This is a genomic window from Microbispora cellulosiformans, assembly GCF_008728085.1.
In the GTDB taxonomy this organism is placed as follows: domain Bacteria; phylum Actinomycetota; class Actinomycetes; order Streptosporangiales; family Streptosporangiaceae; genus Microbispora; species Microbispora amethystogenes.
This window is the reverse complement of the sequence record NZ_VYTZ01000014.1, coordinates 57,672-173,014: the sequence shown is the minus strand read 5'-3', so window position 1 is coordinate 173,014 and position 115,343 is coordinate 57,672. Positions and strand designations below refer to the sequence as shown.

Annotated in this window: 78 protein-coding genes, 4 pseudogenes and 1 other annotated feature (1 of these 83 only partly in view); of the genes and pseudogenes, 47 read left to right on the top strand and 35 right to left on the bottom strand. The window is 68.2% G+C overall.

Annotation, left to right across the window (positions count from 1 at the left end; translation table 11 throughout):
• The 4 genes in view from F5972_RS30190 to F5972_RS30175 are tightly spaced (at most 51 nt apart) and all read left to right on the top strand, a layout consistent with a single transcriptional unit that may run on beyond the window.
• Positions 1-1,819, top strand: the 3' portion of a protein-coding gene (locus tag F5972_RS30190) for a lantibiotic dehydratase family protein (protein WP_225312029.1). 215 nt of this gene lie to the left of the window's left edge; the window shows 1,819 of its 2,034 coding nt (coding positions 216-2,034); its start codon lies beyond the left edge, outside the window; its stop codon occupies positions 1,817-1,819.
• Positions 1,816-2,883 carry a lanthionine synthetase C family protein gene (locus tag F5972_RS30185; RefSeq protein WP_150938348.1) on the top strand — a complete coding sequence of 356 codons (1,068 nt, stop codon included), beginning with the start codon at positions 1,816-1,818 and terminating at the stop codon, positions 2,881-2,883. The genes F5972_RS30190 and F5972_RS30185 overlap by 4 nt, the downstream gene beginning before the upstream one ends.
• Before the next feature lie 51 nt (positions 2,884-2,934).
• Positions 2,935-4,986 carry a methyltransferase, FxLD system gene (fxlM, locus tag F5972_RS30180; RefSeq protein WP_150938346.1) on the top strand — a complete coding sequence of 684 codons (2,052 nt, stop codon included), beginning with the start codon at positions 2,935-2,937 and terminating at the stop codon, positions 4,984-4,986.
• Positions 4,987-4,990: 4 nt separating this feature from the next.
• Entirely contained in the window at positions 4,991-6,088 is a 1,098-nt protein-coding gene (locus F5972_RS30175) for a hypothetical protein (RefSeq protein ID WP_150938344.1), read from the top strand.
• Between the two features lie 67 nt (positions 6,089-6,155).
• Here F5972_RS30175 and F5972_RS30170 read toward each other — a convergent pair whose 3' ends face one another.
• Positions 6,156-6,692: an NUDIX hydrolase gene (locus tag F5972_RS30170; protein ID WP_318527645.1), complete on the bottom strand. Its 537-nt coding sequence runs from the start codon at positions 6,690-6,692 to the stop codon at positions 6,156-6,158.
• Positions 6,693-6,837: 145 nt separating this feature from the next.
• The gene (locus tag F5972_RS30165; RefSeq protein ID WP_225312028.1) at positions 6,838-7,404 is read right to left on the bottom strand and encodes a P-loop NTPase family protein; all 567 of its coding nucleotides are present in this window, start codon (positions 7,402-7,404) and stop codon (positions 6,838-6,840) included.
• A 177-nt stretch (positions 7,405-7,581) separates the two neighbouring features.
• Here F5972_RS30165 and F5972_RS30160 point away from each other — a divergent pair, with 177 nt between their 5' ends.
• From F5972_RS30160 to F5972_RS30095, 14 genes are all read left to right on the top strand, one after another.
• Complete coding sequence (locus F5972_RS30160) at positions 7,582-8,076, top strand: NUDIX domain-containing protein (RefSeq protein ID WP_150938339.1); 495 nt, start codon at positions 7,582-7,584, stop codon at positions 8,074-8,076.
• Between the two features lie 124 nt (positions 8,077-8,200).
• Positions 8,201-9,253, top strand: coding sequence for an EcsC family protein (locus tag F5972_RS30155; RefSeq protein ID WP_150938337.1), 1,053 nt, complete (start codon positions 8,201-8,203; stop codon positions 9,251-9,253).
• Positions 9,254-9,830: 577 nt separating this feature from the next.
• Positions 9,831-10,349, top strand: coding sequence for a hypothetical protein (locus F5972_RS30145; RefSeq protein ID WP_150938334.1), 519 nt, complete (start codon positions 9,831-9,833; stop codon positions 10,347-10,349).
• Entirely contained in the window at positions 10,331-11,149 is an 819-nt protein-coding gene (locus F5972_RS30140; RefSeq protein WP_150938332.1) for a hypothetical protein, read from the top strand. Before F5972_RS30145 ends, F5972_RS30140 begins: the two co-directional genes overlap by 19 nt.
• Positions 11,150-11,153: 4 nt before the next feature.
• Positions 11,154-11,804: an SAF domain-containing protein gene (locus F5972_RS30135; RefSeq protein ID WP_079313187.1), complete on the top strand. Its 651-nt coding sequence runs from the start codon at positions 11,154-11,156 to the stop codon at positions 11,802-11,804.
• Positions 11,805-11,810: 6 nt separating this feature from the next.
• The gene (locus tag F5972_RS30130; protein ID WP_150938330.1) at positions 11,811-12,554 is read left to right on the top strand and encodes a hypothetical protein; all 744 of its coding nucleotides are present in this window, start codon (positions 11,811-11,813) and stop codon (positions 12,552-12,554) included.
• Positions 12,551-13,864 carry a CpaF family protein gene (locus F5972_RS30125; protein ID WP_150938328.1) on the top strand — a complete coding sequence of 438 codons (1,314 nt, stop codon included), beginning with the start codon at positions 12,551-12,553 and terminating at the stop codon, positions 13,862-13,864. Before F5972_RS30130 ends, F5972_RS30125 begins: the two co-directional genes overlap by 4 nt.
• Positions 13,865-14,019: 155 nt before the next feature.
• Entirely contained in the window at positions 14,020-14,694 is a 675-nt protein-coding gene (locus tag F5972_RS30120; protein ID WP_191910382.1) for a type II secretion system F family protein, read from the top strand.
• Entirely contained in the window at positions 14,691-15,560 is an 870-nt protein-coding gene (locus F5972_RS30115) for a type II secretion system F family protein (RefSeq protein WP_150938324.1), read from the top strand. The genes F5972_RS30120 and F5972_RS30115 overlap by 4 nt, the downstream gene beginning before the upstream one ends.
• A gap of 21 nt (positions 15,561-15,581) precedes the next feature.
• Positions 15,582-15,794 carry a hypothetical protein gene (locus tag F5972_RS37550; protein WP_191910381.1) on the top strand — a complete coding sequence of 71 codons (213 nt, stop codon included), beginning with the start codon at positions 15,582-15,584 and terminating at the stop codon, positions 15,792-15,794.
• The gene (locus F5972_RS30110; protein WP_191910380.1) at positions 15,791-16,165 is read left to right on the top strand and encodes a TadE/TadG family type IV pilus assembly protein; all 375 of its coding nucleotides are present in this window, start codon (positions 15,791-15,793) and stop codon (positions 16,163-16,165) included. Before F5972_RS37550 ends, F5972_RS30110 begins: the two co-directional genes overlap by 4 nt.
• On the top strand, positions 16,162-16,587 hold the full coding sequence (locus tag F5972_RS30105; protein ID WP_150938320.1) for a TadE/TadG family type IV pilus assembly protein: 426 nt from the start codon (positions 16,162-16,164) through the stop codon (positions 16,585-16,587). The genes F5972_RS30110 and F5972_RS30105 overlap by 4 nt, the downstream gene beginning before the upstream one ends.
• Positions 16,588-16,589: 2 nt before the next feature.
• Positions 16,590-17,009, top strand: a complete 420-nt coding sequence (locus F5972_RS30100; RefSeq protein WP_191910379.1) for a pilus assembly protein TadG-related protein — start codon at positions 16,590-16,592, stop codon at positions 17,007-17,009.
• Positions 17,006-19,732, top strand: a complete 2,727-nt coding sequence (locus F5972_RS30095) for a LysM peptidoglycan-binding domain-containing protein (protein ID WP_150938316.1) — start codon at positions 17,006-17,008, stop codon at positions 19,730-19,732. Before F5972_RS30100 ends, F5972_RS30095 begins: the two co-directional genes overlap by 4 nt.
• Positions 19,733-19,755: 23 nt before the next feature.
• On the opposite strand, the gene F5972_RS30090 is transcribed toward F5972_RS30095, so the two are convergent.
• Entirely contained in the window at positions 19,756-20,643 is an 888-nt protein-coding gene (locus F5972_RS30090) for a phosphotransferase enzyme family protein (protein ID WP_150938315.1), read from the bottom strand.
• 69 nt (positions 20,644-20,712) lie between these two features.
• Positions 20,713-22,098, bottom strand: a complete 1,386-nt coding sequence (locus F5972_RS30085) for a tetratricopeptide repeat protein (RefSeq protein WP_150938313.1) — start codon at positions 22,096-22,098, stop codon at positions 20,713-20,715.
• 214 nt (positions 22,099-22,312) lie between these two features.
• On the opposite strand from F5972_RS30085, the gene F5972_RS30080 reads away from it, so the two are divergent.
• Positions 22,313-22,915, top strand: a complete 603-nt coding sequence (locus tag F5972_RS30080) for an ATP-binding protein (protein ID WP_150938311.1) — start codon at positions 22,313-22,315, stop codon at positions 22,913-22,915.
• A 155-nt stretch (positions 22,916-23,070) separates the two neighbouring features.
• Here F5972_RS30080 and F5972_RS30075 read toward each other — a convergent pair whose 3' ends face one another.
• The 9 genes from F5972_RS30075 to F5972_RS30035 all read right to left on the bottom strand — a co-directional run bounded on the left by F5972_RS30075 (position 23,071) and on the right by F5972_RS30035 (position 43,105).
• A complete protein-coding gene (locus tag F5972_RS30075; protein ID WP_318527644.1) occupies positions 23,071-23,790 on the bottom strand; it encodes an NUDIX domain-containing protein in 720 nt (239 codons plus the stop codon).
• Positions 23,791-23,802: 12 nt separating this feature from the next.
• Entirely contained in the window at positions 23,803-24,219 is a 417-nt protein-coding gene (locus F5972_RS30070) for a hypothetical protein (RefSeq protein ID WP_150938309.1), read from the bottom strand.
• A 1,259-nt stretch (positions 24,220-25,478) separates the two neighbouring features.
• Positions 25,479-26,666, bottom strand: coding sequence for a hypothetical protein (locus F5972_RS30065; RefSeq protein WP_150938307.1), 1,188 nt, complete (start codon positions 26,664-26,666; stop codon positions 25,479-25,481).
• Positions 26,663-27,223: a DUF4365 domain-containing protein gene (locus F5972_RS30060; RefSeq protein WP_150938305.1), complete on the bottom strand. Its 561-nt coding sequence runs from the start codon at positions 27,221-27,223 to the stop codon at positions 26,663-26,665. Before F5972_RS30060 ends, F5972_RS30065 begins: the two co-directional genes overlap by 4 nt.
• 1,372 nt (positions 27,224-28,595) lie before the next feature.
• Positions 28,596-33,524, bottom strand: coding sequence for a DEAD/DEAH box helicase (locus F5972_RS30055; protein WP_150938303.1), 4,929 nt, complete (start codon positions 33,522-33,524; stop codon positions 28,596-28,598).
• A 122-nt stretch (positions 33,525-33,646) separates the two neighbouring features.
• Positions 33,647-37,483, bottom strand: coding sequence for an Eco57I restriction-modification methylase domain-containing protein (locus F5972_RS30050; RefSeq protein WP_150938301.1), 3,837 nt, complete (start codon positions 37,481-37,483; stop codon positions 33,647-33,649).
• A 2-nt stretch (positions 37,484-37,485) separates the two neighbouring features.
• A complete protein-coding gene (locus F5972_RS30045) occupies positions 37,486-40,524 on the bottom strand; it encodes a helicase-related protein (RefSeq protein WP_225312027.1) in 3,039 nt (1,012 codons plus the stop codon).
• A gap of 29 nt (positions 40,525-40,553) precedes the next feature.
• Positions 40,554-42,626 carry an N-6 DNA methylase gene (locus tag F5972_RS30040; RefSeq protein ID WP_150938299.1) on the bottom strand — a complete coding sequence of 691 codons (2,073 nt, stop codon included), beginning with the start codon at positions 42,624-42,626 and terminating at the stop codon, positions 40,554-40,556.
• The gene (locus tag F5972_RS30035; RefSeq protein WP_150938298.1) at positions 42,623-43,105 is read right to left on the bottom strand and encodes a hypothetical protein; all 483 of its coding nucleotides are present in this window, start codon (positions 43,103-43,105) and stop codon (positions 42,623-42,625) included. The genes F5972_RS30040 and F5972_RS30035 overlap by 4 nt, the downstream gene beginning before the upstream one ends.
• 220 nt (positions 43,106-43,325) lie before the next feature.
• On the opposite strand from F5972_RS30035, the pseudogene F5972_RS39510 reads away from it, so the two are divergent.
• Both F5972_RS39510 and F5972_RS38490 read left to right on the top strand, forming a co-directional pair.
• Positions 43,326-43,916, top strand: a pseudogene (locus tag F5972_RS39510) (transposase); the annotation flags it as partial.
• Positions 43,917-43,954: 38 nt separating this feature from the next.
• Positions 43,955-44,359 (top strand): DDE-type integrase/transposase/recombinase, encoded by a 405-nt coding sequence (locus tag F5972_RS38490; protein ID WP_225312026.1) that lies wholly within the window; start codon positions 43,955-43,957, stop codon positions 44,357-44,359.
• A gap of 110 nt (positions 44,360-44,469) precedes the next feature.
• Here the strand turns inward: F5972_RS38490 and F5972_RS30020 are convergent.
• The 15 genes and pseudogenes from F5972_RS30020 to F5972_RS29955 form a co-directional block, all read right to left on the bottom strand.
• A protein-coding gene (locus F5972_RS30020) for an IS3 family transposase (protein WP_225312025.1) occupies positions 44,470-45,686 on the bottom strand; the annotation gives its coding sequence in 2 pieces (ribosomal slippage) (positions 44,470-45,407 and positions 45,407-45,686; 1,218 coding nt in all).
• Positions 45,295-45,408, bottom strand: a sequence feature (AL1L pseudoknot). It overlaps the preceding gene by 114 nt.
• 186 nt (positions 45,687-45,872) lie before the next feature.
• Positions 45,873-50,723, bottom strand: a complete 4,851-nt coding sequence (locus tag F5972_RS30015) for a helicase HerA domain-containing protein (protein WP_150938292.1) — start codon at positions 50,721-50,723, stop codon at positions 45,873-45,875.
• Complete coding sequence (mads7, locus tag F5972_RS30010) at positions 50,720-52,360, bottom strand: methylation-associated defense system protein MAD7 (protein WP_150938290.1); 1,641 nt, start codon at positions 52,358-52,360, stop codon at positions 50,720-50,722. Before mads7 ends, F5972_RS30015 begins: the two co-directional genes overlap by 4 nt.
• A complete protein-coding gene (locus F5972_RS30005; RefSeq protein ID WP_150938288.1) occupies positions 52,357-56,160 on the bottom strand; it encodes a protein kinase domain-containing protein in 3,804 nt (1,267 codons plus the stop codon). Before F5972_RS30005 ends, mads7 begins: the two co-directional genes overlap by 4 nt.
• Before the next feature lie 2 nt (positions 56,161-56,162).
• Positions 56,163-57,779, bottom strand: coding sequence for a 3'-5' exonuclease (locus tag F5972_RS30000; protein WP_150938286.1), 1,617 nt, complete (start codon positions 57,777-57,779; stop codon positions 56,163-56,165).
• Positions 57,780-58,053: 274 nt separating this feature from the next.
• Positions 58,054-58,414: pseudogene (locus F5972_RS39505) on the bottom strand (transposase).
• 241 nt (positions 58,415-58,655) lie between these two features.
• Positions 58,656-59,126, bottom strand: a pseudogene (locus F5972_RS39500) (IS110 family transposase); the annotation flags it as partial.
• A 654-nt stretch (positions 59,127-59,780) separates the two neighbouring features.
• Positions 59,781-62,510 carry an RNaseH domain-containing protein gene (locus F5972_RS29990; protein WP_150938284.1) on the bottom strand — a complete coding sequence of 910 codons (2,730 nt, stop codon included), beginning with the start codon at positions 62,508-62,510 and terminating at the stop codon, positions 59,781-59,783.
• 3 nt (positions 62,511-62,513) lie between these two features.
• Positions 62,514-65,876, bottom strand: a complete 3,363-nt coding sequence (locus F5972_RS29985; RefSeq protein ID WP_150938282.1) for a pPIWI_RE_Z domain-containing protein — start codon at positions 65,874-65,876, stop codon at positions 62,514-62,516.
• Positions 65,873-67,009, bottom strand: coding sequence for a pPIWI_RE_Y domain-containing protein (locus F5972_RS29980; RefSeq protein ID WP_150938280.1), 1,137 nt, complete (start codon positions 67,007-67,009; stop codon positions 65,873-65,875). Before F5972_RS29980 ends, F5972_RS29985 begins: the two co-directional genes overlap by 4 nt.
• A gap of 340 nt (positions 67,010-67,349) precedes the next feature.
• A complete protein-coding gene (locus F5972_RS29975) occupies positions 67,350-67,646 on the bottom strand; it encodes a DUF2637 domain-containing protein (protein ID WP_404803087.1) in 297 nt (98 codons plus the stop codon).
• Between the two features lie 541 nt (positions 67,647-68,187).
• Complete coding sequence (locus F5972_RS37545; RefSeq protein WP_225312023.1) at positions 68,188-68,376, bottom strand: DUF2637 domain-containing protein; 189 nt, start codon at positions 68,374-68,376, stop codon at positions 68,188-68,190.
• Positions 68,377-68,777: 401 nt separating this feature from the next.
• On the bottom strand, positions 68,778-69,518 hold the full coding sequence (locus tag F5972_RS29965; protein WP_191910376.1) for a DeoR/GlpR family DNA-binding transcription regulator: 741 nt from the start codon (positions 69,516-69,518) through the stop codon (positions 68,778-68,780).
• Positions 69,519-69,698: 180 nt separating this feature from the next.
• Positions 69,699-70,298 (bottom strand): sugar O-acetyltransferase, encoded by a 600-nt coding sequence (locus tag F5972_RS39025; RefSeq protein WP_150938271.1) that lies wholly within the window; start codon positions 70,296-70,298, stop codon positions 69,699-69,701.
• A 120-nt stretch (positions 70,299-70,418) separates the two neighbouring features.
• A complete protein-coding gene (locus F5972_RS29955; protein ID WP_150938269.1) occupies positions 70,419-71,981 on the bottom strand; it encodes an APC family permease in 1,563 nt (520 codons plus the stop codon).
• 320 nt (positions 71,982-72,301) lie between these two features.
• Between F5972_RS29955 and F5972_RS29950 the strand changes: the two genes are divergently transcribed.
• The 11 genes from F5972_RS29950 to F5972_RS29900 all read left to right on the top strand — a co-directional run bounded on the left by F5972_RS29950 (position 72,302) and on the right by F5972_RS29900 (position 83,058).
• Positions 72,302-73,714: an NAD(P)/FAD-dependent oxidoreductase gene (locus tag F5972_RS29950; RefSeq protein ID WP_191910375.1), complete on the top strand. Its 1,413-nt coding sequence runs from the start codon at positions 72,302-72,304 to the stop codon at positions 73,712-73,714.
• Positions 73,663-74,502 (top strand): FAD-dependent oxidoreductase, encoded by an 840-nt coding sequence (locus F5972_RS29945; RefSeq protein ID WP_150938265.1) that lies wholly within the window; start codon positions 73,663-73,665, stop codon positions 74,500-74,502. Before F5972_RS29950 ends, F5972_RS29945 begins: the two co-directional genes overlap by 52 nt.
• Complete coding sequence (locus F5972_RS29940; protein WP_150938263.1) at positions 74,499-74,729, top strand: hypothetical protein; 231 nt, start codon at positions 74,499-74,501, stop codon at positions 74,727-74,729. The genes F5972_RS29945 and F5972_RS29940 overlap by 4 nt, the downstream gene beginning before the upstream one ends.
• Positions 74,730-74,837: 108 nt before the next feature.
• Positions 74,838-75,548 (top strand): class II aldolase/adducin family protein, encoded by a 711-nt coding sequence (locus F5972_RS29935; protein WP_150938261.1) that lies wholly within the window; start codon positions 74,838-74,840, stop codon positions 75,546-75,548.
• Positions 75,545-77,035, top strand: a complete 1,491-nt coding sequence (locus tag F5972_RS29930) for a xylulokinase (RefSeq protein ID WP_150938259.1) — start codon at positions 75,545-75,547, stop codon at positions 77,033-77,035. Before F5972_RS29935 ends, F5972_RS29930 begins: the two co-directional genes overlap by 4 nt.
• Positions 77,036-77,140: 105 nt before the next feature.
• The gene (locus F5972_RS29925; protein WP_150938258.1) at positions 77,141-78,616 is read left to right on the top strand and encodes an aldehyde dehydrogenase; all 1,476 of its coding nucleotides are present in this window, start codon (positions 77,141-77,143) and stop codon (positions 78,614-78,616) included.
• Positions 78,617-78,915: 299 nt separating this feature from the next.
• Positions 78,916-79,842, top strand: coding sequence for an ABC transporter ATP-binding protein (locus F5972_RS29920; RefSeq protein ID WP_150938256.1), 927 nt, complete (start codon positions 78,916-78,918; stop codon positions 79,840-79,842).
• A complete protein-coding gene (locus tag F5972_RS29915; protein WP_150938254.1) occupies positions 79,835-80,587 on the top strand; it encodes an ABC transporter permease in 753 nt (250 codons plus the stop codon). The genes F5972_RS29920 and F5972_RS29915 overlap by 8 nt, the downstream gene beginning before the upstream one ends.
• Entirely contained in the window at positions 80,584-81,342 is a 759-nt protein-coding gene (locus tag F5972_RS29910; protein ID WP_191910374.1) for an ABC transporter permease, read from the top strand. The genes F5972_RS29915 and F5972_RS29910 overlap by 4 nt, the downstream gene beginning before the upstream one ends.
• A 10-nt stretch (positions 81,343-81,352) precedes the next feature.
• Positions 81,353-82,456: a sensor histidine kinase gene (locus F5972_RS29905; RefSeq protein ID WP_150938249.1), complete on the top strand. Its 1,104-nt coding sequence runs from the start codon at positions 81,353-81,355 to the stop codon at positions 82,454-82,456.
• Complete coding sequence (locus F5972_RS29900) at positions 82,453-83,058, top strand: response regulator transcription factor (protein ID WP_150938247.1); 606 nt, start codon at positions 82,453-82,455, stop codon at positions 83,056-83,058. The genes F5972_RS29905 and F5972_RS29900 overlap by 4 nt, the downstream gene beginning before the upstream one ends.
• A gap of 76 nt (positions 83,059-83,134) precedes the next feature.
• Here the strand turns inward: F5972_RS29900 and F5972_RS29895 are convergent, their stop codons facing one another.
• Positions 83,135-83,956 (bottom strand): hypothetical protein, encoded by an 822-nt coding sequence (locus F5972_RS29895; RefSeq protein ID WP_150938245.1) that lies wholly within the window; start codon positions 83,954-83,956, stop codon positions 83,135-83,137.
• 263 nt (positions 83,957-84,219) lie between these two features.
• On the opposite strand from F5972_RS29895, the gene F5972_RS29890 reads away from it, so the two are divergent.
• Positions 84,220-87,063, top strand: coding sequence for a helix-turn-helix transcriptional regulator (locus F5972_RS29890; protein ID WP_150938243.1), 2,844 nt, complete (start codon positions 84,220-84,222; stop codon positions 87,061-87,063).
• A gap of 1,326 nt (positions 87,064-88,389) precedes the next feature.
• On the opposite strand, the pseudogene F5972_RS38465 reads toward F5972_RS29890, so the two are convergent.
• Positions 88,390-88,554 (bottom strand): annotated as a pseudogene (locus F5972_RS38465) (GntR family transcriptional regulator); the annotation flags it as partial.
• 334 nt (positions 88,555-88,888) lie between these two features.
• On the opposite strand from F5972_RS38465, the gene F5972_RS29880 reads away from it, so the two are divergent.
• Positions 88,889-91,690, top strand: coding sequence for a helix-turn-helix transcriptional regulator (locus F5972_RS29880; RefSeq protein ID WP_150938240.1), 2,802 nt, complete (start codon positions 88,889-88,891; stop codon positions 91,688-91,690).
• Positions 91,691-91,715: 25 nt separating this feature from the next.
• Here F5972_RS29880 and F5972_RS29875 read toward each other — a convergent pair whose 3' ends face one another.
• The gene (locus tag F5972_RS29875; protein WP_150938238.1) at positions 91,716-92,729 is read right to left on the bottom strand and encodes an aldo/keto reductase; all 1,014 of its coding nucleotides are present in this window, start codon (positions 92,727-92,729) and stop codon (positions 91,716-91,718) included.
• A 36-nt stretch (positions 92,730-92,765) separates the two neighbouring features.
• A complete protein-coding gene (locus tag F5972_RS29870) occupies positions 92,766-93,416 on the bottom strand; it encodes a ScbR family autoregulator-binding transcription factor (RefSeq protein WP_191910373.1) in 651 nt (216 codons plus the stop codon).
• 203 nt (positions 93,417-93,619) lie between these two features.
• Here F5972_RS29870 and F5972_RS29865 point away from each other — a divergent pair, with 203 nt between their 5' ends.
• Together F5972_RS29865 and F5972_RS29860 are read left to right on the top strand one after the other, a co-directional pair.
• Positions 93,620-94,669, top strand: coding sequence for a ScbA/BarX family gamma-butyrolactone biosynthesis protein (locus tag F5972_RS29865; protein WP_150938234.1), 1,050 nt, complete (start codon positions 93,620-93,622; stop codon positions 94,667-94,669).
• Positions 94,670-94,704: 35 nt separating this feature from the next.
• A complete protein-coding gene (locus tag F5972_RS29860) occupies positions 94,705-95,778 on the top strand; it encodes an acyl-CoA dehydrogenase family protein (protein WP_225312022.1) in 1,074 nt (357 codons plus the stop codon).
• A gap of 16 nt (positions 95,779-95,794) precedes the next feature.
• Here F5972_RS29860 and F5972_RS29855 read toward each other — a convergent pair whose 3' ends face one another.
• Positions 95,795-96,382 carry a TetR/AcrR family transcriptional regulator gene (locus F5972_RS29855; protein ID WP_191910372.1) on the bottom strand — a complete coding sequence of 196 codons (588 nt, stop codon included), beginning with the start codon at positions 96,380-96,382 and terminating at the stop codon, positions 95,795-95,797.
• A 65-nt stretch (positions 96,383-96,447) separates the two neighbouring features.
• Between F5972_RS29855 and F5972_RS29850 the strand changes: the two genes are divergently transcribed.
• Entirely contained in the window at positions 96,448-97,110 is a 663-nt protein-coding gene (locus tag F5972_RS29850) for an HAD family hydrolase (RefSeq protein WP_225312021.1), read from the top strand.
• A gap of 46 nt (positions 97,111-97,156) precedes the next feature.
• On the opposite strand, the gene car is transcribed toward F5972_RS29850, so the two are convergent.
• Positions 97,157-100,654: a carboxylic acid reductase gene (gene car / locus F5972_RS29845; protein ID WP_150938228.1), complete on the bottom strand. Its 3,498-nt coding sequence runs from the start codon at positions 100,652-100,654 to the stop codon at positions 97,157-97,159.
• Between the two features lie 259 nt (positions 100,655-100,913).
• Between car and F5972_RS29840 the strand changes: the two genes are divergently transcribed.
• The 10 genes from F5972_RS29840 to F5972_RS29795 all read left to right on the top strand — a co-directional run bounded on the left by F5972_RS29840 (position 100,914) and on the right by F5972_RS29795 (position 113,375).
• Positions 100,914-101,972 carry a ParB/RepB/Spo0J family partition protein gene (locus F5972_RS29840; RefSeq protein ID WP_225312020.1) on the top strand — a complete coding sequence of 353 codons (1,059 nt, stop codon included), beginning with the start codon at positions 100,914-100,916 and terminating at the stop codon, positions 101,970-101,972.
• A 29-nt stretch (positions 101,973-102,001) separates the two neighbouring features.
• On the top strand, positions 102,002-102,838 hold the full coding sequence (locus F5972_RS29835) for a 2-amino-3,7-dideoxy-D-threo-hept-6-ulosonate synthase (RefSeq protein ID WP_150938226.1): 837 nt from the start codon (positions 102,002-102,004) through the stop codon (positions 102,836-102,838).
• A gap of 33 nt (positions 102,839-102,871) precedes the next feature.
• Entirely contained in the window at positions 102,872-103,984 is a 1,113-nt protein-coding gene (locus tag F5972_RS29830; protein ID WP_150938224.1) for a 3-dehydroquinate synthase II family protein, read from the top strand.
• 41 nt (positions 103,985-104,025) lie between these two features.
• Positions 104,026-105,375, top strand: a complete 1,350-nt coding sequence (locus tag F5972_RS29825; RefSeq protein WP_150938222.1) for an aspartate kinase — start codon at positions 104,026-104,028, stop codon at positions 105,373-105,375.
• A 160-nt stretch (positions 105,376-105,535) separates the two neighbouring features.
• Positions 105,536-106,774 carry a cytochrome P450 gene (locus F5972_RS29820; protein WP_150938220.1) on the top strand — a complete coding sequence of 413 codons (1,239 nt, stop codon included), beginning with the start codon at positions 105,536-105,538 and terminating at the stop codon, positions 106,772-106,774.
• A gap of 26 nt (positions 106,775-106,800) precedes the next feature.
• Positions 106,801-107,979, top strand: a complete 1,179-nt coding sequence (locus F5972_RS29815; RefSeq protein WP_150938218.1) for an MFS transporter — start codon at positions 106,801-106,803, stop codon at positions 107,977-107,979.
• A gap of 24 nt (positions 107,980-108,003) precedes the next feature.
• The gene (locus tag F5972_RS29810; RefSeq protein ID WP_150938216.1) at positions 108,004-109,536 is read left to right on the top strand and encodes a GMC family oxidoreductase; all 1,533 of its coding nucleotides are present in this window, start codon (positions 108,004-108,006) and stop codon (positions 109,534-109,536) included.
• Positions 109,533-111,023, top strand: coding sequence for an aldehyde dehydrogenase family protein (locus tag F5972_RS29805; RefSeq protein ID WP_204288775.1), 1,491 nt, complete (start codon positions 109,533-109,535; stop codon positions 111,021-111,023). Before F5972_RS29810 ends, F5972_RS29805 begins: the two co-directional genes overlap by 4 nt.
• A gap of 6 nt (positions 111,024-111,029) precedes the next feature.
• Positions 111,030-112,031 carry a zinc-binding dehydrogenase gene (locus F5972_RS29800; RefSeq protein WP_150938214.1) on the top strand — a complete coding sequence of 334 codons (1,002 nt, stop codon included), beginning with the start codon at positions 111,030-111,032 and terminating at the stop codon, positions 112,029-112,031.
• Between the two features lie 39 nt (positions 112,032-112,070).
• On the top strand, positions 112,071-113,375 hold the full coding sequence (locus F5972_RS29795; RefSeq protein WP_150938212.1) for a flavin-containing monooxygenase: 1,305 nt from the start codon (positions 112,071-112,073) through the stop codon (positions 113,373-113,375).
• Between the two features lie 709 nt (positions 113,376-114,084).
• On the opposite strand, the gene F5972_RS29790 is transcribed toward F5972_RS29795, so the two are convergent.
• Complete coding sequence (locus F5972_RS29790; RefSeq protein WP_150938210.1) at positions 114,085-115,317, bottom strand: cytochrome P450 family protein; 1,233 nt, start codon at positions 115,315-115,317, stop codon at positions 114,085-114,087.
• Positions 115,318-115,343: the final 26 nt, after the last annotated feature.

Below are 115,343 nucleotides of genomic sequence, written 5' to 3'. Positions count from 1 at the left end.
CCTCGGCAGGCTCTCGGTGAAGGTACGCCGGGCGCGCCGGGCGGCACTGGCCACCGCCCGGTACGCGATCAGGTACGCGCGCCGCTCGACACCGTTCGGCCTGTTCGCGGGCGTCGCCCTGGTCGAGTTCGGCCACGTGGCTGAGGTCCGCTTCGGGGAGTTGCACCAGGCTGTTGCCCGGCCGGAGCCGGTGGCGCTGGACGCGGCGGTCAGCGGCTGGGAGGCGGACGGCGAGCAGGTGGCCGACGTCGACGTATGCGTCAACAACCTGGCACGTCAGCGGGCCGGGCGCGTCTACGTTCCGTCCGAGGGCGCTTCGGAGTTCTCGCTCGCGCTGACGCCCGCGGTCGCGCTGGCGCTGGATGCGGCCCGGGTGCCGATCCGGTACTCGACTCTGACGGACAAGCTCGCCGCCCAGTTTCCGGGTACGGACGAACGCCATCGGACGGGGCTGCTCGCGGAGCTCCTGCGGGTGCGGCTGCTGCGGTCGTCGCTGCGTGCACCCGCCACAGTCGTTGACCCGGCCGATGCCCTGCCGGCCGCCCTGCGGGATACCCGGAACCGGACGGCGGCGCTGGATCTGCGGCTGGACGCGACGGTGTGGCTGCCGACGACGGTCGTGACGGAGGCGGAGACCGCCGCGACGGTCCTGACCCGGCTCGCCATGTACCCGACGGGGACTCCGGCATGGCGCCGTTACATCGAGCAGTTCGCCGACCGGTACGGCGAGGGCGTCGAGGTGCCGCTGGAGCTGGTGACGGATCCCGAGAGGGGCTTGGGCTTCCCCGAGGGATTCGGCCAGGTGTCCGAGCCACCCCGCCCGATGACCCGCCGGGACCGGCTGCTTCTGGAGTTGGCCGCCACCGCAGCCGTCTCAGGCAGTCGATCGGTGGTCCTGTCCGGCGCGGTGATCGAGCGGTTGGAGGGCGCCGCGGGCAAGCGTACGGTCACCCCGCCCCACCTCGAACTGTGTGTGCAGCTGCAGGCGGCCTCGACGCGGGCTCTCGACGCCGGAGACTTTCGTCTTCGGGTGTTCACCGTCTCTCGGGCGGCCGGTTCGATGACGGGGCGGTTCTGGCATCTGTTCCCGCAGACCGGCGCGACGTACGCCGGCCTGCCCACGGTCGAGCCTGGCGCTGAGCTGGTCCAGCTGTCCTTCCACGCCGGCCGCGTGTCGGCCGATCTGCTCACCCGTGCCCCGCAGGTGCTGCCCCGGCTGGTCAGCGTCGGGGAGTTCCGGCACCGTGGGAAGGGTGTGCTGTTCCCTTCCGATCTGGCTGTCGGTCTCCGCGACGGCCGCCTCTATCTGACCGAGGCCGCCACCGGGACGCACGTGGAGGTGCTCGCACCGACCGCGATCAACTTCCTGTGGAACAACTACACCCCTCCCCTGGCTCGGTTCCTGGCCGAGATCAGTCGGGCCACCACTCCCCAGGTGACGTGGTTCGACTGGGGCGCGGCCTGGACCCTTCCGTTCACCCCGGCGTTGCACTACCGGCGTTCGATCCTGGTGCCCGCACGATGGAAGCTGCCGACTCACGAGTTGCCCGGTCGCACCGCGACGCTGGATGAGTGGACCGGGCGACTGCACGCATGGATGGGCCGGTTCGGCCTGCCGGACCGCGTGCTCCTGGCCGAGGACGACCAGCACCTTCCGCTTGATCTGCGCCAGGACATGCACCTGGACCTGCTGCGCACACACCTCGCCTCCAGTCCGACCGGTGTCGCGATCCTGTACGAGGCGCCACCATCGGATGCCGACGGCTGGATCAGCGGACGGGCCCACAGCCTCGTTGTCCCGCTGAGGGCACGCTCATGACGGCGACTCTTCCCCGCACGCAGGACCTGTCCGAGGGCACGCTCGGAGTGGCGCTGCTGCACATCGAGCGCGGTGACCTCGCATTCGCTCGAAAGACCTTGGCGCAGGCGGTTGCAGGCGGTGTCAGTGCCGGAGGCAACGCGTCGTTGTTCCACGGCGCCCCGGCACTGGAGTTCGTGCTCAGCCGTGCCGGGCGCGCCGACCGCGACGTCCGGGACGCCGTCGACCGCGTCGTGGCCGCCCGACTGGCCGCAGCACGGCGGCGGCAGGCCCGCGAGGCGCTGCCGCATCTCGCGGAGTTCGACCTCATCCGGGGCTTGGCCGGGCTGGGCGCGCTGCTGCTGACCCGCGCCGACGCCTCGCCACTGTTGGAAGAGGTGCTGGACTACCTGGTTTCCCTGTTCCGGCCGGTCCGCATCCAGGGCCGGGAGCTGCCGGGCTGGTGGTCGGATGCCGGGCCCGCCGATGAACAGATGCCCGGCGGACACGGCAACAACGGTGTCGCACACGGCATCGCCGGCCCCCTGGCGGTGCTGTCCCTCGCCGCCCGGCGCAGCATCCAAGTGCCAGGACAGCATGATGCCATCGAGGTGTTCGCGCGCTGGCTGGACAGGTACGGCTGCTGCTACTGGATCACCTGCGACCAGCTGTCCGATCCCGAGCCGCCTAAGCCGCAGGTCGCGCGCCCGTCGTGGTGCTACGGAGAACTCGGCATCGCCCGCACCCGGCAGCTGGCTGCCATCGCCCTGAACGACCCGGCCCGCCGGCTCGCGGCAGAGGACACCGTCGTGCGCGCCCTCGCCGACCAGGCCCGCCTCAGCCGGATCACCGATGCCTCGCTGTGCCACGGCTGGGCCGGCCTGCTGACCGTGGCCCGTGCCGTCGCCGATGACAGCTCCGACCCGGACCGGTACACGCCGCTGATCGAGGACCTGACAAATCGCCTGGCCGCTGACCTGGACCGGCTGTCCAAGCCCGGATTCATGGAAGGCCGTGCCGGCGCGCAACTGGCCCTGGACGGCACGAACACGACCGGCTGGGCCAGGGCCCTGCTGATCACCTGACCCCGCCGGTCATTCGATCCCAGCCCCCACTGAGAAGGAGCGCCCACGACCATGGACGTGAACGATAAGGACCTGCCGATCACGCCCGAGCAGGGCTGGTGGCATGCCAGTGTGTCGTTCCCAGGCGGTTCCGTGAGCCTGGGGGCTGCCCAGGCGCTGGCGTCCGCGCTGCACGACCAGCGGTTTCACTTCCTGCGCAAGGACGGCGGGCTGCGGTTGCGCACCGAGCGCCCGGCTGCGGACCTGCTGGACCGGCTCGTCGCCGACCAAGTGGCCGGCGGTTGGGTCGGCGGTGTCTACGAGCCGGAGAGCGAGGCGTTCGGCGGCCCCGAAGGCATGGATGTCGCCCATGAGGTTTTCTGCGCGGACAGCCGCGCAGCCCTGGCCGAGACGGGCAGGGCAGGTGCCCGGGAACGCTGCATCCTGCTGATCTCGGCCATGAACCGGGCGGCCGGCTTGGACCCTTTCGAGATCGGCGACGTCTGGGCGAAGCTCGGCTCCCTGCGGCCATCCGTCACCCCGCCTGCCATCGCCTCACGTGACCAGGCGGTAGCGGCCATGCGGCGCCTCATGAACGCCGACGCTGCTCGGCGGCCGGACGCCGAGCCCGGCTGGGCCGAGCGCGTCGCCGCGTTCGAGGAGGCCGGATACCGGCTGAGGCGGCTGGCCGCGGATGGGCGGCTGACGCGGGGTCTGCGCGCGGTACTCGCCCATCACGCGATCTTCGCCTTCAACCGCGCCGGAGTGTCCGCTGACGAGCAGGCCGCAACCGCATGGCTGGGCCGACACGTCGCCTTCGCCGACGAGGAGGCAGCTGACGTGTCTTCCCGCACGTCCACCTCACCGGACTCTAACCTCACCCGAATGGAGACCACCGTGACGCCTGCAACCGACCCCGCCGAGCTGCGCGAAGCGCTCGTGACCCGCCTCATCGACAGCGGCCACCTGCGCACCCCTGACGTCATCGCCGCTTTCCGGAACACCGAACGGCACCTGTTCCTCCCCATCGCCGACCTTCAGGCCGCGTACGTCGACGACGCCGTGCCCATCAAGCACGACGAGACCGGCGAAATGGTCTCTTGCATCTCCGCACCCTCGATCGTCGCCACACAGCTGGAGCAGCTGGGCGCCAAGCCTGGCCACAGGATCTTGGAAGCGGGGGCCGCCACCGGCTACAACGCACACCTGCTCGGCCAGCTCGTCACCCCCGGAGGTCACGTGTGGACCGTGGACGTCGACCAGGACCTCGTGAACGGCGCCCAGAAGAACCTCGCGCAGGCCGGGGCTCAGGACGTGACCGTCGTGCTGGCCGACGGCGCCGCTGGCCTTCCCGAACACGCCCCCTTCGACCGCATCCAGTTCACCGTCGGCGCCGGCGACATCCCCCTGAGGATCCTCGACCAGCTCGCCCCGAACGGACGCCTGGTCATCCCGATGCGGATCCGCGGCAGCATCTCGCGATCCTTCGCTTTCGAACGCGACGGCAAGACCTGGAAGGCCGTCTCGTGCGAGATGGCGACGTTCGTGCCCCTGCGCAAAGGCGTCTGCGACGACACCTACACCCTCGTGCATATGGCCGGTGACGGAAACGTACGCCTGGAGACCTTCAGCGAGCAGGACGTGGACCACGAGGCGATACGCACCGTCCTGGACCAGCCGCCGGCCAAGGTCTACTCCGGCGTGCAGTTCCGCCAGGGCGACCCCTGGCAGTGGCTGTATCTGTACCTGGCGTGCGTGCTGCCCAACGGCCTGTCGCGCATGCCCGGGTCCCGCCCCGGCTTCACCCCGCACTTCGGCTGGGGCTCCATGGCCGCGCTCGACGGCGACACCCTGGCCTACCTGACCGTGCGCGAAGGCGAGGACGACCAGGGCAGGTTCTGGGAGATCGGCGTCATCGGCCACGGCCCGCGCGCCGCCGAGCTCGCCGACCAGGTCGCCACCGAGATCGGCGAATGGGACCGCGGCTGGGGCAACAACGCCCCGGAACCCGACTTCCGCATGGCCGTAGGTGATGCCCGCGACAAACTGACGACCGCCGAACCGCGCTTCGTCATCGACAAGACCTACAGCCGTCTCGTCGTCGACTGGCCGCGCAGGAGCTGAGCCGATGATCCCCGCGATAGCCAGCCATATCCCGCTGGTCCGCCGACCCAAGGCGGCCGGGTTACCCCTGGCCGAACGCATCAGCCACCTCACCGAGCTGACCGTCGAGCCCACCAATGCGAGCCACCGCGCTCTGGTGGCCCGCGCCAGTGGGATCCTCAACTACGCCGCGCTGATCGCCTCCGACGTCGGGATGCCCGACCTGGCCGCGCAACTGTGCTGGAGGCAGCACCAGGTCTTCGCCAAAGCGGGCAACCTCACGGGGGACATCGCCGTGATGGCACTCATGCCACTGGTGAACATCGCCCGGCTGCTGATCCGCGAAGGTGACGGCGAAGGCGCCTACGACCTGCTCACGCGGCTGTACCGCGCTGCTCAGCGGCGCGGCACAGCCGAGATCCGCAACCACAACGTGGATCTGTCGGTGCTGATCGACACAGAGGCGGACCACCGAAAGGTCTGCGAGGAGCTGTGGGTCACCGTGCTCATCGACGGCGCCAGGGCCCTGGCCCGGATCGGCCGCTGGACCGAGGCCGCCGAAGCCATGGCCGCGCATCGCGGCGTCGGCAATCGCCTCCTCGACGGCCGTCAAATCATGATCATGTCACTGATGGAACGTGGCCTCGACGAGCAGGCTCGCGCCACGATCGAATCCACCGTCCCCGCGGAACCGTGGGAGAACGCCATCGCGGCCCTCCTGCGCATCTGCTGCCGCCCAGCGACGTCACCAGCGCCGCAGCCGGAGTTTGAGCATGCCCTGCAGGAGGCACTCGCTCTGATCACCCCGCCCGACCCCGCGACCGCGACGTTCCAGGCCCGAGTCGGACTGACCGCACTCGACCTGGCCCACGACCGGACCAGCCCCTGCCCCGCCCTTCTGCGGGACGCCGTCGTGGAGGTGTCCATCCTCGACGCCTACGCCGCCCGCGACGTCCTGAACCACCGCCCGGTCTACTCCCGCCTGGCTAATGAGCAAAGACAGAAACTCCACGCCGTACTGACCGCGTCAGGGCTCGGTGCCGGGAAGCTCTCACCTGCCCACATGCACGCTCTCACCACAGCCGTGGACACGGCCGAAGTGACACTCCGCGGGCTTCTGTGACTCGCTCACGGTCTTCGTAGTAATTGCAAAGGCGTGACGTGAGCGGCTCCAGCCAGAGCCGCTCTGGTCAGCGGCCCGTACCTTCTCGGGTACGGGCCAGATGCCTGGCGTACTCGCGGATCCGTGGTCTGTCCTCGGGAAAGGCGCCCTCCCAGTCGTGGTGCAACGGGACCCAGGCGGCCTGCTGGTGACTCTCACCGCTCAGCGGGAGCGACCCGTTGAGCACTGCGGCATACGCAAGGCCGAGCGTGGGCGCCCAATCAGAACGATAGGACCGCACGAAAACCGCCGCGGGGACGTCCGACAGGTCGCCGACGATGCCGGTTTCCTCATGCAGCTCACGGCGGGCGGCGTCCCGTGGGATTTCTCCCTGCTCGACCTTCCCGCCGGGCGCCACCCAGCCTCTCCAGCGGTGCTTGACGAGCAGAACACGCTCAAGGGCCTCGTCGAACGCCCAGACCTCAGCCGCGATCGGCTCGATAGCGCTGCGGCTGCCCAGCAGCTCTTCCAGCCAGGCCCGCGCGTCATCGAACTCCGCCTCGGCGCGGTACGTGTCAGTCACAGCCGCGCGCAGTGTGTGCTGGTCAGGGTCAGCCAGAATCACCGGCATAGGCTACTGGCCGAAGAGCACCTCACGGGAGGAACACAAGGAACGCGGGGACCGGACCGATGACGAAGAAAGCGCCTACAGGCGTCCGATGACGACGTACTCGTCCGCGCCGTCCTCGATACGCTCAACCACGACCACCTCACTGACCGCGATCGCGGGGATCACCGCGGACCGAGGCGGCCGTCATGGGTGCGGCGTTGTCACTGGTTGGTCTGGCTGGAGCCAGGCGCGCCTGGCGCAGCACCTGCCGCACCGACGCTTCCAGCGGACTGTCCTCGCCGATAACAGTCTCGCACCCGTCCGGCAGCAGGTCGCGCTCCTGATACCACTCCCGCATCTGGTCTGGGGTGAACTCCGACCGCTGGGGGCGGCTGTCATGCCGCCGGAGCGTCTCCGGAAGGGACACGTCCAGGTAGAAGAAGGCGCTGGTTCCGGCGTGGTCACGGCGTAGGGACTGCAGCATCGCCCCGTACCGGCTGGCGGTGAGGATGCCTTCGAGCAGGACGTGATACCCGTGATCGAGGGAGTACCGGACGATCGTGTCGATGAGGCCGATGTTCACACCCCCATGTACGTCCCGCTCCCGCAGCAGCTCCCGCCGTACGACGTCCTGGCCGACCAGAGCCAGACCACGGCCATAGGCGACCCGCACGGCCCGGGCGACGCTGGTCTTCCCAGAGCCGGAGTTCCCGCGGAGAACGATCAAACGGGTATCAAGAGAGCCGGTACGCACCGGCTCAGGGTACGAACAGTCCGTGGGCGACACGCCGTCTTTCCCTGCCGACCGGTGACGTCCCACCCAGTGGTGTACGAGCTGCCTCCGCGTGAGGTTTGGAAATACACCGGCGCCAAGCCGTGCGCGGCTCATAGTGTCGGAGCCGTCATGAGCGACTCCGCGTCATACCTGGCCTTCGTCGCCTCCGTACCCCGCCTTCGTGCTGCGGCAGGCGCATTGCTCCGAGACAACGAGGGGCGGGTGCTTGTCGTGCACCCGGTTTACAAGGACGAATGGGACATCCCCGGCGGGATGGTCGAGGCAGGGGAGTCCCCCGCCAGTGCTCTGCTCCGTGAACTACAGGAGGAGTTGGGCATCACACCGCCGGTAGGTCAGCTCGCATGTGTCGACTGGGTGCCACCGACACCGCCCTGGGACGCCGGGCTGATGTTCGTCTTCAATGCAGGCGTGCTCACTGATTCCCAAATCGCGGCGCTCCGTCTGCAGCCCGAGGAACTCGACGAATACGTATTCGCTCCTCCCGCTGACCTGGACAAGCTCTTGCCGCCAGGCCTGGCGCGGAGGATGAACGCGGCCATCTTGGCGGCAGACGCCGGCCAGACTGCTTACCTGGAGGACGGCCTCATCTGCCTACTCCCATAGCCCAGATTCATGCGCGAGCTCGTAACTTGACGTTGCGGTCGCGGCCGCAGAGCGTCACAGTCAGCAGGCGGTTCCACGACCCGCTGTATTTGAGCGACTTTCAATGGTTCGGTGAGGAGCATCGATGCGGAAAGACATGTCCAACTACGAGACCCGGGCCTGGTTCACCTTGCTCGAAAACGAGCGGAAGCGCCGGAACAGTTTGAGAGCACGCGGAGCCAGCAAGGTGGCACTCGTCACCAAGCGTACCGGCGAGCAGATCAGGAAGGACCCCGGCGCGGTGAAGGTCACGGAACTCGGTGACGAGACCATCATCAAGGCGCTGGAAGGCTGTTTCAAGGCCATCTTCTTGCCCGCAGTGTTTTCGACATCGCTGGAGAAGCGCGTCGAGAAGCTGCGTCGCAAGCACCAGGATCTGGGTGCGGAGTCGCCATTCGAGTCGCTCGACCTCAAGGACCTCGACAAAGGTCGGCCGATGTTGACCATCCCGTTCATCGCGGTACTCGAATCCGGCGCCGCCTCCGTCAGGATCACCGGAGCAAGGGTCAGCACGACTGTCAGGGGTGGCACGACAGCAGGAGTCGCGGTCGCGGTGGTGGCGTCAGACGCGTTGATCTCGTTGGCTCTCCTCGGCCGCGCTGTGGCCGAGGTCGCCGTCCACTATGGCTACGACCCTCGGGAGCCTGAAGAGGAGGAATTCCTGATGCGGGTCCTGAACTACGGCATGGCGTCATCGCTCATGACCAAGACGGCTACTCTCGCGAGCCTGTCGTGCCTCACCCAGATGATGATGCGCCGCGCAACATGGAACCAGTTGGGAAAGGAGCCTCTCGTTCAGGTCATCCTGCAGATCTTCAAGCTACTCAGACTGCCGCTCACCAAGGCGCGGCTCGCCAACGTCATGCCGATCGTCGGCGGCATCCTCGTTGCCGGGCTCAGCTTCAACATGCTCTATTCGGCTATCGAGGATGCGACACGGCTCTACCGCGCCCGCTACCTGGCTGAGAAGTACGGGCTGTCATGGGAGGACTGGATCAACCAGCCGACGCTGGTGGCCGACGCTGCGAAGGCCGACCCAGTCGTCGATGTGACGGCGGTTGAGATTGACGGCCTACTAAATGAGGTCACCGCCGGCGAGGAGGGGGCCAACTACGCCCCACCTGCCGAGGACGACTGACTCCACGTCGTTTCTCCCGTCTCTGCCAGCGCAGCAGGTCGTGGAGCAGGTAGTTCTACTGGCAGCCGGAGCGGCTCTGGTAGAGGATCGCGTTGACGACCTTCCGCATCTCGTAGCCGCCCTAATGGCCGCTGACCCGGGATGCGCAGCCTTCCACGCGTGATCACGGGCTCGATCAAAGCCAGCAGCCGGGCCGCTAACGGTGGACGCCGGAATGTCGTGAGCCCGTAGCCGCCCTCATTGGCGGTGTATACCTTGCCGCCCTCAGGTTGCGGTTCGAGACGTTCACGGAACTCCTGAGTACATTTAGTGCGCTATACAGAACAAGCGCCCATCAGGCGGAGAATCTCCCATTTATGGGCAATTTGGGCTCCACTTCTCGCACGGCAAGAGGCAACCACCATAAGGACTTAGCCGTTTCATAAAGCACGGGTAATGATTGGATGACCAGACCCTTAGGCGCCGCGCTTGGGCCACTACTCTAATCTGGCGACTGCTTGTAGTGGACCAATTTCTACGGTGAAGGTGCTGGCCGGTGAGGGTTGTTTCGCGATGCCCAAAACGAGCCTTGCCCTTGGTGGCGATGTTCGTCGTCACGGCAAGCGCTGTGACTGCCTGCCAGTCCAGTGGCACGGCTCCAGAACCAACCCGTACCACCACGCCGCTCTCGCCCACACCGACGGCCACCACTAGCGAGGATGCCGTTCTTGCCGTATACCGCGACCTCTACCCTGCCGGCCAACGCGCCGAGCGTGCTTACCCAGCAGAGCGCAAGGCGATCCTTGAACAGGTGGCAGCCCAGCCTCTTCTGAGCCGGATGTTGCGAGGAATCGCCGCGCTCCGCGCCACTCACCGGGTGACCTGGGGACAGCCCGAACATCACCCGTTCGACGTACGGATCAAGGGCGACCACGCCACCCTCCACGACTGCCAAGACGCCCGGAAAGGCGGTCAGGCAGACGATCGGACAGGAAAGCGCCTCACGCACGGAACGAGTCGCATTCATCTTGTTGCCACCATCACGAAGGGGGCGGATGACACCTGGCGAGTGTCGAAGGTAGAGCAGGTGAAAGAGCCTTGTTCGCCTACGGCATGACTTATGTCCTTGTCGCCGGACTTGCCATTGCCCCGCTCGGGGACGGAGACGGGGACGGCGTCGGCGTGTCGAGCGACTACACGGGCTACATCATTTCGGCCAAGCGCCTGCCCCGTCCCGGGTCACAGACTCCGACGGGCAAGGGATCGAAGGTCAGATGTTCTTACCAGCGGTGGTTCGCTGACGGGCGGGAGAACGGTGGTCTGGAGTTCGTCGATCCTGGCAGCAACCTGAGCAGCGAGCCGACCGGCAAGGGCGCCTACTACCTGGTCGAGTGCTCCGACGGCTACCGAGATGTCGTCTGGATCAAGAAACGGCGTGATGCGGTAACCCCTGAGCAGCTCGCTCGTCGCGCGTACAAATTGATCCCGATCGCGCCGCCGACAGTGCTCACCGCTCCGCCACGCGGACAGAACGGGCTGGTCGGGCTCCCGCAGTGGTTCTTCCTACCCGACGGGCAGTGGGCGCCCAAGTCCAAGCGGCTGCACATCGGCGCTGTCTGGGCCGCGGCCACTGCCACTCCCGAGCGGATGACCATCAGTACCGGCGACGGCCAGACGCTCACCTGCGACGGGCCCGGAACCGCGTACGACATCACCCGGCCCGCCGATCAGCAAAGCTCCACCTGTTCGCACACGTACCAGCATCCGGCCAGCGCCTACCGGGTGACCGTGTCAGTGACCTGGAGCGGCACCTGGCGCGGTTCAGGTGGCACAGGCGGCACGCTGCCGCCCATCACGAAGTCGGTCACCTTCCCGATCCGCGTCATCGAAGCCCAGGCGCTCGTCACGAAGGGATAGCCCTATGCTCCAGCGCTCCACGCCGAGCAGGGAAGCGGGCCGGGCCACACACGTGCGCCCGCTACCGAGCAGGCGCAGCCCGGTGATGCTCGTGGTGAGCATCGCGCTGACCGCTCTCGGCGCGCTGATCGCTTGGCAGGTGTACGGCATCGCCGGGCACCGGACGCCGGTTCTCGTCATGGCGCGCGACGTTCCCATCGGCCAGCAGTTGCAAGCCCAGGACCTTCGGACGGTCGCGCTCGGCTTGGACTCGGGAGTACGGGCCGTGGAGGCTACCGACAAGAGCGCGGTCATCGGCAGACGCGCCGCTGTGGACCTGAAGGCCGGCAGCCTGCTGGCACCCGCGCACCTGACCGGGACACTCGTTCCGGCACCGGGACAGGTCGTCGTGCCGGTGGCGCTCAAGCCCAGCCAACTGCCTGCCAGGGGAATCCAGCCCGGTGATCGCGTCGTGGCCGCCGCCGTGGCGCCCGCCATCTCGAACGGGCAGGGCACCCCGGCCGATCACCAGGCTCGGGTCGACCGCGTCGGCGAGCCCGACGCTGACGGGCTCATCGTGGTCGACCTCGTCGTCCCGGCCGGCGAGGGCAGTGCGCTGGCCCGTCAGGCCGCGGACGGGAAGATCGCGCTCATCCTCCAGTCGCGGGCGAGGTGAACATAGATGCTGACCGTCTTGTGTTCGGGCGGCCACAGTCCGGGCGTCACGACGACCGGACTCGCTCTCACGCTGGCCTGGCCGCGTGAGGTTCTGTTCGCCGAGTGCGATCCTGCTGGTGGCAGCGTCCTGTCCGGATATCTGGTCGGCCAACCGCAGGAACGCGGCCTGGGCGAGTGGGCGGTCCAACTCCGCCGCGGCGCCGACCCCGGCGCCACGCTTCGCGAGCAGCTCTTGCATCTGGCCGGGACCGTATCCCGCCGTATCCTGCCAGGCCTCGCCGACCCTGCTCAGGTGGCCTCGGTCCGGCAACTCTGGGTGGACATCACCAAGACCTTCACCGCGACGCCCGGGGATGTGATCGCCGACGTCGGACGCGTCGGCGGCTCGGACACGCCTACCTCGCTGCTCGTCGACGCGGACCAGGTGCTCGTGGTCGCACGTCCCACGCTCGTGGATCTGTCCGCGCTGGCTCCCCGCCTAACTGAGATTCGAGCCCTGCGCGGTCGTCGGTCCGGTCCGCGGGCTCTGCTCGTCGGGGCCGGGCCGTACGGCCGCAAGGAGGTGGCGAAGACGCTCGGCGTGGATGTGGTCGACCACCTTCCCCACGATCCGCGGGCCGCCACGGTGCTGTCGCACGGCAGCGGCAACGAGCGATACGTCCCCCGTTCTCCACTGATTCGGGCCGCTCGTTCGCTGGCCGATCACCTCTGTGAGGAACCGGCACGTACCGAGGTGACAGTCTCGTGAGCTTCGAGGTCCAGCAGGCGGTACGCGAGGTCCTGCCCACGGTCACGCAGGCGCTTGATGCTGCAGCGGTCAACGGGGACGAGGCCGTACGCGAGTACGCGAGAGCAGTAATCACCGACCTGGTCCGTGAGCACGTGGACAGCAGGGCGCTGGCAGGCAGGGATGCGCCGACGCTGCAGGAGGAGCGCCGGCTCGCGGAAGCGGTCTACAACGAGATCTTCGCGCTGGGGCGTCTGCAGCCGTTCGTCGACGACCCCGAGGTGGAGAACATCGACGTCAACGGCTGTGACCAGGTGTGGATCACCTACCGGGACGGTCGCAAGGCGCTCGGACCACCGATCGCCGACAGTGATGAGGAGCTGGTGGGCAACGTCCGCCGGTGGGCCGCCTACCAGGGACAGACTGCCCGGGATTTCTCGATCGCCCGGCCGCGTCTTCACCTGTCCGTCGGCCACCGGACCCGCATTGCCGCGCTGATGGGAGTCACGCCGCGGCCGTGCCTGTCCATCCGCAGACACGGCCTGCTCGAGGCCGACCTGGACGACCTGATGGTGAACGGCACCGTGGACAAGGGGCTTCGCGCGTTCCTCGCCGCCGCCGTACGCGCCCACAAGGACATCGTGATCACGGGTGGGATGGGCGACGGCAAGACCACCTTCGCCCGGGCACTGGCCGCCGAGATCGACCCGGACGAGCGGATCGCCACCGTGGAGAAGGAGTACGAGCTCTTCCTTCACCTGCAGACCGACCGGCACCGAGACGTGCTCGCGATGGAGGCCCGGGAGGGCAACACCGAAGGACTGGGCGCGATCACGATGCGCCAGCTCATCGAGGACGCCCTTCGGTTCAACGCACGCCGGATCATCGTCGGCGAGGTCCGCGGCGACGAGCTGGTGCCGATGCTGGAGGCGATGAACACCGGCGGCTCCGGCTCCATCTGCACCATGCATGCCGACTCGGCCGACCAGGTGTTCGCCCGGATGCTGATCCTCGCCGGTTCCGGCGGCCTTTCCATCGCGCCGGACACGCTTTTCCGCACGATCGGCATGGCCGTGGACTTCGTCGTCCACCTGCGGCACGAACTCCGTCACGACATCGACGGCACGGTCAACCGCCGCTACGTCGCCGAGGTGAACGAGGTGCTCCCGCCGGGAGACGGACTGGAACCGGCGGTCAACCACGTCTATGTCCCGGGGCCGGACGGACGGGCCGTACCGAACACGATCCCGCAGTGCATGGAGGAACTGGTGGCGGCGGGGTTCGACCCGGACCTGTTCGCGCCTCGTGGCTGGGATCGAGGGTACGCATGACCGGCTGGCTCGCCGCGCTGGCCGGCGCGGCACTCGTCGCGGGACCTCTGCTCGCCATCGCGGGAGTGCGCCGAGCCCCGGTTCGGCCTCCGCGCCCAGTACGGTGGCTGCCACGGATACCGGCGATTCCCGCGACCGCGGCTGCGGGAGTTCTCGTGCTGACGTGGTGGTTTACGGGCTGGCCGATCGCCGCCCTCGGGGCTGCGGTGGGCGCTGTGACGCTGCCGCGGATGCTCAGCGCCCGCGACAGCGGGCGGCGGATCGAGCGCCTGGAGGCACTTCAGACGTGGACCCGCCATCTGGCCGACGTGCTGGGCGGCAGCGCGGGCATCGAGGAAGCGTTGCAGTCCAGCGCGGACAACCCGCCGCCGGCGATCGCCCCCGAGGTGCGGGCGCTGGCACGGCGGCTCGCCTATCGCACCCCGACCGAGCATGCCTTGCGAGCGTTCGCTGATGACCTGAACGACCCGACCGGGGATGTGATCGCTGCAGCGCTGATCCTGGCCTGCCGCGCCCGCGGCAAGGGACTGCGAGAGGTACTCCAGGGCCTTGCCCGTACGGTGGCCAAGGACGTGGCCGCACGCCGGGAGATCGACGCCGAGCGCGCCACCCATCGCACGACCGCCCGATGGGTCATCGGCGCGCTGCTCGGATACACGGCCTTTGCGCTGGTCAACCGGGCCTATGTCGCCCCGTTCGGAACGGTCGGCGGCCAGCTCGTGCTCGGCATCGTGATCGCGCTGTACGCGGGTGCCTTCATGTGGCTGCACCGCCTGACCAGAGCGCCGAAGGGACATCGCTTCCTCAACCCCGCAGGTGATCCATCGTGATAGCGCTGGTTCTGACCTGTGGCGCATTGATCGGCCTCGGCGGAGCCCTCGCCATCATGGCGCTCTTCCCCGCCCCGCCCGCGCTCGCACCGGCGATGGAACGGCTCAGGCCGGGTGGGAGCCGCAGCGAGCCGGATAGGGACTGGCGGTCGCGCATGGCGCGGAAACTGTCCGGAACAGTAGTCGGCGCGCGCATCCCGCAGGCGGATTTGGCGGTGCTCGGCAGGACGGCCGATGACTACCTCACCCAGAAGGGCGCGATGATCGGGATCGGGACGGCTGGTCCGGTCGTCTTCTGGGCGTGGTGCGCACTGCTCGGCGTCGCCCTTCCCTGGCCGGTCTCCTGGGGAGCATGCCTGGCCTTCGCCGTCGCGGCGTTCTTCGCTCCCGACGCCTCGATACGCGGCCAGGCCGCCAAGGCGCGGGCGGCGTTCCGGCAGGCCATCGTGGCGTACCTGGATCTGGTGGCGCTCGCTCGCGCGGCAGGATCGGGGCCGGCTGAGGCGCTGGAGTCGGCCGCCAAGGTCGGCGGAGGGTGGACATTCCAGCGGTTGTGTCTCGCGCTGGACCCCACACGGCGGGCCACCGCGAGCGCATGGGATGAACTCACCCGGCTGTCTGAGGAGATCCGCGTTCCCGAGCTCGCCGACCTGGCCGCCATCGCCCGGCTCGCCGGAACCCACGGCGCCGGCATCCTCGACACCCTCATGGCCAAGGCCCAATCCCTGCGCGAGGTCGAACTGTCGGCCGAGGTGTCCAAGGCCAAATCCCGTACCGAGACCATGACCGTCCCGATGGCCCTGTCGGTCCTCGGGTTCCTGCTGCTGCTCGGCTATCCCGCCTTCGCGCGGATGACCGGCGGCTGACCCTTTCGGAGGTACCCACCGATGATCTACAGAGCCATGCTCGCGCTGGCCGTACAGCTGGAGCGGATGTCGCTTGTTGTCAATCGGTACGCGCAGCGGCGCGCCGCGAACCCTGAACGCGGTGGTTCGACGGTCGAATGGGTGATCATCGCAGCTGTGGTGTTTCTGCTGGCCATCGCCGTAGGCGCAAAGATCACGTCCGTCGTCAACGAACAGCTCGCCAAAATCAAATGAACGGGCGCGAGCGAGGATCAGCGACGCTGGAGGCCGCGCTGGTCTATCCCGTGCTCCTCCTGCTGGTCCTGCTCGCAATCAACGCCGCGTTGTGGTTTCATGCCCGGAACCTCGCGTTGGCGGCGGCTCAGGAAGGACTGCGAGCCGGGCGCGCGTACGGCTCCAGCCTTTCCGCCAGCCAGGCGACAGCCGAACGCTTCATCCGGCAGGTCGGCGGGTCGTTCCTCACCTCCGCGAAGGTCAGCGTCGAGCGCACCGCGGACAGCCTCAGCGTGGCGGTCAGCGGCCAGGCGATCAGCCTGATTCCGCTGCTGCCCCTCGATGTCGAGCAGGTCGCCCGGGCCCCGGTGGAGAAGTGGACATCCGAATGACGGACCTGCGTGAGCGCGGCTCGATGGCCTTGGAGACGGCGATCATCGCGCCTGCTCTGGTTGCTGTGCTGCTGATGGTGGTCGGACTGGGCCGCGTCACGCTCGCCCACGGTGCCATCGACGCCGCGGCACGGGACGCGGCCCGCCAGGCTTCCATCGCCCGCGATCCAGCCGCGGCACGAGCGGCCGCTCTGTCCAGTGCGCGGGCGACGCTCGACCGTGAAGGACTGGCGTGCTCGCCGTCGGTGGACGTCGACACGGCAGGGTTCTCCACTCCGCTGGGGAGGCCTGCTGTCGTGGTCGCACGTGTCACTTGTGACGTGGACCTGGCGGACCTCGCCGTGCCCGGAGTTCCCGGCTCCAAGCACCTGACCAGCAGCTTCAGTAGCCCGATCGACCCGCACCGCGCAAGGAGCGGATAACCGTGACCCGGACCAAGGAGCGAGGTTCCGTCACGGCGTTCACCGCGGTGCTCGCCCTGGCGCTGCTGATCTGCGCCGGACTCGTCGTGGACGGCGGAGCCAAGATCCAGGCATATCGCGAGGCGTACGCCGTGGCCGAGGAGGCCGCCCGCGCCGGAGCCGGACAGGTGGACATCGACCACGCATACGCCGGCGGCCGATTCGAGATCGACACTTCCAGGGCGTTGGCCGCCGCCCGGGCCTACCTGTCCTCCAGCGGGCACGCGGGCAACGCCTCCCTATCCGGCAACCGCACGGTCCAGGTGACCGTCACGGTGTCCCGGCCCACCATGCTGATCTCCCTGATCGGGATCGGCAGCGTGACCGCCACAGCCAGCGCCTCAGCGCGAATGTTCCAGGGCATCGAGCAAGGACGATCATGACGATGTACGGGCTGCGTCACCCCATCCTCGCCAAGGCGGCGGCGATCGCGGTGCTTACTGGGCTGCTCGCCGGAATCCCCGCCATCCTGCTGACCTTCTTCTGGCCGGTGGACCTGCCCACTCTCGACGACCTGGCCACGCCCGCCGAACCCGTTGTGATCAAGACGCTCCTGCTCGCGACCGTATGGACGTGCTGGGCCCTGTTCGCCGGGGCCGTGATCGCCGAACTGGTGGCAACGGCCCGCGCCAGGCGCGGGAGGGTACGCATGCCGTTCCAGCGACTGGCGGCCTACCTGATCACCACGATCACCCTGGCGACCACAGCTCCGGTTGCCGCATCCCGCGGAGCCATTCCGGCGGCAGCGGTGGCAGTCACACCCGCGGCTTTGCCCTCGCACCACCTCACAGCAGCCGAGCCGAAGACCTCTGAGCCGGCTAAGCCGTACGCGACCTATGTGGTCCAGCCGAGAGACACGCTCTGGACAATCGCCGACAAGCAACTCGGAGACCCGATGCGCTATCGGGAGATCGTCGCGCTGAACCAGGGACGCACCATGGACGACGGGCAGACCTTCACTCGAGGAGACTGGCTGAGACCCGGATGGACCCTACGTCTGCCTGACGACGCCGCCAGGAAGGAACCTCGCGCATCCCAACGCACCCATACCGTCAGGCCGGGCGAAAGTCTGTGGGAGATCGCCGAACAGCACCTCGGCGATGGCACGCGATACAAAGAAATCTTCAGGCTGAATAGAGATCGGCCGCAGCCGGGCGGCGCCCGGCTGACCGATCCTGACGTGCTGGAATCCGGATGGCACCTCGTCCTACCCGAACGCGAACGGGACACCAGGAAGGCCGATCCGACCCGCCATCGAGCCCCTTCGCCTCTTCCCACGACTACGTCGGCAACGCGGCCCGCTCACCACGATGACGTCTCACCTCGTCCCACGGCGGACTTCTCGCCGCAGCCAAGGAGATCGGCCGTCTGTTCCAGCGTGGTCGTGCTGCCCGAAGGCGGGATTATGGCGATGTCTTTCGCCGCCGGCGTGGCCGTCGCGCTCGCCTCCGCCCGGCTCCGCCATCGGCGACGCCTACCCGTCCCGGCCGTCGACGAGCCGCTCAGTGTGCCTGCTCCCGAACCGCAGGCGCCCGCCGTACGAGCGCTGGAGCAGTCACACCGCCGCAGCTTCGCCGAATCGGAAGATGGTCCGCCGGAGGACTTCGAACTGGTCACCTCCGCGTTCTCCATCGACCCGCCGCTCATGCTCAAAGCCGGGATCCGTGGCGAGGAGCCCGTCTCCCTGGAGCTGTCCGGGCTGAATCTGGCGCTGATTGGTCCGGGTGCCGAAGACTGCGTACGAGCGATCGTGCTCGACCTCCTCACCCAGGCAGACCAGCACCGCGCCGAGATCGTCATCCCCTCACAGGACGCCGTACGGTGGTTCGGCGAGGCCATTACCGCACTGATCGGCCACCTCCCGGGCCTCCGGCTGGTCGCCACCCTGGACGAGGCGATCGACCACCTGGAGGAACAGTTCGTCGCCCGCCGCCGCATACTCCGCGACCACGACACCGACGACATCCCCCAGCTTCGCGAGGCTGAGCCCGGCGAGCCCCTGCCCGCGCTGCTGTTGACCGCCTGCGCTGCGGACGGCCACGCGTACCTGGACACCCTCATGAGCTTGGGGTCCACCTTCGGCGTCGGGTCCGTCCTGATAGGGCGATCGTCCTCCGGAACCACCTGTGAGATCGACCGGGACCACCGAGTGGCCGAGGCGACCGGCACTCTGGCGAAGGAACTCCGCGACGTAACGCTGTTCCACATGCCGGCCAATGCGGCGGCGACAGTGCTCCAAACGCTCGCCGCCGGGAACGGCATGCCGGCCGATCCAACCGCAAAGCCGACAGAACTCGAGGTCCCGCTACCCAGCACCGCACCCCAACCGGTCCGGTTCGCCATCCTCGGCGCACCGGTCATCGAGGTGAACGGCACGCCGGTTGACATCTCCGGCCGCGCCAAAGCACTGGAGCTGTTCGTCCTCCTGGCCGTCCACCCCAAGGGCCTGGATCGCGAGGAGATCTGCGAGCACCTCTGGCCGGATCTGGAGGAAACGCTGGCCGGGTACCGCTTCCATGCCGCCCTCAAGGACCTGCGCGCCGCGCTGCGCGGAGCCTCCGGCCTGGGCGAGAAGGAAGCCAGTTTCGTCGAACGAAGCAGCAAGACGTACCGCATCGAGGCGCAGTGTGTCGACGTGGACCTGTGGGCCTTCCACCGCGCGCTCGTCGACGCGCGTACCGCCGGGAATGACGAGGCCAGGACAGCCGCGCTGGAGGTGGTTGCGGGCCTGTGCCGGGGACGCCTGTGCCAGGGCCTCAAGTACGACTGGCTCGATCAGGACCACCGCTGGCCGCTGACCGTGACCAGTGTGAAGGCCCTCCTTCAGCTCGGAGTGCTCCACGAACGCGCAGGGCGGAACGAGCGCGCGTTGGAGGTTTACGACCAAGCGTGCGCTCTCGACCCGGACATGGAGAGCGCAGCCAGGTCGGCCATCCGGCTCCTGATCGACCTCGGCCGCACTGATGAAGCCCGGATGCGCGCTCGCCATCTGAAGGCCCGCCTCGACGCCCTCGGGGTTACGTGTTCCTCCGAAACCCAAGCCCTTCTGGACCGGATGAACACGGCTTCAAAGCCGCGGGTCGAGCTTCAGACGCCACGGGCTTAGGGTTCGCTGTCGGTCGCGCCGGATCAGAGGGCGTGCCACCTGCGCGTGCTGTCTCCTGCCATGAGGGAGGACAGCCGGTTGAAGAGCTCAGCGCGGGCGGCGGGGTTGTGTTCGGCGCCGCGGATGAAGGCGCTCAGGCTGCGAACCTCGCGAATCTGTGCCAGCAGGTTCAGGTCACCGTCCTCCACTGGGTCGGTTCCGTAGGCCGTACAGAAGTCGTGCCATAAGGAGTGCGGGTAGCCGAAGCGGCGGGGTCGCAGGTAGATGGGCATGAAGTCGTATGCGGGCGGGCCGACGCCGACGGAGTCCCAGTCAATGAGCACCCAGCCGCCTGTGGGATGGGGGAGAAGGTTGTTGGTGTGGGCGTCGCCGTGCACGATCCCCCATGACAGCGTGGCCGCGAGCCGCGCGAAGCCCTCCTCCAGCTCCTCGCAACGCGCGACCAGCCAGTCCCGCTCGCTCCCCGACAGGATAGCGGACGCGCTCGCCTCGGCTGCGGTGCTCCCCACCGGGCGAATAGAGGGAAGCGGTAACGGAGGCAGCGAATGACGGTGCAGCACGCGCAGCAGGCCGGCGAGATGAGTCACGTCGGCCGACCGTCCGTCGACGGGCGGCAGGTACTCCCAGAAGGTCGCCAAGTGGGCGCCGACGATCACGGGCTGGGTCACGTCGAGCGGCCTTAGCGTGGGAAATCCCTGCTCGGCGAGCCAAGCGGCGGTCTGAACGGCGATGCGCATGCGTTCCAGCGCCGAGGCGTTGCGGACGCGCGCGACGGCCTTCTCCCGGGGCAAGTGGTAGATCGCGTTGGCGTGAACGCGTAGCAGGCGAGCACCATCACAATCCAGCCCGGCCTGTCGACAGGCGTCTACCAGGGCTGTCCTGTAGGGGGCGTCGACCGGCTGCGTACTCATCGTGAGAGTTGGCGCTCCCCGTGTTGCCCGGCTCACCAGACGGCACTTCGCCGTCTGGTTCCCGGAGCTCTACGCAACTCCGGCCAATTCATCATGCACGCGTTCATTGAACGCGACAACGCGAGGCTCCTTGGCCGGTAGCGATCGGCGGAAACTCCGAAACCGGCTTCGGACCCGGGTGGAGGAAATGGTTCCGGCAATGGGGAGAGCCTGCTCCGCGACGGCCAAGGCGGCGTCGAGGTCGCCGGTCTTGAGATGGGCTGCAGCCAGGTTGAGCTGGCAGAACAGCCTGTCGCGGGCGCGGTCGGTGCTCTTGCCGGTGAGTGCTGCATCGAGGTGGGGCAGCGCGGCGGTGGTGTCGCCGATCACGACCAGCGAGTGCGCTAGCTCCGCTGCGAGTTCGGGTGGGTCGAAGTAGCCGATCCAGGCAGGTTCACCGCCGGGATCGCCGGCGTCCAGTTCTCGTTCGGCGGCGAGGAGGGCCTGGCGGCAGGCTGTGGCCGCGTGGGTGTCGCCTTTCTCGTACAGCCGGGCGCACGCGCGAGCCTCTGCGGCGTAGGCGAGGGCGCGTACGGCCGGCGTCGTGGTGGAGAGGGCGATGTCGTCGTGGGCGGCACGAGCGAGGTAGAGGGCCTCGTCGGCGTGGTCGCGGTTGAGCGCCTGCTGGCTGAGCCGTACCAGCACGAACGCGTCGAAGCCGCGAGACTCGGTGCCGGATGCCTTTGCCAGGCGCAATGCCTGGATGTAGTAGCGCTGGGCCAAGCCGTGCCGTTCGAGGTCGTAGGCCATCCAGCCCGCAAGCTGGAGCATCTCGGCCGCTACAGCGAACAGGCTGCAGCCTACGGCATCGGTGTAGCTGCCGCGCAGCAGAGGGGCTACGTGATCGTGCAGGTAGGTTGTCACCGCGCTGCGTACCAGTCCGCCGCCTCGGGCATGGTCGAGCCCGGAGAACCATGCGCACGTCTCTCGGATCTGGGCGACGTGGCGGTGCGTCACATCCCGGCTTTCCGTCTGCCTGCCTGTCACCGAGTCGACCAGACCGTACCGCCAGCCGGTGATGGCCTCGGAAACAGCGGGAGAGGCGAAGTCCAACGCGGCCAAGGCCCGGGCGCGTGCATGGTCCACCTCGCATGCCAGCAGCTCGGCGACGCATTCGACGGTGACGGGCAGGGATCGCTCGTACCGCAGAGCGAGATCGGAGACCGCCGGGGCGAAGGTCACTGGCCACACGTCGTTCAGCGTGAGCGGCCGACCCAGGCGAGCGGCGAGCACGGCCACGATGACGCGACCCACCGCCAGGTCTGGCACGGTCGTCCTGGACAGGTAGCGCCCGATGCTCACCCGGCTCACGCTCACCCCGGATTCCCGGGCGAGCGGATGGGAGTTGACTGCCGCGGCGAAGCTTTCGTGCTTGCCGAAGCCGGCCTCTGCGTACAGGCGCGCGAGTCCGATCATTTCGTCCTTCCCTTCGTCAGGAGGAGGACAACGGAGCCCGCAGAATAACAGGCTGCAATCGCCCCATCACTGTCATGTTCACCGATGAACACGGCGAACTTTCTGAACCCGCAGCGGACGCGAAACGCCTGGTCACGACGCTGCGGATGAGATTTCCTTGGGCCTCGGCAACCGAGCGGGAGTGCGGTTGGCCCTTCATTCCGAGGAGACAGCAATGACCCCTGGCTGGTGCCAGCGCGCCTTTCGCGGCGAGGCGCGCCAACTCCAGGAGGTTCGCCGGTATGTCGGCGGCCTGCTGACCGACTGCCCGGACCGCGACGCCGTCATCACCTGCGTGGCCGAACTGGCCTCGAACGCCATCATGCACACCCACTCCGGAAACGGCGGCACCTTCGTCGTCCACGTGCAGCGCAGCACCAACGAGCTGCGCATCGCTGTTGCGGACGCAGGAGCCGCGACGCAGCCGACCATCCGGGTCGCCCAGACCGAGAACCTTCTCGAAGGCGGCCGAGGCCTCGCGATCGTGGCGGCTCTGAGCGAGCAGATGGGCGTCAACGGGGATGCGCGAGGCCGGACTGTGTGGGCCGAGTTCCGCTGGCCAGCGCAGCAGCCCGTCGCCCGGACGTCACCGGAGGCCGAGCCCGCCCGCGCCCTCGTTGAACTGGGCACCAAGTTCGGCGCCTGGGTCTGCTGGTTCGGCAACCAGACACGTCAATGGTGGGCCATGCCGCGGATACCCAAGCCGCTTCTGATCTCCGCTTCGTCTGCGCACGACCTCGCACGCCGAATCGCCGTTATCGAGCAGGACGGCGCATAGACCGCCGCGTGGCCGGAGAATTGTCCACCCCCGGGACGTACCCCCGACTCCGGCCACGCGGCCGCTCAATTTTTGCGCACCCGGTCGTGCACGATAAGCCGTGTATAGGGTATGTCGAGAATTCAATGAGGACAGTCCGCCATTTAGACCATCCGCTACCTGGCCCCCACTGGACGCCTAAACGGGGGATTGAGAGTTCTAGCACGACCACGACGATAAAGATCGGCAGGCCGACCCCCATCGCGATTATGACGTTTCCGACCAGTCAATTCAACAAAGCCTTTGATTGTGGCTACTTTCCGTCGGAAATTACCTGGGTCCATGGTGACGCCCCAGACAAGCTCAAAGACCCGCCGCAATTCAGAAAGGGTGAACACCTGAGGACAGAAAGAAGTTGCTAAAGGCGTGTACTCCAATTCGCTCCGAATCCTTTCCATTGCGTTGTCGATGATAATCCAGTGATCGAAGGCAAGCTGTTCCCGCAAGGAGTCGTCGACCTCAACCCAGTCAGCGCTTCGCGCGTCCGTTCCACCAGCCACCGTGGGCAGATCCGGAGCAATCGCAAGATAGGCGGTCGTTATGACACGACCACGGGGGTCACGATCAGGGTCAGAGTAGGTATGAAGCTGCAGCAGAGGCAACTGATGCGCCTCGAGCCCCGTCTCCTCAGCAAGCTCTCTGCGAGCCGTGCGCTCCAGGTCCTCTCCCGGCCTTAGAAATCCGCCAGGCAGAGCAAGCCGACCTCGGAATGGTTCGTTCTCCCTAACCACGAGAAGTATCTTTAAAAGATCATCGCGGATCGTCAGAACTACTAGATCAGCAGTGTGTTTGGCATCGATACGAGGCCGATGGCCGGAATGAGCGCCTGCTTCCACCTCTAGGCCCTCCTAAGCTCCATAGAGTCTCAGCATCATGCTCGCAAGAACGGCGGGCTGGAGAACTGCGCCAGGAAGAATCTCGATGGGCAGATCCCGAACCGGTTCCGAGAAATAAACGGAGACCCCACGCTCATGGACGCGCCCCAGTTCGTAACAAGTAGTTCGTCCAACGTAGCCTCCAGGCGCAACAACATAAACAAAGTCAGAAGCGAGAATTTTTTCCAGTGTTATGCTCTGAATATGGTGATCCAATGAATGGGGTGGATCGCTTTCGAATCGCACATACTCTTCGCCAGGATTAACGATACGCGATACAGCGGGCGAATTAACAATCATCCCGACCGCCTCGAATTCTTTTACGGCAGACAGGATCTCCGCATAATGCTTCCTAAAACTGCCAATGATGGAAACGGAAGGCTTAGCCATCACGACTCTCCCTCGAGTTCGCATCCTTCGAGCTATTCGCATCGCTCTCACGGATACGGCGCAGCAACTCGACCGCAGTCAGACTAGCCCCAGTGACTGCGCCCGTTGCGACAGCTGGATCATAGCCAGCCAGAATAAGGAGGAGCACCAGCCCAAAGACCGCGAAGATGACCACTAGCGAAAACAGATCTCGGGAAAACTGTGGAGCGGCGGCGGACCGCCGAAGCTTCCGTGGCATTCCAGCTAGCCTTTCGTCCTGGGCTCGGCAGGGTGCTAGCAAGCTTCTCAGAAGGCCACACGTTGAGCCAGCGCCCAAAGCATCAGAATGACTCAAACCCTAGGTTTGACAAGCTAGATGGCCACATGCGTATAGGTCTACAAGACTAAAACCCCAACTGTGCTGATCAAGGAGGCCCAGGCATTTCCATACTGATCACGCTGGTCAGGATAGGCGCAGGAGGCGAGAGGACTGGAGGAGTTGGAGCTGGGTGAGGCTCTCTGTAAAACAGCAGATCGCCAAGATCCGATGACCTAGCAGGGCAACCTCGTTGCTTGCTGTCACACCCCGCTGATTCCACCTGTCGAAGCGCACCCCTGTCCGCCTGGCCGACCTCGCCTACGCTAACCTGGACGGACGTCCGAGTGATGCCGGCGCCTAAACCCGCGTGGCAGGCGTCACCGGCGCTGGCCCACTTGCGCAACGCGACACCTGTGCCCATATGGCCGGTGGCTTCCCCCTCGACACCACCATGGCCGGGTCTAATGTGCGCGAGTCGGTTGACCTGCTCGTCGTCGCCGACGACGTCCACGGCACCCTCATCACATGGATTGCATCGCCCATCAGAAGCTGTGTTACCAGCTAAACGTGAATGTCCAGGTACTCGCCGACGCCTGCCAGCCGTCTCGTCTCCGTATCGCCAGTCCTGCCCGGAGCCGCCCCACGATCTGACCGCCAGAGCGCTCGGCCTGATTGATACCGCGACCAGAAACCCCGTGAAGTCCTTCGCCGAAGAGAACTACCAAGACGCGGGCGGAACCAGCGCACCCTCGTTGAAGAGCCACCGGCACCGGCCGTGGCTGCCACGGGGCAAAGGACGCCTACCATACTCGTTCCAAGCCATCGGCGAACACGTCGGCCCTGAAGTCATGGAAGCTCCGCTGCCGCCACGCCACGCCACGCCACGCCACGCCACCATGATCATCAGGCCATCCTCGTCCTGCACACCATGGGAAGCCGACCGCTACGCAGCATAAAACGCTCACTGATCAAGACGATCGGGTTCGACCGATCCAAGTATCTCATTCAGAGCGCCCGCCTCAACAGGACCGAGCTCCGTTGGATCATACAGCCAGTAGTTATTCCCCTCCTTCTCCAGGGCGCCGGTAATTCGCAGGAGGTCACCGTTTTTGTGCGCAGAAATGGCGTGTTCATAATCTGGCCTCGAAAGCCGGACTCGAACCCGAGAAACTGACACGCCATAAATGACGTTGAGTATGATCGTTCCGTGCTGCCCAAATCTGGGACGATTGAGATTAGTGACTGTCCCGACAACCACGACAGTCCTGCGCGGCTCAGTTGACGCAAGTCGAGAACTAGCCCTTTCTAGAGCAGGTAGATCGTCTGGAACAAACTCCATCTGCCACGTATCGTCGGAAGGCATCGATTGTCCGCTGGCTGGAAACCAGCGCACGGATACTCGTGCACCCTCAGAGTCCTCAACGAGGGCAGCCAGGGCGCGAGTAAGCTCGCAGGAAACGCCCCTGACCACGCCGGCGTCGAATCCTGATAGGGAGCCGGTGTTGGCGAAGTGGTCCACCCCTTCTCTTGCGGCCACTAGAGATGAAGTTAGCCGCTCCATCACGTCTCTACCTGTCGTTGTTGCACCGGACATCACCGATTCGCCGCCTTTGTCAATCTCTCGAATTTGACCCAGGGGCGTATAGGCAGTGACTATGTAGCTTCCAATTTGCGTTTGCCCCATGAGCACTTTGTTGAGATACTCACGGGCAAATTTCCATTCCCGTTGCCCATGGTATGCCGAAGCATGCCTCGTGGCCTTCGCAGCTGCCACGAGTATTTGCTTTGCTGATGCGATAAGAGCTTCCCCTTGAGTCCATGGGATAAAACCAGGGACTGTACGTGGTTCTTTCTGCCACTGAACCTCGTCGCCCGGAACACGGAGTCTGGATACTACTTTTTGCGCACTGGAAAGTCGTGACCGCTCGAGTGACGACAATGCCTCTTCTAGAAGATCTGCATAGTCATCACGCCCGGGATCGAGGGGTACGAGAACAGCCAACTGCTGGTCGTCCTCATGGATTGCCCAGCGCTCGTAAACATTGGACCGCCCACCCTGCTTGTCCCAGCCCGCACCAGCGAGAAGCGTGATCAAGTCCGATGGGTTAAGCGACAGGGTGCTGATTTCAGAGTCTTCGGCCCGAGTCACGGTTTCCCTCCAGCCCCGACGCGCAACATGATGTCGCATAGAGCTACATCATCGAAGATCTGCGCCGTGGGAATCCGAATATTAGTGCTTTCTTTCCCGCTGAGCTCCACTCCGGCGAGGTTCACCCAGTAACAACAGCGGCGCAGTTCAGTCCAGTTGTGATCTGCCTTGATCCACTCTGCCATTTCTGCAGGAGCAAGCATGGCAACCAGCAGTCTAGGGACCGTAGGATTTTTGTAGTTGAGCTTCGCCAGATGCTGGTTACGCAAGGTCAACGCAAAGTCTTCTCCATCAGGCGGAAGCGGGTACTGGGTAGTGGCCTTGAGCTGAACCTTGATCGTGGCCTCCCCCTCCTCAGAGTGGTGTAAGGAGGCCCCGTGTGTCACGTCCCAGTCGATTCCTCGATAATCCTGATTATGAGGCTGAAGAGAGCATCCCGCCGCAGCCGCAACCGCATGGAGATAGCCGATTTGCAGCGTTTGCATGCATTCCGTCTTGGGGATGTCGCCTCGCACCACTAGCGAGCCGCCATCGGCTGCGTTGCGTTCACGGGTCATACATGTGGCTCCCAAGGCGGGGTAAGAACAGCCAAGTCTAACCCGCCTAATCGCCCAAATACTACCAAGTGACATCTTGTAACGATATGGGTGTTTTTGCCCTATATGCCCGCAACCTGCCGAAAGGTGCATCGAGCGTGCGGAGCCGGCTGTGCGCGCACTCGGCAAAACGCCGTTCTTTCGGCGCCTTTCTCGTTGACGCAATTTGACGTCTCCTGCTAGTTGCAGGTCCCGGCATCGCAAGTGGGTAGTCAGCCGAGCCCCTGGCCTAAGGTCGAAGTTCTCGCGCGCAGTACCTACACGGTTGGACCACGGCGAGAGGAGCGCAAGCATCTGCGCTGGTCCGGCACAGTGCTCTTCTACACGATAGGGGGAGACAGAGGTGTCGTCTGCTCGCAGACCTCACATGTGCGCCTCCCCCAGGTCCACGGCGGCGACGATCAAAGAGATGATTGTCGAGTATGCTCGCGCGCGGCCTTCCCTGCGACCTTATTGAGTGAGATGCAGGGGCCGCAGTCACCGGTCGAACCAGTCTGACCCACACCCAGGGGTCCGTTCATCAGGTTTGATCACACGAGGCTGAAGATGGAGAAGCAGCGGGCGGCGTCTTGGGCACGGCGGTGGTTCGCTTGGGCGATGTTAGCTCCAACCGCAGAACCGAGCTTCCGATGGCCAGGTTGCGCAGGGCTGCCATTGCGGCGGGCCGAGGTGCGGACCTGGAAGGCTCGCGATGAGTGACGTCGCGGATGTGATGCAGGGCTTCGACCCTGCCAGTGGGTGGATGCATACAGCCAGTTCCCCGGGGCGGGCCTGGTATGCGGTGAGGCTGGTGCCGGAGTAGACGGTGACGCTTTACTCTTCCATCGTCCGCCGCAGCGAGGCCGCACCATGCGGGTGACCTGAGCGGCGCGCGGAAACAGCAGCACTGCGGCCACAGAGCAGACCATGATCGCGCGCCTTGCGGTATGGCCGTGCTCGTAGGCGTTCTCGGTTGTCACTCCTTGAAAGCGTGGAGACGGTCCTATGCTACAGCGGTCCTCAGCAGGGCCTTTGAGGCTTGCCTCTCCTTGATCATCTGACGCTCGTATTTGTCCGCTGCTGATGCCTCCTGCTGAGGTTGCAGAAGCCTATGATCCAGGTTGCGATCCTGATGGCAGCCTCGGCCCGGGTCTGGCAGTCTTGGTGCTCCGGCTTCGATGGGGCTTGATGTGCCTCCTTTAGGTTCCTCTCGTGCTGAGTGACCGGTTTTCTCTCTAATTTGATGCCACCCGCAGCGAACGCACGTTCCGCGTCACGGGTGGAACGTGCGATGTCCACGATCGCACCGTGGTGCTATTGCTGAGAGAAGGACGACTCGTCTGCGCCACGGTGCTCATAGTTTCTTCACGAGGTGGGCAGCGATCAGGGATGCACACCGTTGCGCGTCGCGTACGATTTCGCCTCCCCAGAACGACAGGACGGTCCAGCCCGCTGCCTCCATCGCGCTTCGCTTCGCTCTGTCTGCCGCCTGGCGCTCCGGCGAGTGATGGTGCTTCCACCCATCGCAGAACACAGCGATCCGCTGCTCTGGCCAGGCGAAATCGGCAACCGTGACGGGACGGGGGTTGCCGTCGGTCGAGCCGCGATCGCCCCACTCGTATTGCGCGTGCCCTCGGGGAACACCAGCAGTCATGAGGGCGATGGCCAGGCGGCGCTCGATGGCCGAACGTGGACGTCCTACGAAGACATCGGAGTAGGTCGAGACCCGGCGGCCGGAGACGTCAGGAGCTCCGGCGAAGCGCCGGAGGAAGTCTGCTGCCACCCGTCGATCCAGGAGGTCCTCTTCCAGCTGATTGCCGTACGAGCGTAGGCAGGCGTAGCAGGACCGCTCACACGAACAGCCGTCAAGGACCGGGACGAGCACCTGCGCCACTTCACCGAAACGCTCGGCGAGCTGACGGAGATAACCGGCGCCGCCGGGCACCTCCTCATAGAGGACGGCGAGGCGGAGCGACGCGTCGTCGCTCTCTGGATCCGGCCGGGGCCAGTCGAACCCGGCGACCTCGTCCTCACCTGCTTGTAGGATCACGCGGCAGCCCAGGTCGAGGGCCGCGCGGATGCTGGCGAGGAACTCCTCCAGCCGATTCTGTGGAATGCCGAACTCTTCCAGGTCAGGCAGGATCTGCAAGCAGTCGACACGCCGATCGACCTGGAGGACGCTCGGCTCCAGGCGCTGGTTTTGGCACATCGCATCATGCAACTTGATCCGGTTCTTCTGAGCCTGAGTGGGCTTAGGCCCAGGGATGGCGTCGAACCAGAGGCCACAGCCGGTGCAGATGATGAAGCGCTCACTGTCCCGGTGGTCCTTGGCCAGCCGGCCGCGGTTGAGAATGGTCAGGTCTGCGCCGCGCTCCCAGTGGAGCACCAGGCCGGGCCGCTCGAAAAGCCAGGTCTCGGCGGTGTTGGGAGCGCCGAGGTGGTGGGTGACATCGAACGGCGAGCGTGCTCGATGCTCCTCGTCGGCGGTGATTCGCTGGCGGCGGACGGCCCGCATCGCGCGCATGGGCACGCTGAGTTGGGGGTTCAGGTCGTCGCTGTTGCACGACAGGCAGTGGGCGTCGGTCGGGGCGTTCACCGTGTCACAACGGGCGCAGAGGTTCACGAAGTCGAGAGCGCCAACGCCTTCAGAGTTGACGAGGTTTGCGCGGTGGAAATCCACCTGATCGACCAGCCACTTGGCGCCCCGGGCGTACACGAGCTGTCCGGGGGCGTAGTCCTTGAGCGCCTGGACGGAATCCTGTGCGAGTTCGGTAGCCTCCCGCTCCAGTGACAGGGTTGTGGTGTCCGTGGGAAACGCGTAGGACGGCAGGAACCCCACGTTGCCGAGGTAGGACAGCACGTAAGCACGGGTCCGGTCCGTCCGGCGCATCGCCTCCAGGCTGGCGCTGATGCTGGTGAGCGCCCGGGCCGCGTCCCTGTGGCCGGCCCGGCTGGTCGCCTGCGTCCACTCCTCCAGGAGAGTTTTCTGCCGGATCCGGTACGGCTCGACCGCCTTATCGAGGTGGGCGACCCACGAGTCGACGACGGACCTGGCCCACTCCTCCGTCAGCCATGGGAGCTCATCGTCCCGCAGCCCAAGTCGGAAAGTGCGGTGAACGCGATCGGCGATCTCCGCAGCATCTCGGGTGAGGGCGTTCCGAACTTCCTCGACTCCTTGCAGGTCACCCGCGTGATCGGTAGTGACCAGGTCCTGCATCCAGATGGGGAGGTCTTCACCGCAGAGCTCCAGAGCCATAGCCCGGGCATGCCGGGTGATGACACGCTTGTTGTCCAGCAGGAAGGCAGGCGGGCGGATAGCGCCTCTGATCATCTCGACCGGACGTGCATAGTAGTAGCTGTCGTGCGGCATTCCGCCCGCAAAGGTGACGATCAGCGCGACACGTTCCTCACGGCGGCCGGCACGTCCCGCACGTTGCGCGTAGTTACTCGGTCTCGGGGGGACGTTGCGAAGGATCACGGCGAGGAGCTGTCCGAGGTCAACTCCCAGTTCCAAGGTCATAGTGCAGACGAGAAGGTTCAGATCCCCGTTCTTGAACTGCTCCTCGATTTGCTCACGCCGCTCCAGCGGCACCTGACCGGAGTGCTCCTCCGCCTTCACCACGAGGGGCGCGACACCATTGACCAGCAGTCGCTCATGGTCGGAATCGTCGCCGTGCCAGGGCTCCGGCTTCCCCTTGCAGTTGAAGGTCGTGCAGCGGTCCCTCGGCGACGGGTCGGGGTGCACAACCCGGCAGGCGCGGCAGCGGTAGAGGACCTCGCCGGGGGTGCGGATCTCAATCTCCTGCGGCGCCACCTGCCGCAACAGCACCTTCGCTCTACCGGTCCCCACATAGGTGTCGACGAGCAGACCGCGACTGGCGAGCAGCTCAACCGCAGCGCGCATGGCCCGTTCCTGATCGTCGCTGCTGAGGAGCGCCGGAAAGGCGAGCTTGAGGATGCGTACGGCGGAGCCCTTGAAACCCAGGCTCAGGATGTCGGCGCCCGCCGGCTTGACCGTGGTCTCGCCAAGTCCGGTGACGGCGCCGGCCCCGTGCAGGGTCGCCCCCGCCTCGACAAGCTCGGCCTCGATCTTCGCATCCAAGCGAGCGCGGAGCAGTTCGTGTCCCACACCTCCCCGGGTCCTGACCAGATCGAGGACGCGGGCGAGCATCCACTTGATGGCGATGGTGTCCGGTCCCAACAGCTTGATGAGCGGTCCGAGGTTGCTCTCAGAGAGCCGCTCAAGAGCGGGATAACCGATGGTGATAACACCGAGCCGTTCCAACGAAGGCGGTCGCCGCTCATTGCTGGCGATCTCCCCGAGCACGTCCCACTCGCATACCCGCAGAGCTCGCTGACGGGCGTCCGCTCCCGCCGGGTCGGCGTATAGTCCTGTCTCCTGTCCGCGCCGGAAGACATCCTGCACGAGGCCGTTGAAGCTCGGTGACGGCTGTCCAGCGTTCGCGCGGGCGCGAAGGCTCTCTACGATCATGCGGCGGACCCGCACTGCGCGGGATCTGTCGCGCGTATATCCCGCCTGGAAGGCCGTGTCCTGTCGGGAGTCAGCGAACACCAGGAGCCGCCGGAGCATGTCGTCTTCGCTCTGCTCGGCCAGACCAGTGTGCAGGCTGAACGCCGCCGCGGTGACGGCGGCGGCGGTCCGCGCGGTGAATCCCTGGACGGCTCCGCCGTTCGGCCGGATGTAGCCGCAGACGGGACAGCGGGTCAAGGGGCGCCCAGGGTCGGCTACCGCGACGAACACCTCACGGGTGGCGGCTCCGCAGCCGGGACAGATAGGTCCACTGGCGCCAGCACCGCAGACGGTGCACCGGCAGTCCGGGTACCAGACTCTGCTACGCGAATTGGGCTCCTCCATCGGATCGTCCGCGATCAGACGGCGCGCAACGTACCGGACCGGAGCCCCTTCCGGATCATCCCTTTCAAGATCGTAATCTTGGCCGCATCCGAGGCATACCCCCAGAGCCGTTGTGGCCCTCGCATCGCAGACAGAGCATGTGGTCGCTCCGTCAAGCAGCAGATGTTCGCCTTCGCCCGCACACCTCACGGGGTTGGGCAGCCCACGCAGGAACAGATGGACCTTGGCCTCGAGGACGGGAGGGCCAGCGGGCGAGTGCGTCCCCGCGCCAAGCAGCAACCAGCCCGCGACCTCATCGTGCAGTGCGGCGAGGTCCGCGCCCGCACGGTGCGGCAGTTTGGCGAACGCCTCGACCAACTCGGCTATCGTCCGCGGCTCGGACAACTCGGTCCTGAGGAAGTCCAGGACGGGGCTCCGCTCCGGATCCCCGAGAATTTCTCTCAGCCGAGCCACGTCACCGCCGTCCGCGAGCGCCGCCTGGAGCCGTTGGCGATCGGGAACGGCACCGATGGCGTTGAGGTCGGGGAGGGGATGCGGAACCGCGGTCTCCTCGACGATCGCATTCACATCGAAGGGAGATGCGAAGAGCCGGGTCGCGAAGTCAGCCGTCCTCCGCAGGTCCGCATCGTGGTCGCCCCCGGCGCTGACGGTCGCGGAAAGCCCGACGCAGACCAGACCGGAAGCATCGACGTGCCCGCGCAGGCGGCGGACAAGTCCGGCAATCTCCGTTCCAAGCGCACCCTGGTACGTGTGCACTTCGTCCAGGACCAGGTAGCGCAGGACGCCGTCACCGAAGAGCTTTCGGTCGTCTCTCCGGGTCAGGATGTACTCCAGCATGGAGTAGTTGGTCAGCAGGATGTCTGGCGGATTGTCCTGAAGCCGATTGCGTTCATGCTGCTGCGTTGCACCGGTGTAGACGCCATAGCTGAGGCCGAGCGCCTGGCAGGCTACCGCGACGCGATCCTGCTGGTCGTTGACGAGCGCGTTCATCGGGTAGAGCAAGATGGCCTTTACCCCGCGCGCGTAGCGGTTGACGAAGGCGTGCGCGACGACGGGGATCAGGAACGACTCGGTCTTACCGGAGCCGGTGCCGGTCGCGACCAGAGTGTTCTCGCCCCGGTGGAGCCGTGTGACGGCCTCGACCTGATGGGTGAAGAGCCGCTCCACCCTCGGGAAGGCATTGACGATCTCGCCGGGGAGACCGATCCGGCCGGCGAGCTCCCCAAGTGTCGCATCAAGCTGGAACCGGGGCTGCACCGACAGGTACGGCCCGCGCCACAGCAGCGCCTGCTCATCCAATAACCGGTCGAACTGTGCCCTGAGGCTAGGGTCCGCAATCGGGTAGGTGGTCCACGTGAAGCGCCGGTAGTCGTCACGCAACCGCTCGGCCAGCTCCAGCGGGTTCATACCGGGCGCCTCCAACGACCTGTCATGCTTATGACTACGCGTAGGTAAGCCCCAAGCTAGGAGCTACCCGACGATCAATGTAACCGATGCCACGTTCCAATTGACCTGGAACGAAAAGGTCGTCACCCGTCCAAGCGCATGAAGTGGCTTCGGACAAGGTGTTTGTATTCCTCATCAGGGCGGACCGGGCTGCCCTCGCTGTCGGCACTCTGCTTGAAGTCCGCGAGGATCAGCTCCAAGTGATCCGCCGATAGCCCGTAGAGGTGCGCCACTCGAGCGTCCAGCTCGGCCCGGAGGTCCCGCTCCTCCGCCTTGCTAAGAGGTGCGCACTCGACGCCAAGCACCTCGGCCAACTCGTCGAACTCCGGTGCACGGCAGGTTAGCCGCGCGGAGAGCCGTACGATCTCCGCCCCGGGGCCGCGATCGAGGGGGACATCAGCCACTGGCAAGGAAGCCATAATCGATTTCGTCACATGCGACCCGGCCTTTCTACGGACGATGAAGTCCAGCACAAGGCTATTCATAAGCGCGACTACATATACCATCGCCTCCGCACCCAGAATGGTCTCATAGCCACCTTTTACATGATTCCATGAAGACCGATAGAAGAAGTGGACTGACTCTGTAACTGCGATGCCCGGAGGAATAACCGCAGAGATGAGGGTTCGCTCATTAGTTGCACTTGCCACTTGCCGAAGACAGGGGCGATAATGGTCTACAGGAGGCTCGAGAATCTCTCGACGCAGAGAGCCGCCACAAAGGCACTCCTCTCCCTTCTTCCGTGCGAGCGACAAGTAGAGGGCACGCGCCTTCCTCCTCTTCGCCGCCCTCTGCAAGAGTAGGTCAATTCCATCAGGTTCGATAAGCCGATATGATGGCTCCGCAAAGTTATGCACAAACTGATGGAAGTGTTTACCTTCATATAGCAGAGGCCCGGCCCCATCTACCGCAAACAGCTTCCGATTATCATGAATATGCAACTCCCGCCCCCATTCAACTTGCCATTCCCCGGCTTCCATGAGGCTTAAGAACAGCGGATGCCCGGCATAGATCACCCGAAGCAAGTCCAGGAGCATACTGTCGCGGGTGTCAGGAATTGCTAGCGTCTCCGGCGCAAGCGCCTCGATGACATTCCGCGGGATATTGAGGGTGCGATCTGGCAGATCCATGAGATGCTCAAAGAGAGAGACACCGCTAGTAAATGGCAGTGGATCCGTCGCGCCGCCCTTCTCCGCCACCAAGAGCAGAAACTGCTCGCGACTATCGATCGGAAAAATTTTATTAACGTTATCGCACAGCACGAAGTGCTCCACGGTACAGCGATCTAGCAGTTCTCGACGGTGGTATTGCGTTCCCGCATCGCCCACAACTCCGGCGTCAATTACGACACCAATTCGTCCCTTAGGCGACAGAAGCGAGAGTTCGCGCTCAAGGAATGCCCTGTAAAGATTGTAGGTCCCCTTGGTTCCGAGCATCCGGTATTCACCGGAGCTCTTGACAAATGCCTTCATCCCCACAAGATAGGCATCCACCAACTCCCGAGCGCTCTGCACCTCTCTCCGCCCGTCAAGCTCCTCCTGCCGAGCCTCCTTTTCTGCTTTCTTCTTGAGAAGGGAGTATGAAGGATCAAATCGACCATAGAACTCAGCCGCCTTGAACGTGATGCCCTCCCAAGGGGGATTGCCGATCATAACGTCGAAGCCGGCGTCGGACCGTCTCCTGCCCTCGCTGTCGAAGAAGACCTCGGGAAACTCGATTTCCCAGTGGAAAGGACGGACCTCCTTCCGGATCTGCTCGGTCACCCCCTGCAGGTGCGGAGGGAGCTTCTTGCTCCCCTTGATGTCCTCCCGGCTGTTCACCCACTGGGCGCTGTTGCCTCTAAGTCGTTCTACAAAGAAGGGGGCGACCCACCAGTCTCCGAGCTCCTGAAGCCGACGGAAATCAGCGCCCCTCAGAAGGCTGCTAAACCGTTGTTCCTTGGCCCGGATCTGGAGCCGGTCGTCTGAGGGATCCGTGGCGAGGCTCCGCCGTACCCGAGTGACCAGAGCGAGGTCGGGTGCCGGCACATCGAAGAGTGAGACCTGAAGCTCGTTCTCCGACTTGGTAGCGGCCTTGCTCACGCGTCCGCCCTGCGCTGGTGTAGGGACACCCTCCCAGGCATCGAGGCTCGCGCCGACGACAGCGTTGCCGCACCGTAGGTGCGCGTCGAGAAAGGAGAGCGGTTTGCCGGCAGCCGCCGCGGCAAGCCAGAGTGATACTTTGGCCAACTCCACAGCCATTGGGTTGAGGTCTACGCCGTAGATGCACCGCTCGACGATGAGGCGCCGGTAGGCGGCCCGCTGGGTGTCGTCCAGCTTGTGGTCGAGAAGCTCGCCCTCGCGTGCAAGGGCCTCGCCGTACGCCTCGGTGAGCCTGTGCACGGCGGGCACCAGAAACGCGCCAGAGCCCATCGCAGGGTCGCAGACCCGAAGATTGAGAATCTGCTCGGGAGTGGCGTTCTCAGTGAGCGGGCGTAATGCCTCACCGACGACGAAGTGGGCAAGCGGTCGGGCGGTGTAGTACGAGCCGGACCCCTTGCGCTGCCCCGTGGCTTCGAAGAGATAGAAGGTGCCTGCGTCGTAGTGCTCCAGCGCCTCGGCACCCTCGGGAAGTCGATCCGCGTCGAGGACCTGGTAGACGGCCGACTGGCCGCGACCGACCCGTGCCAGGGCCTTTGGCCCATCGGCGATCTGCGGCTCGAAGGAGAGAAGCCCTTCGTAGATGCTGCCGAGCTGTTCGACACCGAGTTCCCGGTAGTTGACCGGGCGGCGTCCGACAATCTGCTTCCCCTTGACGCTCTTTATCGGCTCGGTGAAGGAAAGGGCGTCGATGACGTCCCGGACGAAGGTGTCACCGACGATGAGGGCCGGGTCGTCGAGCAGGGGACATTTCGCCGGGTCGAAGAGCCCACCGTCAAAGGCCGTGATCTGGAGCTCTCCGGCGTCAGCACCGTCGCGGAGCATGCCCCACTGAGCGCGTAGCGTGCTCCACAGGTACCCCCCGTCAGGGGTCCACACAGAGCCTGGATCGATGATCTGCTTGCGGAGGCTGCGCAGAGAATAGCCTTGATCATAGGCGGGGGTTCCGACTGGGAGTAGGCCGCGATCCTCCGCATACGCGACGAATAGCAACCGGTAGGCAATCTTGAGCGCGTCAGCGAACAGCTCGCGAGGCGCCGGAGCCGGCTCACCACGTCGGCGCCAATGGGCGAGTGCTCCGTTCGCGATGGCTCTCAGAGCCTTTCGCACGCCTCCTGACAGGTTCTCGCTGACTGAACTGGCGGCGTCAGCGCTGGCTCTCTCGATCCTGTCCCACAAGGACGCCCCATCGCCGTCAGGGAGGAAGGCCTCAGGACGGAGCAGCGCCCACAAGACCCGCCATTCATGGTCGTCGCCCAGCTCCGCGAGCCCGGCAAGATCGACAGCAAGGTAACTCGCCTCTCCCCCGAGCCCGGGATCACGCCGAATCACCCGCAGCTCGGACCCATTGCTGAGCAGAACGGCGGGCAACGTTCCTTCGCGGGCGCACACTTCAGCCTGACGCTGGGGACGCAGATTCCCCCCACGCCGTCCGCTGGGGGCAGCATCGAGGTGCTGTGCGGGGGGTGTGATCAGCACCCATACCAGGTCGTCCGACTCTGCCTCTGCCCGCGCAATCAACGGGTCGTCGGCTCCGGGAAGGGTAGAAGGAAACCGCCAGCCGAACGAGCCGAGCCAGTTCAGCATGTGTTTACGGGTCTGACCTGCCGTACTGGTCTCGTCGATGTCGGCGACGAGACGACGGAGCTCCCGCCGGGCCTGCCGGATGCCCGTTTCAGCGTCCTCTGAACCGATCTGGCCGCGTTCTTCCCGGAGGAAGAGTCCGGGATCAGACAGGTAGTAGGTAGACAGGGTGGTGCCGGCGACCGTGATGTTCAGCATGTTCAGGCCTCCACGCACACGATGCAGCCCACCGGTTCGGCCGGGTCCACCTCAGCGATCGCGAATCCGCGTGACAGCGCTTGCCGACGGCGGTCGAACTCGGCATCGACCATCGCCTTGGCTTCCTCCAGGGAGTGGAATCCCCCATGGCCGAGATCGGCGAAGAGTCCGAACTGCACCATATCTCCATAGCTGGAGGCGAACCTCCGCTCTGCCTCCGCGAGCTCGGCCTGGTGCCAGCGGTCCATATCAGCCTTGAGGCGATCGGCTTCCACTGAGAGCTGCCTCCGGACGTGCTCCACTCGCTGGGTGAGCCGACGGTTCGCCTCCTGCTGAGCCAGCGCCGTGGCGGTTTCGAAGCTTGCCGAGAACTTGCGCCGAGCTTCCTCCCTAGCCTCGCCGCCACCGGAGACACCACGCTGTCGAAACCGTTGGAGGTCGAGCTTTTCATCTTGGCTCGGCGTCCCAGGGGCGTTGCCGACTGCCAGCGGGACGAAGACCGGGATGAGCGGCTCTTCCAAGATTCTCCGCTCATCAGAAATGATTCTCCCGACGAAGGTGAAGAGCCATCCTTCGTCTCCCGTAGCAGGACGTACCGCCACCCTGTCGGAGGCCCGCTCGTCGTAGAGGCGAGTGCGGACACGCTGCAGCGCTGCCCGGACGAGGGGGTGGACCGGGGTGAGGAAGGCGATGCCGCGGTTAGCCGGATCAAGTGCGACGGCACGGTTGAAGGTGGCTTGGAATGGCTCCACCGGAACCTGGGGGTACTGGCTGAGGAGCGGACCGGGGTTGATCTCGATCACGTCTCCAGAGCCCGAGACCCAGCCACCGCTCTGCTGGACAACGGAGGTGACCAGTCGCCGGAACTCTTCGAAGTCTGGGAGCAGCCAATGTGCCTGCTCACGAGCGGCTGTGGTGTCCGCCTCCGCTTCCTTCTCATTGCGCATGCCCTGCATCAGAACGAGTGCACCGCTGCGTTCCAGATAGTCGCGAACCTGCTGGGCGACGCGTTCGAGCCGCTCCTCCAACTCCTGATCAGAGAGGTCTTCTAGGAGGCCGTCAATGATCTCGCTGTGACCACCAACCCCGAGTACGTCGCTGCTGGAACCTAGCTGCTTAGAGATCACCGCGAGCTTCTCGCGCAACCGCTGAAGGATCTCCTCGTCCCGCGTGTCGGTCAAGTAGAGATAGCTGATTTCCACGACATTGTGCTGGCCGTACCGGTCGACGCGTCCGTTGCGCTGCTCCAGACGGTTCGGATTCCACGGGAGTTCGTAGTGGACTACGACGTGGCAGGCATCCTGGAGGTTGAGCCCTTCCCCTGCTGCGTCAGTAGCCAGGAGGATGGCGCCTGGGGTCGCGGCGAATCGCTCTAGCACCGCCCGCCGCTTAGCCAGCGAGACCTGCCCGTCGATGCGTAACACCGGGCCGAGCCCAAGATTCGCCTCTAGGTAGTCCAGGGTGTCACGGTACTCGGTGAAGATGATGACCCGCTCACCACGGCGTCCCGCTCGAAAACCTTCGAGCCAGCCGCGCAGTCGGGTGAGTTTACTGTCGTCTCCTGGCGTCAGCGCCTCGACCATCTGCAAGAGAGTCCCGACGAGACGGCGCTCCTCCTGCAGATCCTCCTCCTGAAGGTGTGCTGCCACACCTTCGAGAGCGATCTCTTCGGCCGTACCGAGTTCGACCTCCGGAAGGACCGCATCGCCGCGATACTGCTGCAACGCATCCCGCCTCCGACGCCCGATGCGCTCAATGGCAGGCACGCCCATACTCTGTGCTCGACGGCGCAGGCTCTGGCGCAGGGCGTACGGGCTGGAGAGCGCCCGCTTGCGCAGCACTTCCAATGCGAAGGCCTGAACATAGTAGGAATCCTTGCCACGAAGCGCCCGCAGCACGCGCTTGCTATGACCCCGAAGACGTTGATGAATCTCCTTCTCTCTACCGGTCGGAGTGACCTCGATCGGCTGAGGTGGATGCCGGCGGCTGATCGGCTGGGGCGGGTTGCCCCGGGCAACGTCGTCCTTGAGCCGACGCACGATGTACGGGCGAACCAATTCCGGGTCGAGGCGGCCGTCGTCAGCCGCCAGATGCGGGGACAGTAGTTGCACGAGGCTGGCGAAGGACTCCTGGTAGCCGTTGTGTGGCGTTGCTGATAGCAGCAGCAGTTCTCGGCTGTGATCCGCGAGCACACGCGCGAGACGGCTCCGGTCTGTGGCCGATGAGCGACCCTCGCCCGCGTAGGCACGGGCCACGTGATGCGCCTCATCGACGATCACCACGTCGAATGGCGGGGCGGCCTGAATCGCCGTGAGATGGTTCTTGAGGTAGTCAATTGAGGACACCGCGTACGGCACGGCCGTCCACGGGCTGACCGTGGTTGGGTTGTCACGGCGCAGCTCCAACCACTTCTTGCTGTCGACCTTGGCGAAGTCCAGGTTGAAGCGGAACCGCATCTCGTCGACCCACTGATCCTGCAAGCCAGCAGGGCAGGCGATAAGGACCCGGTCCGCACGACCACGCCGGGCAAGCTCCAGCAAGACGAGGCCGGCCTCGATCGTCTTGCCGAGACCGACATCGTCGGCGATCAGCAGTCGGACCTTCGGGTGACGCAAGCCCGCTAGAACCGGAACGAGCTGGTAAGGCTCCACGTCGATGCGTCCATGCTCGACAGCAAGGAGGTCGCCTCGTCCGTGAGCCATGGTGAGCGCGAGGGCGTCGTGCAGCTCGGCAAGCCGCACCGGGTTGCCCACCTCGAAGCGGAGGCGGGTCGTTGTTTCTAGTTTCAGTGTGGGCTCGGCTTTGGCCAGCACAGTGAGGCGACGTGGGCCGGGACGATCATCGGCGCGACGGAGATCCAAGAAGGTTTCGGCACCAGCCCCGCGGACCCCTTCGACCTCCCACAACCGATCTCTGAGCCGCACCCGCATCCCGCGTTCAAACATGCCCGCGTGCTCTCCCCACTCGCCATAATCGCCGGAGGTCAGGCTATCGGCAGTCGTCCCATGGCGGGACTGCTCATGCTCGACCTCTTGGTCCACTAATGTGGCCTCGTCGTGGTCATCGGACTTTACGGGGTATCACCATCCGCGGCTACCGTCATGGTGCCGCCGAGAAGTCCGGCCAGGAGCGCGCTCCGTAGCTCATCAATGGCTACGCCTGCGCGCAGAATCTCACGCTCTTCAACTTCGAGAGCCTGCAGCAGGGCACCGATACGATTCTGCGTTTCGACTGCCAGGCGTGGGATCTGCAGGCGTCGAACATCAAGATGGGCGCGGCCGCTCCGGAGAAAGCGTGAGTTCGTTGCACTACGCAAAAAACCCGCGATGAAGTAGGAATTGAAGGAATCGGCTGCAGCGCGTAGGATCAGCACTCCTGACGCCGGCAGGAGGCCACCTTCTTCAAGGACAACCGCGACGACTCGATCCGACACCAACTCGGCAATCGCGACATCACCTGGACGAGTCAGTTCTGGAGCATCCGGCAAAGAATTAGCTTCTATAAATTCCGGCTCACCCCCCGGCCTAACCAAGTCCCGCCCCCGCAACAGTCTGAGGTCGTTACCAGTTGATTGACCTTGGGTGCGCAGAAGAGGCCGATATCCTCTGATTATTCTCAGCAGGCCCTCCTCGGCCAAGGTCCCGATCGTGACCAACGGCGGCTGTGCCACCTCTTTTTTGATCACGCTCTCGAGGTTGATACTGCCAACCTTTCTGACGCTCGCTGCAAGTCGGTGAGCGGCGTCTATAAATCGCCCGACGGCATCCACAGGGTCGCTCGCTGATTGAATGATGTGAATGGCTGGAGTGAGATCCACCGCATCGTCCATCAATTGGACGGCCGGAACGGCGCGACTGAACCCGACTTCGTCAGCGGCCGTCGAATCTCTGCGAAACTCCTCACAACGTTGAACTATTCCCTCAACCGTCGACGAATCGAGTTCACGATTTCGACCGCTATAGCTTCCATCGATGAGTAGAATTCGACTTGGTGGTAGCTCGCCGTAGTGGGGGCGATGAAGAACCCAGAGATTGATCTGAAACGACGCGTGGATTCCAGAGAACTGGCCTCTAGGCAGGCTTATGATCGCTTCCAAAGCTCCCTGACGCACCAGCTCTCTTCTGATCGAGCGGCCTGAGTGAGAGGCCGAGGCCGACCCTGGCATAAGGATGATCCCTCGGCCGCCTGGCGCGAGATGTGCGTAGGCATGCTGGAGCCAGGCAAGCTCGGGGGCAGGCCTTGGCGGACGCCCGAAGTGCCATCTCACGTCGTGAACAAGGTCATCGAATCCCCAGTCTCGGTCTCCGAATGGCGGGTTCGAAACGACTGCGTCTACCTGCTGTGCAGAGAAGCAGTCCTTGCGAAGTGAATCCCCTTGACGGATATCGGAGCTGAATCCACAGAGGGCCAGTAGCGAAGAGGAGATACTGACCATGTTAGGGTCAATTTCCTGCCCGAGTAGTCGTGGAGCTTCAGCTCCTTCCGCGGCGTAACGCTGAGCAACTGCCGCCAACAGGCTTCCGGTACCACAAGCTGGATCCAATACCCTGGTTGGGGCATCACCAATTAGCCGAACCATTAGGGCCGTCACGGCTTTCGGTGTGAAGTATTGCGCGGCAGTTCCACTCTGGGCATAGTGCGTCACAAGCTCTTCCAGAACCTTCTCCGCGCCTTTCTCGTTACTCAGCCGCAGCATCTCTTCAACGATAGGCGCCAATTGCTCGGCAGGGAGTTTGCAGATCGGATCACCGGAATCCAACAGTTTGAGCACCGCGTTCGCATCCTTGGATTTTCCACCGACCTTAGTAAAGGCCGCTAGGAACCGAGCAGCGAAAGCGAGACCGCCCTCCGCTTGCCCGATGGTGTCCAGAGCGTGCCAGAGGCGCAGCTCCGGGCGAACCACGGCACGATTTTTTGTGGTCTTTTTCTTCGCATGCCCTGCAAGCCACTGCTCGATCTCTGAAAGACGGAAGAGAGGTCCATCTTCTGCTGGCTGCGGAAAGTCCTCGTACCGCTTACGCCAGTTGGCAACCACTGAACGAGACACTCCCGCGATCCTGCTCACTTCAGCGGAAGTGACGAGTGCTTGCGAGCCCGTATCAGCGGAGGTGTTCTTGCCGTTCATCGAAGCCTTCTTACTCATGCGACCACTCCTCCATTCAATGCCGAGGCGCCGATCTCGATAGCAGCGACCCGATGACCGACAGCCATCAAGAGCTTCCTACTGAGCGCTCCCGCTCCGAAGACCACCTGAACCTCACAAGAAGCGGCAAGATAGGCGGCCGACTCAGCGAAAATCCCATCACCGGAACCGATAACAACGCGGCCGTAGCGCGCGGCAATGTGCTCTCGATCCGACAACTCCTCAAGGAGCGCCAAGTCCGCACCGTCCTTCCCGTGACGTACCACCAGCCGGCTCCCCGCCGGACGGGCCCATCCGACCCAGCGTGCAGCCATGGGGCTACAGCCAACGATCATGTGGTCGCGATCCGCCACGAGGGCTACAGCAGCGTAAGCCTGCATCGCCTGCTCTGCCTGTGCAGCCGTGGGATATGCAGCGCCTACCAGGTTCTCGATGTCGACCACGTGCAGGGCCCGAGCCTGACCGCCGTTAGCGCGCATCTTATCCGCTCCTCGTGTTGACGTAGATCAGAATTTAGACTCTTGTGAGCGCGCTGTCAACAGGCATGAGGGCAGGTTGCGCTTTCGGCGTTTCGCCCTTGTGAGCGTTCGCCACCGTCCGGCACCACACCGACGTCACCAAGAAGCCTGAGTCGCAGGCGGTCGGACTGGCGATGGCTGATGTTCACCGGCTTTCGTGGAGTCCCTTTGGTCGACTGGCATGCCTGGACCCCCGAGAGAGGTCAGCATGCCGAGGAGCTATCCCCCCGAGTTCCGTCGCAAAGTCCTGGACCTGCTGAGGGCCGGCCGGACCGTGCAGCAGGTGGCCGCCGATCTGCAGATCAGCGACCAGACCATCTACAACTGGCGCAGACAAGAGCGCATCGATGCGGGTCTGGAGCCCGGGATCACCTCCAGCGACCTGGCCGAGCTGGTGGCCGCCCGGCGTCGGATCGCCGAGCTGGAGACCGAGCTGGCGGTGACGCGGTGGGCCGGTGAGCTGCTGCGAGAGGTGGTGTCCCCAAAAAGGCGGTTTGAGGCCATCGCGGTGATGGGCGGTGAAGGGCTGCCGGTGCAGGTGTGCTGCCATGTCATGGGTGTGTCGGAGTCGGGTTACTACGCCTGGCGCTCTCGCCCGCCGTCGCCGCGATCGGTACGGCACGCCTGGCTGACCGAGGTGATCCGGGAGGCCCATGCCGCATCCCGCGGCGTCTACGGTGCCCGCCGCGTGCATGCCGAGCTCATCCTCGGCCGCGGTATCGCGGTTGGGCATGGCCAGGTGACGATGCTGATGCACCGTGCGGGCATCAAGGGGCTGCCCGGTAATCGCCGACGGCGCCCGGTCCTCAGGTGCCGACGGCGACCGACATGGTCGATCGGCTGTTCGCCCGCTCCGGTCCGGATCAGCTGTGGGTCACCGACATCACCGAGCACCCGACCCGGGAGGGCAAGGTCTACTGCTGCGTCGTGCTGGATGCCTATTCGCAGCGGGTGGTGGGCTGGTCCATCGACTCCACCCAGACCGCCACCCTGGTCACCAACGCGCTCGGCATGGCCATCCACAACCGTAACCCGCAGGCCGGAACGGTGATCCACTCCGACCACGGGGTTCAGTACAGCCGACTCCACGGAACCCGAGGCACATCACGGCCTCCACGAAACTCGGCGCGGTTCGACTTGCAGTACCTTCCGCAGCACGTCAATTTCATCGGCCGAGTCCGTCGCCACCAGGAAAGCATACTTAAGAGCCAATAGGGCGTAGCTCTCAGATATTGGGTGACCCCCGAGCGTTAGCCAGTGTCGGCAACACGTGAAACGTATTTGATGAGGGAGGCTGAACCGCGCCGGGTTTCGTGGAGGCCGGGTTAGCTGGCTGGGGTGAGGATAGCCGGGTCGGTTTGTGTTCGGTAGTGGGTCTCGAATTCGGCTGGTGGGAGGTCGTTGCAGGCGCTGTGGAGGCGCCGGTTGTTGTACCAGTCGACCCATTCCATGGTGGCGATCTCGACGTCGTCCAGGCCGTTCCAGGGGCCGCGCCGGTGGATCAGCTCGGTTTTGTACAGCCCGATGGTGCTTTCGGCCAGAGCGTTGTCGTAGCTGTCCCCACGGGAGCCGACCGAGCAGACCGCCCCGGCGCCCGCGAGACGCTCGGTGTAGCGAATCGACAGATATTGGCAGCCGCGGTCGGAGTGCACCAGCCCCTCCAGCCGCCGGCCGTCGCCGCGGCGCCAGATGGCCATCTCCAACGCGTCCAGCGCCAGGTCGGTACGCAGATGATCGGCCAGCCGCCACCCCACGATCATCCGCGAGAAGGCGTCTATGACCAGCGCCGCGTACACGAACCCTGAGGCGGTGGGGATGTAGGTCAGGTCGGCGACCCACAGCCGGTTCGGGGCGGGGGCGGTGAAGTCGCGTTTGACCAGGTCTGCGGGCCGGTCGGTGAGGGCGTCGGCGATCGTGGTCGGTCGCTTGTGGTCCCCGCGGACCGCCCCGGCCAGCCCCAGGCGCTTCATCAGCCGGGCCACGGTGCACCGGGCCACGCGGGTGCCGCGCCGGTTGAGCTCTTTCCACATCTTGCGCACGCCATACACCTCGAAGTTGTCGTTCCACACCGTGGTGATCTCGGCCATGAGCTGCTGGTCCCGCACCTGCCGGGCTGAGGGCGGGCGCACCTTGGCCGCGTAGTACGTCGATGCCGCCACCTGCAGCACCTGGCAGATCGGCTCGACGCCGAAAGCGTCGCGGTGAGCGTCGATGAAGGCGACTACCTGGGCGGCCGTGGGTCGAGTTCCGCCGCGAAAAAAGCGGCCGCGGCCTTGAGGATCTCGTTGGCGCGGCGCAGCTCGCGCACCTCGCGCTCCAGCTCGGCGATCCGCTGGGCGTCGGTGGTCGAGGTACCGGGACGCTGTCCCTCGTCGATCTCGGCCTGGCGCACCCACCCGCGCAGCGCCTCGCGGTGAACACCGAGCTGGTCGGCCACCCGGGCGATCGCGCCGGGGGCGCCGCCGGTCTGCCGGCGGACCTCAAAGACCATGCGCACCGCGCGCTCACGAAGCTCTTGGGGGTACTTCCTCGGGGCTGGCATCGTGACGTAATTCTCCCTTCCGCCAGCAGATGATGCTGGCTTCAGGGCCTCCACGAAAGTCGGAGTGGTTCAGGCTGCCATACTGCCGGAAGGCCATCGCGATGGCGTCAATCCCGTTGAAGACCCGGAGTCAGTCAGTGGTTGGGGTCAGACCCGGCCGGGGGGCGCTCACCTACACAATCACTATCAGCGGTGCATGTACACCTTGCGGGCTCGCACGTGATCCGGAGTTGACACGTACGCGCTGCCGACTCCAAGCTGCTCGATCTGCTGGCTCAGGTCCTGCCCTTCCCGACTACGCAAGAAGCCAGCTGTGGTCTTGGATTCCGGATAGTTCGTTCGGAAGATAATCTTAGTACCAGCATTACCGAGGACGTCCCGATGGAAGTCCGCCGTTCCCTGGCTGGCGACCACCACGGGGACGCCGTACTTGCGCCCTTCCTTCATCAGCTTCGGCAGGGTGACATCCTTTGCCAGCCGGTGGGCCTCGTCCAGGATGACGGCCAGCCGCAGGACGTCCGCCTGTCCCCAGCGGAACATTTCCCGGTAAATCTTCCGAAGCAGGAAGGCCCCGGCCGCGAGCTGCACGGTCTCAAGGTTGAGCCGGCTCAGGTCAACGACCGCTCCGCTGTTCCAGGATGCCTGGAAACTGTCCGATGGCTCGTCCGGGAACAAGCCGAAGTCAGTCAGGGGCCGGATGCGATCCCGGGCGTTCCGGCCACGTGCCACCTGTTCCGCTTGTTCCACTGCGGCAGCGAACTGCTGCATGCTGGGTACGCCCCCGGCGGTCTCGTAGGCACTCCGTAGTCCGTCGTAGACATGGCTGCGCTGGATCTCGCCCAGACCGCAGACATATCCGATGATCTCGGCGACCTCCCACGCGGTCTCAGTGCGCGAGCGTGTCTCCGCCGACGGAAGTTCAAAGGGGCTGAACGGCAACCCCTCCGCGGCGTCGATGACCTGGGCTCCCGGTGGAGGGGCCGCCGCCATGTCGCCGTGGAAGTCCACGATCAACGAGGGCAGCCCCTGACCGGCGAACTCGCCAATGATCCTTCGGGTGGTTACTGACTTGCCCTGGCCTGGTATGCCCAGGACGAAGGCGTGTGGGCTCCCCTTCGTGCTGATGTTCCAGATGACAGGTGCGCCCCCGGCATCTCTGCCCAGCTCTACCTCGACCGTGGAGGGCCAGGGCTTAGCGGGTTCGTCTTGCTCGGCGGTTTCGAAGATGACAGGCGCGCTGTCACCGTCGGGTGCCTGAGAGAACGCATCGCTTTCCGAATCTTCCACGGCGGCTTCCCCGGCAGCGGCCGGTGATGAGTCGGTGCTCGGGGACGACTCAGGAGGTGTTTCCGGGCTTGGCGGAGTGGCCGCACCACCTACCGTAGTGAAGCCGGCTTTGCCGAGATCACCCGCAGTCAGAACCTTGATCGACACGTCTCTGTGCTTAGCGGGGAAACCGGCGGCGCCGCCGGGGCTGATGACATACCCCGTCTTGCCTATCTCGGCGGGCTCGGCCGATTCCTCGATCCGGTCGATGTTGCGGTGTAGCTCGGTGAGCCGACCAGCTTCGATGAGACCATGGCGGGCGGACCGTTCCGCGTAGTAGTGGAGCAGCCCGGCCAGCCGAGAACGTTGCAGGGCGCCGTCCAGCCGCGGCGGGTCGACAGCGAAGAACTGGCGTTGCAGCACCCTTTCGGTGTTCTCAAGCTGGTCGACGATGTCGTCGGCCAAGGCCTCCGGCAGCTGTGCTGCACGCCGTCCCTTCACCTCGATGCACTCGATACGCAACGAACGCTGGGTGACGCTGACGAGCAGTAGGTCACATCGCCGAGCCGGTTCGTCCTCATTCCCGGACCGCACGCCGAAGATCTCCGGATGCGCGTCAATGGGCACCACGATTCGGCCGTCGAGCTGCCCGCGAAGCTCGAGATGCGCCATGACAGCGGCCAGACTGACCGCCTCGACGGACAGCGAGGTCTCCCGAAGCAGGCGTAGCACGAGCCTGCCGGAAACTAGCAGTAGTCGGCTGAGCGCATGCGACACCGACTTCTCATCTTGAGCCAGGCCGAGGGCGCACATGGCCTCACCCAGGATGCGCCGTACTTCACCGTGATGCGCGGTGGTGACGGTGAGCTTCTTGCCGAGCCCTTCGAGGAAGTCCGGCGTGTAGTCGAGAAGGTAACGGCTGTCGTCCGGTTCGTCGGTGGTCGCCTCCTCGAACAGCTCCGGGCCGATCCCCCGGTCCAGGGTGACGACCCAATCCGCGCGGTTATGGGCGGCACGGAGCCTGCGCAGATCCTGCGGATCCAGCTGGATCGCCAGCGCCGGTACGGCTGCCCTCAGGCCCAGATGGGCGGCAACGGCGGCCTGGTGGGCGCGGTGCGCCCCCACAATGTCGGCCTCCAGCCGACCGGCACCGCGCGGCTTCAGCGCCGGTGTCACGAACCACATGGCGGAGCCGTCAGGCGCGCGCTCAGAACGCAGCGGGGTGAGCAGATCCTGGAAAGTCGTGGTCCATGGTCCGGCCTCCGCTGCCGGGTCGGTGACTTGGCCACGGGCCATGTCCTGCACCAGGGCGAGGTGGTGTCCCTCGCGGTCCTCGGCCAGGCGGCCCAGATCGCGGGCGGACAAGCCCATCGAAGGTACCAGGTGCGTGGCGGTGCGCCGGATCTCTCCTGAAGCGACGGACCGCTGCAACTCACGCAGATCGGCGACCGGGTCAGTGTAGGAAAGCCGGTCGCTGTAGGCGATGAGTTCAAGGCGCTGCGGATCGTGCGGCGGCGGGCCGTCCTGTTCGGGTGCCTCATCAGGCAGAACGAGCGGTTGCAGGGCCCTGCGCAGTACCGACCCCGAACCTGGGTTGACTGCCATGATCCGCAGTGTCCCGGTGCCGGGATGAGCATCCCGGTAACTGCGGATGCGGTCACCGAGCGCCTGGGCGGAGACCGACAGATCCACGTTGTCACGGGCGATCTCGATCGCCCCGCAGATGACGTCCGAGGCGGACTGTGGTTCCCTGACATCCGGAGGCAAGTAGAGGGCCGTTCCGTGGGTCAGTTCCTCGGTGTAGACGAGCGCCTTCCCGTCACGATCCACCATGACGAACGGCATGTTGGAGGGCGACAGTCGGGACACCATCGCCTGGTCGACCCGCCCGGCCCGGTTCGACCTACGTTTCCCCTCCTGGGCGACCTCGCCAGCCCATTCGCGCAGCAACTGGTCGTGCGCCGCCGCCCAAGCCAGGCGCAGCGGGTGGGTGGGTAGCAGGACGAGCCCCCGCACCTCGTCAGTCGCGGTGCCGACCCGGACCGCCAGCGTGTCCATCGTCAGGAGCGCGATACGCGTCTGCGGTGCGGCATTGTCCAGGATTCGGCGGTAGCTCTGCACATAGCTTCGTACCTGGTCGCGAAGTTCGTCGTCCCAGCTCAGCATCTCGACCACATCTCGGGGTGTGCGTGCCTCGAGGGTGGTGAGCAGCTTCCGGCGGCGATCGGCCAGGGTCTGCGGGATTTCCAGCGGGCGCTGCTCCGCCTCGGCCGGGTCGATCGGCTCGCCGAGCGGGGAGTGGACGTCGAAGGCGAACACATCGGGGGACTTGAGCATCCGGCGCTGGAGCTCGACGATCACCCGCGAAGCCTTGATCTGAGCGCGACGGCTGCCGACCCGGAGATCGAACACCTGACGGGCAGCGTCCCATGCCGGAGTGCCCTCGGTCAGGTCTCCGCCAGTGTCGATCGCGATAGTGAGCACCGCCTCGGGGAGGGAAGCGGCACCCGCCGCGCGTAGGACGGACGGGGGCATGTGCTCGTGCAGTCTGACCTCGAACTGGTCGCTTTCGGCCGCCGCCTTCTCATCGTGCAGGTCGAGGTCGTTGCCGTCGGCGTCCTGTGCACGGACACGGATCACGAACAGCGTGCCCGTGGCGAGGTCGTCCTCTCCGAGGTCCACTCGCAGCGTCGCCCGCCGTTTGTCGCCCTTTACCTTCGTGGTGGCTACCGGCGGCGTATCAGTCGTACGGAGGTCGGACGGAGGCAGCATCTCCACCCGCCACGACGCGACCGAGGTCGTCTTGGACGGCTCGGTCGCCCACTTGACGGTCACCTGGCCGGGCTGGTCAGGTGCGACGTCGCAGTACAGCTGACCGTCATCGTCCGACAGCCGGAGCTTGCACTGAGGATCGACCTTACCGTCGTCCCGGCGGAACGGAGTTACCTTGATCTTCTCCAAGCCGGCCTGCTGGACCTCCGTAAGCGGCCAGTGTTCAAACGTCAGCCTCCCTGCATGACGTTCCTTGATCTCACGGCCCCACGTGACCGGGTTGGCCAGCATTCCGGCCGGCTGCCGTTCGAGAAACGCCAGCAGTTCCTGCCGGAACGAGCCGGCCTTCACCTCTCCCTCGGCCAGGCGGTCAACGACCCGTGCGGTCGGCCGCGTTGGCCGGGCAACTGCTGCGACCGCCTTCGCATTGCGCCGCAGCCGTGCCTGGATTCCGTCGTCCCCCAGATCGGGGACAAGCCCGACCTGCCACAGCTCACGGCCGACCGTGTGGACACTCGGGTCCGCCGCGACCGCGCCCAGGAAGCGGGCCCAAGTCTCAACCTGGCGAGTGCGCCCGAGAACCCGCTTGACCTCGTTGACCAGCGCGGCCACGGCGGTCGCCGACAGTTCCTTCTCGAGGGTCTCAGTGACCGTCGTGAGCAAGGTGATCAGCGGCAGTGGTTCGAAGGAGTTGTCCAGCGAACTGGCCGCATGGCCCGCGCCTGCCGGAACGAGCAGCAGCAGCGGACGGCCCTTGCGGTTGCGCAGTTCAATCGCCCGGTCAGCTCCGATCTCCAGTGGGTGCCGCGGCTCGAGATGCGCGAGCACGTGAACCTGGCATTCGATGCGGTGGCGTTCTACCTCGTCGGCGACGGCATGAGCGTCCACGGTGGACAAGTCGTCGACCCGGACGCAGTGTCCCGGCTGCCGCTGCGCCAGGCGGCTCCCCAGGTGGCCCGCGATGCGGTCGATCAACATCCGCGGCAGCTCTGCGTTCACTCTGTCTCCAAGGGGTTGCGAACGTACTGGGCGGAGAAGTCGTCACTCAGGCCGTCGAAGCAGCCGAGCAGCCGGAGCCGGCGTTTGAACGCTTCGAGATTCGCGGCAGCCGCGGCGCGGTTGTCCACACTGTCGAAGGCCGCCGGCGGGCGGTCGATGAGAATGCCTAACCGGTCGCGTAAAACCTTCAGCAGTTCCACGATGGGCATCCTGCCGCGAAGGCGGACCTCGGGACCCTGGGCTGTGGTGAAAGAGACTAGGAGAAGGGCGTACATCAGGTCGTCCGACGGCGCGTACCGCCACGATCGGCGGGAGTTCGGCGAACCGGTGATCAGCCCGTACGGCTTCTTGATCCCGCCAGTGGACGAGAACCACCCGACCTGGTTCTTCAAGGCTGTGCGAGACAATCCTTCGACCAACAGAGTGGTGAGCTGCTCGATGGAAAGCGCTTCGGAGTCCCTCACCGAGGCGATGAACTCCAGGTCCTCATCGGTGCCGTTCTCCTCCGTCTCCGTCTCGATCTCTTGAATCCTGATGTCCGCGTAGGTGTTGATCCGCATGTCCTCCCGCAGGCCGACCATGGCCACCAGGCTGTCCGGCATCGGTAGGTTTCTGATCTCTTCGCCGCGCTTCCGAAGGGTCGCCAAGGCCGCTTCGCGCAAAGAACGCAGCAAGAGGCGGTCGGGCATGAAGCCGCTCATAATCTCCAGGTCCCGCAGCACGCACTGACGGGCCAGCTCGTCCGATGCCGACCCGCGTACCCGAGTGAAGTCGCAGTACAGTTCCAGAGGGTTGGCGACATCGGCGTCATCCCTCATGTCCTCGGATCGCTCTCCGGTGTTGAGGACATGCCGCGTTGCCCGGGCGACGCGCAGCGGCAACTGAAACAGCCGCAGCGAGATCAGCGCCGCGAACCGGTCGACGAAGGCCGACGGAGTCAGTCGGCCCCCATAGGCGACGAGGTAGTCCAGCAGGTCGCGGGCCAGCCCACGGGTGGCTCCGGGTACGACGCTGCTGCGGAATCCAGAAGTGGCCTCCCGCGCGCCGAGCGGAGTGAACTCCTCTAGGAAGTACAGCGACAGCAGGGCGTTGATGTCGATGTCGGTCCGGCCGTCGTACTGCGGTACCCATTGGCCGTCGATGCCGATCTCTACTCCAGCTCCGATCGCCTTCTCCAGTGCGTATCGGAGGTTCTTCTCCGGAGCTTCGACGCCGAACAGCTTCATCCGCTCGATGAGCAAGTGGTAGATCAAAGTGTGCGCATGGCGATGGCGGCGTGTTTTGGGGAGGCCCGCACGGTAGCTGGCGATGGTCAGCGGCTGGATGTAGTCCATCTGCGTGCCCGACCGAGCCCGCCCCTTGGCACCGATCCGCACGATGGACGATCGCAGCCATCCGTCAAGCACCTTCATGCCATGCTCGTCGTCAAACCCCTCCAGGCGTTCGTTGGCCGCGAGCGCACCGAGGTAGCGGCCGTAGTCGTCGGCGTCCTTCGGCGCCGACGACATCCGGCCCTGTTTAACCACCAGCTCCCACAGGTGTGGTAGCAGGCGATCCACGTCGATGTCGTTGAGCTCCACCAGCGTCAGCTCGGTGAATTCAAGACTGCGCAGCTGTTTTGGGATGACGATGGTCATGCTCGCTCCAAGACGATGCGCCGGTCGACGGTCATCGCACGCCGTGCCGTCCCTGCGGGGTTGACTATGCTGACGGCATTGGCCGGGCTCCGCCGCAGCGCGGCGGCGAACGTCTCGACCTCCTGACGGACGGAGTCGGCGGCACTGTCCCCGATCAGCTCCCCGTCAGCCGCCCGTATCACCAGCTCGAAGGTGTCCAAGGTGAGGGTGAGGGAGTGCCTGCTGACGTGATCGAGCCGGAGCGCATCCGGACGCCACTCGACGTATTGAGAAGGGTGCTCCACCCGTTTGAGGGAGAACTCCGTGGCCGGGATCTCCTTGAGCACCGCCCACGTACCGCCAGCTCCCTGGTCGGCAACGGCCAGGTCACCACCCCGGTAACCTGGCGCGCCCAGCAGTCTGCTCAGTCCTAGCAGGACCCGGCCACGGATCTCCTCAGGCCGTTTACCGGAACCGAGCAAAGCCTCCTCGAACTCGCCGAGATGCCTATAGACCCGGACGGTCTCGCGTCCCAAGCCACCAGAGTTCCAGAGCCCGAAGAAGAGCCGCCGCTGGACTCGCTCACGGTCCCGATCACCGAAGGCCGTCGGGTCGGCCACCACCGACCGGTCGGCGCGGGCGGCCCGCTCCACATCCGGTGCCGCGGTGTTCGCTGGGTCGAGGTCGGCCCACTCCCGCACCAAGTAGTCGGCCGAGCGGGGGTCGAAGGCCAGGTCCTCGACAAGGGCGTCACCGGCCCGGCGCAGGTCCATGCCCCGTTCGCGGGCCTGATGCACGCCGTCGCAGGACCGGTCGCCCGTGATCAGCCAGGCCAGAGCCGAGCGCACGTCCCGGAACGTGGCGCGGCGCTGGCGCCGCAAATGCGAAGTGGCGACGAGCTCCTCGACGGCCTCCCGCGCCGGGCCGCGCAGCTCCGCGGCGTTCCGCACCATGGGGCAGATGTCCCGGGACAGGCAACTCTCACACCGCTGCCACTGCTCCGGCTTGGTGAAGCTGTCCAGGATGCGACCAGCAAGGCTGGGGGTATCGCCGGGCCTGCGTGCCAGGGTGCGCCGCTTCAGGTCTACCAGCGCGACCGTCTCATCGCCGGCTGGCTTCCCCGACATCTGGCCGAGAACCTCACGAGCATCGTCCTCGTACAGGTCCTCATAGTCGGTGAAGAACTGCAGCAGCCGCCCATCGTTGATCGCGAGCAGGACGGTGCGCCGCTGCGGGTCCTCTGCCAGAGCCGGGTCCAGCGCCTCGCGCATCAGATCATCGGAGGACTTTCCATCGTGCGACTCACTGGCGTCGTAGACGGCCACGAACGTGTGACCATTCAGGTTCATCCGCCATCCGGCAGCGTTCTCACTGGTGATCCGTGCACCATCCTGGTGGAGTCTTTCGCTGATCTTCACCAGGAACGACGTCTTGCCGTCACCGGGGTTGCCCGTTAGCAGCACCAGGCGCAGCTCACCCCGGGCGATCGCGGGCAGCAGCTCGGTGTCCAACAGGGTCGGCACGTAGGTCCGGTGCGCGAACTCGTCGTCCAGGCCTCGATTACCGCTGTTGCCCACGCTGCTGGCCCGGTAGAGGCCGCGCAGGTTGTCCACCACCGGGTTGACCAGACGCTCACCCTTCGGCGCAACAATCTCGTCGAGCAGCCGCAGCTCGACCGCCAGCTCTTCCGCGGACGCAGGACGCATGGCGGGGTCGGCGTGGACTGCGGTGAAGAGTACGTTCAGCATCGCCTCGCCGAGCGGCCCCCAAGCCTGGCGTTCGTCGTCGGTAGGCGGGAGCAGCCGTTCCCGGTCGTCGTCGCCGCGAGCAGGGTCCCCGGCGTAGGGGAGGCGCCCCAGCATCGTGTAGATCATCGTGACCGCGAACCCGTAGATGTCACTCTGTGCGGTAGCGCCTTGGGCAGCGCGCAGTTCTGGGGCCATGAACGGCGGTGTGCCGACCACGGTGGTCGCCCGAGGGCGGCCCGCGACTCCGAAGTCGATGAGCTTGGCGCGAGCCTCCGGAGTTATGATCACATTGGTCGGAGTGACATCACGATGCACGAGGTTGCGGTCGTGCAGGTGAGCGAGGGCGGACAGAACGTCCAAGGCGATCGTCCGGTACCGCTCCGAGTTCGGCGAGGAAGCGGCGGCGAAGTCCCTCAGATTATCGCCAGGGATGTACTCCAGTACCAGGTAGCCCGGCTTGTCGCGGCTGATGTCGTATACACGAGCACAGTGGTCATGCCGGATGCGATCCGCGGCCTTGTACTCCTGCTGAGCATGAGAGGCGGCGGCGTCGTCATGGAACTGCTTGATGACCCGGTCGGCCTCGGCGGAGGTGTCCCATGCCCGCCAAGTGTGCGCGAAGCCGCCCTGCCCCAGGCTTTCTTTGATTTGGTACCGGTCGGCGACGACGCCGCCGACCCGGAACTCTTCCGCGGCGTCGGTTTCCCCCACCGTAACGCGCTCCTTGTTCATCGCCTCGACGATCTGCCCAATCCGCGTGACCGCCGTGGCGGCGTCCGGACGTTCGCGGGGGTCGTCAGCAAGGCAGTCCGCTAGGACGGGACCGACGACGAGAGTTCGTGCGATGGCCCCCCGCACCGCCTCTACCTGGGGTTCAGCGGCCAGGTCACCCAGCACCCAGCCACTGAGCGCGAGCGCTAGGGAGTAGACGTCCGAGGCCGGTGTCGCGTTCGCGATGCTGGCGCGGCACTCCGGCGCGCGATACGGCACGCCGGGATCGGCATCGGCACTCATCTGGGGAGCGATGGTGTGTTCCCCCTCCACTCGGGCCAGGTAGAAGTCGCTGAACTTCACTCGCAGACCGCGGCCGAGGAAGATGCGGCGAGGGTAGAGCCCGCGGTGCACAAGCCCCGCTTCGTGTACTTCGGACAGGCCTCGGAGGGCGTCGGTCACCACGTCGATCGCCACCTGCTGCGGCAGCCGACCGTCCTCCCTGACCGGGTCATCGATCCGCAGCGAGGTGGCCAGGCTCTTGCCGCGAGCCGGGACGACGGGCACGACGATCCACTGCCGCGCCTCGTACTCGAAGCTGGGGTGGATCTGCCAGGCGCGGTCGCGTTCCTCCAGCCGGTCGAGTGCGAGCCGCTCTCGCTCCATGATCCCCTGCGATGATGCATCGGGCCCCCACCCGTGCATCGGGTAGCACCGGAGGATCACCGTGCGATCGCCGTCCTTGGCGTGGAAGCAGCGGGCCGTTTCGATGGGCTCGATCTCACCCATCACCTGGTACGGCCCGATGCGCTCAGGCTTCGGCTCACGTCCAGGCAGACCGAGGAGGAAGGCGATTGTCTCGTCCCGCGCCGCCTGCAGCCCGGTTCCGCACGCATTGTCCTGGTCCCGCAGCCACGACGCAGCGTCGGCGAGCCTGACGACGGCGTCCCCGTCGGCGTAGGTCGGGCCGACCACCAGCTCGACGGTGTCGTGCGACAGGACGATGCCAGCGATGACAGGACGGCCGCGGACCTTCGATCCGTAGCCAGGCACCCGGGAGCGGAGCTGACCTGCGAGTACTCGTGCCAGGTGATTGGTCCGATCCAGCGGATTCCGACGTTCCTCCCCCTTGACCCGCCAAAACTGATCTCCGAGTTCGATGCGCGGCCCCCATGCCTTCTCGTCCAGGACGAAGATTGCGTGGTCTCCGACCACCACGAGATCGAGGTCGTCGCGGCGGGGACCGCTCAGCTTGCGACCGGCGATCACATGCCAGGAGCCGGGGAGGTCACGGGCAAGACTTTCGGCGGTTTTGCGCTCACCGGGGCCCTGGTACTCCCCCATCACTGTCAATTCAGCCACGCTCACACCTCATAGTCATCGGGCCAAGTCGATGAATGGACTCCTGCACATCTATGGAGTCGCCCGAGATGCGGGCTATCCCGGGTGTAGGTCACGAGGAGCTGGTCACGAGCCCGGGTCATCCCGACAAAGCCGACCTTGCCGCGCTGGGCCGCCTGCCGATCGCGTTCAGGGTCGTCGCCGGAAGGGCTGGGCAGGGTCTCCAGACCGAACAATATGACTACGTCGAACTCGTGGCCTTTGGCCGAGTGCACCGTCATGATCTTCACACTCGGAGTGCACGGGTCGAAGGTTGCGGCATTGCTGCGGGTGACGACGAGATAAGGCACCTCGGCCCCGTCGAGGGCTGCCCGCAGGCGTCCGAGCGATCCTCGCCACTGGGTGATGAGGACGGCGATGTCCTGCGGTTCCCGCTCCCCATGGTCGAGCATGCGACGAATCTCCCACGCCACGGCGGTGGCCTGCTCGTTCCAGCTTTCCGCCCAGATCAGTTCGACCGGCTCACCGTCCAGAACCGCGTCGTCTGCCGCCGGCTTGGCATCCGGTTGTGTGGTGGACGCCGCCTGAAGGATCTGCCGGGTGCTGCGATAGGGACGTTCAAGCCGTAGTTGCGTTACCCGCCGACCGGTGAGCGCCGGAGGGCGGTCCGCGTCTCGGTAGAGGGCCTGTCTCTGGTCACCCGCAAGAACAGCACCGCCGCGGCCTGGTCTCACGGTCGCCAGCGCGAACCTGATCCAAGCTTCGTGGAAGTCCTGGGACTCGTCGATGAGCAGGGCGTCCACGGTGTGGGCGATGCCTTTCGCCAGGGCCGCGGACACATCTTTCTCAGCCTGCTCCGGGTCGTTGAAGGCGATCCGATGACTCATGGCATAGGAGAACTTCCCGAACGTCGTAACCTCGACATTCGGGTGGTCCTCGACGAGGCGGCGCAGGTACGGCACCAGCGCGTTGTTGTAGCACAAGAGCACGATGCGCCAGCCAGGATGCTGGGCAGCCAAGTGCCGTGCCCGCCCGGCCAGCACTAGCGTCTTGCCGCTACCCGGCGGACCGGAGAGCAGGAGCACGTCGTCCACCGGGATCGTGGCGGCAGCGGCCTGCTGGGCGTCCAGCTCGATCCGCCGCCGATGCCGCTCCCCCCGTCCTGGATCGAATGCACCCCGGCGGGAGCGAGCGTTGAAGGTCAGGGTGGGTGCCAGTGCGGAACGCAGCGACGTCAGATCGTCCGATTCGAGTGGACGCGGTTCCAGCCGGGCCAGCCATTCTCCATCTTCTACGTCCGCGAGACCGAGCGCACGTAGCGGCCCGCCCGGCGACGGCGCCGCGAGCGGTTCGGAACAGGCGCCGAAGAGGACAAGGCGGTGTGGCCGGCAACGCTCCAGGATCGGCACTTCCAGTCGCAGATCCGAGATCTTTCGGTTCAGCCGGGAGAACGGCTCACGCGCCGCCGGATCGTGCCCGGACAGGTCAATGTCGATGGCCACCAGCCCATAGGTGCGATCGACCACGATGAGGTCGGGCCGGTCATCGCCGTCGGTGCACAGCACCAACGCGTCTGGGGCGAGATTCTGCGTCAACCGGCGCAGCATCGTCTCCCGCAGCGGCTCCGTCGCCGCTTTCATGCGCAACTCCCCACACAGGACGGCCACACCCGCCTAGACCGCCGGACAGATACCGCGTATTCCATGGACGTGACAAGACATATACGACCAGTGACCGCCTTGTACAAGGATTCCAAATTTTGGGCTGCCGATTGCGAGCCAGCCTCGTCCAGTGCAGGGACATGCGCGGAATGATCTTCCATCTGGGTGCGAGTAGCACAAAGTATTTGGGCAGATCAAAGCACGCACGTGAGCAGTGCCGCCGCAGTGTCTCGTACCGATGCTCCTATGTTTGTCAAGCGGCGACGCGAAGATCGTTGTTCGTGGCGTTTGGGCTGGTGAGGACTTTGAAGAGCTCTCGGGCGACGTAGCGTTTGAGGCAGCGGATGATCTCTCTCTTGGACTTGCCCTCTGCCGTGCGGCGGACCACGTAGGCGCGGGTGCGGGGACACCAGGCCATGCGGGCGAGCACGATGAGGTAGAGGGCACGGTTGGCCTGGCGGTCTCCTCCGCGCGAGAGCCGATGCCGGGTGGTCTTGCCGCTGGAGGCGGACGCCGCACAGGGCGGCGAAGGCCGCTGAGGAGGTGAGCCGGTCGGGGTTGTCGCCGCAGGTGATCAGCAGCTGGGCGGCGGTCTCGGGCCCGACTCCGTGCACGGCTAAAAGCTCCGGGCGGGCCTGGGCGACCAGGGCCGCCAGGTGGGCATCGAGATCTTCGATCTCGGGCGGTCGGGGCCTGGTAGCGGCGGGCCAGGCCGCGCAGGGCAAGCTTGGTGCCCTGGAGGGGGTCGGCGAGGTCTGCGGCCGGGCGCAGCCGCGCGCAGGCGGCGGCCAGCGCTTGGGCGGACGTGCCGGCCATCCGCTCGCGCAGATCGGCGGGCGCGGTGACCAGCAGGCTGCGCAGCTCGTTAATGCAGGGTGTGCGGGCCTTGATCGCGCCCGAGCGGGCCAGGTGCACGGCCCGGATCGACTCGGCGATCCCGTCACCGCCCTTGGGCAGCGCGCGGGCTCGGCCCGCCAGCACGGCGTCGGCTGCGGCGTAGGCGTCCAGCGGGTCGGACTTGCCCAGGTTGCGGCGCTGACGCCGGTCGGGCCGGTTCACCTCGACCACGTGCACGCCCTGGCCGCGCAGATACCGGGTTAGGCCGGCACCGTAGGACCCAGCGCCCTCAACCCCGACGGCGTACAGCCGCCCATACGAGCGCATCCACACCAACAACTGTGCGTATCCGTCGGCGGTGGCGGGAAACCGGGCGTCGGCGATCCGGCCACCGTTCATCAACTCCACCGCGGCGTGGTGGGTGTCGGCGTGGGTGTCGACTCCGCCCACGATCCGCCGCTTCTTCGGCTTCTTGCCGCCTCGTGCCATCCTGGACCTGCCACCTTCGTCTGAGGGAACGATTGAGGTGGCACGCGCCGGGCCCGTGAGCGGACAGACCAGTGACGGGACCTATTGCCAGGCTCCTGACGAAGTCCAGGACTACAGCGTCCTTCGGAGTTGCCGACCGGAGCCAGCGCATAAGGACGTTTACGTCCTTTTGGTTGGGAAAGCGTTTATCTCCAAGGATTTTTTCAAGGTGCTCGCTGCTGACCGGCCCTGGAAAGCTTTATGCAGGTTTGGTCATCGCCGGAGAACGGCAGGAATGCGGGGGCGGACCGGGTCATCGGTTTCTCCGTCGGGTACGCGCCCGGCGCCGGCGTGCGTATTCGCAGCCGTTGATCCGTAGCGGCTGGGAGTTCCCGCCCGGGTTGCATGCGCGGCAGCGGCGCCCGGTGCCGGGCGTGCTGATCGCCGTAGTCCTCCTCGAGCCGCTCGCGGGTGGTCTCCTAGGAGATGGTGAACCCCGGCAGCTTTCCTCTCACCCGTTGGATGGTGCCGCCGCCAACTTCAAGATCTCATTCCCCCGCAGCTCACGGACCTGCCGCTCCAGCTCGGCGATCGGCTGCACGTCATAAGTCGAAGTTCCGGGTCGCTGCCCGCATGACAACTCTGGCCTTTCAAGATCTATATCCCATGTCGCTCCTACTGTCCATCTTCCACAGGCGACGAGATATCCGCTTCGATTTCTTCGACATCCTCGATGAGATCGAGAGGCATGATGTATTGAGCAATCTGCTTGGCTACGGCGAGTGGCCAAGGCAGCGAGATGGAGTACTCGTAGTGCGGTGTGGCCCAACGGAGGTCGTGGACGAGCGTGGCCCATTCTTCCGGATCATCGTTGGGTTGGATCGCCGCAACGGTGAGTTCGAGAGCACGAGCGTTCCACACCATCGACTTGGTCGACGGGTTGACGAGCTGCCCTTTCCTCCACCGCGGGACGACTTTTGATGCGCTCTTGACGGCGCTGCTGGCACTCCGGGGCTTTTCGCCGGTGCTGAAGAAGATACGGTTTTCATCGGGCCAGCAGCCCGGCGCGTGCCCTTCTTCTTTGCTGTTGACGGCCCAGGTATCGGGCACCTCGTCGCGTTCGGTCGTGCGTAGGCGAACGTGACGCAGCCCTGGGTAGCGGGTGATGTCCTGGGGTTGTTGGCCGAACTTGATGGTGTCTATGGCCATGTCGGGGTTGTTGAGGTGTGGCCAGCCCCACCTGAGGTTCTGGGCGCTGGTGAGCAACAGCAGAGACGGGTACTGGCGGGCGACGCCGCGGAGGACTTGCTCGAAGAAGCGGGTGATCTCTTCGGGTGTGCGCTTCTGGTCGGTGAGCATATGGTGCCGGCTGATCTCGTGCTGGGCCCGGTGCAGGGGTGTCCATCGGACGTTGGGGGCGCAAGCCTGGATGTGGCGTCCGGTGGGGTCAATGAGGACGGCGACCGGAACTTGACGGGTGATGCCTTCCCAGCGGCTGCGCTGGTTTTGGCGGATTAGCCAGAAGGCCAAGTAAGCCGGTTCTTCCCGGATGGTGGCCCCGCCCAGTTGGACGGGAAGGTCGGCGGTGCGGACTCCCAGTTGACGCAGGAGGTCGTACCAACTGAATCGCATCTTCTCCAGGCTGGAGTCCGAAGTGGGTGCTTCTTCGTCACCTTCGAATGTTGTCGATTCAGGAGCTTCGGTGACGCACTGGGCCAGTCGACCGGTTCGGGACAAGCCGGCCTTGATGGCGAACTTGGGGTCGGAGGTCCGTTGTTTGCCGGCGTAGGACTTTCGACCCTTAATTTCGACCAGGGAGATTGTGGGCACTCCGGCGTCGCCGAGTTCTTCGCCGATCTTATCGATGCGGTTGTGGACAGCGGCCTGGAAACGATCTTTGTCGGTGATCGCGGTGTCGCCGGCCAGTCCGCCACCCCAGGCGCCGACGGGGCGCACGGTGATGAGGACTGTGAGTTCCTCGGTGGTGACGGTCGCGGGTTTGCCAGTGAGGCGATCGGTATCCTCGGGCACTTCGATGCCGAGGAGTTTGGCCAAGGTGACGCGGGCGTAGTTCTTGGTGTGTGTGGTGTCGTAGAAGATGTCGACGCCCAGGGTGTCGCCGACGGTGTCTGCGATGGACCGCCGCAGTTGCGCGGCTTCCGACGCGGCGAACTTGCTCTCCTTGAGCTTCTTGAGGTCCAGCACCGTCTTGGTCCCTTTGCGCAGGGGTTCAAAGAGGACCATTCGGTCGGTGAGGGTGTTGGCGACCCAGTCGACGATGGGGACTTTGTCCGCGAGCGACGTTCCCGGAGCGACGGGGTGGTCGAAGGGGTACATGCCATTGCTGTAGACGAGCGCCGCGGCATTGGGTGCCGCGAGGTACTTGGCGGGCGTCTTCTTGAGCACCTCGGGATCGGGCAGCTTACCGTCGACCGTGAGTCCGAGTTCCCGAAGGATCTTTCCGATCTTGCCGCCAGCCCAGCGAGCCGAGTACTCGAAGCCATCATTGGTGTCGGGTGCTTCCTTCTTCCAGGATTCGATGGATGCGACGAGGAAGCTGCGGGATCGGTTCAGCCCTGGCAGCCACGGCAGGGAGGGCAGCATGTAGACGCTATGCCCATGACTGAAGCTCAGTTTGGCTTCCTTGTGAGCCCACCTGCGTGTTCCCACCGAGAGGTGGACCAAGGGCTGCGAGCCGAACGCCCGGCTCTGAGCCGTGATGTTGATCATGTACGACAGTGGCCGCTGGGGCATGCGGTGTGGGGGCCAGTTCATGACGCATGCGCCCTCTTCGGAGGGGGTGCGGTGGAACCGTGAGATCACCTGCTCGACTTCGGTGGACTCGTCGCCGGGATCCGCATCGGGGTTCTTCGGCATCAGGTGGACGTGCTGGAGGTCCGGTGCGCTCAGCTCGGCGGCGATGACGTGGGGCAGAAGACGGTAGAGCTCGTCGGAGCGGATTCGGTCGTCGGTGTCGGATGTCAAGGCGGTGAAGTCGACGTCCAGCGGGGTCCAGGCCAGGTCGGAATGGTGCAGCTTGCCCAGTATCGCGTCAACCTTGCGCGGGTCGCTTGCGGTGGCTCGGACCCAGGTGGCGATGATGAGGAACAGCGACTCGGTGTCCACCTCGACATCGCTGTAGATCCACGGTGCGTTCTCGCCGATCGTCGCGCGGGTGGCGACCGTGATGACGTCGGGTACGAGAGCGGCGATGACGTCGTTGAGCAGCGCAATCGGGATGGAGCGGATCTCCTCGCCGTTGCGGCGTGGTTTGGCCAGGGTGGTCAGCGGCTTCTTCCATGCCTCGGGGAAGCGCAGCAGGTACAGGCGGCGTTCCCAGGGGACGTCGGTCCGCAGCCGGAACGCGGCGAGTTGGAGCTGTTCGTACTTGGGCTTGGGTGGCATGGGTCATAGTCCTTCGAGCTGGGCGAGTGCCTCGTGCAGGCAGCCGTAGAGGGTTTCGACAAGGTAGGTGTCGGGGTCAGTGCAACCGTCGACGAAGTAGGGCGACAGAACGTCGCGCAAGCCGATGAGCAGGCTCAGCGAGGCGTCGTCGCTGGTGTTCTCCGAGCGGCGGGCCGCGTTGGGGGCGAAGGCCGCGTCGCAGAAGTAGACCTCGGCGGGCACTCCCCCGCGTACGAGTCGGCCGATCACCTGCCAGATGGTGACCAACTGCGTCCAGGCCAGGGCTTCTCGCTCATGTACCGGGAGGTTGCTGTAGGCGAGCTTGAGGTTGAGCAGCCACCTCCATTGGCGGTGGCCTGCGGAGCGGAATGCGGTGGCGCATCGTCCAAGAGTGGCGCGGTCGGCGGCTTCGACCGCCGGGAACCTGTTGCGAATCTGGTGGGTGGCCCACCGGTTGACGCGCTGGATGACGTAGCTGAGGTCGTCGGGGCGTGGGTGAGGGCGGACGAGGAAGTAGGCGGCCCCGAGGGCGGCCTGGCTGTCGTGGTTGAGGATGTTGTGCCCGCGCTCGACGGCCAGCAGCGGTGCCACGAGGATCCAGGCGGATGTCTGGGCCAGGGTGTGCACGTCTCCGCGTCGCAGGCCGTTGGCGCCGTCCCATGAGTCCGTGAACTCTTCGTCGTCGGCCACCAGGTGTAGGACGTGGTCCTGCCAGCTACTGCGCAGCGAGACGAGGTGCTGGGCGACCATGCGGGCTTCGGCGTAGCTGCCGACCAGCAGCAGCAGTCGTTGCCGGTTCGCCGGTAGGGAGTCCCGATGTTGCTCCAGGATGCTCTTGCCTGCGCCAGGGTTGACCAGCTCGGCGATCATCTGCCGCAAGGCCAGTTCGCGTTTCTCACCGAACTTGCCCGACACCTTGATCGGGGCCGTAGTGTCGCCAGCGAAGAGGGGAAAGAACTCGAAGCGGCTGGCCCGGACCGCGGCCAGTTCCTTCTTCGGGGGCGTCAGGATCGCGGTGACAGGGATGTCAATGTGGTAACGGGCCGAGGTTCCGGCCCAACTGGTGCCCGACAGCAGCAGCACGTTGGGGCCGCGGTCGGAGTCGGTGCGGAACAACTCGTGCAGGTGAAGCAGTATCCAGCGGCCGATGCCACTGCAGCGGAAGAACCGCAGTCGCCCCATCTTGGAGCGCCCCTTGCGCTGGTCGTGGTCTTCGTCGAGGTACTGGAAGCCCAGTACGTTGCCCATCGGCGAGTCCGGGACGACGGGCTGGTAGTCCGCCGGGGCGCGGTGGAACAGCGCGGAGCTGGTGCCTTCCAGGCCCAGCTCCATCTCCACGGCCCGGAACATGTCCATCGCCTGATCCAGGGACTTGGCCAGTACCGCGACCGCGAGGGTGAACTCGAGGCGGACGGCTTGGCGCTCCAGATCGTCGATGGTCAATGCTAAGCCCTGCTCGGCAAGTTCTTTGGCGGTGGCTTCTAGCCAGTCACCGACCCTGCGAAGACGAACGGACTCGTTGGCATCCCGAAGGACCTGTGCGGTGAGAGTGATCATCCGCTCGGTGAGCTCGTCGTCGGTGTCCTTCGCACCGAGCGGGTCGTCAATCACTCCATCAAAGGCACGGCGCAATCTGCGGTAGACCGGGTTGTCCTCCCAGCCTTCGACGGGGCGGTGGCTGTTGCTCTTGGCCGGCCCGAACCCGGCCCACGACTGGGCCAGCTGCTGTGACAGCGTCCACTCGGTGAAGTACGCCTTGTCCAGCCATCGGCGGGACAAGGCCGGTTGTGGTCGCGCGCTGTCACGTGACAGCGCCGAGTACATGATGTCCACCGCGATGTTGGCGTTGTCGAGGTTGACCAGCCAATGCCGCACCAGCGGTTCGTGCATGGGCTCACGCCCGGCCTGACGGATTGTTCTCTTGGTGCGGTCAATGACCTCGTCGAGCCAGGCGTCGTAGTCCTCTCCGATAAGTTGCTGTTCAGGGCTGAACACCGAATCCAACTGGGCCTGAACCTGGTCAGCCTCGTCGACGATGATCAGGTCGCTGCGGCGCCACGCGAGTTCGAGGTAGCGCAGCCGTTCCTCATTGAGCTGCTTGGGCACCGAGGTGTGGATGAGGCTCGCCGTGGTCGCAACCCAGACCGTCGCCTCCACCAGGTCACGCGAGGGCTCATGCCGTTGACAGGTGTGCCACGCCGGACACGACTGGACTTTCAACTTGTCGTCCACGCCGTCACCGGCTTCGGGGATCAGACCCGAGCAGGGTGAGTGCCGCAGCTCCCAGGGCGTCGCGGCGTGGTCGCGCAACCCGTCCAGCGAGCACGCGGTGCTGGTCAAGTCGAACATCCGGCCGCCCACGGGTGTGATACGGCCGTTACGGGGGTTGGTCAACCGGTGCAGGCGCGTCAGGTGTTGGACGCGGTTGGACTGTCCTAGCACGGGAGCCGTGCGTACGCCGAGAGCCTGTAGATGCACGGTCTTACGCAGCACCGATGTCACGTTGTCGGCAATAACGCACACGCGCTTGTTGTTGAGGTGGCACCACAAAAGCAACACTTCCACCAGCGTGCTCTTGCCAGCCCCGACCATGCCGATCATGTGTATGATCCCGGCGATAGTCAGCTCCTTCGACTCGGAGAAGCTGTTATCGGCTTGACGGACTTCGAGGGTCACCCGCGTTAGCCTGTCCACCCAGTTCGACCGCATCTTCTCAGGCCACTTCAGCTCGGCCTCGCGATCGTCGCCCCACTGTGCCGCAGCGACCAGTTCCGACCACTTCAGGTCAATCGGCTCGCGGTCGCGTCGGGCCAGCACATCGTGGCTGCGGCCACGGGGGCGGCTGGGGAACCAGTCCGGGATCGTCACACTGGTCGTCGGCTCGGCCTGGTTGAAATAGCGCCCAGGGCCGGCGGTCGTGATTTTGCTCGCCAGATCCGGAGGTGCGTTGGACAGGACGTCCTCGTAGTAGTCGAAGCGGTCGCCCAGCACGGTAGGTTCACGCTGTGAGGCCGTACCGGCGATCAGGTCCACCTCGTAGCCCCGAATGCTTTCCGGGTAGTCGACGTACTCCTCCAGCGCGGTACGCCAGTCCTCACGGTCTTTGAACCACAACACCAGGTGCCGGGCCACGCCGATCATGGATTCGTGTTCGGCGGGGATGGGTGTGCGGCCAGCGTTCAGAAAGGGGTATCCGCCCAGCAAGGCCCACACATCGAGGATCGATTGGTCCGGCGCGACCCGCTGGACCAGGTACAGCACCAGCTCAATATCGATCAGCCGCAGGACTGCTCGCCCTTCCGGGGCATCCGATTCCCGCCGCAGGGTCCTGGCGAAGTCCTTCTTCCACGTGCTGCTGTCCCTCACGCCTGCGCCTTCCGGAACTCGCGGATCACCCGCTCGATGAACGTCTTCTCCGACACCGCCTCAACGCGGGACTGCCCCTTCAACCACGTGCAGTGGTTTCGCAAAGCCCGCAGGTACTCGGGGCGACCCGCCGTCTGCTCCTTCGCGATCACGATGAAGCCACGTTCCGCGCCACGCGGGATCATGAAGGGGCGCTCGGTCAACCGCCACGCCAGCCGAACCGGATTCGTCCACGACTTGACGTCGGCCGCCCACGGCACCTCCACCGGCAGGACGTCGCAGGCGTCGAAGTCGGGCCACAACCGCGCGGTGACTCCCGCGCGCTCCAGCGCCTTGGCGATCCGTAGCTCCGCACGTCCAGGGCCGGACACGAACGTTCGCAGCTCGCGGCTCAGCCACACCACACCCTCCGAGGCGGGCAGGCGCTTCCTGATGGTCGTAGGCGCTGGGCAGTCCCACTCACCGCACCGGCGGGCACTGTCAACCTGCACGGTCCACAGGTGTCCGCAACCTCCACACACCACCGCCTCGCCATCGACCAGCGCTTCCGCGGGCGCGGAGCGGTAGGCGTTACGCAGGTGGTGAGCGAGTACCGCGTAGCCGGGTTTGGCCATTGTGACCAGCAGATCCCGCTCCGACATGGCCGGCTTCTCCACCAACAGCTGCCGAAAGCGCACGTACGCGTCAGGATCATCGTTCGCCTTGCACACGTCCAGTACGCCGTGGATCAGCAGGCGTTCGCGGATCTCGCCCTCGACGTCTCCACTCACCACCGCCCACTCCAAGCACGCCTTGCTGGGCTTGCCGTCCACCAGAAGCGACTCGTCGTCGTTCAGACCCTCCACGTCGGGACGGAAGGGCCACTCCGAGAACGGACGATGCGCCCACGCTGCCAAGTCCATGACGCTGCGTGGTACTTCCGCCTCGGCCACGACGCCCATCGCCGTCAACCGGTCGAGGCCGCGCTGCAAGGCCGACGGATACGGAACTGGGAAGGTCCCCTGCCGGTCCAGTTTCTGCGACAGTTCGACAAATCCGCTGGCCACAAGGCTCATCGCCACCGTGTTCCACTCTGTAGGCCACGGCCGGGCCAGCTCTGTCGTTCGCTCAGTCGATGACGTGCGTTGCGCCATGCGCGGCAGCATAGACCTCGGCACCGACAAAAACAGGCTTCCGGACAGCCGTCATCCACAAAAGCGGCAACCTTCGACTTTTGAGCATCAGCAGGGCATTCCTCGTTACCCTTAAGCGACGCTGCTAGCCGACCACAGGTGACGGAATGTGAGCAATCGTCCATGTAACTTGCGGAGACCGCCAGACGATCTTCAGGCAGCGAGTCTGGCGCAACATGGGTGGGCTCGGGCTGTCCTTCCTATTTATGCACATCGGTCTATACCTGACGCAAGTCGGTAAAGAAGTGGGAGCGTCTATAACAAAATCTTTTACGTAACTACACCGGCCGCGCCGGTTCTGTCAGGAATCTTCGGACTTGGCGGCCGACGCAGACCCAGCCTGAGCGCAGCAGCTCTGAAGCCTTGCCCACTCTAGCAACGGCTCATAATTCGGAAGCGATCCACGACAGCGGCCCGCCGCTCCTGCCGTACCGGCCGCCAACAGCAGCGACATCGACGCCGCGATGATCGTGCCATCCACTGACAGCGGAATCAGCGCCGCCGCCCAGTCGCCCTCTCCATACTTCCGCACCAACTCGTGCATATGGTGGTAGGAGACGATGGCGGCAACCAGGAGCACGCTCAACGTGGCGGTGATACGAATCCATCACTCTGCCTGAAACACGGACCGCACCCGCTCACCTTCCCTGACCAGGAAGAACGAGCACTGCAGAATCGCCTGCGGATCCCATGCTTTTGATCCAACGGCCCCGTCTAGCGCTGCGAGAGAACTGCATGGCTATGGTCTTACCCGATGGCAGGACGCCATCCGGACGGCGATTGGCCTGAGCCCACTGCCATGCCATCCGATGCGGGTTCTGTACCCGATCTCCTGCTTCCTCCTCATCTCCGTCCGACGAGTTCGGCGGTTCAGCAACCGGGGATGGCAGCGCAGGTGCCACCTGACGATTCTGCCGAGTCCTCTCCGCTACGGCACAGGTCCTGCCTGATCTGACCCAAGAGCATCTCGTACGCGCCGATCAAGGCGAAAGATGGCCAGGCCGCGACGATACGAGCGATCAACGAGGGATCGGCGACGGCGACGTTGGCGCCAAGGCTCGCCAGGCTGCCGACGATCGGAAGGATCCAGGGCAGCACTCCCCCACGGCTGCCATACGGCTGGCGAGCAGGATCGACATCTACGAGGCCACGATCATGCCGTCCACCGCCAACGGCACGAGGGCCGCTCCCAGCTCACTTTCGCCCTGCCGCAACGCCAGCTCATGTATCTGTCGGTACGAGACGACCGCGGCGATCACGGCCAGCAGGTTCACGGATGCGGTTGTCGTCCATCGAATGCAGGCATCCACCCGGGAGCAGGGACTCATCGCGCCCCGCCTCCCTTGGCCACCTCGGCGCGGGCTTCGACGACGAGACGGCCCGAGGAAACCGCAGGTGAGAGCGCCGTAGATTTGCGTCGTGCCTGGCCGGGGGCACATAGCCCATCGAAGTGTGGGGATGAGCGGCCACTTGCCAACGTGTCCGCGCACAGATGACAGCGATCCAGCCGCCGCCTGCCGTCCCTCGCCCTCACCTCTGCCGCCCAGCACATCACGTGCCCCGCCCAGGCTGCCTGGCGAAGACGTACGTCCGCTTGCAGGTCCAGGCGGAGCTCCGGGGTCGGCGATTCCCCCATGCGGTGTCGTGGCTGATGAAGAGGAGCGCAAAGCCAGTCGAGGCCTGCAGATCCCGGACCAGTTTCTTGATCCGCGCCTCGCTGGTGATGTCGTCAGACGACGATCACTTCGAGGCCGGTGTCTCTCAACCGGGCGACTTCCGTGGGGTCGGCGCCGTCGTCGGTCACGAGCACGTCGATGTCCTCAATAGGGGCGATGGGAGTGAAGCCGCGGCGCCCGACCTTGCTGGAGTCGGCGACGACGACCTTTCGGGTGGCCCGTCGCACGATTGTCGCGCCGACCTCGGCCACGAGCTGGTGCGGTGTGGTCAGGCCCCCGTCGGCGCTCAGGCCGTCGCACCCGAGGACGGCGACGTCGGCGCTGACCCCCTCGAACGCGGCCACCGCCTGGGGGCCGACGAAGGCCATGTAGGCGGGCAGGTACAGGCCGCCGACGGCCACCAGGTGAGGATCGCCCCAGGCGCTGACGTCGTCGATGATCGGCAGGGAGTTGGTGACCACGGTCAGGGACGTCTGCGCGGATGCGTCCAGGCTTGCGGCGACCCGGGCAACCGTGGACCCGGAGTAGAAGAAGACCACCGAGGCGTGGTCGAGGAGGGTGGCGGCTCGACGGGCGATCTTGAACTTGGCCTCGGCGTTGCGCTGGGCGGCCTCGGCGTACTGCCGGGAGGTCGGGGTGTGCGCGGGGCGGCCGGCGCCGCCGCGAACCCTGGTGATCAGCCCCTCGGCGACCATGGCGCTCAGGTCGCGCCGCACCGACATCTCGGTGAGGCCAAACTCGTCGGCGAGCTCCTTCACGCTGACGAACTCCTTGCCGTCGAGGAGCTCGAGCACGCGCGCACGGCGTTCACGCGTACGCAGTCGGGGAGGGCTGAGCTCGGACTCACGTACGGAAGAGGACTGGGTCACCACACCGCCCATGTTCGCATCCTGTTCGGTTCATGCACAACACAACACCGGGGTGTGCGTTCGCACAGTTGGGCTCGACGTACGCCATGGAACTGTCGAGCGTGCCTAAAGGACGTCGGGGCGCCAGCCGGTGGCGTCCTGCTCGGTGATCTCGCGCAGGATCCGGGCGGGGTTGCCGGCGGCTATGACGCGTGCGGGGACGTCCCGGGTCACGACGGCCCCGGAGCCGACGATCGCGCCGTCGCCGATGGTCACGCCGGGGTTGACGGTGACCCCGCCTCCTATCCACACGCCGTCGCCGATCGTCACGGGTTTGGCGTAGCAGGCTCCGGCGACGCGCTCGGCCGGATCGATGGCGTGGTTGGAGGTGTAGATGCTCACGCGCGGTCCGAGCAGGACGTTGTCGCCGATCGTGATCCGTGCGCCGTCGAGCATGACGGCGTCGAAGTTGGCGTAGAAGCCGGCGCCGACGCTGATGTTGTAGCCGAACTCGCACCGGAAGGTGGGCTCGAAGTGGGCGCCGGGACCGACGTTGTCGAGCAGGTCACGCAGGAGGGCCTCGCGGTGGGCCTGGGGAGCGCCGAAGCTGTCGTTGTAGGCGTTGGCGAGCAGCACGGCCCGCTGGCGGGCGGCGACCAGTTCGTCGGTCAGGTCGTTGTACATCCGCCCGGTGAGGATGTGGGCGCGCTGTGCCTCGAGGCTCACGGTTGTCTCCTGCGGCGTTCGGTCTTCGTGTCGGTGCACGATGTGGGGTGGTGCGCGGGTGCCTGCGCGACCGGCTTCGAGCCAGGCCGCGCAGGCGCGGGGTCAGGCGCTCGTTGAGGATCAAGTGTTGCGGACGCCGGCCACCGACGCTGACGGGGCCTCTCCCGCGGTGAGCATGACCTGCATGCGGTCGTAGCGTTCGCGCGAGCTTCGGCGAAGCCACAGTGCGTACCCACTCCCGAGCAAGCCGAAGAGGATCAGCAGGCCGATCAGGATCCAGGTGAGAACCTGGGAGGCGCCCAGCAGGAGGTCGAGGCTGGACAACGCCAGGACGAGGATGCTCCCGAGGCCCGCGATGGCGAGCAGCGGAGCGAGGACGGTGTGCCAGCGCCGCTTGTCGACGTCGTTGCGGCGGAAGAAGACGAAGATGGCCACGCCGGCCAGGATCTGCGCCGTGACGATGCCGATGGTCCCGATGCCGGCGAGCCAGGTGAACAGGGTCGTGTAGGGGTCCAGGCCCGCGATGGCGAAGCCGGCGACCACGGCCGCGGCGCTGATGGTCTGAACGGTGGCGGCGACGTGAGGGGTCTTCTGGACCTTGCGGGTGTGGCCGAGACGGTTCCAGACCAGGCCCTGGCGGCCCAGCGCGTACAGGTAGCGCGAGAGGTTGTTGTGGAAGGTGACGATCGCGGCGAACAGGGCGGTGATGATCAGGACCTGGAAGGTGTGCGCGATCCAGCCGCCGAGCACGGTGTCCGCGACGAAGAAGATCAGGTTGCCGGACTCCTTCTGGGCCACGGCCTGGGCGTCGTCGACGCCGATGGCGTTGATGACCAGGTAGGAGGTCAGCGCGTAGACGCAGGCCATGAAGACGACGGCGAAGTAGGTGGCGCGGGGGATCGTGCGCCGGGGGTTCCTGGCCTCCTCGGCATAGATGGCCGATCCTTCGAACCCGATGAACGTCGTGTGGGCGAGCATGACGGACACCCCGACACCGGCGGCGAAGACGGTGGGAATGGAGAACGGGGTGAGGCTGAAGCCCTCACTCGCGGCGGCGGTGTCGGAGCTGAACACGATCCCGGCGCCCAGGGTCAGGAGCATGGTGCACTCGAGGGTGATGAGCACGCCCAGGATGACGCCGCCGGCGTGGACGCCTTGTAGTCCCAGTGCGAGGCAGGCGAGCATCGCGACGATCGCGCACACCCACCAGGGCACGTCGAGGCCTGCCGCGTCGTGCAGCAGTGAGGACAGGTAGTAGCCGAAGCCGCCGTACAGGGAGAACTGGATGCAGCTGTAGGCGAAGACGGTCACCGCGGCCGACCCGAGGCCGACGACGCGGCCCAGGCCGAGGGTGGTGTAGGCGTACAGGGCGCCGGCGTTGGTCACGTGCCGGCTCATGGCCAGGTAGCCCACCGCGAACAGCAGCAGGATGCCCGCGGCGATGATGAACGCGCCGGGGGTGCCGGCGCCGTTGCCGAGGCCGATCATGATCGGCACGAGGCCGACCACGCCGGTCAGGGGCGAGGCCGCGGCGATGATGTAGAAGGCGATCGCCGGCGCGCCGAGCGAGTTGGGCTTGAGCCCGTGATCGCCCGAGTGCGTCTTGCCTCCATCGGTGAGGGCGGATGAGGAGCCGGGGCCCGGTGCGGCCTGGGGTGAGTCCTGATGGGGCTGCGTCTGCATCGATGTGCCCACTTTCTTCTTGCGGCACGGCACGTGGGGCGTGCGGGCCGCCGAACGGTCCGAGGCACCCAGATCTCAAGGGCAGGGCAGGCCCCGCTGCCCGGCCCTTGACGCCTCGTTGTATTGCGGAGCATCGAACATCGTTCTGGTTCACATGTCAACACTTGCCTGTTTTTTGCGATAGTGAGTAATGTTCGAAACGAACTTCAGATCCACCACTTCGAACAGAATTTGATCGTAGGTGGTGGGTCCGGCCGCGGGTCGCGGATCCCGCGGCGATGACGCCGCCCGGCGTCGTTCTCGAGACGGAGGTGAGGCCGATGACCACTACGCGCTACGACGTGGTGGTGGTCGGTGGCGGCGTCCTCGGCACAGCCGTGGCCGAGCGGCTGGCGCGCACCAGCGCAAGCGTATGTCTGCTCGAGGCCGAGGGTGACGTCGGGGAACACGCGAGCAAGGGCAACGCCGGGGTGGCGGTGTCGTACTACGGTGGCCCGGGCACGCTTGAGACCGACCTGATCAACGCCTCCAACCCCTTCTGGGAGGAGCTGTGCGAGCGCCTGGACGTGCCCTACCGGCGCATCGGCGGTTTGATGGTGGCCCTGAGCGAGCGCGAGGCCGAGCGGCTGGAGCACACCAGGGCTGAGGCGGCCGCGTGCGGTGTGCGGGTGCGGATCCTCGGCGCCGGCGAGGTACGCGTGGCAGAGCCGTTGGTGACCCCCGACGCGGTCGCCGGCCTGTCCCTGCCGGACGAGGGCATCATCGACCCGATGCGCCTGACGGCGGCGTTCGCCAGTCTGGCCGCCGTCAACGGTGCGGTGATCCGGCTGCGCGAGCGGGTCGAGGCGATCGAGCACGAGGACGACGGCACCAGCACGGTGATCACCGGCGCCGGACGCTACCGCGCACGGTTCGTCGTCAACGCCGCGGGCGTCGGCGCGGGCGCCGTGTCGCGGATGGCCGGTGGTGAGCCGCTGGTGACCTGGCCGCGCAAGGGGCAGTATGTCGTGGTCGACAGGGCCTTCGCCGGCGCCCTGCGCCAGATCGTGTTCTGCACCCACCTTCCCGACACCAAGGGCATCAACGTCGTGCCGACCACGCACGGTTCGGCGCTGCTGGGCCCGACGGCCACCGACATCACCGACCCGGACGACCGGGCCACCGATGCCGAGACGATCGCCCGGGTCCTCGCCGAGGCGGCTCGGCTGGTGCCCGCTGTGGCCGAGGCGTACGCGATCAAGACCTTCGCCGCCAACCGCCCGGCCGGCGACGAGCCGTACCGCCTGCGTGTGGACGCGCACGTGCCGAACCTGGTGCACGTCACCGACCGCTCGGCAGGGGTGAGCATCTCCCCGGCCGCGGCGCAGTACACCCTCGATCTGCTCCAGGCCGCCGGCCTGGACGCGGTCGAGCGGCCCGACGCACAGACCGCGCTACCGCGAGTCCCACGCCTGCGCACCGCGCCCGAGCCCGAGCGGCTCACGGAGGTCGACCCGCTGTACGGGCAGGTCGTCTGCGCGTGCGAGCACGTCAGCGCCGCCGAGATCGAGGCGGCGCTGAGCGCGCCGGTCCCGGCGACGTCCATCGACGGTGTGCGCAAGCGCACCGGCGCCGGCTACGGGCGTTGCCAGGGCTCGCTGTGCCTGGCCGGCATCTCGTTCCTCACGGCGATGGCGACCGGATGCGGGCCGGACACCGTGCGCCACACCGTGCGCGGGACGGTGGGGTCGTGAGCCGCCTGCTGGTCGTCGGCGCCGGCCCGAGCGGCCTGGGCTGCGCCACCGAGCTCGCTCGAAGTGGTGGACACGACGTACTGCTGATCGACCGGGTCCCGGTCGCCGGGGGCGAGTCCGGGTGGGACGAGCCCGAGGTGCGCGATCTGGTCCGCGCCGCGACCGACACCGGTGTCGGGTTCCGGTTCGGGGCCGCGGCCGCAGTCTGGACCGACCGGCGTCTGCTGCTGACCGCACCGGGCGAGATCCGGTGGGTCGAGGGCGACCACCTGTTCTACGCGGGAGGACTCCGCCCCGCCACCGCTTCCGACCTGAACATCGTCGGTGAACGGCCCGCGGGAGTGCTGCCCGCGACCGTGGCCGACCACCTGCTGAGCACCGGCGTGCGACTGTGGAAGCGCGCCGTGGTCGTGGGCGACGGGCCGTGGGCGCCGCACATCGCGGAGCGGATCCGCGGGGCCGGCGGCCACGTGGCCGCGGTCGGCGCCGGATCGCCCACGTGGGCCGACCAGGTGGTCGCGGGAGGAACGGGACTGGAGGTCCTCGGGCGCGAGCGCGTGCACACGCTGCGCGTCGTCGACGGGACCCGGGTCAGGGACCTGGTGTGTGACGTGGTCATCCTCGCCGCCGGGCCCTTGCCGAACCGCAACGTCGACGGCGCGCTGGCCGAAGGGGCCCCGCATGTCACGTTCGTCCAGCCCCTCGACGCCCGGGGAATCGCACCTCGCGCCCAGGCCGGGCGCGCCATCGCCGCCCACTGGTCCCGTACGAACGGAGGAAACCCGTGAAAGTCAGCTCCCCGATCGGCGAGCTGCCCTTCGAGCCGCGCAGCCTGCGCGTGCGGGACGGCGGCATTCAGATGGAAGGCGTCATGGGTGCCTGGCCCGCCAAGGTGGAGATCGACGCCGACGACATCCCCGGCCTGCTGCGGCTCGTCCTGCGCCCGGGTGTCCTGGGCGTTCTGATCCGGATCGCGTTCGCCCAGGCCCGGCGCGCCCTCTTCCGCCGTCGCTGATCACCCCGCCTCGCGGAGCTTCGCGTTCCCGGACGCGCGCCCCGGCCGTTCGCGAGTCCGCTCCCTGCAGTTCCCGACCCATGACTCGACTACGAGAAAGAAGACCCGATGAGCACCAAGTGGCTCGACACCCGTCAGAAGGTCGTCGCCTACGCCCGCAAACTCCAGGCCGAGCGCCTGGTCTACTCCACCGCGGGCAACATCAGCCTCCGCGTCCCTGGGGAGCCCGGGCTGCTCGCGGTGACGCCGACCTCCACCCAGTACGACTTCCTGGAGCCGGAGGACATCGCCATCATCGACCTTGACGGCAACGTCGTCGACGGCCGGCGCGCCCCCACGTCCGAGACGCCGATGCACACCCTCATCTGCAAGCGCCGCCCCGAGGTCGGTGCGATCGTGCACACCCACGGCAAGGCCGTCATGACGATGGCGAACCTGGGCTGGACCCTCCCGCCGATCCTCACCGGCCTGGTCGAGGCCACCGGTGGCCCGGTCTACACCTCCCCCTACTCTCAGCCCGAGACCGACCAGATGGCCGACTTCACCGCTGAGGCGCTGGAGGACCGCGGCGCGACGTTCATGCGCTTCCACGGGCTCATCGCCATCGGTGCGGACCTCGAGCACGCGTTCCACACCGCCTCGGTCGTGGAGGGCGCGTGCGAGGTGTTCCTGACCATCAAGCAGCTGGGCGTCGACGTCGAGGAGCTGCCGCAGGAGCAGGTCGACTGGATCGCCTCGTACTGGCGCGCCCAGTTCCCCGGCGCGCCCGAGCCGCTCCCGGCTCCCGAGCCCAAGCCCTATCCGGGTCTCGTGCGATGACGTACCTCATCGGCGCGGACGTCGGGTCGTCCGCGCTCAAGGCCGCCCTCGTGCACCCCGAGCAGGGCGTCGTGGCGATCTCCGAGCAGACCTACCCGATGCACCGCCCTCACCCTGACTGGGCGGAGAACGACGCCGACGACTGGTACCGGGCGCTGGCTCGCGCGATCCCCGAGGTCCTGTCGTCCGCCGGTGTCAGCGCGCGGGAGGTGAGCGCGCTGTGCCTGGTGGGGCAGCGTGACATCGCCGTCCTCCTGGACGAGGCCGGGCGGGTGCTGGCTCCGGTGATCCACTGGACCGACCGCCGCGACCCCGAGGAGACCTCGGCGCTGTACGACGGCCTGGGACGCGAAACCCTGATCGAGCGTTCGGGCACTCTGCCGATTCCCGGACTGGTGCTGGCGAACCTGACGTGGACCCGGCGGCACCAGCCGGAGGTCTGGCGCCGGGTCCGTCACGCGTTGCAGCCGAAGGACTACCTGGCCTACCGGCTCACCGGCGACGTCGCGACCGACCCGACGGGTCCGACCCGGTCGGTCCTCAACGACTGGCGGACGGGGACGTGGAGTCCTGAGCTGTGCGCCGCCGCCGGGATCCCGCGCGAGATCCTGCCCGACGTGCGCTACGCGCCGTGGGAGCCGCGCGGCGAGCTGGGCGGCGCCGCACACGAGATCGGGCTCCTACCCGGAACGGTGCTCGTCGCGGGTGGGGGTGACGACCCGGCGGCCGCGCTCGGGTCCGGTGTGATCGACCCGGGCGACGTGTCGATCGGCACCGGCAGCTCGATGAGCTGGCGTGCCGTGGACTCCCGGCCGCGATTCGACCCGACGGGCATCGTGGGGCTCATGCCGCACGTGGTGCCGGACCGGTACCTGCACGAGATGGTCGCCGTCGGCTCGGGCACCACCCTGCGGTGGCTGCGCTCGACCTTCGGCGGAGCGCTGGACTACGCCGAGCTCATCGCCGGCGCCCGCGAGATCGCGCGGGGCAGCGACGGACTGCTGTGCTTCCCCTACGTGGAGGGAGCCACCGTCCCCGTCCAGGACGACCAGGTGCGCGCCGCCTACCACGGCATCTCCGGTCACCACCGGCTGCCGCACTTCGTACGGGCGACGCTCGAGGGCATCGCCTATCAGTACCCGGCGCTGCTGGACGTGCTGCGCGATCGTGGCCTGCGGGTGGACACCATGACCATCTCCGACGGCGAAGCGCGGTCGAGCGAGTGGAACCAGATCAAGGCCGACGTGCTGGGTCAGCCGCTGGTGCCCGCGCTGCGGGTCGAGGCGCCGTCGATCGGCGCCGCGATCCTGGCCGGCCTGGGAACCGGTGCCTTCTCCTCGGCGCGCGAGGGTGTGGACCAGGTGGTCGAGGTCGCTCCCCGGGTCGAGCCCGGCGTGCAGGGCACGGATCGGTACCGGGAGCTGCGCCGCCAGTGGGAGGAGGTTCGTGCTGACGTGTTCCCCCGTTTCAGGCTCCTGGTCTCCTGATCCGGTCACCTCCCGGTGCGGCGGCGGGCCCTCGTGTACGCCACCGCGTCGGCCGCGTCCTCCGGCCCACCTCTCGCGTCATCTTCTCCCCAGAAAGGCAGTGTCGTGACACTCTCCCTGCCCGCCACTGTGCGGACCCAGGCGTACATCGACGGCGCGTTCGTCGACGCCGGCGACGGTGGCACCTTCGTCTCCGTCGCGCCCTCGACCGGCCGGCCCCTGATCACGGTCGCCTCCTGCACGCCTGACGACGTCGACAAGGCGGTCGCGGCCGCACGCGCCGCGTTCGACGCCGGCACCTGGAGCCAGGCGGCGCCCGAGCAGCGCAAGCAGGTCCTGACCCGGCTCGCCGAGCTGATCGAGGCCAACGCGGAAGAACTCGCACAGATCGAGTCGGCCGACGCGGGCAAGCCGATCAGCGAGTGCCGGCAGTTCGACATCCCCGACGTGGTGACGACGCTGCGGTTCTACGCCGAGGCGGTGGACAAGGTCTTCGGCAAGGTGTCCGCCACCGGGCCCGAGCACCTGGGCCTTGTCGTACGCGAGCCGATCGGCGTCGTGGGCGCGGTCCTCCCCTGGAACTTCCCCGCCGCGATGCTCGCGTGGAAGATCGCCCCAGCCCTCGCCGCGGGAAACTCGGTGGTCGTCAAGCCACCGGAGCTGGCGTCCCTGACGACGCTGCGCATCGCCGAACTGGCCACCGAGGCCGGTCTGCCGGACGGCGTGTTCAACGTCGTCCCCGGCATGGGGCCCGTGGCGGGCAGGGCCATCGGCCTGCACCCCGACGTCGACATGGTGACGTTCACCGGGTCCACCGCGGTCGGCCGGCAGTTCCTGCGCTACTCGGCCGACTCCAACCTCAAGGAGATCGTGCTCGAGTGCGGCGGCAAGAGCCCGCAGATCGTCATGGCCGACAACGCTGACCGCATCGAGCAGGTGGCTGCGGATCTGGCCGACGCCGCCTTCTGGAACTCCGGGCAGAACTGCTCGGCCGGCTCCCGGATCCTGGCCGACAACACCATCAAGGACCGGTTCGTCGCCGCACTCGCCCGTGAGGCGCAGTCGCGTGTCGTCGGGGATCCGGCCGACGAGTCCACCCAGCTCGGCCCTCTCATCGAGGAGGCCGCACTCGAACGGGTCCTGCGCTACATCGAGGGCGCGAAGGCCGACGGGGCAACAGTTGTGACCGGCGGCACGCGGCTGCTGACCGAGACGGGCGGCTGGTACGTCGCGCCCACCGTGGTGGACGACGTACGCCCCGGCATGGCGGTGGCTCGCGAGGAGATCTTCGGGCCGGTCGTCGCCGTCCTCGGGTTCGACACTCTCGAAGAGGCGATCTCGCTGGCCAACGACTCCGATTACGGGCTTGCCGCCACCGTGTGGTCGCGCGACGTGGACACCGCGATCCGCATCGCCAGGGGCGTGCGGGCCGGCACCGTCGCGGTCAACGGCTACTCCGAGGGGAACATCACCACACCTTTCGGCGGATACCGTACGTCCGGTTTCGGCGGCCGCGACAACGGCATCGAGGCCTTCGAGCAGTACACCGAGCTCAAGACGATCTGGTTCACCATCCGCTGAGCACCGCGCCGGCACGACGAACGCGCGAAAGCCCGTGGGCCCCCGCTGAGGGCGTGCGGGACCATCCGGCACCTCGGTCTGAGCGATCAGCCGCCGGAAGTGGCGGGGGCCTGGCCGAACGGGATCGGTCTGTCCGGCCTCCACCCGCTGCCGAGAACGGGCAGCGACCACCTGCCGATCACCGCCCAAATCCGCCTCTGACCGGTACGGCACGTCATCCCAGGGTCAGGTGACAGGCTGCTCGCGAAGATGTGAATTGCTCACTGTTTCCGCCGCCGCGCCTGGCCGAGGATCGAGACGTGGCAGCGATTCAGGTGAACCACCTCAGCAAGAGCTACGGCAGTTTCCAGGCGGTCGACGACATCTCGTTCGAGGTCGAGGCGGGCACGGTCTTCGCCCTGCTCGGCCGCAACGGCGCGGGCAAGACCACGACGATGGAGCTGCTCACCGGGTTCCAGAGGCCGGACGCCGGTTCGGTCAGGGTGCTGGGCCTCGACCCGCTCAGGGACCGCGCCCAGGTGCGCGGCAACGTCGGCATCATGCTGCAGGAGGCCGGGTTCTTCCCCGACCTGACGGCCGGGCAGACGGTCGAGATCTGGCGTGACTTCACCCCCGCCGCGCGGCCAGCGAGCGAGGCGCTGGAGCTGGCGGGCCTGACGGCGAAGGCGAAGACGAAGGTGCGGCAGCTGTCCGGTGGCGAGAAACGCCGCCTGGACCTGGCGCTGGCCCTGCTGGGCCGGCCCGATGTGCTGTTCCTGGACGAGCCGACGACCGGCATGGACCCCGAGGCCCGCCGCGACGTTTGGGAGGTCGTCCGCGACCTCGCCGCCCGGGGGACGACCGTGCTGCTGACCACCCACTATCTGGAGGAGGCCCAGCAGCTCGCGACGAACCTGGCCATCATGGACCGGGGTCGGATCGTCGTCGGCGGCGACATGGCCGAGACGCTGGCCGCGCGGGTGGGGCGGGTCTCGTTCGAGCTGCCGTCCGTGGTCCAGCCCGGGGAGCTGCCGCTGCTCGCGACCGTGCGGGGCAAGGTCGCCGTGGTCCAGGCCGCCGATCCCGACCTGGCCGCCCAGACGCTGCTGGGCTGGGCGAGCGCACGCGGCCTGCGCCTGCGCGGCCTGGAGGTCCGTACGGCCTCCCTGGAAGACCTGTTCCTGGAACTGGCCCACAACGGCGAAACAGCCCAGAACAGCACGACCACCCGTGACGGCCGTGCGTGACGTGTTGGCCGTCGCGCGGCTGGGCGGGCGGCTGTTCTGGCGCGACGGGCGGGCCGTCGGCGGCGTCGCGGTGCTCGGCGTCTGCCTGGGCGCGGGCCTGCCGTTGCTGGTCGCCGCCTCGCTCAGGAGCCGCGACGTGGAGGTGGTGCTCGGCCTGCATCTCGGGATGCTCGCCGTGCTCCTGACCATCGTCGCGACCACCCAGACGGCCGTGACGCTGTCGGCGAGGCGAGAGTCGCTGGTTCTCAAGCGGCTGCGCGCCTCGGGCCTACGCGGGCGGGCCATGGTCGGCGGTGAGCTGGTCAACATCGTGACGCAGGCCGCTCTCCTGTCGGCCCTCGTCTCGGTGATCCTCTACACCTTCACCTATCTGCCGCCGCCCGAGCTGCCGCTGCTGTTCGCGGCGTGCGTCGTCGTGGTGGCCGGGGTGCTGGCGCTGATCGGCGTCGTCTTCTCGATCGTGACCCGCCGTCCCGACCTGAACGCCCCCGCCACGATCCCGTTCCTGCTGGCCGGTGCGCTCGGGGCGGGAGCGTACGGGCCGTTCGTCACCGGCCTCCTCCCCGGCTGGGTCCGGTGGGCACTCGACCTGCTGCCGACCGGGGCGATGGTCGAGATCGCCGGGCTCGCCTACAGGGGCGGCGAGCCCGCGACGCTGACCGGGCCCGTCCTGAACCTGACCGTCTGGGCCCTGCTCGCCCTGGTCGCCGTCCGCTTCCTCTTCCGATGGGACCCACGCCGATGAGCCTCACGGCCACCTACAAGCTGAGCGCCCGGCTGTTCTGGCGCGACAGGGGCATGCTGCCCGCCTCCGTGATCACCCCGCTGGGCCTCGCGATCGGGATGCCGACGCTGATGCGCAACGTCCAGGCCGACGGTGTCACGGCCGCGGCGCAGATGTTCGTGGGGACGCTCGCGCTCATCCTGTCGGGGACGGCGTTCCTGAACATCACCGTCGCCCTGACCATGCGCCGCGACCAGCTCCTGCTCAAACGGCTGCGCGCCACCCGGCTCACCGACCGGCAGATCCTCCTCGGCGAGGTCGCGAGCACCGCCACGCAGACGGTCATCGTCATGGTCATCTCAGTTGTGGCCGTACACCTGCTGGCCGATGTGCCGCTGCCACGGAATCCGGTGCTGTTCGCGGTGTTCGCGGTCGCGGGGGCGGCGGTGATGGCGACGCTGGGGGTGGCGTGGACGGCCGCGATCCCGCGCGGGGAGCTCGCGGCGCCCATGACGCTGCCGTTCTTCTTCCTGGCCGGCCTCGCGTCCGGGGCGATGGGCTCGATCGTCGACCTGCTGCCTTCCTGGCTGCATCCGGTCTTCGCGGCCCTGCCCACCAGCGCGGTCGTGGACGCCGTCCGCGCCTCCTACGGACCGGGCACGCTCGGCTCCGACCTGTCGGCGGCGGCCGTACCGGCTCTGGTTCTGGCGGTGTGGGCGGGGGTCGCGCTGCTCTCGATCAGGAGGTGGTTCCGGTGGGAGACCAGAAAGTCATAATTGGCCGACCATGACCTCCATCTCCGCACGACGGCTCGGAATCGCGCTGATCGTCCTCGTCTCCGTCGGCTACACGATCATCCCCCTCGTGGCCTCCCTCGCGACCGCCCCCGCGTCGCTGAACGCCCGGCTGCTCGCGGGGCTGGCCGCTTTCTACCTGCCGCACTTCCTCCACGTACGGCAGGCCTTCGCGGGCACCCGACCCCGGTGGCTGCCCGCGACGCTGGCGGTGCAGGGGGTCGCCACCTACCTGCCGGAGGTCCTCGGGTTTACCGGCTGGTCGGCCGGGACCGCGCCGCTCCTGGCCGGGCCGGTGCTCCTGCTGCTCCCGCTGCGCTGGGGCGGGGTCCTGGTGACGACGATGGCGGCGGCGGAGTACTGGTGGCTCCAGGGCATCTTCCACAACATGACCGGCTCGTACTTCTACGCCCTCACCATCGTCATCACCGGCGCCATGATCTACGTCGTCGTACGGCTGACCCGGGTCACCGCCGAGCTGGAGCAGGCGCGGGCCGACCTGGCGGAGGCGGCGGTGCTGAAGGAGCGGTTGCGGATCTCCCGCGACCTGCACGACGGGCTCGGCCACAGCCTCACCTCGATCGTGTTGAAGGGCGACCTGGCCGCCCGGCTCGTGGACCGCGATCTCCCCGCCGCGAAGGCCGAGGTCGGCGCCCTCGTCCAGGTGGCGCGGGAGGCCGCGCAGGAGGTGCGTCAGGTGGCTCGCGGCTACCGGCGGATGACGCTCACCGACGAGGTGCACCGGGCCGCGGCCCTGCTGGAGTCGTCCGGGATCGGTTGCCAGGTCAACCTCGCCGAGATCGCCCCGTCCCGCGAGCAGGACGAGGCGCTCGCCTGGGCCGTACGCGAGGGGATCACGAACATCCTGCGGCACACCCGCGCCACCACCTGTTCGATCGCCACCTCGAACCACGCGGGACGCATCCACCTGGAGATCGTCAACAACGGCCTCCCACCCGACGATGCGCGGACCACCGGGCCTCTCGGCGGCGGGCTGGTCGGGCTGGTGGAGCGGGCCGCGCAGATTGGCGGCACGGTCGAGGCCGGGCCCACGTCCGAGGGCGGCTTCCGGCTGACGATGGAGGTGCCCACGTGATCCGCGTCCTCCTCGCCGAGGACATGCACATGATCCGGGCCGCGCTCACCGCCCTGCTGCGCCTGGAGCCCGACCTGGAGGTGGTGGCCGAGGTGACGCGCGGGGACGAGATCGTCCCCGCCGCGCTGCGGGTGCGGCCGGACGTGGCGATCGTCGACATCGACCTGCCCGTGCTGGACGGCATCACCGCCGCCGCGCGGCTGCGGGAGGTGCTCCCCTCCTGCCGCGTCCTGGTGCTGACCGCGATGGGCCGGCCGGGCCAGGTACGGCGGGCCCTGTCGGCGGGCATCGAGGCGTTCCTGGTCAAGGACGCCCCCGGCGACCGCCTGGCCGACGCGATCAGGCGTACGGCCGCCGGACTGCGGGTGCTGGACGCGGAGCTGGTGGCCTCGGCGATGGAGTACGGGGAGAGCCCTCTCACCCCACGCGAGGCCACGGTCCTGCGCGAAGCCGCCCGCGGCGCCTCGGCCGAGGAGATCGCCGCCCGGCTGCACCTGTCGGCAGGCACCGTACGCAACTATCTCACCGGTGCGATCACCAAGGCCGGCGCCCGCAACAAGATCGACGCGGTGCGCATCGCCGAGGACGCGGGCTGGCTGTGACCCCGGTGGCGACACCGCGCGAAGCCCGCCCGTACCACCGTGCCCTCGCCGGTCGGCACCGCGACCGGGCCCGGAATCACACGGGCTTCGGCAGGTACGTCGACAGGCACGCCTCGGCCGCGCTCGTCGGCTTGTAGCAGGCCTTCGCGGTGAGGCCGCCGTCGAGGTTCCAGCGGGAGAAGTAGGCCGCGGTGCTGGTGCAGGTCGACCCGCTCGTGGTCACGTCCCCCACCTTGACGCTGGCCGAGGCGCAGCCGGAACCGGTCGCGGTCTTCTCCAGGGTGTTCAGCGTCGACCGGCCGCCGTCGTCGGAGCCGTAGCCGGTGAGCCGCACGCCGGGACGCACGAGCGAGTACGTGTAGTCCGTCGCCGTGTAGTAGGACCAGCTCGCTCCGGTGCCCGTGGTGCGCACCCCGGCGTCGTTCGCCGAGCTCGGGATGCCGACGAAGAGGGACTTGTCGGCGTTCGTGGTGCCGGAGATGGTCCGGTAGACCAGCACCAGAAAACCATTGTCGAAGATGCCGGATCCGGTGCTGAACGTCTTGTAGGTGCCGTTCCCGCAAGTCGTCTCGTCGATGAGATCGGAACCGTTCGCGCGGATCACCACCCGGGAGCACCGGCCGTCGTTGGCGGTGTCCTCGATCGATCCGTAGAGGTTGCGCGAGCCGTTCTGGTCGCTGCCGAACCCCGTCAGCTTGACTCCCGGCAGCGTCGCGGCGACCTGGAACGCGTCCGACTGGTAGTAGTTCCACGAGGCCGACATGCCGGCTCCGTCGGCGGCCTGGGCCGGTGAGGCGGTGAGCAGCGCGCCGGTCACCACCGCGACCAGCGTCGCGCCGACGGGCGCGAGGCTCCGGGACGTGGAACGGAAACGGGTGGGACGGGAAATCGTCGACATTATGCCCCTTTTGTGTTGCGTGGGTGTTTTCGGACGTCCGATGTGCGCCCTTCGCGTTCCATGTCAGGATCTCTGCATCGGGGTGCCCGTAATGGGCCACGTCGCCACCGCATTCCATGGACCAGTAATCACCGAGTCCGATGATTTGGTGCGCAATAACCACCAATTTTGTTAGGCTGTGAGAAGTGAATCCCGGTCCGTCACCGCGGTGAAACGTCGGCGCCGAACTCGTCGGCACTCCACCGCCCTACCACGAACGCAGGATGGTCCCGAGATCGGCGCACCCGCCCCTACAGGAGCGGGACGAGGGCGTCTCCGTCCTGGTCGACGCGGCGCGTGCCGCCACCCCCGACGCGGGCGGGCGGATATTCGTCGTCGAGGGTCCACCCGGAATCGGCAAGACGCGACTACTGACCGAGGTACGAGAACGGCTGCGCCACGGCGGCCATTCCGTCGCCCGGGCCCTGGGGTCGCCGCTGGAACGCGAGTTCGCCTACGGCGTGACGCGGCAATTGTTCGAGCCGATGCTGACCGCGGCAGCCGAGTTCGGCCGGGGTCCGCTGTTCGCCGGCGCCGCCGCGCAGGCCGCCTCGGTATTCACCGTGGAGGCGATCCGGCCGGTCGGCGACCTCGCGGTGCTGCACGGCCTGTACTGGCTGGTGGTGAACGCGTGTACGGCGGAACCGCTGACCCTCGTCGTCGACGACGTCCAGTACGCCGACCCGCCCTCTCTGCGCCTGCTGGCCTACCTGCTGCCCCGGCTGGACGGCCTGCCGCTGACCATGATGCTGGCGATGACGTCCGGCGCGCCGGTCCCCGACCTGCTGACCGAGATCCTGCGCACGCCCAGCACCGAGTTCGTCCGGCTGCGGCCGCTCGGGCTGCCCGGCACCGCCGCCGTGCTCGCGACGATGTTCGGCACCCGGCCTGACGACGCCTTCGTCGCCGCCTGTCACGACTCCAGCGGCGGCAACCCGCTCCTGCTGACCGAGCTGGCCCGGGGCTGCGTCGAACAGGGCATCACACCCACGACCGGCAACACCGCCCGGCTGGCCACGGTGCTCCTTCCGTCCCGGGTGAGGCCCCACCTGGGGAGCCTGCCGCAGGACGCCGTCGATGTGGCGCATGCCGTCGCCCTTCTGGGCAACGAAGCGGACCTGCCCGCGATCTCGGCCGTCTCCGGCCTCGGCGTCGAGGCCACCGCCGCCGCCGTCGACCGGCTGATCCGGAGTCACGTGCTGGTCCGCGCGCCCGCCGGCCGGTTCGGCTACCCGCACCAGCTGTTGCAACGGTCGGCCTACGAGCACCTGGACACCACCCGCCGCTTACGGGGACACCGGGCGGCGGCGCTGCACCTGGCCGCCACGGGCGCGGAGCCGGAGCGGATCGCCGCACACATCCTGCAGGTGCCCCCGGGCGTGGTGCCGGACGCGGCCGGATACCTGCGGCGCGCCGCGGAGACCGCACTGTTCCGCGGTTCCCCCGACAGCGCGTACACCTATCTGCGGCGGGCGTTGCCCGACGTGACCGGCGACCGGGACCGCCAGGTCCTGGTCGACCAGCTCGCCGACGTCGCGCTGCACAGCGATGTCGAGGCCGCCGCGCGCTACGGGGAGCAGGCCCTGGCGGCGGCCGTCGAGCCCGCCGCCCGGGCTGCGGCCGGTCTACGGCTCGGGGAGGCGTTGCTGTTCGGCGGCGACACGGAGGCGGCCGTACGGGCCTGGCGTGACGCGCGGCAGGCGCTGGACAGGACGTCTGACACGGGGCTGCGCCGCCACCTGGACGCGTACCTGGTCAACGTGACCGTGCTGGAACCCGGTCGGCTGCACCTGCTCGACGAGGTGGGGCAGGCCGCGGGCGACGACGAGCCGCCGAGCGCCGGCGGGCGGGCGCTCGACTGCGTGCTCGCCCTGCGGGCCGCGTTCGAGGCCCGCCCGCAGGCGGCGCAGGCCGCCCGCCGCGGCCTCTCCGACGGGCTGCTGGTGCGCCACGGAACCGGGGACAGCCCTCTCGTGTGCGGCTGGCTGGCGCTCCTGGCCGCTGAGGACGACCTGGCCGGCCCGAGCATCGACCACGCCCGGCGGGAGGCCTACCGCCGTGGCAGCGTCCGGGCGCACGGGCCCGCGCACGCCCTGGCGGCGCTCCACGAACTGTGGCGCGGCAATCTCGCCGAGGCGGAGCGGGAGGCGCGCACGGCGGTGGAGGCCGTCGAGCGTTCCGGCGTACGGCTCGGCCGGCCGTTCGTCGCCCCGTTCCTGGCCGACATCCTGGCCGAGCGCGGCGACCTGGCCGGCGCGCGGTCCGCGCTGGCGTGGGCCGGTCTGCCGGAGGAGCCACCGCCGGCCGGGCCCATGTACTTCTACGCCGACACCCGGGCGCGGCTGCTCCGCCGTACGGTGGGCGGCGAGCGGGCGGTGGCCGCGGCGCTGGACGCCGGTCGCCTCTTCGCCCGCTTCGGCGGCGACAACCCCGCGTTCGTTCCCTGGCGCACCGAGGCGGCCCGCACCCTGCACCGGATGGGTCACGGCGACCAGGCGGCGGAGCTCGCGCTGGCCGAGGTGGCCCTGGCCCGCCGCTGGGGCGCGCCCCGGCCGCTGGGCCGCGCGTTGCGGGTCGCCGGCGTCGTGCTCGGCGCACAGGACGGCTTCCCGTTGCTGGCCGAGGCGGTCGACGTGCTGGCCGGATCGCTCGCCCGGCTGGAGTACGCCAAGGCGCTGGTGGACCTGGCCGCCGCGGCCGACCGGCGGGGCCGGCGCGGCTGGGCGCGCGAACTGCTGGACGACGCCGCCGAGCTGGCGGCCCAGTGCGACTGTCCCCCGTTGCGTGAGCGAGTGGACGCCATGTCGGGGGCGGCCGGGTCCCGGACCGCGCCGGCCGGACCCGGCACCACCGCGCTGACCTCAACAGAGCGCCGGGTCGCCGAGCTGGCCGCCACCGGCCTGTCCAACCGCGAGATCGCCGAAACCCTGTTCGTCACTCCCAAGACCGTCGAGCTGCATCTGACCAACACCTACCGCAAGCTGCACATCGGCGGCCGGGTCGAGCTGGTCCACGCGCTGGACCGCGTTACGGCGGGGGCCGCCAGACCGCCGCGGACCCGCGGATGACCGGGCGGGAGGCCGCGGCGCGCCGGGCACGAGCTCGGTCTTGTCGCCGGCGTGCGGGCGGCGGCCGGACGCGGGCCGTGCCGGACACGGGTGCGTAGGCCCACCGTCGACGCCCCGGCCGGCCCGCACCCGGGTCAGCCCGGCCAGCACCGTGCGGACGGCCTGGAGGCCCTGGTGCAGTTCCTCGTCGGTCAGGTGGCCGAAACCGAGGACGATTCCGTCAGGGGCGTCGGCCGCCCGCACCTGGTACAGGTCCGACAGACGGCCCACGGTCACACCCCGGCCGGCGAGTTCGGTCACCACGGAATCGACGATCTGGCGGGGTAACAGCAGTGCCGCGCTGGCGCCGCGGGGGCCGAGAACCAGGCGGGCGGGCCGCCCGACATGTGCCAGCGCGGCACGCACCTCCTCGCGCCGCCGGGCGTGCAGCCGCGACACGCGCCTGACGTGCCGGGCGACCGCCCGGTCACCGAGCAGGCGGGTGAACGCCGCCTGCGCCGTCCCGCCGAGCCGCCCGTCGTCACCCCCCGCGACCTGCGCGACCACCGGCACCAGTGGGCGCGGCAGCACCAGGTACGCCAGCCCGGGCGGGGCGAGACCGTCACCCAGCGTCCCCGCGAGGATCACTCGCCCGCCCGCCAGGTCGAGCAGCGAAGGAAGCGGTCTGTCGCCCGCCCCGGTCTGCTCGGTGCAGATGTCCACCAGATAGCCGCCCGTCCGCCGGGCCCACTCTGCGAGCATCCGCCGGCGGGCCGGCGACAGCACCGCGCCGAACGGATGGTTGCCCTCGGCGAACACGACGGCGGCGCGCACCCCGTCCATCCCGCCCAGCAGGTCCACCCGGGCGCCCTCCATGTCGGCCGGCAGCGGGTGGGTCGTCCATCCGGCCTGCCGGGCGGCCTGCACGGGATATCCCGGCGCCGGCTGCTCGACGGCCACCGTCGCCGCTCCGGCCTCCCGCTGTCCGATCTGCTGTCCGATCTGCTGCCCGGTCGGCTGCCCGATCAGCCGTCCGATCGCCTCGAACAGGAACCAGCAGGCCTGCCGCAGCCCGACGGCCACCACCACGTCGCGGGCCTCGACATCGAGCCCGCGGGTCCGGTGCAGGTGCTCGGCGACGGCCTCGCGGAGGGCGGCCGACCCCAGTGGAGCCGCCTCGCCGTTCGGCGGCAGATAGCTGGCCTGGCGCCAGGCGGACCGCCATGCGGCCAGCGGGAAGCCGCCGGCCGTGGCGGCGCGGGGAGTGAAGTCCGCCACGACCGGCCGGACGGGCGGCGAAGGGATGCTCCGGCGATGCGGTGACGGCTCGCCCGTGACGTACGTGCCCGAGCGTGGCCGTCCCTCGACGAAGCCACGGGCCAGCAGCAGCTCGTAGGCCGACACCACCACCCCGCGGGACACCCCGAGCAACTGGGCCATCGCCCGAGTGGACGGAAGCCGCGTCCCGGCGGGCAGGAGGCCACCGCGGATCGCCTCGGCCAGTTGCTCCATGAGCTGCTGCGGCAGGTGTCCGCGCGAATTCCGACGGATGTCGAGGTAAGCGGCGAGCCCTTCTGCCGTGACCATGCGCCCTCCTTCTGCTGTCGGACGCCCGCCCCGAGTGGGCGCCACCATCAGAAGATCGGCCAACCGGCGGCACCGGGGCATCGGGATCCCCCCCAATGTCACCCCCTGTCTCCGCCGGTGGCACGTCACCGCAGCTCAGAGGGGCCTGCCGAGCATCGTCGCCGCGGGACGCCGGGCGGATTCGAAACCATTTCTAGGGAAATCCCTGAGGCGGTCCGTACGAGATCGCTCTATCATCCCCGGCTGGCAGACTTGACGGGTGGATCACGAACTGTCCTTGCTGGAGCGCGACGCCGAGGTGGGGCGGATGCGGGGGCTGTTCGCCGCGGCGGCGCGCGGACAGGGCGGCGTGGTGCTGATCGAGGGCCCGGCCGGCATCGGCAAGAGCGCGCTGGCCGGCGCCGCCCGCCGGCTCGCCAGGACGGCCGGCTGCCGGGTGCTCGGCGCCCGCGGCAGCCGGCTGGAGCAGCGGTCCGGCTACGGCGTGCTGCGTCAGCTGTTCGAACCGGTGGTGCTCGGCGCCGACACCGCACAGCGGGTGCGGCTGCTGCGTGGTCCCGCCCATCGGGCGCTTGCGCTGCTCGACTCGCACCTCGACGGGCCCGGGCCCGGTGACCTGGGGGCGTTCCACGTGCTGCACCGGCTGCTGGTGAACCTCGCCAAGGGCGGTCCGGTGGCGCTGGTCGTCGACGACGTGCACTGGGCCGACGACCCTTCGCTGCGCATGTTCCTGCACCTGCTTCCCGGCATGGCCGAGTCGCCGCTGGCGATGGTTCTGGCCGGCCGGGCGTCCGCCGCGCCGGGGCCGTTCTCAGAGCTCGCCGCCGATCCGTCCGTGACGGTGCTGCGGCCGGCTCCGCTGACGCCGGCCGGCACGGCCCGCCTGGTGCGCGCCGTCGGCGGCGAGGCGGCGGACACCCGGCTGTGCGCGGCCTGTCACCGCCTGACCGGCGGCAACCCACTGTTCGTACGGGAGCTGGCGGCAGCCGCCGGTGCCGCCGGCGGCACGGCGGCCGAGGGCGACGAGCAGGCGTTGCGTGCGCTCGGCGGCCCGGCGCTGAGCCAGTGGATGGGCGCCGTGCTCGCGCACCTCACCCCCGAGGCTGCGCGGGTCGCTCAGGTATGCGCCGTACTGGGCGAAGAGGCCGAGCCGCGGCTCGCCGCCGAACTCGCGGGCGGCCCGGAGACACTGGCCCGGGGCCACGACGAACTGGTGGCCGCGGGCGTCCTGCGCGGCGGCGGGCGGCTCGAGTTCGTCCACGACCTGACGCGGCACGCCGTGTACTCCGGCATCGCCGTGGTGGAGCGCAGCCGCCTGCATCGGCGAGCGGCCGAGCTGCTCGCCGCCGGGCAGCCGGCACCGCTGGTCGCCGCCCACCTGCTCGAGACCCTGCCCTCAGGCGACGGCTGGGTGGTGGACACGCTGGTGACCGCCGCCGACCACGCGTCGAGCCGGGGGGCGCCACGGTCCGCGCTGGCGTTCCTGGAGCGGGCCCTGCAGGAGCCGCCCACCCCGGAGGCGACCGCCGGCCTGGTGCGGATGGCCGGCGAGATCGCGTACTGGTTCGACTGGCCGGCCGCGATCGGCTATCTGCGACGCGCGGCCGCGCTCGCCCCGGACGCGGCCGGGCGGGCCGAGATCACCGAGCTGCTCGCCCGTGCGGTGATCATCAACGGCCGCAGCGCTGACGCGATCACCCTCATGGAGAACGCCCTCACCGAGTTGGGCGACGGGCATGCGGAGCTGGAGCACCGGCTGCGGATGCAGATCATCGCGGCGGCGGCGACCGAGCTGGACCTGCGGCACACCGGTGCGCGGCACCTGGCGGTGCTTTCGGCCGCGCCGAGGCTCAGCGACGAGGCGCGGTGCCAGCTCGACGCGTTCACCGCGTTCTGGGCCGCCGCCATCGATCTCGACCGGGACGCGGCCGTCTCCGCCGCGCTGCGGGTGCTGCGGCTGCGCTCTTCCGGCATGGCCGAGCAGGACGCGTCGTCGTCGCTTCCCTATCTGGTCCTGATCGATGCCGACCACGACGACACGCTGCGGCGGCTCGACCGCGACTGGTCCGCGGCGCGAGAAGCGGGCTCGGCGTTCGTGGCCTCGGTGACAGGCCACCTCCGGGCGCACGCGCTGCTGGCGCGCGGTCACCTCACCGAGGCCGAGGCCGGCATCCGGCAGGCGGTACGACTGGTCGGCAGGGTGCCGGTCCCGCTGGCCCCGGTCTACGCCGGAGAGATCCTGGCAGAGGTGCACCTCGCGCAGGGACGGCTGACGGCCGCGGCCGAGGCGCTCGCCGGGGCGTCCGCCGACGTCTCGCTCAACAGAGCCCTGCACTGCCGGCTGGACCTGCTGGCCGCCCGGATGGATCTCGCCCATGGGCGGGCCGAGCAGGCGGTCCGGCGGGCGGAGCAGGTGGGCCGCCGGTTTCTCGCGGACGGCTGGCTGAACCCGGCCCCGCATCCGTGGCGGATGGTGGCCGCACTGGGCAAGCACGCTCTCGGGGCCCGTGACGCGGCCCTGGCGCTGGCCGCCGAGGACCTCGACCTGGCCCGCCGATGGGGCGCCCCACGCACCCTCGGCCGTGCGCTGCGGGTGGCGGCGACGGTGGCCGGAGGCCGGGACGAGCCGGAGTTGCTGGAGGAGGCGGTGCGGGTGCTGCGGACGGGCCCGGCCAGGCTGGAGCTCGCCGCCGCCCTGCATGCCTTCGGCCGCCGCACGTGGCGGCAGCACCCCCAGGCCGGGCGGGCCGCCTTGGCCGAGGCTCTCCGGCTGGCGGAGGAGTGCGGAGCCGCGGAGCTCGCGCGACGAGCGCGGAGCGCACTGACCGAGGCCGGTACGCGGCCGCCGGAACCGCACGCGGCTCGGCTGACCCCCGGAGAGTGGCGGGTGGCCCGGTTGGCGGCCCGAGGCAGGACCAACCGCCAGATCGCCCAGGAGCTGAACGTCACGCCCAAGACGGTCGAGACGCACCTCGGAAACATCTACCGCAAGCTCGGCGTTCGCAACCGCACCGCGATGGCCCGGGCGCTGGCCGCCACCGACCTCGACCATCCGGACTGAACCGCGCCGCCGGGTGCGCCCGGGGTCACTCGCGGGCGGTGGCGGTGGAGCTCATGTCGGGGTAGCGCGCGCCGGCCACCTTCGCGGCCAGCGGCTCCAGTGCGGCGAGCTCGTCGTCCGACAGGGCCAGCGTCGCGGCCGCGACGTTCTGCCGGAGCCGATCGGGAGAACGCGTGCCGGGAATGGGTAGAACCGTAAGGCCGTGGACCCGGGAACGCTGGTGGACCCAGGCGAGCGCGACCTGCGCGGGAGTGACCTCGCGCCGCGCGGCGATGTCGCGGACGGGTTCGAGGAGCGCGGCGTTCGCGTCGGCGTGGTCGCCGGTGAACCGCGGCATCTTCAACCGGACGTCGCCCGTGCTCAGCCCCTGGGCGCCGGTGAACGCTCCGGTGAGGAAGCCCCGGCCGAGGGGCGAGTAGGCGACGACCGCCACGCCGAGCTCCGCCGCCGCCGGGACCACCGAATCCTCGATGTCGCGGGTGAACAGCGACCATTCGGACTGCAGCGCCGCGATCGGGTGCACGCCGTGCGCCGCGCGCAGTTCGGCCCCGGTCACCTCCGACAGGCCGAGGTGCCGCACCTTGCCCTCGCGCACCAGTTCGGCCATGGCGCCGGCCGTCTCCTCGATGGGGACGGACGTGTCGCGGCGATGCGCGTAATAGAGGTCGATCTCGTCGATGCCGAGGCGCTTCAGGCTCGCGTCGACGCTCTGGCGCACGTACGCCCGGTCGCCGCGGACCTCGCTCCAGGACTTCTCGCCCGGCCTCCGGACGATGCCGAACTTGGTGGCGAGGAAGACCCGGTCGCGGTGCGCGCGGACGAAGGGGCCGAGGAACCTCTCGTTGTCGCCGTCTCCGTACAGATCGGCGGTGTCGAACATGGTGACGCCCAGGTCGAGGGCGATCCGCAGGGTCTCCCGGGCCTCGTCCGGCGCCGTCGGCCCGTAGAACTCGCTGAAGCCCATGCAGCCGAGGCCCTGCGCGCCGACCGGCGGGCCGCCGGCGCCGAGGGGAACTGCCGGGAGGATCGAAGCAGACATGCGAAGGTCTCCTTTGGTGTGCTCCCGGCGGCTGTCCTACTCCGGGGAGGCGGCGATGGAGGCGAAGAGCAGGCCGCTCATCTCCGCCCAGCGGCGGGGCAGGTCGGCGCGCTGGTTGAGGACGTCGCAGACGTGCTGCAGGCCGAAGAACGCCGACACGAGCATGTACGCGGCGGACTCGGGGTCCATGCCGTCGCGGAGCTGGCCGGCGCCGCTCGCCTTCGCCAGCAACGTCGAGATCGTGGCGATCCACTCGACGTACGGCTCGGGCAGGGTCGTGTCGGACAGCGAACGCTCGGCCTGGATCCTGGCTCCGGCCTTGACGATGTCGTCCTCGAAGAACTTGTTGGCGGCGTTGTTCAGCAACGCCTGGACGGTCTCCATCGGCGGCAGGCCCATGGCCTGTGCCTCGTCCAGGCGCACGCGCCACCGGTTGTACAGCTCGCGCACGATCTCGGCGGCGATGTCCTTCTTGTCGCGGAAGTGGAAGTACACCGCGCCCTTGGTCATGCCGACCTGCTTGGCGATGTGGTCGATGGAGGTGTGCGGATATCCACGGTCGGCGAACAGCTCGGCCGCCGAGGCGAGCACCTGGGCCCGGGTCTGCGCGGCCCGTGCTTGCTGCGGCGCGTTGCGGGGCTGCCCCCGCTGCGCGATCGTGGTTCTGGGAGTGGCGATCTTACTCACACGCATGATCCGTTCTGTCCGGGTCCGATTCAGCGTACCGCCTTCCCGGTATGTTTCGCCTCTGTTCACTGATCCCCTCGTCGGCTCGCGAGTCAATCGTCCAAGCCGTTCCAAAATATACCTTCGCGGACGTATATTTCTCTCGTGTGACCTAGGACACCCTCGTACGCGATCGCGCAAGTCCTGTTCAGAAGGGATTAGAGATGAGTGCTCAACTCTCGGCGGAAGACGTCACCCTGCCGGCTCCCCGGCAGTCGTCGTCCCCGTTCGGCTGGGGCTGGGATGCGATGCCAGAACCCGCCCGCGGCGCGCGGTTACCCGGCCCGCGCTTCGTGTCCCGCGAGCTGGTCCACAAGTCCGCGGCCGAGCGCGTGCTGCTCACCGACGGGGTCCGGCAGACGCCGGACAGTTTCATCATCGCGGCCATGCTGCCGCGCGACCACTGCCTCTACCAGCAGGACGACTCCGGCTGGACCGACCCGATGCTGCCGACGGAGGCGCTCCGGCAGGCCGGCTACTACATCCAGCACCGCTTCTACGGGGTGCCCGAGACGCACAAGTTCATCCTCGGCGGGGTCACGCTCGGCATCGACGGTACCGCACCACCCTCCCCAGCGCCGTGGCTCCCGGTCAACCTGCGGGTCATCTGCACTCCCACCGCCAAGTGGACCAGCCGCCGGCTGTGCATGCGGCTGGAGGTCGAGGTCAGCGTGGCCGGGGTGGTCTGCGGGCACGGCAGCCTCCTTTCGCAGGCGGTGGACCCGCGTGTGTACCAGGCGATCCGCGGCCGGAAGGCGGCGTCCGCGCCGCACGAGTCCGTGCCCTTCTTCGGTTGCCCCCTCTCCCCCGGCGAGGTCGGCCGCCGCCGCAAGGAGGACGTGCTGCTGGCCGACGACGGGAACGCCGACGGGTGGCTGCTACGACTCGACGACAGCAACACCGAGATGGTCGACCACCACGTGGACCACGTGCCGGGCATGGTGGTGCTGGAGGCCTTCCGGCAGGCCGCGCTCGCCGCGGCCCGGCCACCCGCCGGTCTCCGGGCCTCGGTCGTCGGCCTGCGGAGCGAGTTCGCGGCGTTCTGCGAGCTCGGCACCCCGGTCCGGATCACCGCCAGCCCGCAGCGCGGGTGTCTCGCCGCGGACCGGATGCTGGTCCACGTGGTCGCCGAGCAGGACGGCGACGAGGTCGCCGCGGGCACCGTGGAGCTCAGGCTGTGCCCCGACGCGAGCGGTGGACAGGACCGCCGATGACACTGACCTCGATATCTCCGGACCACCGTCTGGACGTGACCGGACTCGTGGACTGCGCGGCCCGGCACGCCGCCGAGGTGGACGCCGCGCGCCGGCTCCGCCGGGAGTCGGTGGCCGCGCTGGTGGAGGCGGGCTTCCCCCGGCACTTCGTCCCCAGCCAGTGGGGTGGGGCGGCCGGCGGCTTCGCGCCACTGGTGGAGGCGGCGATCACGGTGGGCGAGAGCTGCCCGGCGACCGCGTGGTGCGCGACCCTTTTCGCCGCGCACGGACGGCTCGCCGCCTACCTGCCCGAGCGGGCGCGGGAGGAGATCTGGGGCCCGGGCCCCGACACCCTGATCGCCGCGTCCGTCATGCCGCCGTCGGGTCAGGCCACCCCCGTGCCGGGCGGCTGGCTGCTCCGGGGCGAGTGGGGCCGGGCCAGCGGGGTGGACTTCGCCGACTGGGTGCTGCTCGCCAGCACGGTGCCGGACGGCGACGTGGAGACGGTGCGGATCTTCGCCGTTCCGGCCGGGGACTACCTGGTCAAGGACACCTGGCGGGCCGACGGCATGCGGGGGACGGGCACCAACACGGTGACGCTGCACGACACGCTCGTCCCCGAGCACCGCACGGTCGCGTTGCCCGAGCTGCTCGGCACCCGGCGCGCCGGCCACGCACGCTGCCACAACGTGCCCTACACGCTGGTCGCGGCGGTGATGTTCGCCGCCCCCCTGGTCGGAGCCGCCCTGGGCGCGGTGGGCGACTGCGGGTCCACCGGAGCCGGGCGCCCGTCGCCGGATCCGGACGTCCTGCGGGCGCTCGCCCGGTCGTCGCCAGAGGCGTACGCCGCCCGTCTGCTGCTCAAGGAGGCCGCCGGCCGGGCCGACCAGGGCCTGGTCGACGCGCGGACGATCGCGCGGAACCGGTGCGACGCGGCGGTCGCCGCGGAGCTCTGCGTCAGCGCCGTCGACCGGCTGTTCACCGCGTACGGCGGCCAGTACGGCGGGCACGGGCCGGCCGAGGACGATCCGGTGCACCGGCGGTGGCGCGACGTCCACACCGGCGCCGGTCACGGCGCCCTGCGGTTCGCCCCGGCGGCGGACGCGTACGTGAAGGCCTTCCTCGGCTGACGGTGCCGCGACCGGCCTAGTCCGTGTCCGAGCCGCCTTCCCGGGGTCCGGACACGGCCGTCCACAGGTCGTCGAACCGTTGCGCGGCGTCCGCGTCGTCGCGGGGGGCGGGATGCGGGATCTCGAAGAACAGCGATATCAGGAGCCGGGCGACGGTGTCGGGGGGGTGCCTGCCCATCACCCGGCTCTCCGCGTGCGCCCGGGCCACGGCCCGGGCCAGCGACCGGGAGATCCGTTCGACCAGTCCGAGAGCGCGCCGGTCCAGCTGGGGGGCCTCCACGGCGAGCCGCAACGCGGACCTGGCGAGCGGGTCCCGGCGCAGGTGACGGGTGAGATCGAGCATGGTCTCCCGCAGTGCCAGCAGCGCCGCCGCGTCCTCGGCGCGCCGTTCCGCGCGGGCGACCAGCTCGTCTCCGGCCTCCTCGATCAGGGTGGCCGCCAGCTCTTCTTTGGAGGAGAAATGTCCGTACAACGCACCTTTGGTCATGCTGGTGCGTTCCACCACGTTGAGCAGCTTCGTGCCGTCGTAGCCGTGCGCGGCGAATTCCTCCGCCGCCGCGGCGAGCACCAGCGCCCGGGTCTGAACCGCACGGTCCTGAGCCACTCTGCCCTCGCTTGGGTGAATCCTAGGAAAAAACCTTTGCGAAGGTATGTTACTGGGATCTTGCTGTGAAAAGGCCGAGTGCGCCCCTTCGGGTGGCCTTCTTCGACGTGGACGAGACGCTGCTGGCCGGAAAGAGCATGATCGAGTTCCTACGTTACTGGCTGGATCCCGATGACACGGCGTTCCGCGGCGCCCTGGCCGAGCTGGGTGCGGTGGCGGAGCGGGAGGGCAGGGCCGCCGCGAACCGCGCCTACTATCGGCTCTTCGCAGGCGTCCCGAGCGCGGCGCTGGCGGAGGCGGGCGGCCGCTGGTACGCGCGGCATCGCCGGAGGCCCGATGCCTTCGTGAGCTCCACTGTGGCGGCGCTCGCCGGACACCGCGCGGCCGGAGACCTGGTGGTGCTGGTCTCCGGCTCGTGCCGGGCGGTGCTCGATCCGCTGGCCGCGGACGTGGGCGGCGACGAGGTGCTGTGCACGGAACTCGTCGCCGGTGCCGACGGGCGGCTGACCGGCGAGGTGGCGAGATCGATGATCGGCCCGGCCAAGTCCGAGGCCGCGGCGGAGCTGCTCCGGAGTCTCGGAGTCAGCCCCGCCGTCTGCTTCGCGTACGGCGACCACTCCAGCGACCTGGACCTGCTGACGGCCGTCGGCAGCCCGAGGGTCGTCGGCGGCGACCCGGTGCTGGCCTCGTGGGCGGCACGGCACGGCTGGCCCGTGTTGCCCGCCTAGGCTCGTGTTACCCGCATAGAGCCAGTGCCGCCCGCTTGGAACAGGCTCAGACGAGGTTCAGGTGGCGTAGGTCCGACACGTACTTCTCGATCAGCGTCCGGGACAGGTGCGGAACGTCCCGTACGGCTTCCTGGAACCGGTCGGCGGGGAACGCCGACCCGGCCCGGGGCGTCGCCGGCTCCCGCCAGGCGCGCATCAGCGGGAGGAGCGAGTGCTGCCGCTGCTTTTCCGGCAGCTCGCGCAGCGCGGCCTCGAACCGCTCGCACCACTCGTGGTAGTCGTCGACGCGGCGGAGGGCGATCCCGGAGCCGGCCAGCCAGTCGACGACGGTGTCCAGCGAGACGCCGTCGTCGTGCGGGTTGACCACGTTGAACGTCCGATACCCGGCCGCCCCGGAGCCCTCACCGCATCCCAGGGCGGCCACCGAGGCGGCGACGAAGTCGCCGGGCAGGCCGTCGTAGTGGGCCCGGCCCGCGTCGCCGCCTCGGTAGAACGACCCGGGCGCGATACCGGTGGCGATCAGGCTCAGCACCAGGCGGGTGAACGCGTCCGGCACGTTGAGCTGCCCGGTGTAGCGGCTGTGCGCGAGGATCATGCCCGAACGGAACACGGTCACCGGCAGCCCGCACCGGTCGTGCGCCTCCCGGAGCAGCACCTCGCCCGCCCACTTGCTGGTGGCGTAGCCGTTGGCGTGGCTCTCGTCGATCGGCCGGACCGGACTGGCCACGCGGATGTCGGCGTCCTCGGGCACGCCGGTTCCGTACATGCCGGTTCCGTGTGACGCGACGGCCACGGAGGACAGGAAGCCGACCGGCTTCAGCCGGGTGGTCACGGCCAGCCGGACGACCTCGGCCGTGCCGGCGACGTTGGGGCCGAACAGCTGCCGGTAGGGCAGCACGTGGTTCACCAGCGCGGCCGCGTGCACGACGGCGTCCACCGTCGCGGCCAGCCGCTGCCAGGTCTGCTCGGGCAGGCCCAGGTTCGGCGCGCCGACGTCGCCGGCCAGCACCTGCAACGCGCCGTCGCCGGCCAGTTCGGCGAACCGCCGCTTGAGCTCGACGTCTCCGCTGTCCAGCGACTCCTCCAGCCGCGCGCGGGCGGTCGCGTCGTCGGCGCCGCGCACGAGGCAGATCAGTGTGCCGCCGCTGCCGGCCAGCGACCGCAGCAGCTCCAGGCACAGGAAACGGCCGAGATAGCCGTTGGCCCCGGTGAGCAGCACCGTGGCGGGAGCGCCGGCCGGCCGGGGAAGCGCCGTGGCCGCGGTCAGCGTCGCCTCGTCGACGAACCTGTCCAGCGTGAGCTCCCCGGCCCGCGCCTCGGTGGCCCGGTCGCCGTGCACATCGGCGAACGTGGCCCGGCGCGCGGACGGGTCACGCAGCCGCTCGATCTGGCCGGCGATCTCGCCGAGGCTGTTGGCCGGGCCGAGCAGCGTGCCGACCGGGACCTCGGTGCCGAAGATCTCCTTGAGCAGGTTCGAGAGCGACAGCGCGGTCAGCGAGTCTCCCCCCGTGTCGGTGAAGCGCGTCTCCGGGCCCGGCTCGCCGGCGGACGCGCCGAGCAGCGCCCGTACGGCGCGGCCGACCGTCTCCACGACCGGGCGGCCCTCGTCGTGCCGCAGGCCGCGCAGGCCGTCGATCTGCTCCTCGGCCAGCTCGGCGTAACGCCGCTCCAGCCGTTCGCCGTAGTGCTCCTTGAGCCGCGGGCGCAGTTGCTTGGTCGAGTCGGAGAGCAGCCCGTTCTCCTGGCTGAACGGCACCGTCTCGACGAGCAGGTCGCGCGGGATCTCGTACGGCTTGAGGTCGGCGCGCTTCGCGATGCGCTGCAGCGACTCGTGGATCTCCGCCTTCAGCGCCGCCTCGCCGGACGCCCGGCCGAGCGCCTCGGCGGTCGGCACCACCACGGCGAGCAGGTAGGGGCGGGAGCTGTTGCCGTACAGGAAGATCTGCTGCACCAGCGGGCTGGCGACGTAGGCCGCCTCCAGCTTCGACAGCGCCACGAACTCGCCCTGGGAGAGCTTGAGCACGTTCTTGCGCCGGTCGACGTAGTAGAGCCGGTCGGGCTCGACCTCGGCCATGATGTCGCCGGTGCGGTAGTAGCCGTCGTCGTCGAAGGCCTCGGCGGTGACGTCCGGGCGCCGGTAGTAGCCGGGGGTGATCAGCTTGGTCCGGACCAGCAGCTCACCCCGCGGATGCGGCGTGTCGGTGGTGAAGTAGCCGAGTTCGGGCACGTCGACGAGCTTGTAGTCGAGCACGAACGCCCGCTGTACGCGGTGGTCCAGCATGACGAGCCCTGTCTCGGTGGTGCCGTAGCTGTCGAAGAACGGGACGTCCAGGCAGGACTCGACGAAGGCGGCCAGCTCCGGCGCGAGCGGGGCGGAGCCGCAGGGCGTGTGGATGACCCGGCCGCCGAGGACCACGTCGCGGAAGTGCCGCCGCAGCTCCTCGGCGTGCTCGGCGCTCCCCTGGTCCAGCCGGCTCAGATAGCTCTGGTGGAGCAGCTCGCAGACGCGCGGCACCATGGCGAACTCCGTCGGCCGGATCAGCGCGAGATCCTCCAGCAGCGTGGAGAGGTTGCTGTCGGCCACGAAGTACGCGGTGCCGCCCAGCGCGAGCGTCTTGATCACGAGCCGCCTGGCGACGAGATGGCTCTGCGGCAGGAAGTTGGCCGTGATCATCGGATGGTTCTGCTCGGGCGGCCGCCACATCAGGGACACGGTCGACTCCGGGAAGATGACGCCCTTCGGAGTGCCCGTGCTGCCGGAGGTGTAGATCAGTGCGGACAGCACGTCTCGCGTGTCCTCGACCGGCGGCAGATCCGGCGCGGGCGGCAGCGCGCTCCCGCGCTCGACGACGTCGGACAGCAACTCCAGCGAGATCGGCGAGGCGGCCTCGGCCAGTCGCCGGCGCGCGTCCGCCACGCTCTCCCGGTGCTCGGCGAGCTCGGGACAGTGGTCGAACACGATCAGCCGGACGACGGAGGTGTCCCCCTCCAGCGCTTCGAGCACCGTGCCCAGCCGCTCCGCGCTCGTGGCGAAGACGCGTGGGGCGGCCTCGCCGACCAGGTGGCGGATGTGGGCGACCGGGGCGGTGTTGTGCAGCGGCACGGCGACCGCGCCGACCTGACCGCACGCCAGGTCCACGGTCGTGTAGTCGACGCCGGCGAAGCCCAGGATCGCGACGAGGTCGCCGGCGCGCAGCGGGTGCTCCGCGTGGTGGTGCCAGTCGGCGGCGACGGCGCTCAGCCGGGCCCACAGCTCGCCGTACGAGACCGTGTCGAACCTGGGCAGCCGCCGCAGTTCGGTGTGGCCGGCCACGGAGACGAACTCCTTGGCGCGCTCGGCGAGCGCGGGCCGGTCGGCGTATCCCGTCAGGGTCCGCTTGACGATCTCCGGCAGCCGCAGGCCGGGTTCGGCGGTGCTCTCAAGGACCTCGTGCAGCGGCATCCGGTCCGCGAGTTCCGGCGCGGCCCGCAGCATCTCGATGCGCCGGTTGCGATTCTCCTCAAGCCGGGCGCGGGTGGTGTCGGCTCGTGAGTCGTTTCCCATGGTTTTCCCCCTTCGGGCGGCCGGGACCTCTTCCGTGTACGGCCGGCCGGTGTGGCTCCGGCGGCCTTGTGCAACCGGGGACAATCCTCGCTTGCACAGCCGAAAACATACCGTGGCAAAGGTATGATCAAGAAGTAGAGACGCATATAAGCGCAGGTCAAAGTGCGTTTATAGAAAAATACCTTGTGTAAGGTATGATTTTGCGAAAGAGTGCTCTTCAAGACACGACAGGCTCCGCTGAAGACGAGGGGTGAGTCACGTGGCAGGCGGCGAAGCGATCAGTAGCGAGCGGGAGACGGGCGTCGGCACCGACGTCGAGTTGGTCCCGATCGCCGAGCTCGTCCTGAAGGGCTCACCCCGATCCACCGGGGAGGACGCCGAGCACGCGCGTTCTCTCGCGGAGCTGGATTCGGAGGCTGAACTGCCGCCGATCGTCGTACAGCGGGGCACGAACCGGGTGATCGACGGGATTCACCGGGTGCGCGCCGCGCGGTTGCGCGGAGAGTGGGCGATCCGGGCCCGTTACTTCGACGGCGACGACGCCGGCGCCTTCGTGCTCGCGGTGGAGTCGAACGTGCGGCACGGCCTGCCGCTTTCGCTCGCCGACCGGAAGTCGGCCGCCCGGCGCATCCTGCGGGAGCACCCGGGCTGGTCGAACCGGGCGGTGGCCTCGGTCGTGGGGCTCTCCCCCAAGACCGTCGGCGCGCTGCGCGAGCAGCACGGAGCGCAGGTGACCGAGGTCAGGATCGGCCGGGACGGCCGGGTGCGCCCGGTGAGCGCGGCCTCCGGGCGCGAACGCGCCAGGGAGATCCTGCTACGCGATCCCACCTCCTCACTGCGCACGGTGAGCGCCGCGGCCGGGGTGTCCCCCGGCACCGTACGGTCCGTCCGGATGCAGCTGACCGGGCAGGCCACGGCCGTCGTCCCGGAACAGCGGGCCGGAGAACAGCGGGCCACGGCGCAGCGAGTCACGGCGCAGCGGGCAGCCGAGCAGCGGGCCGCGTCGCCCAAGCAGAACCCCGATCCACGACGCGCCCGGGGCCCGGCTCCGCGGCCCGCCGGGCCGGACCGGACGAGCGCGATGCTGCGCGCGCTCCGATCCGACCCGTCGCTGCGGTTCAACGAGTCCGGCCGGCTGCTGCTGAGCGTTCTGGCGGTGGCCGCGATGGACGCGAACACGCGGGAACGCCTCGTCGGCGACCTGCCGGACCACTGCGTCGACTTCGTCGCGGAACTCGCCGAGGCGAGCGGACAGGCCTGGCAGGAACTCGCGAGACGCCTGGCGGAGCGACGGTCCGCGACCGCCGATCCCAACTGAATTCCCGATTGGAAATGGGGTGTGAAGAGATGGCTGAAGCGTACGGCTGGTCCGGGAAGACCCTACGGACCCAGCGGATCATGCACTCGGCTTCCGGGACGACGTTCCTGGTCCCGCTCGATCATTCGCTGGCGGACGGCCCGGTGTCGGCCGCCGCCGACTTCGCCGGGCTGGTCACGGCGATGGCCGCGAACGACGTGGACGGCATCATCGTCCACAAGGGCCGGGTCCGTTTCCTTCCCACCGAGCTGCTCGGGCGGCTGGCGCTCGTCGTGCACCTGAGCGGCAGCACCAGGCACGCACCGGACGCCGACGCGAAGACCCTGGTCGGCGCCGTGACCGAGGCGGTGGCGCTGGGCGCGGACGGCGTCAGCCTGCACATCAACCTCGGGTCGAGCAACGAGGCCCAGCAGCTGGCCGACTTCGGCCTCGTCGCCGACCGGTGCGCGCGCTGGGGCGTCCCGTTGCTCGCGATGGTCTACCCGCGTGGCCCGCGCATCGCGGACCCGGCCGATCCCGCGCTGCTGGCGCACGCGGCGAACGTCGCGGCGGACCTCGGCGCCGACATCGTGAAGCTCCCGTTCACCGGCTCGTCCGTCACGATGCGCGAGGTCGTCGAGGCGAGCCCGATCCCGGTGGTGACCGCCGGCGGCGGCGTCATCGACGACACCGGCACATTCCTCAACCTGATCGACTCCGTGATGGCGTCCGGCGTGCGCGGAGTCGCGGTCGGGCGCAACATCTTCCGCGCCCCCGACCCCGGGAAGCTGGCCCGGTCGGTCGCCCAGCGAGTCCACGCCGGACTCGGTTCCCGCAAGCCCCTGACCCCCCTGGACCTGGCCCTGGCCGGAGCGACAGTCGCCTGACGAACACACTCACCCACGACCGAAGGTGCGAACATGAAATCCGCTTGGATCGACCTGCGCGGCCTCGCCGCCGAACTCGCCACCGCCGTCATCGAGGAGAGCACCCACCTCGGCATCGGCGCCGTCGTGCTGGACGACCCCGATCTGGCCGCGAAGGTCCCGCCGACCCTGGAGAAGGCCGCCGTCGTCACCGGCGAGACCCCCACGGTCCTGATCGACCAGCTCGTCGACGTCGTCGACATCCTGATCGCCGACCACAGCATCGCCGAGAAGTTCGAGGGCGTACGGCCCGGCCTGCGCACCGGCGTCCTGGTCAAGGTGCTGGGCGAGGAGACACTGCAGCTCGCCTGCAAGATAGCGAACGAGGCGGACCTTACCCTGGTCGAGTTCCGCCAGGACCCGAGCAAGATCCCGCTGGAGATCCTGCTGGCGGCCGCCGACAAGGCCAAGGGCTCGATCGTCACCGTCGTCGAGGACGTCGAGGACGCGATGGTCACCATCGGCGTCCTGGAGCGCGGCTCCGACGCGGTGATGCTCGCCCCGCGGCGGGTCGGCGACGCCTCCGAGCTGGTGCGCGTGTGCCAGGGCGAGGCCGAGACGCTGGAGCTGGAGCCGCTGGAGATCGTCAAGCTCACGCACCTGGGGCTCGGCGACCGGGTGTGCGTGGACACGTGCTCCCACATGCAGCCCAACGAGGGCATCCTGGTCGGCTCGTACTCGACCGGCCTGATGCTGGTCAGCAGCGAGACCCACCCGCTGCCGTACATGCCGACCCGCCCGTTCCGGGTGAACGCGGCCGCGCTCAGCTCGTACACCCTGACGCCCGGGAACCGCACGCGTTACCTGTCGGAGCTGCGCTGCGGCTCGGAGATCCTGGCCGTCAACACGAACGGCGGCGTACGCCGGGTGATCGTGTGCCGGATCAAGATGGAGACCCGCCCGATGCTGCAGATCGAGGCCCGCACGGCGGGCGGCGACATCGTGAACATGGTCGGCCAGGACGACTGGCACGTGCGCGCCCTCGGCGAAGGCGGCAGCGTGCACAACTTCACCGAGCTGCGGCCCGGCGACCACATCCTCGGGCACACCATGACCGACCAGCGTCACGTCGGATACGCGATCCGTGAGTTCCTGCACGAGCAGTGAGACACGAGCCGGCTCCGCTCTGAAGGAAGAGAGTGCGTGACATGGCGCTCATTGTCCAAAAGTACGGCGGAACCTCGGTCGCCACGCCCGAGAAGGTCATCGAGGCGGCGCGGCAGATCCTCGCGGCGCGGGCGGACGGGCACGAGGTCGTCGCGGTCGTGTCCGCCATGGGCGGAACCACCGACAGGCTGCTCCAACTGGCCTCGTCGGTGTCCGACCAGCCGGATCCCGCCCAGCTCGACGCCCTGCTCACCACGGGCGAGGCCGTGTCCGCCGCGCTGCTGTCGATGGCGCTGAACCGCCAGGGCGCCGCCAGCAGGTCGTTCAGCGGCGCCGAGGCGGGGATCCGGACGGACGACCGCCACGGCCGGGCGACGATCCAGCAGGTGGACCCGCGGAGGCTCAAGGAGGACCTCTGCCGGGGAGCGATCCCGGTCGTCGCGGGCTTCCAGGGTGAGGCGGGCGCCGGAGGGCCCTGCACCACCCTGGGCCGCGGCGGCTCGGACACCACCGGCGTCGCCCTGGCCGCGGCGCTCGGCGCGGACCACTGCGAGATCGTCACCGATGTCGCGGGGGTCTACACCGCCGACCCCAGGAAGGTCGCCGGCGCCCGGCGTCACACCGCCCTGCTCTACGAGGAGATGGCCGAGCTCGCGGTGAGCGGAGCCAAGGTGCTCGCCGCGGACTCCGTGGACTACGCACGGACCCACGGCGTCGACCTGAAGGTGCGGGCCAACCACACCGCCCGCGGCCCGGAGACCTGGGTCGGATATCGCCGCCGCGCCGCCGCGATGGCGATGCCCGGCGACTCCTGGACTCCGGCCGGGCTCGACGAGATCCCCGCGATCGCCGGGGTGGCCACCAGGACGGGTCTCGTGCGCTGCGTGCTGCGCCGGATCACCGCGGACCACGCGGTCCGGATCCTGCGCGGGCTCGCCGAACGCGAGATCGAGGTCGAGCTGCGCCGCTACGGCAATCTCGGGACGGAGGACGCCAGTGACGTCGCGATCACCCTGCCCGCGGAGAGCGTGGAGGAGGCGCGGACGCTGCTGGCCGAGGCCGACGGGGAGACCCGCCTGGGCGAGGTGCACTGGACCTCGAACCTGGCGCGGCTCTCTGTCGTCGGACTCGGGATAGGCCTGCTGCCCGGTTCGCCGCCGCGACTGCTCGACGCGCTGCGGTCGGTCGGCGCCGCGCGCACCGATCTGCTCGTCACGTCCAACAGGCTCAGCGTGCTGACCGGGGAGAGCGGCCTGACCGAGGCCACCCAGAGCGTGCACGACGCCTTCGTCCACGAACCCGCGACGCCCCGGATCGACACCACCCCCCTGTGGGCCGCCGATCGCAGGCAGCTGAGTGCCGGCGTGCCCGCGCTGGCCGCGGCCGACTGAACCCTGCCGACAAGAACCCCGCCGACCGAACACCGCTGCCTGAACCGCGACCCACGACCGGGCCGGCCGGTCCCCCCGCCGGCCGGCCCGGCACTCCGGACGAGCACTCCGGACAAGCAGTGCCCGCCGGACGAGAAGCCACCCAAGCGGAGCGACCCCGATGACTAAGCCGACATTCGATCCCACATCCGACGGCCAGCTGGCCGACCCCTATCCGGCGTACGCGCGGATGCGCGATCGGTGCCCCGTGTTCCACGACGAGAACATGAACGTCTTCGTCGTCACGCGGCACGAGGACGTCGTACGCGTGACCCACGATCCGGAGACGTACTCCTCGGAGAGCGCGGTGAAGGCGACCGCGGGTCCGGAGGCCGACGAGGTCAAGCAGATCCTGGCCGAGGGCTGGTCGCTGACGCCCAATCTCACCGAGAGCGACGGCGGCGAGCACACCCGGCTGCGCCTCGCGGTGAACCGGGTCTTCACGCCCCGGCGGGTGGCCGAGCTCGAACCCTTCATCAGGGCGACCGGCGAAGAGCTGATCGCACGGTTCGCCGCCGCCGGTTCGACCGACATCATCGAGAACTACGCGTGGCCGCTGCCGCTGGCCGTCATGGCACGGATCCTCGGCATGCCGGCCGGTGACGTGCCGCTGCTGCGGCAGTGGAGCCACAGCTGGCTGAAGCTGTCCGTCGGCGGCGGCGACGTGGCGGAGCGGGCCGCCTGCGCCCGCGAGGTCATCGCCATGCAGAACTACGTGATGGCGATGCTGCTGGACCCGGCGCGGGCCGGCGACGGGCTCGTCGCGTCGCTCGCGGCCGACCACGGCGAGAACGGCCTCGACAACGTCGAGCTGATGCGCATCGTGATGAACCTGATCATCGCGGGGCACGTCACGGTCACCCGTTCCATCGGCAACGGCCTGGTGAGCCTGCTGGAGAACCCGGCCCAGCTCGCGGCGCTGCGCTCGGGCGAGGTGTCGCCCGCGGCGATGGTCGAGGAGATCCTGCGGTTCGAGTCTCCGGTCCAGGGGCTGTTCCGCACCGTCACGACGGAGACCGAGCTCGCCGGCCGCTGTCTGCGGCCCGGCGACCGCGTGATGGTGCACTTCGGCGCCGCGAACCGGGACGAGCGTGTGCTCACCGACCCGGACACGTTCGACATCAGGCCGCGGGCCGGCCGCAACATGCTGGCCTTCGGCCGCGGCATCCACACCTGCCTCGGCGCCGGGCTGGCCCGGCTGCAACTGCAGGTCGCCATTCCGCTGCTGTTCGACCGCCTGCCCGGGCTGCGTCTGGGGCCCGCGGACTCGCGCAGCCGGGAGCGGCTGGTGATCGCGCGGGGATTCGACGAGCTCCACCTGCAATGGGACGTTTCGCAAGTACAGGAGGCAACACAGTGACCACGCAGGAACAAGAAGTCGCACCGGTGGCGGTCGAGAGGAACGCCGCCATGGTTGGGACGCCACTACTGATGGTGGGCGTCGCCCTGGCGGCGGCGAACCTGCGTCCCGCCATCACCACCGTCGGCCCACTGCTCGACGAGGTGCGCCGGTCGCTCGGCGCCTCCCTGCTCTGGGCGAGCGTGCTGACCGCCGTGCCCACCCTCTGCTTCGGCATCGCCGCCGCGGCGGCGCCGCTGGCGGCCCGCAAGCTCGGCCTGGCCCGGGCGGTCGGCGCCGGTCTGGTCGTGCTCACCGCCGGGCTGCTGCTGCGGGTCGTGGGCGGCCCGTGGGTGATGCTGGCCGGCACGTTCGTCGCGGCGTCCGGCATCGCCCTCGGCAACGTGCTCATCCCGGTCGTGGTCAAGCAGGCGTTCCCAACGCGGATCCCGTTGCTGACTACGGTCTACACCGTCGCCCTGATGGTCGGCGGCGGGGTGGGCGCCGCGGCGACCCCGTGGCTGCAGGAACAGATCGGCGGCTGGCGGGTCACCCTGGCCGCGTGGTCGCTGCTGTCCATCGGCGCGCTGCTGGTCTGGGTCGCCGGGACGCGCCGCACCGGCCTGCTCGGCGCGAGCCCGGCCGCGCCGGCGGAGCGCACGCTGCTGCTGCGCAGCCCGCTCGCGTGGCTGATCACCGGGTTCTTCGGGCTGCAGGCGGCGGGCTCGTACGTCCTGATGGGCTGGGCCGCGAACGTGTTCACCGGCGCGGGCATCAGCAAGCAGGAATCAGGGCTGCTGCTCGCCCTGCTGGTCGCGGCCGCCCTGCCCGTCACGATGGTGGTCGTGCCGGCCGCGATGCGCAGCCGCAGCCAGTCGTGGTGGATCGCCGGGCTCGTGGGCCTGGAGATCGTCGGCACGATCGGCATGCTCGTCTCGCCGACGTCGGTGCCGTGGCTGTGGTCGCTCCTGTGGGGAGCGGGCATGGGCGTGTTCCCGATCGCGCTCGGCCTGTTCGCGCTGCGCACCCGCACCGCGGCCGAGACCGCCGGGATCTCGGCCATGTCGCAGGGCTTCGGCTACCTGATCGCTATCGGCGGGCCGTTCCTGTTCGGCGTGCTGCACGGCTCCACGGGCGGCTGGGCCGTCCCGATGGTAATGCTCACCGTGGTCTTCGCCGTCGACCTGGTCCTCGGGTTCGTCGTCGGCCGCCCCCGGTACGTGTAGGACCGCGTCGAGGGAGGAGTGACCATGACCTACGACGTCATCGTGATCGGCGGCGGATCCGCCGGCTGCGTCCTCGCCAACCGGTTGAGCGCGAATCCGCGGCTGTCCGTCCTGCTCCTGGAGGCCGGACCCGATTTCGCGACCGTCGAGGAGTTGCCGGCGGAGGTCGCCGACGCCCACTACGCGCCGTACTCCTATGACTGGGGTTACCGATCGGTCCCGGACGCGTTCGGCAACGAGGTGCCGGTCCCCCGCGGCCGGATCATCGGCGGGTCCTCCTCCGTCAACGTCTGCGTGGCGATGCGCGCCCGGCCGTCCGACCACGAGGCGTGGGCGGACCTGGCCGGGCCCGAATGGGGCTACCCGGAGATGCTCCCCTTCTACAAGGAGATGGAGCACTACCCGTACGGCGAGGAGAAGTTCCACGGGCTCGGCGGGCCGTACCGCATCACGCTGAGCACGGCGGCGGACCTGGGCCCGCACGTCGCGGCGATGGCGGAGGCGAGCGCACGGCTCGGCTATCCGATGGTCGACGACTTCAACGCGCCGGGCGCGCCCGGCTTCGCGCACACCCCGCTCAGCGCGGCCGACGGCCTGCGGCTGAGCACGGCGGTCGGCTACCTCAACCCGGTCCGCCACCGGCCCAACCTGCGGGTGCGCGGCGACGCTCCGGTCGACCGGGTGCTTTTCCGGGGCACCCGGGCCCGCGGGGTCCGGCTCGTCTCGGGTGAGGAGATCGACGCCAGGCACGTCGTGCTCAGCGCCGGCGCCTACGGCACCCCGGTCATCGCCATGCGGTCCGGCGTCGGAGACCGCGCCGGGCTCGCGGCGCACGGCATCGACGTGCTGGCCGACCTGCCGGGTGTGGGGCGCAACCTCACCGAGCACCCCGCCTTCTGGAACATCCACGTCGCGAAGCCGCCGGAGGGCGGCGCGCGGCAGATGTTCGGCAGCGTGCTCAGTGTCGCCACGGGACCGGGCGAGCCGGACTTCGACGTGCAGATTCTGCCGTCGGCGGCGGTGCCGACCGCAAGCCTGCCCGCCATGATCGTTCCGCCGGTCGAGAACCACCCGACCGGCTGGGACATGGTCTTCTTCGTCTCCTGCGTCCAGCCCCGTTCGCGGGGTAGCGTGCGGCTCGCCTCGCGCGACCCGGAGGACGCGCCGATCATCGACCTCGGGCTCTACACGGCCGCCGACGACGCCGAACGGGTCGCCGACGCGGTGCGCATCGCCCGCGGGATCGCGCGCACCAAGCCGCTCGCCGACCTGCTGGTGGACGAGCGGGTGCCGGGTCCGGGCGTGAGCGACGAGGAGCTCGCGGACGCGATCCGGCGTGCTCCGGCGCACTACAACCACGGCAGCTCCACGATGCGGATGGGTCCGCGCCGTGATCCGGACGCCGTGGTCGACACCGACGGCGCCGTGTACGGCGTCGAGGGACTCACCGTCGCGGACGCCTCCGTCTTCCCGGCGATGCCGCGCGTGGCCACCAACGTTCCGACCATTGTGATCGCCGAGCGGATCGCCTCGGCGCTGAAAGAGAGGCTGTCGTGACCACGACCTTCGATACCGCTCAGATCGTGCGGACGCGCTGGTCCTCGCAGGACGAGGCGGACCGGTTCACCGTGCACAACCCGGCGACCGGCAGGCCGCTGGTGGTCGTCCAGGGCGCGGGCGCGGAGCAGGTGGACCAGGCGGTCCGCGCCGCGCACGAGGCGCACTTCGCGTGGAAGGCCCGTACGCCGCGGGAGCGCGGCAAGTGGCTGTGGAAGGTCGCCCAGGCGATCCGCGAGCACGCCGACGAGATCGCGGCGCTCGAGTCCAGCGACAACGGCAAGCCCTTCACCCAGGCGCGCAACTTCGACCTCGAAGGCGCGCCCACCATCTTCGAGATGTTCGCCGGCCTCTGCGAGGCGATCCCGAGCCAGGCGCGCGACTCGGGCAGCATGATCGACATCACGCTGCGCGAGCCCTTCGGCGTCATCGGCGCGATCATCCCGTTCAACTGGCCCCCGCTGCACACCGCCGGCAAGATCGCCCCCGCGCTCGCGGCCGGCAACGCCGTGGTGATCAAGCCGCCGGAGCAGGCGCCGCTGTCGGTGATGCGGGTCGCCGAGATCGCCCAGGAGATCCTCCCCGACGACGTCGTGCACATCGTGCCCGGCACCGGCGCGGTCGGGGCGCAGCTCGCGGGGCACAAGCTCGTGGGCAAGGTCTCCTTCACCGGCGCGCCCACCACGGGCCAGGCCGTGATCCGTACGGCCGCGGAGAACCTGACGCCGACCCTGCTGGAGCTCGGCGGCAAGAACGCCCTGGTCATCTTCGAGGACGCCGACCTCGACTCGGCCGTGCCGTGGGCGGTGGAAGGCGGCTACTTCAACCAGGGCGAGGCCTGCACCGCCGCCTCGCGCGTGCTGGTCCACGTGGACCGCTACGAGGAGGTCGTCCGGCGGCTCACGGACGCCGTCAACCGGCTGAAGGTCGGCGACGGCGCGGACGCGGGCACGCACGTCGGACCACTGGTGACCCCCGAGCAGCGGCGGCGCGTGCTCGACTACATCGACCTCGGCGTCCGCGAAGGCGCCACGATCGCGGCCCAGGCGGCGCTGCCCGCCGACCCGGAGCTGGCGGACGGCTACTACGTCCCGCCCACGTTGTTCACCGGCGTCACCCCGGACATGCGCATCGCCACCGAGGAGATCTTCGGGCCCGTCGTCTGCGTGATCCCGTTCCGCGACGAGGCCGAGGCGGTCCGCATCGCCAACGGCACCGAGTTCGGCCTGGTCGCCGGGGTGTTCACCCGCGAGACCGAGCGCGCCATGCGGTTCAGCCGGGAGCTGCGCGTGGGCATCGTGTTCGTCAACCACTACAACCGCTCGTTCACCGGCACCCCGTTCGGCGGTGTGGGCGCGAGCGGGTACGGCCGCGAGCACGCCGTCGAGACGCTGCAGGAGTACAGCTACGCCCGCAGCCTGCGACTGCCCTCCGGACGCGGCGAGATTCCGCGCTGGGCGCCGTCGCTCGAGGTCACCGGAGGCTGAACCGAGATGAGCGCGACGATGCGCGCCGCCGTCTGTGTCCGGGCGGGCGGCCCGGAGGTGCTCGAGATCCACGAGCTGCCCGTGCCCTCGGTCTACGAGGGCTGGAGCCTCGTCCGGGTGGAGGGCGCCGGCCTGAACCGGTCGGAGCTGAGGACCCGTCAGGGGCACTCGCCGAACGTGAAGTTCCCCCGGGTGCTCGGGATCGAGTGCGTGGGAACGGTGGCGGTCTCGACCGACGCCGCGCTGCCGGTCGGCCAGACCGTCGCGGCCGTGATGGGCGAGATGGGCCGCGAGTTCGACGGCGGATACGCGGAGTACGCGCTGCTGCCGAACTCGCTGCTCATGCCGGTCTCCACCACGTTGCCCTGGGACGTGCTGGCCGCGCTGCCGGAGACGTACCTGACCGCGCAGGGCTCGCTGGACGCGCTGGGCATCGTGCCCGGCGCGCCCGGCCGCCTGCTGATCCGCGGCGGCACCTCGTCGGTCGGCATGGCGGCGGCGTCGATCGCCTCCGCCCACGGCCTGCGGACCGCCGCCACGACCCGGCGCCCGGACAAGGCCGGCGCCCTGAGCGCGGTCGGAGTCGACCACGTGCTCGTGGACGACGGCGGGTCACTGGCGGACGCCGTGCGCGAGGTCTGGCCCGAGGGCCCCGACTACATCCTCGACCTGATCGGGACGGCCACGGTGCCGGACTCGCTGAGGCTGGTGCGCCGCGGCGGGACGGTGTGCGTGTCCGGCTCGCTCAGCGGCTGGCTGATCAGGGAGTTCGAGCCGATCGCGATGATCCCGCCGGGCACGAAGCTCACGGCCTTCCACAGCGACAGCCTCAGGGGCGCCGCCGGTGCGCCGGTGCTGCAGCGGGTCGTCGACGAGGTCCAGGCCGGCGTCTACCGGCCCAACGTCGACCGGGTCTTCGACCTCGGCGACATCGCCGAGGCACACCGGTACATGGAGAACGACCAGGCCACCGGGAAGGTCGTCGTGCTGCCCCGGACCCAGTTCTGATTTCGCTGTTCTGATTTCGCTGCGGAGAGGAATGAACGGATGGGAACGGAGTTCGCCGAGACAGTGGTGATAGGTGGCGGCCAGCAGGGATGCTCGGTCGCGGGCGCGCTCTCCCGGCTGGGCTACCAGGCGTTGGTGATCGAGCGTGGCGAGATCGGCCAGGCGTGGGCCAACGAGCGCTGGGACAGCCTGCGCGTCAACACGCCGAACAGGACGGTCGCCTTTCCGGACTGGCCGTACGACGGGGACGATCCCGAGGGGTACATGCCGGCCCGTGAGGTGGCCGGACGTCTCCGGAGCTACGTGGCCGCTATGGGCATCCAGGTCCGCGAGCACACCGGCGTCCGGATGGTCGAGTTCCCGATCGGCAAGGCGCTCCACGAGGGCGCGCGCTTCCGCGTCCACCTGGACGACGGCGAGACCGTCGAGGCCCGGAACGTCGTCGCGGCGCTGGGTGGGTACTCCTCGCCGCGCGTGCCGGAGGTGGCCGCGGGCGTGGACCTCTCGGTCACGCAACTGCACGCGCGGTACTACCGCAACCCGGAGTCCCTGCCGAGCGGCGCGGTTCTCATCGTGGGCGCGGGGAACAGCGGCCAGCAGATCGCGGACGACCTCCGCGACGCCGGCCGGGAGGTGTACCTCGCGGTCGGAGGACACAAGACCGCGCCCCGGCGTTACCGCGGCGCGCAGATCCTCGACTGGCTGCAGTTGCTGTTGCCCGAGGGCAACCTCGAGACCGCGTCGGGCGGACGCGGCGACTCCCCCGTGCTGCCCGGTGTGTCGGTGCTCAGCGGGAAGGACGGCGGCCAGGACCTGAGCCTGCCGATCCTGGCGGCGAAGGGCGTCACGCTCGTCGGCTCCGTCCGCGGCGCGCATGGCGGCGTGCTGCGCCTGGAGGACAACGTCCGTGCCGTGGCGCAGGCGGCCGCCCACAAGGAGAGCGAACTGCTCAAGGCCATCGACGCGGCGATCGAGCAGCAAGGGCTGGTCGTCCCCGCGGCAGACCCCGCCCCCGAGTACGACCCCTCGCTCATCAAGGACTACGGCAGCACACTGGACCTGGTCGCGGGCGGCATCACGACGATCATCTGGGCCACGGGCTTCGTGCCCGACTACGGGATCCTGCCCGCCGAGGCGCTCGACCAGGACGGCCTGCCGGTGCACCGCAGGGGAATGGGCACGCTGCCGGGCCTGTACTACGCGGGCCTGCCCGAGGCAGGGTCGGTGATGCCGCTGCTCATCGCCGCCACCCGCAACCAGGCCGAGCGCGTCGCCCGGCACATCCAGATGGACAACACCCTCCGCCACCGCTCCCCCATGGCGATCGGCGGGCTGTGGACCTGACCGTATCGGCACAGCGCGAGGGGTGAACGAGGCGGCGATCAGCCAGATCGCCGCCTCGTTCGCATTCCCGCCGAAGCCTCGTGTTCCTGCCGAATCCTCACGTTACTGCCGAATCCTCGCGCCGAATCCCCGCGCGTTCGCTGGCCGAAGCCTCGCGTTCCCGCCGACGCCCCACGCTCCCGTTGACGCCCCGCGCTCCCTCTGACGCCCCGCGGTACCGCCGACGCCCCACGCTCCCGCCGACGCCTCTCGTCCCCGGCCGGAAGCGTCTGGCCTCCCGGCGCCGGTCCGCCGCCGCGCTCTCCGCAGGGGCCGCGCCTACGCCGGTCGGCCGCCCGGTCCGGGACCGGGACCGGGACCGGGACCGGGTCCACGCTCCACCGCAACTGCGCGGGTGCCACTGTGCCGGCCCCGCTTTCCCGCGGCTTCGGCGCACGTTCCCCCGCGCGCCTCCGGCAGGAGCTCCCACGCGGCCTCCGGCACGAACTTTCACGCAAGCCTCCGGCACGAACTTTCATGCGCGCCTCCGGCACGAACTTTCATGCGCGCCTCCGGCACGACGTACGACAAGGTCGGGCGGCCCAGGTGGTGGGCCGGCGGCGAGGCCCGGGACGTCCTCGGACCGGGCGGCCGGCGGCATGACAGTGCCGCCGGAGGCGCGGTGCGCCTCCGGCGGCCGGATTCCGTACGGTCATGCCGGTCCGTACGGTCATGCGGGGTGGGGGACGACCTCCAGGCCCACGGGGCCGTTGATCATGAACGAGGTCAGGCGGGCGGGCACGTCTCCGGGGTAGGCGAGGGCGAGATCGGGCAGCTCTCGGAACAGCGTGGTCAGGGCGATCTCCGCCTCCAGGCGGGCGAGGTGCGCGCCGAGGCAGAAGTGGGGGCCGTGGCCGAACGCGAGGTGCTCCTTGCCGGCCCGGGTGGGGTCGAAGCGTTCCGGGCAGTGCGGGTGGAGCTCCGGGTCGCGGCCGGCGGCGGCGAAGCCGATGGTGATCGCGTCGCCCTTGCGGATGACGACGCCCTCGCCGAGGTCGATGTCCTCCAGCGCGGAGCGCATGGGCATGTGCATGACCGGCCCCTCGATGCGCAGCGTCTCCTCGATGACGTCCTGCCAGCCGATGGCGCCCTCGTGGATCCGGGCGAGGTACTCGGGATGGGTGAGCAGGCCCTGGACGGCGCTGGTGATGAGGTTGACGGTGGTCTCGTGACCCGCGCCGATCATGAGGAAGAGGGTGCCGAGCAGCTCGGACTCGGACATCGGCTCCGCACCGGGCTCGGCCGGCAGGAGCAGGTCGCTGGTCAGGTCGTCGGCCGGATGCTCCCGCTTGTACCGCAGCAGCTCGCCGAGCCGGTCGTACAGCGCGGTGTGGGCGGCCACCGCCTCTTCCGCGTCGAGCGAGGAGTTCAGCGCCCCGTCGATTCCGCTGCCGATCCCCGCGCGCATGTGTTCGGGGACGCCGAACAGGTCGCAGATGACGGTGATGGTCAGCGGCAGCGCCAGGGCGTGGCGCACGTCGGCGGTGGCCCCGGGGGGCAGGGCGGCCAGCGCCTTGACCAGGCGGTCCGCGGTCGCCTGCACCCGCGGACGCATCCGTTCGACCTGCCGCGGCGAGAACGAGGGGGCGACACGGCGCCGGGACCTGCGGTGTTCCTCTCCGTAGAAGTTGAAGAAGCTCTCCTGCATGGTGAGCGCGGCGAGCGACCAGCCCTCGGGCACGTCGGCCAGGCCGGGCCAGTGCCGGCGGGAGTCGCGCGAGACGCGCGGGTCGTTCGTGAGCGCCTGGATGACGCTGTGCCGGGTGATCGCCCAGGCGCGTACGGGCCCGGGAAGCTCCACCAGCACCGCCGGCCCCTCGGCGCGCAGCGCGGCGGCCTCGGCGTGCACCGAAGCGCCTGTGGGATCGAGAACAGGACATCTGGGAGCGGACAGGGACGACATGCGATACTCCCTCACTGGGGATTGCA

Coding starts and splice junctions, on each gene's coding strand:
- F5972_RS30185 (WP_150938348.1), top strand. CDS start 1,816: ATGACGGCGACTCTTCCCCGCACGCAGGACCTGTCCGAGGGCACGCTC.
- fxlM (WP_150938346.1), top strand. CDS start 2,935: ATGGACGTGAACGATAAGGACCTGCCGATCACGCCCGAGCAGGGCTGG.
- F5972_RS30175 (WP_150938344.1), top strand. CDS start 4,991: ATGATCCCCGCGATAGCCAGCCATATCCCGCTGGTCCGCCGACCCAAG.
- F5972_RS30160 (WP_150938339.1), top strand. CDS start 7,582: ATGAGCGACTCCGCGTCATACCTGGCCTTCGTCGCCTCCGTACCCCGC.
- F5972_RS30155 (WP_150938337.1), top strand. CDS start 8,201: ATGCGGAAAGACATGTCCAACTACGAGACCCGGGCCTGGTTCACCTTG.
- F5972_RS30135 (WP_079313187.1), top strand. CDS start 11,154: ATGCTCCAGCGCTCCACGCCGAGCAGGGAAGCGGGCCGGGCCACACAC.
- F5972_RS30130 (WP_150938330.1), top strand. CDS start 11,811: ATGCTGACCGTCTTGTGTTCGGGCGGCCACAGTCCGGGCGTCACGACG.
- F5972_RS37550 (WP_191910381.1), top strand. CDS start 15,582: ATGATCTACAGAGCCATGCTCGCGCTGGCCGTACAGCTGGAGCGGATG.
- F5972_RS30110 (WP_191910380.1), top strand. CDS start 15,791: ATGAACGGGCGCGAGCGAGGATCAGCGACGCTGGAGGCCGCGCTGGTC.
- F5972_RS30105 (WP_150938320.1), top strand. CDS start 16,162: ATGACGGACCTGCGTGAGCGCGGCTCGATGGCCTTGGAGACGGCGATC.
- F5972_RS30095 (WP_150938316.1), top strand. CDS start 17,006: ATGACGATGTACGGGCTGCGTCACCCCATCCTCGCCAAGGCGGCGGCG.
- F5972_RS30090 (WP_150938315.1), bottom strand. CDS start 20,643: ATGAGTACGCAGCCGGTCGACGCCCCCTACAGGACAGCCCTGGTAGAC.
- F5972_RS30085 (WP_150938313.1), bottom strand. CDS start 22,098: ATGATCGGACTCGCGCGCCTGTACGCAGAGGCCGGCTTCGGCAAGCAC.
- F5972_RS30080 (WP_150938311.1), top strand. CDS start 22,313: ATGACCCCTGGCTGGTGCCAGCGCGCCTTTCGCGGCGAGGCGCGCCAA.
- F5972_RS30070 (WP_150938309.1), bottom strand. CDS start 24,219: ATGGCTAAGCCTTCCGTTTCCATCATTGGCAGTTTTAGGAAGCATTAT.
- F5972_RS30060 (WP_150938305.1), bottom strand. CDS start 27,223: ATGACCCGTGAACGCAACGCAGCCGATGGCGGCTCGCTAGTGGTGCGA.
- F5972_RS30055 (WP_150938303.1), bottom strand. CDS start 33,524: ATGAACCCGCTGGAGCTGGCCGAGCGGTTGCGTGACGACTACCGGCGC.
- F5972_RS30050 (WP_150938301.1), bottom strand. CDS start 37,483: ATGCTGAACATCACGGTCGCCGGCACCACCCTGTCTACCTACTACCTG.
- F5972_RS30040 (WP_150938299.1), bottom strand. CDS start 42,626: ATGAGTAAGAAGGCTTCGATGAACGGCAAGAACACCTCCGCTGATACG.
- F5972_RS30035 (WP_150938298.1), bottom strand. CDS start 43,105: ATGCGCGCTAACGGCGGTCAGGCTCGGGCCCTGCACGTGGTCGACATC.
- mads7 (WP_150938290.1), bottom strand. CDS start 52,360: ATGACCATCGTCATCCCAAAACAGCTGCGCAGTCTTGAATTCACCGAG.
- F5972_RS30000 (WP_150938286.1), bottom strand. CDS start 57,779: ATGAAAGCGGCGACGGAGCCGCTGCGGGAGACGATGCTGCGCCGGTTG.
- F5972_RS29990 (WP_150938284.1), bottom strand. CDS start 62,510: ATGCCACCCAAGCCCAAGTACGAACAGCTCCAACTCGCCGCGTTCCGG.
- F5972_RS29980 (WP_150938280.1), bottom strand. CDS start 67,009: ATGGCGCAACGCACGTCATCGACTGAGCGAACGACAGAGCTGGCCCGG.
- F5972_RS37545 (WP_225312023.1), bottom strand. CDS start 68,376: ATGAGTCCCTGCTCCCGGGTGGATGCCTGCATTCGATGGACGACAACC.
- F5972_RS29955 (WP_150938269.1), bottom strand. CDS start 71,981: ATGCAGACGCAGCCCCATCAGGACTCACCCCAGGCCGCACCGGGCCCC.
- F5972_RS29950 (WP_191910375.1), top strand. CDS start 72,302: ATGACCACTACGCGCTACGACGTGGTGGTGGTCGGTGGCGGCGTCCTC.
- F5972_RS29945 (WP_150938265.1), top strand. CDS start 73,663: ATGCGGGCCGGACACCGTGCGCCACACCGTGCGCGGGACGGTGGGGTC.
- F5972_RS29935 (WP_150938261.1), top strand. CDS start 74,838: ATGAGCACCAAGTGGCTCGACACCCGTCAGAAGGTCGTCGCCTACGCC.
- F5972_RS29930 (WP_150938259.1), top strand. CDS start 75,545: ATGACGTACCTCATCGGCGCGGACGTCGGGTCGTCCGCGCTCAAGGCC.
- F5972_RS29910 (WP_191910374.1), top strand. CDS start 80,584: ATGAGCCTCACGGCCACCTACAAGCTGAGCGCCCGGCTGTTCTGGCGC.
- F5972_RS29905 (WP_150938249.1), top strand. CDS start 81,353: ATGACCTCCATCTCCGCACGACGGCTCGGAATCGCGCTGATCGTCCTC.
- F5972_RS29895 (WP_150938245.1), bottom strand. CDS start 83,956: ATGTCGACGATTTCCCGTCCCACCCGTTTCCGTTCCACGTCCCGGAGC.
- F5972_RS29890 (WP_150938243.1), top strand. CDS start 84,220: ATGGTCCCGAGATCGGCGCACCCGCCCCTACAGGAGCGGGACGAGGGC.
- F5972_RS29875 (WP_150938238.1), bottom strand. CDS start 92,729: ATGTCTGCTTCGATCCTCCCGGCAGTTCCCCTCGGCGCCGGCGGCCCG.
- F5972_RS29865 (WP_150938234.1), top strand. CDS start 93,620: ATGAGTGCTCAACTCTCGGCGGAAGACGTCACCCTGCCGGCTCCCCGG.
- car (WP_150938228.1), bottom strand. CDS start 100,654: ATGGGAAACGACTCACGAGCCGACACCACCCGCGCCCGGCTTGAGGAG.
- F5972_RS29835 (WP_150938226.1), top strand. CDS start 102,002: ATGGCTGAAGCGTACGGCTGGTCCGGGAAGACCCTACGGACCCAGCGG.
- F5972_RS29830 (WP_150938224.1), top strand. CDS start 102,872: ATGAAATCCGCTTGGATCGACCTGCGCGGCCTCGCCGCCGAACTCGCC.
- F5972_RS29825 (WP_150938222.1), top strand. CDS start 104,026: ATGGCGCTCATTGTCCAAAAGTACGGCGGAACCTCGGTCGCCACGCCC.
- F5972_RS29820 (WP_150938220.1), top strand. CDS start 105,536: ATGACTAAGCCGACATTCGATCCCACATCCGACGGCCAGCTGGCCGAC.
- F5972_RS29810 (WP_150938216.1), top strand. CDS start 108,004: ATGACCTACGACGTCATCGTGATCGGCGGCGGATCCGCCGGCTGCGTC.
- F5972_RS29800 (WP_150938214.1), top strand. CDS start 111,030: ATGAGCGCGACGATGCGCGCCGCCGTCTGTGTCCGGGCGGGCGGCCCG.
- F5972_RS29795 (WP_150938212.1), top strand. CDS start 112,071: ATGGGAACGGAGTTCGCCGAGACAGTGGTGATAGGTGGCGGCCAGCAG.
- F5972_RS29790 (WP_150938210.1), bottom strand. CDS start 115,317: ATGTCGTCCCTGTCCGCTCCCAGATGTCCTGTTCTCGATCCCACAGGC.